The sequence below is a fragment of the Nocardia sp. KT25-26 genome (assembly GCF_056627695.1).
The window spans coordinates 5331793-5445621 of sequence record NZ_CM152813.1; the positions used below are offsets into that span (position 1 = coordinate 5331793).

A 113829-nucleotide genomic window follows, 5' to 3' on the forward strand; every position below is an offset into this window, starting at 1 on the left:
ATCGGCGGCCGGCTCCGGCCGGCCGCCGGCCGTCCACTCCCCCCGAACTCGAAGGATCTTCGTGCAGACCAGGCCGATTCGGCGGCTCGCCGGCGTGCTCCTGTCCCTCGCCCTGTGCACCGCCGGACCGGCAGCGATCGGACCGGCGGCCGCGGAACCCACCGGCGCCCATCTCGACCACATCGACCGGCCCGGACAACGGCAGCAGATGCTGCACGTGTACTCCGCGGCGATGGACCGGGTGATCCCGCTGCAGGTGCTGACCCCGCTCGACACCTCGGCACCGCACCCCACGCTGTACCTGCTCAACGGCGCCGGCGGCGGCGAGGACGTGGCGAACTGGTATCAGCAGACCGATATCGTGCAGTTCTTCGCCGACAAGAATGTCAATGTGGTGATCCCCGCGGCAGGCGCCTTCTCGTACTACACCGATTGGCAGCGCGACGACCCCACGCTCGGCCGCAACAAGTGGACCACCTTCCTGACCGACGAGCTGCCGCCGATCATCGATGCCACGCTCGGCACCTCCGGCGCGAACGCGGTGGCCGGGGTGTCGATGTCGGCCACCTCGGCCCTGAACCTGGCGATCGCGGCCCCGGGCCGGTATCGCGCAGTCGGCTCGTACAGCGGCTGCGCCTCGACCGCCGACCCGATCGGCCGGACCTATGTCGAGCTGGTACTCGGCCGGGCCGGGGCCGATCCGGCCAACATGTGGGGCCCACCCGGCGGGCCGGGCTGGGTGGCGCACGATCCGCTGCGCAATGCCGAGCAGTTGCGCGGCACCACCCTCTACATCTCCAGCTCCAGCGGGTTGCCCGGTGCCGCGGAATCCCTGGTGGCTCCGCAGTTCGCCGGGCGGGCCGCTGCGCTGGCCAATCAGATGCTGCTCGGCGGTCTGATCGAGGCGGCGACGAATGCGTGCACTCGGCAGCTGGCGGCCCGGCTCGCCGAACTGGACATCCCCGCGCACGTCGAACTCCGCCCCGCCGGGACGCACACCTGGCATTACTGGCAGCAGGACCTGCACGCCTCCTGGCCGATCTTCGAAGCCGCCCTGCGCGCCGACGGCTGACCACGGCGGCGATTCGTTCACCGAATACCTGCCGCCCGGGCCAGCCATCCGGTCAGGCGGAGCGGGTCGACCGGGGTCAGGGCCAGATCGCCACCGATGGTCAGCAGGTAGCGGCCGTCGTCGGTGAAGTCCAGCCAGGTGCGGTGCGCCGGTGGGGGTGCCGCCGGATCGGCCGGGTCGACGGTGACGGTGAGGAAGCCGCGTGCGTCGATGGGCCGGGCCAGCGCCCGGCGTAATCGACGCGCCCGGCGTTGCTCCGGGGCCGTGGGCCACGCCGGTGGTTCCGGGTCGAGGACCGCGCAGCGGGCCTCGCGCATGGCGGGCAATCGGCCCGCCGGCACCGGGCCGACGGCCGCCACCAGTTGCCCGGGCAGTGCCTGCGCCGAGCAGGCGATCACGGTGACCGCATCGGCGCCCGCGACCACCGCGGCACCCCAGCCGAGATAGCTCACCCCGAGCACCGCCAGCGGATCGGCCAGCCGTTCACCGTCCTTGTACCGGTCACCGACCAGGGTGATGGTGGTGGCGTCGGGCCGGGTGAGGAACCGCAGGGTGCTGGTCAGCTCGGGGTCGGCATTCGGCGGGAAGCGCTGTGGCAGGCGCAATGCCGCCCGGGCGCTCTCGGTGCCGACCGTTCCGGCAGGTGCGAGGTCGATCGGGTAGGGGCGGCGGTCCAAACCGGTCTCGCTGCCCCACACGTAGGTGAACTCGTCCGGGGTGAAGATCCATTTCATGGCCGGGGCTCATCCCTGCGATCCGGGTTCCCGATCCGGCAGCTGGGGTGGATCGAAGCGGGGCACCCGGTCACCCGCGGCGGGCAGGGTCGGGTTGTACACATAGTGCATCGCGTCCCGGGCGGCTGCGGTGTCGGCGGCCTCGCCGGCGAGGTAGTGCGAGCGCCGCCAGAAGCCTTCGACGGCCTCGGCCACCGGATCCGGGTCCTCGGCGTACGGCGGCCGCGGTTCCGGAATGGCGGCGCGGACCGCTTCGGCGGCGTCCGCGCAGCCCCGCAACAGTCGTTCCAGCTCGGCGCAGGTGTCGTGGGCGTGCAGCCCGGCCCGGACGAAGTCGTCGGTGGCCGCCTGCGCGGACCCGGCGAAGGCGCCGGACAGTTCGGGCAGCTCGCGCCTGGCCACCGCGGCGAACTCCTCGAACGAGGAGCGCAGCAATTCACCCATATCGAGCCAGCCCGCGGCGACCCGGGCGAGATCGGCCGGCGCGAGCCGTTCGTGCACCTGCTCCCAGATCTGCTGCAGGGTGTAACCGTCGAAGACCTCGCGGTCCGGAACGTAGGCGGGATCGGTTTCGTGCGTACCCATGGCAGGAACCTTCCGGTCGGTGACCGCTACCCGGCAGCGCCCGGATCACGACGAGACATCCAGCTCGGCGGTGACCCGTTCGAGTGCTGCCCGGTGGGCGGCGTCGGCCTCGGCGATCAAATCGGCGGAAGCGAGGTACGCGGCCTTGTAACGCAGGGCCGTCGCTTCCAATGCGCGCAGGGTGGCGAGGCCTTCGGCCCCCTTGGCGCTGAACCCACGCGTCAGTGCGTGCCCGGAAGGCAAGTCCGCGAATCCGTGCACCTGCACCACGGCCTCACTCGCCCGCATCGCCTCCCGTAACCCCGCCACCAGCCGGTCACACGCCGCCGCCAGCCGCCGCGCGCCCTCGACGGACATGCGCAGCTCACCGGCCGTCGCCGCTTCGTAGACCGTCTGCGCGTCCTTTCGACCCCGCTCCGGTGCCCCCATGGCCGCGCACCCCCTCCGGCGCCTTCCCGCGGGCCGAGCCGGCCCGTGCCTTCCTGTCGTGCAGGGTACCAACGGAATTCGTCATCCGGAATGGCTCGGTGTCGGTTATCGCATCCGTCCCGGCCGCCGGCCGCGGGATTTGTCACATGCCCCGACGGCTACCGGAAATATCCTGGTACCCGGCGGTCCGCCCCGTAGAGTCGGGACATGGCGGAGTCGCGGAAGGCCGAACTGATTCAGGAACTCGCCGACGACTACCTGCTGGCCGGTGAACGCCGGTTCACCCGGCAGCAGGTGGCCGAGCAGTCCGGCGTGCCTCCGGAGGTTTCGCAGCGGCTGTGGACCGCGCTGGGTTTTCCGGCCAACCCGGACGACGAGCGGGACTACACCCCCGCCGATATCGCGGCGGTCACCACCTTCCGCGGGATGAACGTGGTGGCCTCCGCCGATATCCGGCAGCAGGCGGCCGCGGCGCGCACCATCGGCCAGGGCATGGCCCGGCTCGCCGAATGGCAGGCCGACCTGGTGTTGGCCGAGATCCGGGCCCGGGCGGCCGAGGGCGACACCGCGCACACTCCCGAGGAACGGTTGCGGGCTGCCACCGAATCCACCCTGACCGAGGTCGAGGAGCTGCAGCGGTACGCCTGGCGGCGGCACCTGGCCGCCGCACTGGCCCGCGCGGTCGACGAACCGATCCCGAATGCCGAGTCCACCCGGGTGCTCGCGGTCGGCTTCGCGGATATGGTCGGCTTCACCAGGCTCACCCGGCATCTGCATCCGGACGAGCTGGCCACCCTGCTGGAGGCGTTCGAATCCACCACCACCGCCGCGATCACCGAACACGGCGGCTGGGTGGTCAAGAACGTCGGCGACGAGGTGATGTTCGCGGCCGAGACGGCCCAGGCGGCCGCCCGCATCTCGCTGTCGATTCAGGAATCGACGATGCTGGTGGGCGGCACCCCGGAGTTGCGGGTGGCGTTCGCCTACGGCGAGGTGCTCAAACGCTTCGGCGACCTGTACGGGTCGGTGGTGAACATCGCCGCCCGGCTCACCGGTGTGGCCCGGCCGGGCAACATCCTCATCGACGACAGTGCCGCCGCCGCACTGGCCGACGATCCGGAATTCGCGATCCGGCACCTGCGCAGTGTCCGGGTCCGCGGGTTCAACCGGCTGCGCCCGCATCGGCTCCGCAGCGCCTGATTGCTACCCGGTTGCGCTCGGTGGTCCACCATGACCGCGTCGGGTGCTCTATGGTGTTCGGCGTCGGATCGTTCGACGCTGGAAAACCGGATGGACAATCGAGGAGTGACTGTGGATTTCGCGAGCCTGGCCGGCAAGGCAAAGGACCTGGCCCAGAAGAATGCCGACAAGGTCGACGATGTGATCGAGAAGGCCGGTGACATGGTCGACGAGAAGACCGACGGCAAGTTCGCCGGGCATGTGGACACTGCGCAGGATGCCGCCAAGAAGGCGCTGCGCGAGCAGTAGCGAAGTGATTGCCGTGCGGGGCAGTGTCGTCCCCCGCACGGCAATCCGGTAGCGACGGTCAGCCGGCGGGCTGCTCCTGGCTCTTCGGAGCCCACTTGGTGGTGCCGGGCGGAGCGGTGAGCGTGCCGATCAGATCGATACCGGCGATGATCAGGGTCGGGCCGCCGACCACGAGGGTTCCGATGATGCCGCCGAGCGAGGCGCCGGTGAGAATCGTTGCAGGCAATGGGATCCCACCGCCAGCCAGGCCGACTACGATTCCGATTCCCGCACCGATCGCAGTACCGATGAAACCACCGACAGCCGTGGCGATTCCGAACTGCGAGGCGAAGTTGGACTGCGCCGCATAGTTCTCCTGCGGCGAGGCCACCGGTCGAACCGTGGGCCGCGCCTGTGAAACATCCTTCACCGCAGTCAGTTCCAGGACCCGTCCCTCGTCACGCACCAGGTGCGGCAGCGGGTACTCGGTTTCGCCCTCCCGGATGGCCAGCGGCAGGGTGACCACCGTGGCCCCGGAGATGTCGCGGATGTCGACGGTGTCGCCGTCGATCTCGAAGGTTCCGTTCGTCAGTGTGGTGACCACCGTGTCGCCGACGAGTTCGGCGCGGTACTCGATATCGGGAGTCACCGGTTCGGCGTGCACAACTCCCGCACCGACCAGAGCGGCGGCCAGGGCCGGCACCGCGGCGGCGGCGATCTTGCGAATGATCATGTGTGCTCTTGTCCCATCTTCATCAGGTGTACAACCGTGCAGGCTTCCAACTGGTACAGACACAGAGTTCGACGAACGCAGGGTCACTGCGCTCGTACCCCCTTTACCCCGACCGGACCGAACCTTACGCCCCTGATGTCGGGGGCACACCACAATTTCGTTCGTAAATTTCCGAGAAATTCACATATCTCGGCGTTTCGGACAAAACGCCGGTCAGACCAGCACACCGAGTACCACACACCCGGCACACACCAGGAACACCACGGTCAGCGCCACCGCATCCCGGCGCCCCGGACCACTCGGGTGGGCCGTGAGCTGGCCGGTCCCACCGCGTGCGGTGATCGCCTCGCCGAGTTCACCTGCCCGGCGGGTCGCCACCGCCATTGCCGCGGTGAGGATGTCGATCAGCGGGTTCTGATCGGTGGCCCGATGCACCAAATCCTCCTTGGGCCGCAGCTTGCGCGCCGCCCGTAGCACCCGGATCTCCTCCAGCAGCAACGGCAGGCCGCGCAGGGTCAGGGCCACCGCCACCGCCCATTCGTCCACCGGGACCCGCAGTCTGCGCAGTGGCGCACCCAGTTTCGCCAGTGCGGGCGCGATCTCGCCCATCGGGGTGGTCCAGGCGATCAGCATCGAGGCGCTCACCAGCACCATGCTGAACACGAACAGCTGGGCGTAACGCAACACTGCGGACGGGCCCACCGGAACGTTGACCAGGGCACCCAGCGCGACCAGGCCCCAGAACCACCACGGCAGCCGCGGCAGTGTACCGAGGGGCAGCCGCGCCAGCACCCCGACCACGAGCAGGAAGACGATCACGGCTCCCAGTACCGGCCAGGTCGGCAGGAACATCAGCGTCAGGCTCAGGGCCAGCACACAGACCATCTTGGTTCCGGCCCACAGCCGGTGCACCGGGCTGTCGACCGGAACCTGGCGCAGCAGGACCGTACTCATTGCGAGACTCCGTTTCCGGGTTCGGGGCGCTCCCCGGCGCCCAGCGGCCAGGATGCGCCGGGGCGGCGCTTCGGGAGCGGCCGGGGGCCGGGCCGGCGGGGATCGCCGGGCGGCCCCGGAGGTTCGGCGGCTCGGCCGAGCCCGGCCGACGCCGGACGGGCCGGGGCGGCTGCCGGGGCGGTGGCCGCCACCAGGTCCCCCTCCCGCAGGTGCACCGTCCGGTCGCAGACCGCCGCGATATCGGCGACATCGTGCGAGATGACCACGATGGTGAGGCCGGAATCGCGCAGCCGGCCGAGCAGTTCGACGATATCGGCACGCCCCTCCGGATCCAGCCCGGCCAGCGGCTCGTCCAGCACCACCACCTGCGGATGGCTGGCCACGATCGCGGCCAGCACCACCCGCTTGGCCTGGCCACCGCTGAGTTCCTCGATGGACCGGGCCGCCGAGCGGCGGTCCAGCCCGACGGCATCCAGCGCCTGTCCCACCGCACCGGAACCGGTGGCGCGGCCGCCCCAATCCGAGATCTCCTCGCCCACGCTCTGTTTCTGCAGCTGCAACCGCGAATGCTGGAAGGCCAGCGCCACCCGGCCGACCTGGTCGCGCACCGGATCTCCGTGCAGCTCGCACCGGCCGGAACTCGGTGCGATCAGGCCTGCGATGATCCAGGCCAGAGTGGACTTGCCGGAGCCGTTGCCGCCCACCACCAGCAGGGTTTCCCCCCGATGCACCGACAGGTCGATGCCGTGCAGTGCCGGCGCCTCCCACGGGGTGCCCCGGTTGTAGGTGTGCCGGATATCGCGCAACTGCAGGATCGCCGGTCCGATCGGCTGCTGCCGCACGGTCCGGGTGGGCTGCGGCCAGCCCGGCAGCCGGTCGGCCATCCGGCCCCGATCCAGGTGGATCACCCGGTCGGCGGCGGCCGCATCGGCCTCGTGATGGGTCACCAGCACCACCGCGGTGCCGTGCCGTCGGGGTAGATCGGCCAGCAGTGCCACCAGTTCCCGGCGGCCGTCCGGATCGATCATCGAGGTCGCCTCGTCGGCGATCAGCAGTGCCGGCCGCCGGGCCAGCGCTGCCGCGACGGCCAGGCGCTGCTGCTGGCCGCCGGAAAGCGCCGCGGTCTCCCGGGCGCCCATCCCGGCCAGGCCGACCTCGGCGAGCAGCCCGTCCACGTCCACGGTCGCCGCGCGGTCCGCCGGCAGGCCCCAGACGACGTCGTCGGCCACCGATACTCCCAGGGTCTGGCTCTCCGGCCGTTGCAGCACCAGCGCAGTGCCACCCTCCCGGCCCAGTCCGGCCGAACCCGGGCGGGTCAGTGTCCCCTCGGTCGGCGGGCGCCCGGCCAGCACCCGGGTCAGGGTGGACTTGCCCGAACCGTTGTGCCCGACCACGGCCACGAACTCGCCGGCGGCGACCCGCAGGTCGATGCCGGACAGCGCCGGCGTATCCGCCTCGGGATAGGTGTATCCGACACCGGACAGCGTCACCGGCAGCGGCGCCACCGGGCGATCGTCGTGCGGTGCGTCCAGCCGGTCGGTCCCCGGCAGCCAGGCCAGCCGGTCCAGCACCGAACCGAGCACATACCAGGACACCACGGCGCTGACCAGCACTCCGAGCGCCACGCTGCCGCCCAGCCACGCCCACCACCAGCGCAGCACCGAATCGGTCAGCTCGGCGACCGCGCGGCCCACCGGGGCCAGCGCCGATTGGCGGGCGGCCAGATCCTGCACACCCTGTGCGGTGTTGCGGATGGTCTCGAAGAACAGTTCCCGGGTACCGGCGAACACCAGCAGCATCCCCACCGAGAACGCGCCCCACCCGATCCCGGACAGCGTCGCGAGGCCGAGTACGGCAGGCAGTCCACCGCCACGGCGTTTCACGCCACCGATGATGCCGCCCAGCGTCGCCGTGCCGACCACGCCGATCGCCGGCAGCAACCCGGCGGCAACAAAGGTGACCAGGGTCGCCGACATCGTCGCGGTCACCAGCACCCGCAACCGGTACCGGTGCGCCAGCAATCCCAGCGGGACCGCGGCCACCAGCTGCAGCGCAGCCGCCATCGGGACCAGGGAGCCGACGGTGATCAGCCCGACGGTCATCCCGCCCAGGACCGCAGCGGTGGCCAATTCGATCGGGCGTAGTTCACTCACAGCACAAGTCTGCCAGGGCGGGACCGGACGGCTACCGCACCAGGGTCCGACACGTCGCACCCGCGCCGGACGACAACGCGCCGCGGCCTGGACGGGACCTGGACTCCGCCACCGGCGCGCAAGGCGCACCGAACACCGCAGGGTCTATTCAGCAGGGGCGGCGTTCTGTCGTCCGCCCATGGCGACGCTGCGGAAGTGGGTGGTCAGGGGCCCGGCATCGGGAATCACGTGCAGGGCGATCGCCGGGTCCGGGGCGTAGTCCATCACCTGGTCCGGCGGGTCCAGTTCCCATTCGCCGCCCAGCACCGACGCGGTACTCGGCCCGGTCAGCAGTGGACGCCCGGCGAAAGTGGTGACGGCAGCCGAGTGGGCGTGTCCGGTGAGCACCCCGAGGATCCGGTCGTCACCCGCCACTACGGCCGCGAGCCTGCCCGGATCCGCCAGCCCGATCTCGTCGACGATCGGGCTGTACAACCGGGCCGGAGGGTGATGCAGGGCCAGCAGGATCGGCCCGCCCGCCGGCGCCTCGGCGAGGGCGGCACGTAACCAGGTGAAGGTTTCCTCGGCGAGCCGGCCGCCTGGGTCGCCCGGCACCGTGGAGTCGAGCAGGATCAGGGTGAGCGGCCCCACCCGGTGCACCCGGTTGATCGGGGCACCGCCCGGCGGTTCGTCGAGCAGGACGGTCCGGAAGTTGGTTCGGTCGTCATGGTTTCCGGGCAGGCATACCATCGGAATATCCGTTCGCAGTGCGGTTTTCGCCTGCGCATACTGCTCCCGCTGCCCGGAATCGGTGATGTCGCCGGTCACCACGATCAGATCGGGACGGCGGCGCAGACCGGCCAGATAGGCCAGCGCCGCCCGGGCCCGTTCGGCATTTCGGGAACCGAGGTCGAAGTGGGTGTCGCTGAGCTGAGCCGCCAGGATCATCGGCAGTCGCTCCCCTTCCGGGATTCGCTACGTTGCGTCCGAGTGTGCCGGTCTCCCTCGTCGGCACCCATCAAGGCTAGCTGAGCTGGGCATATTCCTCGCCATGAGGCTGCACACGCCGGAAAACCTGATCGGTGGTCTGTGTGGCGGGCCACCGCCGTCAGGCGCGTGGTGCGGTATCGCCGAATGCGAGCGCGGCCGCGGCGGTGAGTTCATCGATCCGCTCGGCACCGGACGCCACCGGCGCCCAGAAGTCCGCATCCGGTGCGGCGATCAGATCCAGTTCCCCGGCAGGGTCTTCCGGGGCCGCCAGCTGCAGCCGCCACGAATGCAGCTGGGTACGCGGCAGCTCCCCGGACCTGTCGAACAGTGGGTCGCCGACGATCGGATGACCGATCCAGGCCAGGTGCACCCGCAGCTGATGCCGCCGCCCGGTGACCGGCCGCAGCGCCAGCAGCGCCCGGTCCCCGTGCCGGGCGAGCGTGCTGAACCGGGTGTGGGACGGGTAGTTCTTCACCGCCAGCAGATCGGCGTCGTCGACGAACCAGCGGTCACCGGACCGCCGGATCGCCTCCCGGGGTGCGGCGACCCGGACTCTGTTCTTACGGCCGACGCTCAGCGGCAGCTCGACCGTGCCGTGGTCGGGCAGATCTGCACCGGCGACCACGGCCAGATAGGTCTTGCGGGCGGTCTGCTTGTTGAACTGCCTGGTCAGCGGACCGTGTGCGGCGAGATCGGTGGCCAGTAACACCAGCCCGGAGGTCACCTTGTCGATCCGGTGCACCGGATACAGGGTGACCCCGGCAGCGGCCGCGAGCTGCACCAGATCGGTGTCGTGCCGTTCTCCGGTCACCGAGATCCCCGCCGGCTTGTTCAGCGCCAGCACGGCATCGTCGGTGTACACGGTGCAGCGCTGGAGTACCTGCGGCCAGTCCCAATCCACCGGGACACCCTAACGGGCTCCGTCCGGCCGGACCGGCGCCCCTCGAACGGTCGCCTCGCCTCGGCCGCCCACCCAGGCCGGGTGCCACAGCCGCCCCTGTTCGGTCCAGGATTGGAATCGGATGGTGCCGCTGATCTCCGGTTCCACCCAGACGGCGTCGGCTCGTTCGTCGTCGGCCAGTGCGTTGACGAACGGCGGATCGGCCCGGCGCAGACCCCGCATCCGCTCGGCGAGGGAGGCCATCGTGGCCTCGTCGAAGCCGGTACCCACCCGGCCGGCGTAGATCAGGTCCCCGTTGTGCGGCACACCCACCAGCAGCGATTTGAACGCCCGGGCCGTGCTGGTCCGCCAGCCCCCGATCACCACCTCGAGCGTGCGCCAGTGCCGCTGTTTGATCCAGGTGTGGCCGCGTTTGCCGGGCTGGTACACCGAATCGAGCCGCTTCGCGACGACACCTTCCTGGCTGCGTTCGGCACTGACCCGCAATGCCTCCGCGCCGGGGCCGGGTAGCCGGGGCGCCACGTTCAGGGCGGGCGCGAGCTCGCCGAGCGCCTCGAGCACTTGTCGCCGATCGGTGTAGCGCTTGCGGAGCAACGAGGTGCCGTCCAGGTACAGCACATCGAAGGCCACCAGCTGCGCACTCCGGGAATCGGCCTGCAGCAGGGCGATATTCGGAATCCCGTCGGCGTCGAACACGACTGCCTCCCCGTCGACCACCACGCGATGCGCGGCCAGCTGCTCGCCCAGTTCGGCCAGCCGCGGGTACCTGTCGGTGACGACGCCGCCGGCCCGGCTCCGCACCGTCACCACACCGGAGTCGATCTCCACCAGTACCCGGAAACCGTCCCATTTCGTTTCGAAGGCCCACTCCCGATCGGTGAGCCGGTCCACCGCGCCCGGAGTGGCCAGCATCGGGGCCAGGCCGCGCGGCAGGTCCCGGTCGCCGGTCGACGGCGGGCCCTCGGTAGCGGTGTCCGCCGGGCCCGGTTCTCCGGCACCGGGGCCGGGAGCCTGCTGATCGCGCATCCGGTGCATCAGCCACTGATCGCCCCGGGTGCGGATCAGGGCGTAGCGGCCCGAGAGCCGGTCCCCGTGGAAGTCCGCGATCACCTCGTCGGACCGCCATTTCTCGGTGTCGTAGGTGCCGGAATCCCAGATGGTCATCGTCCCGGCGCCGTATTCACCCTTGGGGATCGCACCGTGGAAATCCAGGTACTCCAGCGGGTGGTCCTCGGTGTGTACCGCGAGCCGGTTGTGCGCGGGATCGGTCGGCGGGCCTTTCGGGACCGCCCAGGACACCAGAACCCCGTCCCGCTCCAGCCGCACATCCCAGTGCAGGCGCCGCGCATGGTGTTCCTGCACCACGAACCGGTTTCCCGGGCCGTCGGCGGTGGGTGGCTCCGCCGGGACCGGTTCCGGGGTGCGCTCCGCGGCACGTTTGTCCCGATACTTCGCCAGCCTGTCGGCGGTGTCCGGGCCGGCGCCGCCCGCTCCGGCAGTCACCGCGGCGTCTTCGACCGGCGGATCCAGCTCGGCGAGCAGATCGGTCCCGGATTCCCAGCGGGCGAGCACTTCGTCGAAACGCAACTGCCGCAGCCGATCCGAATCCTCGATTTCCGCCCATGACCTGGGCGCGGCAACGTCCGGGTGTTCGCGGCCCCGCATCGAGTAGGGCGCGACGGTGGTCTTCGCCGCATTGTTCTGGCTCCAGTCGACGAAGATCTTCCCGGTCCGCGCCGATTTGGCCATGGTGGCGGTGACCAGGTCCGGATGCAGCTGCGCCAGGTTGGTGGCGACCTGGCGGGCCACCGTGCTCGCACCGGCGGAGCTCATCTCCCGATCCAGCGGCACATAGATGTGGATCCCCTTGCTGCCGCTGGTCACCGGGAACGCGGTCAGACCGATATCGGCCGCGATATCGCGCACCGCCAGCGCGATCCGGGCGCATTCGGCGAGCCCGGCGCCCGGCCCGGGGTCCAGATCGAACACCAGCCGGGTGGCCGGGCCGCGGGCACCGTCGAGAAAGCGCCACTGCGGCACATGGATCTCCAGCGCCGCCTGCTGCCCGATCCAGGCCAGCCCGGCCTCCGAATCGAGCAACGGGTAGGTCACCCGGCGATGCGAATGATCGATGCTGCGCCGCGGCAACCAGGCCGGGACGTGACCGGGCAGGTTCTTCTCGAAGAAGGCGGGCTGGTCGACGCCGTTCGGCCAGCGCTTACGGGTGACCGGACGGCCGGCTACATGCGGCAGCAGGGCGTCGGCGATGGCGGTGTAATACGCGATCACCGCACCCTTGGTGGTCCCGGTACGCGGATACAGCACCTTGTCCAGGTTGCCGATATCGACGTCGATCCCGGGCGCACCGGGCGGACCCCGGAACTCCCGTCGCATGGGATGTACCGGTGCGAGGGCCGGTCACCGGCCCTCGCACCGCTCAGGACCGCGGGCCCGAATCCGACGGACCGGAGGTCGGCCCCGGCTCGGCCGGCGGCTCGGGCGGCGTCGTCGGCGCCGCGCCACCGGTCGCGCCCGGTGCCGTGCTCCCACCGGAGGCCTCCGACGTGGTGCCGCTACCGCCTTCCTCCGGCGGAACCACCTTGCGAGCGGCTTCCTTGCCCTTCTCGATCTTGTCGCTGTACTTGCCGTGCGTCTTCTCGTCGATGAAGTTACCGGCCTTGTCGACCGCTTCGTTGATCTTGTCGGCGTTCTGCGCCGCGGCTTCCTTGCCCTTGCCGAGCATGCCCTTGAGGGTGTCCACGAGACTCATCGTTCGTCGTTCCTTTCCCTAGCCGTCGGAGGTTCCGGAGTACTACCCCACATCTTCCCACCACGAATCACGTGGTGGGAGGTCATTCGGAACCACCCGCTGGCCCGGCTTGGGCACCGCCACCCGGGTACCCGCCCCGTGCGCGGCGGCCACCATCCGGCGGACCGGCTCCGACCAGCCGTGGAACGCCAGATTGAACGTCGCCCAGTGGATCGGCACCAGCACGCCGTGGTCGGCGGCACCGACACACAGATCGGCGTGCGCGCGCACCGCCTCCTCCGGGTTCATGTGCACATCCGACCAGCGTTCGTCGTAGGCGCCGATCGGCAACAGGGTCAGATCGAACGGTCCCAGGGTGGCTCCGGCCTGCGCAAACGCCTTCGTATAGCCGGTGTCACCGCCGAAATAGACCCGGTGCTGGGGACCGGCGAGCGCCCACGAGGCCCACAGGGTGGTGTTGCGCTGCAGACCCCGGCCGGAGAAATGCCGGGCCTCCGCGCAGGTGATCGTGAGCGGACCGGCCGCACCGGCCACGGTGACCGAACCGCCCCAGTCCAGCTCCACGATCCGGTCCTCCGGCACGCCCCAGTGCCGCAGATGCGCACCGATCCCGAGCGGCACGATCAGGGGCATCCGGCGGGTCCGGACCAGCTCCTCGATCGTCGCCTTGTCGAGATGGTCGTAGTGGTCGTGCGAAATGATCACCGCATCCAGCTCGGGCAGCTCGGCCAGCGGCGCCGGGGCGGGATGCAGCCGGGCCGGGCCGATCAGCGGTGAGGGCGATACCCGTTCGCTCCACACCGGATCGGTCAGCACCCGGAAACCGTCCACCTCGATCAGCGCGGACGCATGCCCGAACCAGGTCACCGCGAGGTCGGCGGCCTGCGCCGGCGCCTCGACCGACGCCAGCGGCACCGCGGTGCGCGGACGACCGGCATCGCGCTGGGTCATCGCGGACCACAGCAGCGACAGCCCGGAACCGGTCGCGATCTGGCTGCTCTGCTCGGTGTTGTGGAACCGGCGGCCGCGATAACTGCCGGCGCCGACGGCCAGCGGTTCGATCGCGGTCGGCCCGGCGCCCAGCGCCGCCGGCAGCCCCTGGGCGGCGCGCAGCACCCAGGCCAGACCGAGAACTCCGGCCGCTCCGCAGGCGAGGCGTCGGATCCGCATCAGCGGCCCTCGAACTTCGCCGGGCGCTTCTGCCGGCGCGCCAGCCGCCCCTCCTGCGCGTCCGCGCTGGACCAGGCGGCCGTCAGCGCGGCCTGCTGTTCCGCACTGCCCGGATCCCGGGTGCCGTCGTCGTTGAAGACCAGTTTCAGGTGCCGCAGCGACAGCGGCGCCAGCTGCGCAATCGACTTCGCCCAGTCCTGGGCATCGGCCAGGGTGCCGAGCCGGTTGGCGAAACCGAACGAATAGGTGTCGGCCGCCGAGACCGGTTCGGCGCCGAGCAGTACGGTCCGGGCCGGGCCGCCGCCGATCAGCGAAACCAGCCGGCGCACCGTCCAGCGGTCCACCGAAATACCCAGTTTGGCCGCCGGGATCGCAATGTAGGCGTCCGGGTCGATCACCCGCAGGTCCGAGGCCAGCGCGAGCTGGACACCCGCACCCAGCGCACCGCCGTTGATCGCCGAGATCACCGGCACCGGCACCGATTCGATGGTGTGCAGCATGTCCAGCAGGCCGGTCAGGAACTCCTCCGAGTACACCCCCGACAGGTCGGCTCCCGCGCAGAAGATCGGGCCCCGCCCGGTGAGCACGATCGCCCGGGCGCCCCGTTCGACGGCATCGAGCACGGCGGCCCGCAACTGCGTCACCAACTCGTCGTTGAGTGCGTTGCGACGCTCCTCGCGCTGCATCTCGATGGTGATGACGTCACCGTCGCGGGTGACTCCGAGCATGTTTCCTCCCCGTACTTCGATGACGGTCCGGTTGCTTTCACTCTGCCACAGCCGACGGCGATCGCCCGGTAACGCGATACCATCGGCCGCCGTGGCGACCGATTTCGACATCCTGGTCATCGGTGCCGGTCAGGCGGGTTTGTCGGCCGGCTATCACCTGCGCCGGCTCGGGCTGCGGCCGGAACGGGACTTCCGGATCGTGGACCATGCGCCCGGTCCCGGCGGGGCCTGGCAGTTCCGCTGGCCGTCGCTGACCCTGACGACCGTCAACCGGGTGCACGACCTGCCGGGGATGTCGTTCGCGGAGACGCTGCCGCCCGGCTCGGCGTCCGCCCCGGCCGCGACCGCCGTACCCGAGTACTACGCCCGGTACGAACAGCGTTTCGACCTGCGGGTACAACGGCAGACCTCGGTGCGGGTGGTCTGCGATCGGACCGCCGACGACGCGCGCTGCGACGGCCGCGGCGAGATCCTGCGAGTGGAGACCGACCCTCCCGAAGTGCTGCGGGTGCGTGGCCTGATCAATGCGACCGGCACCTGGGAACGCCCGTTCGTACCGCATGTACCCGGCGCCCGATCGTTCGCCGGACGTCAGCTGCACACGCACGATTACCACACGGCCGACGAGTTCGCCGGTGCCGACGTGGTCGTCGTCGGCGGCGGGATCTCCGCCGTGCAGATCCTCGACGAAGTGTCGAAAGTCACCTCGACCACCTGGGTGACCAGGACCGCTCCGGTGTTCCGGGAAACTCCGTTCACGGCCGCGGACGGTCGTGCTGCCGTGGCCCGGGTCGAGGACCGGGTGCGGCGCGGGCTGCCGCCCGGTTCCGTGGTCTCGGTGACCGGGCTGCCCCTGGACGATCGGCTGCGCGCGGCCCGTGACCGCGGCGTCCTGCATCGGCTGCCGATGTTCGACCGCATCGAACCGGGCGGGGTCCGCTGGGCCGACGGCCGGTTCCGGGCCGCCGACGTCATCATCTGGGCCACCGGTTTCCGCAGCTCACTGGACCATCTGGCGCCGTTGCGACTGCGCGGCCCCGGCGGCGGTATCGAAATGACCGGGCGGTCGGCCACCCAGGTCGCCGCCGACCCCCGGATCCATCTGGTCGGCTACGGGCCGTCGGCCAGCACCATCGGCGCCAACCGGGCGGGCCGGGCGGCGGCGGTGGAACTGACCCGCTACCTGGGAATCAGTCGTCGAGCCCGGCAGTGAACGTCGCCGGGTCCGGGCCGATCCGGCGGCCCGCGTCCAGCCGGTTGATCGCCGCCATCGCGTCCCGGTCCAGTTCGAAGTCGAACACGTCGAAGTTCTCCGCGATCCGCGACGGCGTCACCGACTTGGGGATCACCACGTTGCCGAGCTGCAGATGCCAGCGGATGATCACCTGCGCCGGGGTCCGATCCAACTCCTTGGCGATGCTGACGATCGTCGCCTCGTCGAGCAGCGTGCCCTGGCCGAGTGGGCTCCACGCCTCGGTGGCGATCGCGTGCGCGGCATGGAATTCGCGCAGCTCACGCTGGGCCAGCTGCGGATGCAGTTCGATCTGGTTGACCGACGGGGTCTCCCCGGTCTCGGCGATGAGCTGTTCCAGATCGGCGACCCGGAAGTTGGATACGCCGATCGAGCGGATCCGGCCTTGCGCCTTCAACTCCTGGAACGCGCGGAAGGTACCCACGAAGCGACCGGCCGCCGGGCAGGGCCAATGGATCAGGTACAGGTCCAGGTAGTCCAGCCCCAGCCGCTGCATGCTGGTGTCGAACGCACGCAGGGTGTTGTCGTAACCCTGGTCGGCGTTCCACAGCTTCGTGGTCACGAAGATCTCTTCGCGCGGGATGCCCGATTCGCGAAGTGCTGCGCCTACACCTTCCTCGTTGCCGTATACCGCAGCGGTATCGATACTGCGGTACCCGGTGCGCAGCGCCTCGGCCACCACCGGTTTCGCGTCCTCGGCCGGCACCTGGAACACTCCGAAGCCCAGCTGGGGAATGACATTCCCGTCGTTGAGCACGATGTCGGGCACGCGGCTGCCTCGGTTGATGAAGGTCACCGTTCCGACGGTAGGAGCGCAACGCCGTACCGTCAACGACAGCACCGGCGTGTTCGCCGGTCAGGCGCCGGGATCCGCCCCGGTCAGGCCCAGTCTCCGGTACCGTGCGCGCCGCTGTTCGACCAGCTCCCCCGGACCGCGCCGGCGCAGTTGCGCCAGTTCCTCGGCGACCGTCAATACCATCCGGCGAGCGAACTCGACCGGCTCCTCGGCGGCATCCGGGAACTCCGGCACGATCCGGTCCACCACACCGTCGGCCAGCAACTGGCCGGCACCGATCCGCTGAGCCTCCGACAACTCGGCGGCATGTTCGGTATCGCGATACACGATCGCACTGGCCCCCTCCGGAGGTAAGGGCGCCAACCAGCCGTGCCCGGCGGCCAGCACCCGGTCCGCGGGCAGCAGAGCCAGCGCGCCGCCGCCGGCCCCCTGGCCGAGCAGGATCGACACGGTCGGCGTGGCCACGGTGACCAGGTCGGCCAGGCACCGCGCGATCTCCGGCGCCAGTCCCCGTTCCTCCGCCTCCCGGGACAGCGATGCCCCCGCGGTATCAATCACCAGGACCAGCGGCAGCCGCAGCTCCGCGGCCAGCGCGATGGCCCGCCGCGCCTCCCGGAGCGCGGCGGGTCCCATCGGGGCCGGGGAGTCGTCGTCGGCGGGTGCCGGATTCCGGCCTGCCCGGTCGTGCCCGAACAGGATGCAGGGCTGTCCCCGGAATCGGGCCAGGGCATGCACCACCGAGCGGTCGGCCTCCCCCTGACCGGTTCCACTGAGCGGAACCCGGTGGGTGACCTGCCGCAGCAACTCCCGGATCCCCGGCCGATCCGGCCGTCGCGAGCTCTGCACCGCAGCCCAGGCATCCGGTTCCGGCATCGGCACCTTCGGTCGTACCTGCTCGGCCCAACCGGGTTCGGGGACAACGGCATCGACGCCCGGCCGGCCACTGCACACATCCAGCACCCGGTGCGCGATCCGGCGGAACACCGGCACCTCGACGACGCCGTCGAGCACGCCGTTGCGGTAGAGGTTCTCGGCGGTCTGCACCCCGGGCGGAAAAGGCCGGCCGTACAACGCCTCGTACACCCGCGGCCCGAGGAAACCGATCAACGCGCCGGGCTGGGCGAAGGTGATATGCCCCAATGAGCCCCAGGAAGCGAACACACCGCCCATGGTGGGATTGCGCAGATACACCAGATAGAGGTTTCCGGCGCTCTTGTGCGCCGCCACCGCTCCCGCGATCTTCACCATCTGCAGGAAGGCGACGGTACCCTCCTGCATCCGGGTACCACCCGAGGTCGGCGAAGCGATCAGCGGAAGCCCCGACTCGGTGGCCCGCTCCACCGCGGTGACGATCCGCTCGGCAGCAGCGACCCCCACCGAGCCGGCGAGAAAGTCGAACTCACAGACGATGAGCGCCACCCGCCGACCACGCAGCCGTCCTTCACCGGTGCGCACCGACTCGTCCACACCCGACCGCTGCGCCGCATCAGCCAGTTCCGCCCGATACCGGCCCGATTCGGCCACCGGCACCAGCGCCTCGTCCCAGCTCACGAAGGAGCCCGGATCGATCAACCCGTCCAGCAGTTCCCGGCCCGAAATCCGCACCCGCTCACCCTACGTGAGCACCCGAAACCCCATCCCGAGCAGACGAGGGAGCTGTCGTGGCGGCATCCCCCGAGAAGCCACCACCACGACAGCTCCCTCATCGCCGAGTACTCGGCTCGGGAGCGCGTGCAGGCGAAACGTACGGTTGCGCGCGGACGCAACCCCGTACGGAGCGACCCCGAGGAGCGACCTTTCGCGGCCCGCCTCTCACCCGAGTACTCGAAAGCGCATGAGCCGAAGGCTCGAGTCTCGAGTGCTCGGGTGCGAGGCCCCACAGGGCCGCGAACAGCGACGCCGGAGGCGGCACCATCAGACACAGCCCCTAGGGCCGCGAACACGGAGCGGCGGAGCCGCGACCATCAAACACTGCTCACCTTGGTCAGTGCGTATTCGGTGAGTGTGACCAGGGCCTGCTTGGCCGGTTCGCGGCGTCGGGCGTCCATCGACAGGATCGGCACGTCGGCGGGGACCGCGAGCGCCTGCCGGATGTCCTCCAGCGGGTACTTCGGTGCGTCGTCGAACTCGTTGAGTGCCACCAGGAAGGGCAGGTTGCGTGCCTCGAAGTAGTCGACGGCCGCGAAACTGTCCTCCAGCCGGCGGGTGTCGACCAGGACGACGGCGCCGATGGCACCGCGGATCAGGTCGTCCCACATGAACCAGAAGCGGTACTGGCCCGGAGTTCCGAACAGGTACAGCACCAGGTCGTCGGCCAGACTGATCCGGCCGAAGTCCATCGCCACCGTGGTGGTCGACTTCATCGGAATGGCACTCAGGTTGTCGATTCCGGTACTGGCGTTGGTGACCAGGGCCTCGGTGCGCAGCGGAACGATCTCCGATACCGCCCCGACCAAGGTGGTCTTGCCGACGCCGAACCCGCCGGCCACGACGATCTTCGCCGAGGTCGGTTTGCTGGTGCGGGTGTCGACCTGCTGCGCCGTCGAATCAAATACGCCGGAGTCCACTGAGAACCCTTTCGATCAGCTCGCGACGTTCATCGTCGCTGGAATCGTCTTTCAATGTCGCCGATACCCGGACATGACCGGCCTCGATGAGATCGGCCACGAGTACTCGTGCCACGCCTATCGGGATACCCAATCGGGCCGCGAGTTCAGCAACGGAGGGCGATTCTCGGCACAACTCCACGATGGACGTTTCGATGTTGGTCAGTTCGAACTGCCGCTCGAAGGCGACCGGATGCGATGCAACGAGGGCCTCCAACGCCAACTCGACCGCCGGCCTGGTACGGCCGGCAGTCAACGAGTACGGGCGGACGAGGCTCGGCTCGGAGCTCCCCACGCGGTTGTTGTCTATGTCCATCCCACCATCAGGAACCCATCGTGACGCGTGGCGTGGCCTGCACCGTCTGGCCCACGCGCTCGACCAACAACGCCATCTCGTAGCCGACCTGACCGATGTCACACGAGGTGTTGGTCAGGACCGCCAGGTACGAGCCGTCCCCGACTGCCATGAGCAGCAGGTAGCCGTGCTCCATCTCGACGACCGACTGCAGCACGGTGCCGCCCTCGAAGAGGTTCGAGACACCGACGGAAAGGCTCGCCAGCCCGGCGGTGACGGCGGACAGCTGCTCGGCACGATCCACGGGAAGCTGAGCACTCGCAGCCATCAGCAGACCGTCGGCCGAGACCAGCACCGCATGCGCTACGCCAGGAACCTCGTTGGCGAAGTTCGAAACCAGCCAATCGAGCTGACGGTTCGTACCTCCTGGTTCGGGGTTCATCGGTCTCCTTTATCTCCGGTTAGGTTCATTGCCTTCATTGCGCGGCCATCCCGGACGCCCTGCTGGTGACGACTCAAGCTGGACCTGATCGTTTCGGGATCACGTTGCGGGCGGCGAGCGGACGTACCGTCCACCGCGCCGGGGACGAGCCTTCCGCCTGGCTTGCGTTGTGGCAAGCCTGCCGCCGTCCGGGTCTCCGACTGGGCCTCGGTGGCCCGGCGGGCGGCCTGCCAGCCCTCGTCGCCCGGAGATTCGAAGGACGCCGCGGCCTGGGACCGGTCGGCGTTCGGATCCGACAGCCATGCCGACATCATCTCGGCGAAGATCGGCGTACCGCCCATCACCGAATCGGACTCGGCAGCAGGCTGCAGCCGGGTCTGGAAGAACGATGCCGTCTTGGCAGGGTTCGACCGGTAGCTGTGTCGGCCGGGATCTCGCCCGGCGGGTGCGGCCTCGGGCTCGGCCGGGCGGTCCGGGCGCGGCAGGGCGACACCGGGGCCGGCGTTGTCCTGGGGCACGACGGTAGCACCGGGATCCCGTTGCGGGAGGCCATTGGGCCCGGCCGCCGGGGCACGCTGCGGCAGACCGTCGCCGCCGGGAGTCCGCTGTGGCAGACCACCACCGGCCGGATCACGCTGCGGCAGGCCATCGGCTCCGAGTCGGCGCTGCGGCAGACCATCGGCACCCGGCCCACGCTGCGGCAGACCATCCGGACCCGGCCCACGCTGGGGCAGACCACCACTGGCGGGATCACGCTGCGGCAGACCGCCGGCTCCGGGCGCGCGCTGCGGCAGAGCACCGCTCGTGGGCCCGGAGACACCGGGCTGCGACGCATCGCTGCCGCCCGGCTGCCGCTGCGGCAGACCGCTGGGGCCGGTCGGCGGCTGCGCCGAACCGGGGCCGGCGGCTCCGCGCTGCGGCAGGCCGTTCGCACCCGGCTCGCGTTGCGGCAAACCGCCCGGGGCCGAACCGTTGCCGCCCGGCTCACGCTGCGGGAGCCCACCGGGGGCCGGGCTGTTCGCACCCGGCTCACGCTGCGGCAGACCACCCGAGGCCAGTCCGTTCGCACCGGGCTCACGCTGCGGCAGGCCACCGGGGGCCGGGCTGTTCGCACCCGGCTCACGCTGCGGCAAACCGCCCGAGGCCAGTCCGTTCGCACCGGGCTCACGCTGCGGCAAACCGCCGGAAGCCAAACCATTCGCACCCGGCTCACGCTGCGGCAAACCGCCGACCCCGGGCTCGGGGGCGCGGCCGTCACCGTCACCGCGCTGCGGAAGACCGTTGCCGCCCGGCCGGCGCTGGGGCAACCCGTCGGGCTGCGGCAGGCCACCGGGGGCAGCTCGGCCGGGCAGCCGGTCCGGTGCCGGAGCGCCCGCTCCGGGCCCGGACGGGCCCGGTACACCGGATGTTCCGGGCTCCCGCTGCGGCAGGCCACCGGGGCCGCCGGCGTTCGGCTGCCGCTGTGGCAGTCCGCCGATACCGTCGGCGCCCGGGGCGCCGTTGGCACCCGGACGGCGCTGCGGCAAACCGCCGGGCGGCGGCCCACCGGCCGGATTCGGCGGCGCACCGGCCGGTCCCTGCGGTCCGCCGGCGACCGTCGGGTCGCCGGGCGCGGCCGGTGGCCGCTTGATCGGCCCGGACAGGGTGCGCTTGGGCATGCTGGCAGCGGCCAGTTTGCCCAGCTGCGGCACGCTCTGCGGCTGCTGGCCGGGCCCCGGACGCAGCGTCGGAGCGGATTGTTCGGTACCGCCGGACTGCGCCATCGCATTGCCCGGCTGCCGCTGCGGGAGTCCACCCGGACCGGCCGCGGCCGGTGGCCCACCGGCCTGCTCGAGTGGCCCGCTGACGCCCGGATCCACCGTCACCATCATGTTGCCGCCCGGGGTGCGGGTAACCGCCCGGGTCTGCATGGTGCTGTTGTTCGGCTGCGGTTGCGGCTGGGCCGGAGCACCGGCTGCGGGAATCGGCCCCGAGTTCGGGCCGGGCGGCACCACCGGGCCTGCGGACCCCGCGACCAACAGCCCCACCGGCACATGCACCGTGACGGTGACGCCGGGATCGCGAGCGGTGTCGAAGGTCGGGCGCAGCCGCACGGTGAGACCGTGCCGCTCGGCGAGCCGGCCGACCACGAACAGGCCCATGTGCCGGGCGGTGTCGGGCCCCGGTTCGGCGGCCTGTTCGAGCCGCCGGTTGATCTCGGCCAGTTCGGCCGGCGGCATACCGATACCGCGGTCGGCGACCTCGATCAGCAGGCCCTGATCGTGGGCCTGCGCGAAGGTGAACTTGACGTCCGTCTCCGGCGGTGAGGCGCGCAGGGCGTTGTCCAGGAGTTCGGCGAACAGATGGGCGAGGTCCGATGCGGCCGGTTCGACCAGGGCACCGCGCGGTGTCGCGCCGAGCTTGACCCGCTCGTAGTCCTCCACCTCGGAGATGGCGGCCCGGAGCACATCGGCGATCTCGACCGGCGCGGACTTGCTGCGCCGCTGTTTGGTACCGGCGAGAATCAGCAGGTTGTCGCCGTTTCGGCGCATACGGGCCGCGAGATGGTCCAGCCGGAAGAGATTCTCCAGCAGGCGCGGATCCTTCTCGTCGTACTCCATCGCCTCGATGAGGCTCAGCTGGTGATCGACCAGCGACTTGGAGCGCCGCGCGAGGGTCTCGAACATGTCGTTGACCTGCGAACGCATCTGCGCCTGGTCGCTGGCCAGCCGCAGCGCCTGCCCATGGATGTCGTCGACCGCGCGGGCGAGCTGACCGATCTCCTCCTCGCTGCGCACCGGCATCGGTTCCAGCGGCACGTCCTCCGGGGCGGCGCCGTCGCGCAGCTGCGCCACCTCGTAGGGCAGATCGCTCTCCGCGACCCGCAGCGCCGCGAGCCGCAGCCGGTGCAGCGGCACGATCATGGCCCGCGCCACGAAGACCGCGAGCAGCAGCGCAGCCAGGATGGTCGCGAGCACGACGGCGGTATAGGTCCAGGCACCGGTCGACGCCGAGCTGGTCAGATCCGACATCGCGGAATCGATATCGGAGGTGGCCTGATCGACGACGGCACCGTAGTCGGCCAGGCTGGACTCCATCGACGCCCGGAACTCACCGACCGGAAGCCGGCCGGCCTGGGTTGCGGGCGAGTTGACCAGGTTCTCCCGGGTCTCGGCCTGGGCCACCAGGTTGGCGATCTTCGGATCGCCCGGCGGGAAGCGATGGGCGAGCACACCGAGCAGGCGTTTCTCGGTATTGACCGCGACCAGCATGTCCGGCGCACCGGCCTGCGGGTCCGCCATCATCGCCGCGATCGCGGCCAGCTCGTCGACCATCACCGCACGGGTGTTCAGCGAATCCACCAGACGCAGCTTCGCCGCATCCATGGTGGGGTCGCTGACCTGGGCGACCGTGCTCTCCACGATCCCGACGCTGTTGACCCGGACCTCTTCGACACTGCGCACCGCGGCGTCGCCGTCCGGCTGCTGATTCTTGCCGCGCGCCAGCACCTCTTCGGTGCGGTCGATCATCTGCTGCAGCATGTCCTGCGCACCCGGCTGGGGCGCGAGGACCTCCTTGGCAGCCTTCGCGTCGGAGATGGCACCTTCGAGCTCGACCAGGTCCTCGTCGGTGACCAGCTTGATCGGCCCGATCGAGGCGACCTGACTACCCGATACCCGTGCCGAGATAGCACTCAGCGACGTCACCGCGGGGATGACATCGACCTGCTCGGAGATCTCCGAGAGACGATTGGCCTCGGAGAACTCGGCGGTGATCCTCGACACGCCGAGCCCGACCGCGACCGCGAGTGGCACGGCGAGAACAGCCGTAACCTTCCACCTCAGGTCCCAGTTGCCGAGCGCCCAGCGTTTACTGCTGGACCTAGCGGCCTCGCGCATCTTCCTCTCACTTTCCAAACTGGCCCCTACCAAGCACCATCAGCGAACCCACAATCGCATGCTGGCTCACTGGTGGAGCTGGCCGAGAACTGCGGCTGGCCGAGAAATTGCGTCTACGACGGCCCGAAATAAGTGACATCAGATTCTAACGGATCAATAACTTCTTGGCTGACACCCGGTGACGATACCGGCTACGACCTGCCTGTTCCAGGCAAACCGTGAGGTCGCGGCACCCACCCGGGCGTCGCGTGAAGTCTGCCACAATCATCACGATCTATCGAGCGGGCATCAAGGCAAGGCAGGGAGTCACGGGTTGAGCGTGCAACACGAGTACCGGCCGGTCTACCAGACCAGCCTCGTCGACCCGGCCGGGTTCTGGGCCGAGGCGGCCCGCGCCGTCGACTGGGTGCAACCGCCCGACCAGGTCCTCGAGGCCACTGGATCCAGGCATACCCGCTGGTTCCCGGGCGCAACCCTCAACACCTGTTTCAACGCCCTCGACCGGCACATCCGGGACGGCCGGGCCGACCAGCCCGCACTGCTGTACGAATCGGCGATGACCGGCACCTCCGCCGCGTACACCTACGCCGAACTGCTGGACGAGGTGGCCGGGTTCGCGGGCACCATGCGCGACCTCGGCGTGACCGCCGGCGACCGGGTGGTCATCTATCTGCCGATGATCCCCGAGGCCGTGATCGCGATGCTGGCCTGCGCCCGGATCGGTGCGGTGCATTCGGTGGTGTTCGGCGGTTTCGCTGCGCCGGAACTGGCCGCCCGGATCGACGACGCCGAACCGGTCCTGGTGATCACCGCCTCCGGCGGCCTGGAACCCAGCGGCCCGATCGAGTACCCGCCCATCGTGCTGCAAGCGCTCGAGCTGGCCGAGACCACCGCACCCCGGACCGTGATCGTCAAACAACGTCCCCGGTTCGACACGATCGAGTTCGGCGAACCGCAGCCGGCGACCGAGGTCCTGCCGGATTCCGGGGAGACGGTCCTGGCCCGCTGGGTGGACTGGGACGCCGTGAACACCGGCAGCGCGCCCGCGGACCCGGTACCGGTCGCCGCGACCGATCCGCTGTACATCCTCTACACCTCCGGCACCACCGGTAAGCCGAAGGGCGTGGTGCGCGACAACGGCGGACACGCGGTGGCGCTCACCTGGTCGATGCGCAACATCTACGACGTCGGCCCCGGCCAGGTCATGTGGGCGGCTTCGGATGTCGGATGGGTCGTCGGCCATTCCTACATCGTGTACGCACCGCTGCTGGCGGGCGCGACCACCGTGCTCTACGAGGGAAAACCGGTCGGCACCCCGGATGCCGGCAGCTACTGGCGGATCATCGAGAAGCATCGGGTCCGGGTCTTGTTCACCGCACCGACCGCGCTGCGGGCGTTGCGGCGGGCCGATCCGGCGGCGACCGCCGCGCACCGGTGCGATCTGTCCTCGCTGCGGGCGTTGTTCTGTGCAGGCGAACGCCTCGACCCGGCCACCTTCGAGTGGGCCGAGACGACGCTGCTCACCGACCGGCCGGACTGCCCGGTGGTGGATCACTGGTGGCAGACCGAAACCGGCTGGCCGATCAGCGCCGACCCACTGGGCCTGCAGGAGCTTCCGGTGAAATCGGGCTCGGCGGGCGTGCCGGTGCCCGGCTACCGGCTGCGGATCCTGGACGCCAACGGCAACCCGCTGCCGACCGGTTCCGAGGGCAATATCGTGATCGGCCTGCCGTTGCCACCGGGTGCGCTGACCGGCCTGTGGCAGGACGCGGAGCGGTTCGAGCGGTCGTATCTGTCCGCCTTCCCCGGCCACTATCTGACCGGAGACTCCGGCTACATCGACACCGACGGCTACCTGTTCGTGCTCGGCCGCAGCGACGATGTGATCAATATGGCCGGGCACCGGTTGTCCGCGGGCAGCATCGAGGCCGCGATCGCCGGGCACGAAGCGATCGCCGAATGCGCCGTGATCGGCGTGCCGGACGAGCTCAAAGGCCATCGGCCGCTGGCCTATGTGGTCCTCAAGCAGGGAGTCGAAGCCGACCCGGACCGCCTCCGCGACGAACTGACCGAACGCGTCCGCGACCAGATCGGCGCCATCGCCACCCTGCACGATGCGGTGATCGTGTCGGGGCTGCCGAAGACCCGTTCCGGCAAGATCCTGCGCAAGACCATCCGCCAGCTCACCGCCGGTGAGGATGTCGCGGTGCCGCCCACGATCGAGGATCCGGATGTGCTGACCGCCTTCGCCGACCGGCTGCTGGCGGCCCGGCCGATCGCGAGCGACGAGACCGGTTCCGGTGGCGACGACGACATCACCGGCGCACCGTGACCGGCTCGGCGCCGGTCCGACCGCAACCGGCAGAATGAGGTCGTGACCGAACCGACCGCAGCACCCACCGTCCTGGTCGTCGACGACGACGAGGACGTCCTCGCCTCGGTGGAACGCGGCCTGCGGCTGTCCGGCTTCCGGGTTCTGGTGGCCCGGGACGGCGCTGCCGCCCTGCGCAGCGTCGCTGAGGCGGCCCCGGATGCGATCGTGCTGGACATGAACATGCCGGTGCTCGACGGTGCGGGCGTGGTGACCGCGCTGCGCGCCATGGGCAACGAGGTGCCGATCTGCGTGCTCAGCGCCCGATCCTCGGTCGACGACCGGATCTCCGGCCTGGAATCCGGCGCCGACGACTACCTGGTGAAACCGTTCGTGCTGGCCGAACTGGTGGCCCGGATCCGGGCGCTGCTGCGCCGTCCCGCCACGGCACCGGCCCGGAGTGCCCCGGACTCCATTACCGTCGGCCCGCTCGAGGTGGATGTCGCCGGCTATCGCGCACTGCTGCACGGACGCGAAATCGAGCTCACCAAAAGGGAATTCGAATTGTTGTCGACGCTGGCCCGAAATGCCGGCGTGGTGCTGAGCCGGGAGCGGCTGCTGGAATTGGTATGGGGCTACGACTTTGTCGCCGATACCAATGTGGTGGATGTGTTCGTCGGATATCTGCGCCGGAAACTCGAGATCGACGACACGCCGAGACTGCTGCACACCATCCGCGGCGTCGGCTTCGTCCTCCGAGCGCCGCGATGAGGCGGCGCCGGTCGTTCTCGCTGCGGACCCGGGTGGCCGGGGCGGCCGCGGCCGGGGCGGTGCTGGTGGTGGCGCTGGCGTTGTTCCTGAGTTTCCGGGCGATCGAACGCAACAACCTGCAGCAGACCGATCAGCAACTGCAGATCGCATCCCGGATCGTGGTGATCGAGCCGGTGATCGCCACCGGTTTCGTCAACCTCACCGGGCTGCAGAGCACTATGGCGCTGACAGTGCGCGACGACGGCATGGTGATCGCCTCCAGCCCGGTGGAACTGCCCGATCTGCCGCCCGGTTCCCGGACGGTGACCGTCGCCGGGCAGCCGTACCGGGTGCTGACCACCACCGAGAACCAGCCGCCGGGACGGACTGTCGCACTGGCCATCCCCGCCGCCGAGGCCGCCGAGGCCACCGCGGAGCAGCAGCGCTGGGTGCTGGGCAGTGGTGCGGTCGCCGTGGCCGCGGCCGCGGCGCTCGGCTGGTTGTTCGCGGGCCGTGCGGTCCGGCCGATCGTGTCGCTGACCCGGCAGGTGTCCCGGGTCGGCAAGACCGATATACCGCAGCGGCCGGTGGCCGCCGCCGGGGTCTCCGAGGCCGAACAGCTGGCGGACGCGGTCAACACGATGCTGGCCCGCGTGGACGCAGCACAGGCCGAGACCGCCGCCGCCCTGGAAACGGCCCGCGACTTCGCCGCCGTCTCCGCACACGAACTGCGCACGCCCTTGACCGCCATGCGCACCGATCTCGAGGTGCTGCGCACACTCGACCTGGACGCCGCGCAGCGCGGCGAGATCCTGGACGACGTCCAGCGCAGCCAGACCCGGGTGGAGACCACGCTCACCGCGCTCGAACGGCTCGCCCGCGGCGATCTGACCCAGCAACGCGATCATGTCGCCACCGATGTCGCCGAGCTGTGCGACCAGGCGGCGCACGATGCCATGCGGCAGTATCCGAACCTGACCGTGCGTATCGAGACCGACCCGGAACTGGTCACCCGCGGCCTGCCGACCGGGCTGCGCCTGGCCGTCGACAACGCCCTGACCAATTCGGTGAAACACGGCGCCGCCACCGAGGCGCTGGTATCGGCGCATCGGGCCCCGGCGGGACAGATCGTGATCACTGTCGACGACAACGGTTCCGGTGTCCCGCCGGACGAGCGGGAGGCGGTGTTCCAGCGGTTCGTCCGCGGCAGCCGGACCGGAAGGAGCGGTTCGGGCCTGGGGCTGGCCTTGGTCGCCCAGCAGGCCCAGCTACACGGTGGCCGAGCCCATTTCGAAGACAGCCCGCTCGGGGGCGCCCGGCTGGTCCTCACGCTGCCGGAACGGCCGGTCGACGAATCCTGATCCGGGCGGGGCGATTCGGTTTCCTCACCGAACTCTCAGAGATCCGCACGAGTGCGCTCGAGTTCCTCGCCTACGGTCGGCACGGTGATCGGAAAACGTGCCCGTGCCGGCCTGCGCAGCCTCCGGCATCGTGTCGGCCCAGCTTCTCCGGCCCCGGCGACCGCCCGGGTCGCGCGGCGGACCGGTGTCGGAGCAGTCCTCGTCGCCGCCGTGCTGCTGGCCACCGGAATCGGTGCAGCCGCCTGCTCCCGTACCGAGGCCGCCCCGACCGGAATCGCCCTCGTCGACGCCGACACCGGCCCGACCGGGGCCCGGGTGGCGGCCGCCGTCCAGGAGTCGGGCGAGGACATCGAATGGACCGTCGCCGAGCCCGGTGCGGTGGACCCGGACGACTTCGCCGCCGTGATCACCCTGCCCGCCGATCTCACCGAGTCGATGGCGACCCTGGCCGGCCCGCAGCCGCAACGCGCCCGGGTCACGGTACAGACCCGGGACGGGGCCGACGGCAGGCTGGTCGACGATGCGGTCGACGAGGTGACCCACCGGATCGGCGCCGCCGGGGTCGATGCGGCGCTCGCGGCGGTTGCCCAGGCCCGCACCCAGATGACCTCCGTGCAGTTCACCGCGCAACTGCTCGACGCCGGTGTCGGCGCGGCCGCAGCGGGCGCCGAGCAGTTCAGCGGCGGCGCCGAACAGATGCTCGGGTTCCTGGACTTCGCGCAGCAGGGCGCCGGTGAGCTCACCGCCGCGATCGAGCTGCTGAACAACACCGTGGACGGCGCCGCGAAGCAGGCCGACGAGCTGGCCGGCGCCCTCGACGCCACCGGGCTGACCATCGCACAGGTGCAGGATTCCGCCGCCGCGATCGATACCGGCCTGGACCAGGTGCTGCCGTTGCTGCGCGGCCTGCCCTTCGCAGATGACCCCGCCCTGGCCGATGTGATCGGCAAGCTGGAGGCGCTGCAGGGCGTCGCGAACCAGGCCGGCGGCCAGCTGACCGGCCTCACCGAACTCACCGGGGCGGCGGTGGACCCGGATACCGATCTGGGCACCCTGCTACGCACCGTCGTCGCGCGGCTGAACAGCGCCCGCGACCAGCTGAACCAGGGCGCCGAACTGGCGGCCGGACTGCCCGCGCTCGCCGAAGAGGGCGGCAATCAGCTGGTCTCCGCCATGGAACAGCTGACCTCCGGCGTCGGCACGATGGAACGGATCGTCGGCAACCTGAACGACCAGACCGGACGGGCCCTGGAAGCCCTACCGGCAACCGGCACCCAGTCGGCGCTGGCCCTGGCACTCACCGATCCCGTGGAAGTCGTGCGGGAGTAGCAGCTACAACCAAACCGGCATACGGCTACCGAAAACGAAACGCCCGTAAGCCGAGCTCCCCGTCGGGAGCGAGTCTTACGAGCGACGTTCCGGCCCGCCCAGCGAATCGGTACTCGAAAGCGCATGAGCCGCAGGCTCGAGTCTCGAGTGCCGATTCGCTGGGCAGAAAAGGGCCGGAACACGCCGAGCGAAGCTCGGCAAATCAAACACAGCCAGAAGTTACTGCACGTTCAGCAGGTCGATGATGAAGACCAGGGTCTTGCCGGAGAGCCGGTGTCCGGCCCCCTCCGGGCCGTAGGCCAGCTCCGGCGGGATGGTGAGCTGCCGGCGGCCGCCGACCTTCATGCCCGGGATGCCTTCCTGCCAGCCCTGGATCAGGCCACGCAGCGGGAACGCGATGGACTCGCCGCGGTTCCAGGACGAGTCGAACTCTTCACCGGTGTCGAACTCGACACCGACGTAATGCACCTCGACGGTGTCGCCCGGCTGCGCCTCCGCACCCTCACCGACGATGATGTCCCTGATCACCAGTTCGGTGGGCGCGGGGCCCTCCTGGAAGTCGACCTCCGGCTTACCCATACAGCTATCCCCTTTGATAGGTCAGTTGTCCGACAGCGGTTCTCTATGTCAGCGGTTCTCGATGTCCCGGTAGTGCCGCTCGCCGTAACCGGTGTAGATCTGGCGCGGACGGCCGATCTTGAGCGGCTCGGAGTGCATCTCCCGCCAGTGCGCGATCCAGCCGGGCAGCCGGCCCATCGCGAACAGGACGGTGAACATGCGGGTCGGGAAGCCCATCGCCCGGTAGATCACGCCGGTGTAGAAATCGACGTTCGGGTACAGGCGGCGCTCGATGAAGTAGTCGTCGGTGAGTGCGGCCTCTTCCAGGGCCTTGGCAATGTCGAGCAGCTCGTCGTCGCCGCCGATCTTGGCCAGGATCTGGTCCGCGGTCTTCTTGACGATGGTGGCCCGCGGGTCGTAGTTGCGGTAGACGCGGTGTCCGAAGCCCATCAGCTTCACACCGTCTTCCTTGTTCTTGACCTTGCGGATGAATTCCTTGACGTCGCCGCCCTGCTCCTTGATGCCGTCCAGCATCTCCAGCACGGCCTGGTTCGCGCCGCCGTGCAGCGGGCCCCAGAGGGCGTTGATGCCACCGGACACCGAGGTGAACAGGTTGGCATCGGAGGAACCGACGAGCCGCACGGTCGAGGTGGAGCAGTTCTGCTCGTGGTCGGCGTGCAGGATCAGCAGCATGTCCAGCGCCGCGGCGACCTCGGGGTCGATCTCGTACGGCTCGGCCGGGAAGCCGAAGGTCATCCGCAGGAAGTTCTCCACCAGGCTCAGCGAGTTGTCCGGGTAGAGGAACGGCTGGCCGACCGACTTCTTGTAGGAGTACGCCGCGATGGTGGGCAGCTTGGCCAGCAGGCGGATGGTGGACAGCTCGACCTGCTCGGGGTCGCGGGGGTCCAGCGAGTCCTGGTAGTAGGCCGACAGCGCGTTGACCGCGGAGGAGAGCACCGGCATCGGGTGCGCATTGCGCGGGAAGCCGTCGAAGAACCGCTTGAGGTCCTCGTGCAGCAGGGTGTGCCGGCGGATCCGGTCGGTGAAGGCGTCGAGCTGGGCGGCGGTCGGCAGCTCGCCGTAGATCAGCAGGTAGCTGACCTCGATGAAGGTCGAGGAGGAGGCCAGCTGGTCGATCGGGTAGCCCCGGTACCGCAGGATGCCGGCTTCGCCGTCGATGTAGGTGATCGACGACTGGGTCGACGCGGTGTTGGTGAAGCCCGGGTCGTAGGTGACGTAACCGGTGCTGGCCAGCATCTTGCCCAGGGCGATGCCGTCGTTGCCCTCAGCGGCCTTGGTGACCGTCATCGGGAACTCGCCGCCCGGATACGTGAGTACCGGCTTGGCGTCGTTGGTGATGTTCTCAGCGGGCACGGAAGGATCCCTCTCAGGCTAGAACCGTCGGCATCGGCGCGGTCGGCGCACGACGCGCTTGCCTCAACGCTAACGGTTCATCGGGGCGGGGCAGCAATCAGGGTTGTCCTCGGCCGTTCTCACAATCGTATCCGCTATCGGTGAGGTTACCGCGAACGCGGTGGACCGTGACCATTCGCACACCCGGCCGACCGGCCGGGCTCGGGACACCACCCTTGGAGCACGACCGGAAAACCTCCGACTGCCAGGCGATTCGACGAGAACGAGTAGCCCGGTTCCGGCTCGCTCCGGCGAATCTGCCCGCGCCGTCCGGGACGCCGTGCTCACCCGCCCGGGACGGCCCGGCGGCCGGACGAACCCGGTGCCGATGCCGTACCCAGCAGAAATTCGGCGAAACCGTGCGCAACATCACCGCTACGGCTGCAGCCGCTGCACCACCGGTTCCGGCCCGTCCAGGGTCACCCGGATGCGGTTGTGCAGCCGGCCGCGCCGCCCCTGCCAGAACTCCACTTCGTCGGGACGGAGCAGATAGCCACCCCAGTGCGGCGGCACCGGGATCTCGCCGGTTGCGGCGAAGCGCGCCTCGGTCTCGGCCAGCGCCCGATCCAGCTCGGCCCGCGACCGGACCGGCCGGGACTGCTGCGATGCCCAGGCACCCAGCTGGGACTCCCGGGGCCGGGACCGCCAGTACTCGGCGGTGGTCGCCGCCGGCACCGGTTCGGTGCGGCCACGCACATGCACCTGCCGCCCCAGCGCGGGCCAGACGAAGGTCGCCGCGGCGTAGGGGTCGGCGGCCAGCTGGGCACCCTTGGCCGAGTCGTAGTTCGTATAGAAGGTGACCCCGTCCGGGGACAGCCCCTTGCACAGCACGGTGCGGGTCACCGGGCGTGGCAGCGGACCGGAGCCGGTGTCCACGGTCGCCAGCACCATGGCATTGGGTTCGGCCGCGCCGAGCACCGTCGCCTGTTCGATCCACTGCCGCAGCAACGGCTCCCAGCCGCCGGCCAACCAGGTCTCGTCCAGATCGGCATCGTCGCCCGCGGCCACCCCGCGGTACTCGGCCCGCATCGCGGCCAGCCCGGCGTCGCCGGGTGCACCGGGTATCGGAACGACCCCACCGGCGGGCGAATTCTCCAGGTCGCGCATGCCGGGAAGGTTACTCCGCGGTACCCCCGAGCGGCCCGGGCCGACGCGCGCCACGGCACGGACTATGGTCGGAGGTGATCGCCATGCCATGCAAGGAGAGTCACCGATGACCACCAGCCCCGCGGTTTCCGGCGGACATCCCGCCCTTCCCCCCGATTTCGTCAGCGGCCTCGAGGGCGTCGTGGCGTTCACCACGGATATCGCCGAACCGGACAAGGACGGCGGTGCCCTGCGCTACCGCGGCGTCGACATCGAGGACCTGGTCGGCAGCCGGGTGACCTTCGGCGATGCCTGGGCGCTGCTCGTCGACGGCGAATTCGGCCAGGGCCTGCCGCCCGCCGAACCGTTCCCGCTGCCCGTGCACACCGGTGACGTCCGGGTGGATGTGCAGGCCGGGCTGGCGATGCTGGCCCCGATCTGGGGTTACGAACCGCTGCTGGACATCGACGACGAGACCGCCCGGGAGAACCTGGCCCGCGCCTCCGTGATGGCCCTGTCCTATGTCGCGCAGTCGGCACGCGGTATCTACCAGCCCGCGGTGCCGCAGCGGCAGATCGACGAGTGCAGCACCATCACCGAACGGTTCATGACCCGCTGGCAGGGTGAGCCCGACCCGCGGCATATCGAGGCCATCGACGCCTACTGGGTATCCGCCGCCGAGCACGGTATGAACGCCTCCACCTTCACCGCTCGGGTGATCGCCTCCACCGGCGCCGATGTGGCGGCCTCGCTGTCCGGCGCGATCGGCGCGATGTCGGGCCCGCTGCACGGCGGCGCCCCCGCGCGGGTGCTGCCGATGATCGAAGAGGTCGAGCGGACCGGTGACGCCCGGGCCGTGGTGCGCGGCATCCTGGACCGCAAGGAGAAGCTGATGGGCTTCGGCCACCGGGTGTACCGGGCCGAGGATCCCCGGGCCCGGGTGCTGCGCGCCACCGCGCAACGGTTGCAGGCCCCGCGCTTCGAGGTGGCGGCCGCCCTGGAACAGGCCGCCCTGGCCGAGCTCCGCGAGCGCCGTCCGGACCGCGCGATCGAGACCAATGTCGAGTTCTGGGCCGCCGTCATCCTCGATTTCGCCGAGGTCCCCGCCCATATGATGCCCGCCATGTTCACCTGCGGCCGCACCGCCGGCTGGTGTGCGCACATCCTGGAGCAGAAGCGCCTCGGCAAGCTGGTCCGCCCCGCCGCGATCTACACCGGCCCCGCACCCCGCACCCCCGACACGGTCCCCGGCTGGTCCACGATCAGCCACGCATAACGCCCCCGGACCATCGAGCGGCCTGCGTCCCCGACGCAGGCCGCTCGCCTGTTCCTGGGAACCACAACCGCCTACCGAAAGCCTGCCCGCCAGAACACCCAGCACCTTCGACGGCGGACTCCTCGACACCCCGCTGCCCCGTGACGCCACCACCGCAGCGACCCAGCAACCGAGCCGGGACACCTCCACCCCCCGGGATACGTAGGTGAGGGAGCTGTAGTGGCGGTATCGGCCGAGTAGCCACCGCCACCACAGCTCCCTCACGGGCAAAGCGGGCAGCGAATACTCGACCCGGGCGCACGGGCCGCCGACACGTACGTGAACGCCCTCACGTAACCCCGTACGGAGCGACCTCGAGAAGCGACCGTTCGCGGCCCGCCTCGCACCCGAGCACTCGAAAGCGCATGAGCCGAAGGCTCGAGTCTCGAGTGCTCGGGTGCGAGGCCCGATAGGGCCGCGAACACGCGGCGGCGGAGCCGACGCAATCAAACACAGCGTCCGGCCAGGGAGTCGGCCAGGAGGTCGAGTTGGGCTCGGACTGCTTCGCTGTCGTTGTCGACGAGCCAGCGGAGCACGATGCCGTCGATGACGTTGAGGGTGAACCGGCTCAGGTCGGTGACCGGCAGGCTCCAGGTGGTTTCGGTGGCGGTGGTGGCGTGCCGGAGGATATCGGCGACCGTGCTGTCGTTGAACGAGTACTGTTCGCGGGCGATGGCCAGTTTGGCGGGGGTCTGTTCGCCTTCACGCAATGCGTAGGTGGTGGTCTCGTAGGTGAGCAGCTGCCGATCCGGGGTGGCTTCGATGTTGCGCCACATCAGTTCGAGTCCGTCCCGGACCAATTTCCGCAGGGCGGTGCATCCGGTTCCGGGCGCCTCCCATACGGACTCCTCCGCGTCCACGGAATCACGTAATTCCATGGACAGCGCCTTGACCAATTCGGTCATCAAGGCGTCCTTGTTTTCGAAACAGTAATGCACCACACCGAGTGAGACCCCTGCCGCTTGCGCGACATCACGGGTGGTCACACCAGCCACGCCCTTTTTTCTGGCGAGTCCGATCGCGGCCTCGATGAGGTGGGCACGGCGTTCTTCGACGCTCAATCGGGAGGACACAGTGTGCGAGTCAACCGTCCGTGACGCGAACAGTCAATTCGCGCGCAGCGCATGTTTTTCAGCTCAGCTGTTCCCAGTCGACGGCGACCGACTCACCGCGGTCGACGGTGAAGAACGCGACCGGCAGCCGGCTGCCCAGAGTGACATGGCCGATGGCGGCCAGCGGCACCGGTCCGACGATCCGGACCAGCCAGGGTGCGGTTTCGTCCCAGGCGTGCATTTCCAGGTCGAGGCGCAGTACCGGGTCGGCCCGCCCGGTGTAGTCGGCCGCTATCGGGGTGGCGGCGAGCACGGTGGCTTCGGCGCGACGGCCGCCGGTCAGGATCTTGGTGATGGCGGCGGCACCGCCGTCGGCGCCTCGTTCGGGCAGGTAGAGCACCAGCCGGCTGGGGTTGCCGGGGTCGACCCGGCAGGCGACGGTGTCGCCGGGCTGCATCCACTCCAGGTCGGCGCTGCGGACCCGCTGCCGGATGCGGGCGTCGTAGGGGACCTCTCCGTCGATCCGCACCCGGACGCCGAACTCGTGTCCGGGCCGCCCGCGCCGGGTCCGCACGGACAGTACGGTGGCGGTACCGGCCCGCCCGCGCATCAGCAGTTCCCGGCGCACCTGGTCGCCGATCACGCCGGTGCGGCGTCCCCGTACCCGGGCCGAAGCGAGGGTCATGGCATCAGGGTAGCCGCCGGTCCCGGCACCCGGAGCCGATTCGCCCCGGACCGGCTACTACCCTATTGGGCATGACCAGTGCGTTTCCCACCATTCCCGACGACCTCTTGCCCGCCGACGGACGGTTCGGCTGCGGCCCGTCCAAGGTGCGCCCGGAGCAGCTGCAGTCGCTGGTGACTGTGGGTTCCTCGGTATTCGGCACCTCGCATCGCCAGAAGCCGGTCAAGGACGTCGTCGCCCGGGTGCGCAACGGCCTGCGCGAACTGTTCTCGCTGCCCGAGGGCTACGAGGTGGTGCTGGGCAACGGCGGTACCACCGCGTTCTGGGACGCCGCGGCCTTCGGCCTGATCCGGGAACGTTCGCTGCACCTGACCTACGGTGAGTTCAGCTCCAAGTTCGCGAAGGTCGCCGGGGGCAACCCGTTCATCGGCGATCCCATCGTGGTGTCGGCGGACCCGGGTAGCGCGCCCGCGCCGGTCTCGGACCCGGCGGTCGATCTCATCGGGTGGGCGCACAACGAGACCTCCACCGGTGTCGCGGTGCCGGTGCAGCGTCCGGCCGGTTCGGAGAACGCACTGATCGCCATCGACGCCACCTCCGGTGCGGGCGGCCTGCCGGTGAACATCACCGATGCCGACGTGTACTACTTCGCCCCGCAGAAGTGCTTCGCCGCCGACGGCGGCCTGTGGATCGCCATCATGAGCCCGGCTGCACTGGCCCGGGTGGCGGAGATCAAGGATTCCGGCCGCTGGACGCCGGAGTTCCTGTCGCTGCCGGTGGCGGTGGACAACAGCCGTAAGGATCAGACCTACAACACCCCGGCGATCGCCACCCTGCTGCTGTTCGCCGATCAGATCGAGTGGCTCAACAGCAACGGCGGTCTGGACTGGGCGGTCAAGCGGACGCTGGATTCGTCGTCGCGCCTGTACTCGTGGGCCGAGGCGAGCGAGTTCGCCACTCCGTTCGTCGCCGATCCGGCGCACCGGTCGCAGGTGGTCGGCACCATCGATCTGGCCGATTCGATCGATGCGGCGCAGGTGGCGAAGACGCTGCGGGCCAACGGCATCGTGGACACCGAGCCCTACCGCAAGCTGGGCCGCAACCAGCTGCGGATCGGCATGTTCCCGGCGATCGATCCGGAGGACGTGTCCCAGCTGACCCGTTCGATCGACTGGGTGGTCGACAAGCTCTCCTGATCCCCCTCGGGTTTCGCAAGGTTCGCAATTTCGCGCCCGGGTACGGGCCGCCGGGAATGTTCCACCCGGCCGGCCGGATACCCGGGCGCGTCTTGTTTCTCCACCAAAACGCCTGTACAGGACATGGATTCAGGTGACCAGCCGATTACATTAGCGGTCCGCGTGGGCCGCGTCGGCGATTTCGCTCGTGCGTGTCTACTCCCGCGAACCAGTAATGTGCACTACTGTCTAGGAAAGTGGGCGGTGTCGCGAGTCGACGCGATAAGGAGGTAACGGTGCGGGAACTTCGAGTCATCGGGGTGACGCCCGACTCCGCACACATCGTGTGCGTCGACACCGAGTCCGGTCAGAAGTTCCGGCTGCCTGCCGACGACAAGCTGCGTGCCGCCGCCCGTGGTGACCTTGCCCGATTCGGCCAGATAGAGATCGAAATGGAAGCAACTATGCGTCCTCGAGATATTCAGGCCCGTATTCGCGCCGGCGCCTCCGTAGCGGAGGTCACCGCGGAATCCGGTATGCCGACGAGCAAGGTGGAGCGTTTCGCGTATCCGGTGCTGCTGGAACGTGCCCGCGCCGCCGAATTGGCACAGAAAGCGCATCCGGTGCGCCCGGACGGCCCGGCCGAGCAGACCCTGCTCGATGTGGTCACCGATGCCTTCCACGAACGCGGCCACACCCTCGAGCATGCCGAGTGGGATGCCTGGAAGGACGAAAAGGGCTTCTGGGTCGCACAATTGCAGTGGCGCAACGGGCATTCCGAAATCGCCGCACACTGGCGGTACCAGCCGGACGCCTACGGCGGCACCGTCACACCGCTGGACGATCCGGCCACCGATCTGATCGACCCGGACTTCGGCCGCGCCCTGCGCGGACTGGCCACCATCGCACCGGCCGGTGCCGAACCGGCCGCCCCGGAGGCACCGCCGGAACCGGCGGCCGAGCCCCGCACCGAACGGGACCCGGCCCAGCCGACATTGGACGAGGCCTATCCACAGCGCGCGGTGTCCGGGGGCACTCCGGCAGCCATCCCGGCGGCCCCGGCACCCCCGCCGTCGAACGAAGCACCCGCGGAACGGCCGGAACCGGCGGCGAACCAGCAGCCGGCCAAACCGAACCCGGCGAAGCCGAACCGCGCCAAGCGGGGTAAGGCGCCGATGCCGTCCTGGGAGGACGTGTTGCTGGGGGTGCGCAGCTCGGGTCACTGAACCCGGGTCCCGACTGCGGAGCCATCTCATCCAGGAGGTGCGCGGGATGTTGTCGAGGGCTTCAACGCTTTGGTACGTCGACGCCGCCGATCCGGTACCGGTGCTGCGATCCCGCCCGGATCCGGATCCGGTGGCCGCGGCGGCGCTGGCGGCCGAACTGTATCCGGAACACGATGCCCGGCCGATCATGGTCGGCACCCTCAACGGATGTGCCGCACCGGATCGCGACGAGCTGTACATCGGCTGTTTCCCCGGCGTGACCGTGCTGTGCACCGCCGAGGCCGCACTGGTCCGGCCCACCGGGCTACCGGAGATCCTGGTCCGGCCGCTGGCCTCGGAACACACCTACCTGGCTTCCTTCGACGCGGTGCATCACTGGGGCGCCTTCACCCATTGGGAACGCGGCGAGCTCCGGCGATCGTTCAGCTCGACCCGAATCGACATCCTGGAGGACATCGGGCTGCCGCTGCCCTGGGAACGGCCCTTCTGGGCCGGTGAGCATCCGGTGCGCCGGCCGCCGGGCGAACTTCCCGATCCGCAGACGCTGCCGTTCGATCCGCCCGATTTCACCGATGCCGCGAACGCCGAATGGCTCGGCTTCCGTTACCGCGCCCAGCCGGCGGCCGAGGCGCTCGCCCCGGCGGATATCGCGGTGTGCGGATTCACGCTGTATCCGAAGGGCCTGGCTCCGGTGCGGACCCGGCCGGCCACTCCGGCAGCCGGCGCCGAGACGGGACTGTTCGGCCGGCTCCGGAATCGGTGGCGGCGTACCGCGATGCACTGACCGGTCAGGCCGTGGCGAGCAGGCCGATCCAGCCGATCAGTATCCCGAGCGCGGCGCCGGCCAGCGGCCAGCGCACCACCGGGGCATTGCGCCAGCGCCAGGCGGTGGGGGCGATCCCACCCACCGCCACCACGTTGATCACCAGCGCGAGGATCGGGTGCACGTCGGCGAGGATCGCGCCGAATGCGTAGACGGCGGCGGCGACGAGTACCGCCAGCAACACCACCACGGTGATACCGGCCGCCCACGGCGTGTCCTCCGGGTAGCGATCCCGGTGGCAGCCCGGCCCGTTCACGACGCCCGGATCCGCTCGTAGAAGGCCATCGCAGCGGCGGTGGCGACATTGAGCGAATCGGTACCGCGCGACATCGGGATCCGGGCCCGGACATCGCTGGCCTGCATGGCCTCCGGGGTGAGGCCCGGCCCTTCCGCACCCAGCAACAGGGCCACCTTGTCCCCGGTCATCGCGGTGGCGAGGGTGGCGGCGGCGGGGTCCGGAGTCAGGGCCACCGTCTGGAACCCCGCGGCGCGCAGCTTCGCCAGATCGCCCGGCCAGTCCGGCAGCGTTGCGAACGGCACCCGCAGCACATGTCCCATCGAAACGCGAACCGAGCGGCGGTACAGCGGGTCCGAGCAGCGCGGCCCGAAGAGCACCCCGTCCACGCCCAGCCCGGCGGCATTGCGGAACATCGATCCGAGGTTCTCGTGGTCGTTCACGCCCTCCAGCACCGCCACCGTATGCGCCCCGTCCAGGACCTCGGCCGGGGTGAGTTCGGGCGGCCGTCGGGCCACCGCCAGCACCCCGCGATTGAGGTGGAAACCGACCACCTCGGCCATCACCTGCGGGTCGGCCCGGAAGTAGGGCACGTCGCTGCCGGCCAGGTCGTCGGCGAGTTGCTGATACCGCTTGGCCACGCCGAACAGCGCGGTCGGGGTGAACCGGGACTGCAGCATCCGCTGCACCACCACGACACCCTCCGCGATCACCAGTCCCTTACCGCCGGGCAGGTCCGGGCGGCGATCGGCGGCGGACAGGTCCCGGAAATCGTCGACCCGGGGGTCGGCGGGATCATCGATCTCGATCACTTCGGCCACCGACTCATCCTGCCGTCCGGTGGGATCGGCCGTGCACTGGCATCCTGGAAGGCATGAAAATCATCCAGCTGATCCTGAATGTGCTGTGGGTGGTGCTCTGCGGATTCTGGATGGCGCTGGGCTACCTGTTCGCGGCGCTGATCTGCTTCATTCTGATCATCACCATTCCGTTCGGGATCGCGTCGCTGCGGCTGGCCGGGTATGTGCTGTGGCCGTTCGGCCGGACCACGGTGGCCAAGGAGGGCGCGGGGGCGCCGTCGCTGATCGGCAATGTGCTGTGGTTCGTCTTCGCGGGCTGGTGGCTGGCCCTCGGGCATATCGCCACCAGTATCGCGCTGGCGGTCACCATCGTCGGCCTGCCGTTCGCCTGGGCGAATCTGAAATTGATCCCGCTCTCGCTGTTCCCGCTGGGTCAGGAAGTGGTGCCGAGCAGCCAGGCGGGTTGATTCCTCATTCGAAGGTCACCTCGTACATGAACGGCCAGTACTTGCCGGTGAGCAGGAACCGGTCGGTGCCGGGGATCCGGGCGATGCCGTTGAGGACATCGGCGCGGGCGGCGGCTTCGGGCGGAAGCAGGCCGTCCGCCTCGATGACGGCCAGTACCCGGCCGGAGTCCGGATCGATGTGCAGGATGCGGTCGGTCGGATAGTTGTTGGCGTAGACGGTGCCGTCCTCGGCACATTCCAGTTCGTTGGGCGCCGCACCGTCGTAGCCCTGCAGGTCGACGGAGCCGATCACGGCGAACGTGATCCGGTCCCGGAACGTGAGCGTGCTGCTGCCGTCGCTCATCACCAGGCGGTCGGGCTGGGCGCACAGCCCCCAGCCTTCGCCCTCGTATTCGACCCGGCGGCGCTCGGCCAGCGTGACCGGGTCCCGGTCGAAAGCCACCCCGGCCTGCCAGGTGAGCTGCCAGAGGGTATCGCCCGCCAGCGTCAATCCCTCACCGAACATCGGCTCGGGGAGCGGCACCCGCGACAGCTCGGTCCCGTCCCCCCACGCCTGGGCTCGGACCGACGACACGCCCCACATTCCGGTGCTCTCGTAGAGCACGTCGTCGCGGATCTCCAGCCCCTGGGTGAATGCGGCCGCATCGTGCGGATATGTCGCCTGCACGGCGACCTCCAGCCGGGGCAGATCGCGGCCCGGATCCGGCTCGCAACCGACCGTCAGGACGGTTGTGGCAAGTGCCGCGACGGCCAGCGCACGCCGATTGTGTTCCATACGGCAAAATGTAGGCCGTGAGCGCAGTTTCTGTTTCGGAGTCCGGCGTGCGTCCCGTTCTGGCCGATGCGGCCGACCTCGCGCGACGTGCGCTCGTCGACCTGGAGCCCGGCGCGGTCGGGGCCCACCTCGGCGTCGCCGCCGAGGGTGAGGTTGCCGCCACGCACCGCTTCGAGGCCACGCTGCCCGGTTACCGGGGCTGGCAGTGGGCCGTCGTGGTGGCCGCGCCGCCCGGCGCCGACGTCGCGACCGTGAGCGAGTCCGCCCTGCTGCCCGGCCCGGAGGCGTTGATCGCCCCCGATTTCGTCCCGTGGGCCGACCGGATCCGCCCCGGCGACCTCACCCCGGGCGACCTGCTGGCACCGCCCGCCGATGATCCGCGGCTGGTGCCCGGCTATATCGCCACCGGAGATCCCGAGGTCGACGAGGTCGCCACCGAGATCGGCCTGGGCCGCAAACAGGTGCTGAGCCTGGTCGGCCGCGAGGAAGCCGCCGACCGCTGGTTCACCGAACACGGGCCGGATACCGATATGGCGAAGGCCGCACCCGGACACTGCGGCACCTGCGGTTTCTACCTGCCGCTGGCCGGGTCGCTGCGGGCCGCCTTCGGCGTCTGCGGTAACGCGATGGGCGCCGACGGTCGCGTGGTGCATGTCTCCTACGGTTGCGGTGCGCACTCCGACACCACCCTGCCGACGGGCGGTGGTTCCCCCCGCTACGAGCCCTACGACGATGCCGCCGTCGAACTCGTCCCCGCCGCCGACCTGGTCCGGGCCGAACCCGCACCGGATGTCGCCGAGGCCGGTGACCGGCAGGAGTCCGCCGAGGCCGAAGCCGTGGCAGCGGCCGATGCGCAACGCACGGCGCTCGCCGAGGCGGAGACTGCGGCCGACACGCCGGAGCAGGACACCGCCGAAGACCACGAGACCAGCGGTGGCGAGGATGCCGGTGCGCAATCCGACGCGGGCGAGGCGTCCGGGCCCGGCGGCAGCTCGGCCGAGGACGAGAACATCGAGGCCGGCGGCGGTGCAGCCGGATCGCCGGGCGAGGATGCCGATGCGGGGCCCCGGTCCCAGGTGCCGCGCTGAGCACGGTGACTGATCCGTTCGGGACCGGCGCGCTACGCGCGGGAGTGCTCGCGGCCTGGCGTGACTCGCCGACTCGGTTACGCGAGGACACCCGCACCGAGGCCGATCTCGTCGCCGCCGGGTATCGGGATCGGCTGTTCACCGAGCTCGCCCAGAACGCGGCCGATGCCGCCGCGACCGCCGGCGTGCCGGGCGAGCTGCGGGTCCGGCTCGACGGGCGGCGGCTGCACATCGCCAACACCGGTGCCCCGCTGACAGTGACCGGTGTGCAGGCACTGACGGCGCTGCGCTCGTCCGCCAAACTCGGCGAAGATCGGCCGGCCCCGGTCGGCGACCGGCGGGCCGTGGGCCGATACGGGGTGGGGTTCACCGCGGTGCGCACGGTCAGCGACGAGATCGAGGTGCGCTCCACCAGCGGATCGGTCCGGTTCTCCCGCGCCGCGACCCGCAGCGCGCTGCACGACGCGGGAGTCACCGTCCCGGACGATCTTGCCGCGGTCGCCCCGCCGGTGCTGCGCCTGGTCTGGCCGGTCCCCACCACGCCGGTGGCGGACGCCGATACCGAGATCGTGCTGACCTTGCGCGACGATATCGATGCCGCGGCACTGCTGGCCGGCCTTCGCGCCGAGGCAGCCGATCTGCTGCTGGAACTTCCGGCACTGCACCGCATCCGCATCGGCGACGACGAATTCACCGGCACCCGGCGCGATCCCGGCGAACCGAGCACCGCACCGCCCGGACTGGCGGAACTCCGGGTGCAGCTGCCGTCGGGTACCGAACGCATCCATTGGGAGTACCGCACCGAGCGGGTTCGATGGCTGCTTCCGGTGACCGGTCAGCGCCCGCACCCGGCCGCACCCGACGTGCTGCGGGCACCGACCCGCTCCGACGAGGAACTCTCGCTACCGGCGCTGCTGATCGCGGACATCCCGATGCAACCCGATCGCCGCCGCCTGCTCCCCGGCGCCCGGCTCACGGAGCTGGCGGCCGGGTATGCCGATTTCGCGCGTGCCCTGCCACCGGCGGATCGCTTGGTGCTGGTCCCGGCACCCGGCTTCGCCCGCAGCGAGGCCGACGGTGTGCTGCGCGAGGCGCTGATCGAGGAACTGCGCAACCGTTCCTGGCTACCGGTCGTCCCGCCACGGAACGACCCCGCCGGGCCCGATGCCGGAAGTCACCGGCACTCGGACCACCCGGGGTTCGCTGTGATCGGGAACGGTGGCGGTCCCGCGGCAGCGGATCCTGCTGCGGCCCAAGGCCCCGAATCCGACGTACCGTGGCCGGACGCCAGGGAGCCGTTGCATCCGACGGGCACCGAGGCGGAGCCGGATACCCGGATCGGCGGGGTGACCGAGTCGGCGGAACCGAGAGCGGTGGCACACGGAGCTGATTCCCCGGCGGATGCGGTCGCTGTTCCGATCCGGGCCGGCGTTTTTCCCGAGCTGAACGCAGAGCTGGCCGAGCTGCTCGGCGATTTCGTCGGCCCGCTGGTGATCCCGGAGCTCTCCGGTCGTGACCGGCTGGCCGCACTGGCCGTGCTCGATGTCCACCAGCTCGGGGCAGCTCGCCTGGCCGAGCTGTCCGCCGCTCTGCCGCGCCCGCCGCAGTGGTGGCACCGGCTGTATGCCGCGTTGGCGCCGTACGTGGTGGACAACCTGGTGGCCGAGGAGCTGGGTGCGCTGGCGGTACCGCTGGCCGACGGCCGGCTGGTGACCGGACCGCGCACCACGGTGCTCGGTGACCAGCTGACCGAGGCGGTGCCGGTGCATTGGGCCAGGCTGGTGCACCCCGCGGCCGCTCATCCGCTGCTGGCGCGGCTGGGTGCGCGCACCGCCACCCCGGAAGACCTTCTGAGCGACCCGAGCCTGGAGGCCGACCTCACGGACAACCCGGGTGACCCGGAAACCCGGGCGGCCGTACTGGCGCTCGCGCCCCGGGCACCCGCCGAGCTACTGCCCTCCTGGCTCGGGCTGCTCGAACTCCCCGATACCGCAAGCGAATTGCGCCCGGCCGATGAACTGCTGCTGCCGGACGCGCCGCTGCGGCAGGTGCTGGCCCCGGACTCCCCCTTCGGTGATCTCGCCGCCGACCAGGTGCGCACCCACGGCGCCGAGGCGCTACGCGCCGTGGGCGTCGGCTGGGAGTTCGGCGTGCTGACCGACCCGGACCCAGTGGGCCCGGATCACGACCTGGACGACGAACCGGCCTGGTGGGATCAGCTCACCGACGACCCCGCCGAACTCGCCGCGGTCCGGGACCTCGACCTGGTGGACGAATCGGCCTGGCCGGCCGCACTGCGGTTGCTCCTGGCCGGGACCCGAACCCGTCCGCTGCTGGCCGACCCCGACGGTTACACCGCCTGGTGGCTGCGCCGGCACGCCGAGATCGACGGCATCCCACTCGGCCGGCACCGCCACCCCGACGCTCCCGAGTTCGCCGGGCTACTGCCGGCCCCGGACCTGGATGACCTGGACCCGGCCGACCGGCAGCTACTGCGATCGGTACTGGTGCAGCCGGACACGATCGATGCCGGCCTGGCCGAGGAGCTACTCGACGCGCTCGCCGATCCGGCGAAAAATCCGGATCCACAGACCGTGGCCGATACCCATTCCCGGCTCGCGGCCGCAGTGGACGCAGGTCACCTCGAAGTGCGGGATCTGGAACCGCCGCACGGTGTGCGAGCGCTGTCCGGTGCGGTGGCCGACCCCGGTGCCGCACTGGTACTGGACGATCCATGTCTCGGCCTGGTGCTACCCGCGGACCGGTTGGTCGCCGTGGCAGCCGACCGGGCCACAGCCCTGGCGGCCCTGCTCGACCTGCCCCTCGCGACCGAAGAAGTCCAGGTCGAGGTCCTCGGCACCGGCCGCCCGATCAGCTGGACCGGCGATCCACTGGGCGTGGTCCTGCAGGCTGCGTGGCCGGCCGAACCGGGCACCACCCCGGTTCTCCACGAGACGTTGCACATTCGTCTCACCGGAGCAGTAACCGGCACCTACCGGGTTCCGTGGTGGCGCACCGGAACCGAACTGCATGTGGCTGTGCCTGTTGCACAATCCCGGCCCGACTGAACCGACCCCGGCTACAGCCCGACCTGGGCGCCCTTGTCACCCCGGCGGGCACCACGACGCTGCACCAGGAAGATCACCAGGCCCAGACCACCTACTGCGAGGCCCATCAGGCATACCGGGCGCAGCGATTCCCAACGGTCGCCGCTGAGCCACACCACCACGGTGGCGGCCAGCCACAGCGCGGTGCCGATGGCCAGCACCGGCCGCGGATCGGTGAACCGCTCGGGGATCTGGGGAATGTTCGTATCCGGCACAACAGGAATCGTAGTTGTTCGTAGCCGCGGTGTGACCGGTGCCGACCGGCGCGGATTTATGCGGCGAACCGCCGCGCTTACCGTAAAGTTGCGCCCGTGGCAACTCCTTCTGAGGTCCGTTCGCTGGCCGGTGAGCTCTCGCTGGCCGTGGTCCGGCTGACCCGGCACCTGCGCGGCCGCCGAGTCGATTCCCCGGTCTCGCTGACCCAGCTATCGGCCCTGGCCACGCTCGGCCGGGAAGGTGCGATGACGCCGGGCGCGCTGGCGGCCAAGGAGCGGGTCCAGCCCCCCTCGATGACCAGGGTCATCGCCTCCCTCGGCGACCTGGATCTGGTCCGCCGCGAACCCCACCCGACCGACGGCCGCCAGATCATCGTCTCGCTCTCCGACTCCGGCCGCGCTCTACTAGCCGACGAAGCCGACGCCCGCGAAGCCTGGATGACCGAACAGCTGTCCGACCTGGACGAAACCGATCTGCAAACCCTGCACGATGCCGTCGCCATCCTCAACCGCATCGTCGCCGGGTCGGAGTAGGCAGCCCGATCGACCTGGGGGCAGCATGGGCCCGGAACGATTGACCGTTACGGAATTTCAGCTCTACCTACTAGCGACGATGAATCCGCTCGGCCCCATCCGAGCAACGGCCCTGCACGACCTGGGGTGCACCGAAGCCGAGATGCGCTCCGCCGCCGAGTCTGTGTCCAAATCGATAATGCCAGGCAAGGGCGGGTCGGCACAGACCCTTCGAACCATCCTGGGCGACCTCCTAGTGCAGAGCACCGTGACCACGGCCTGCGAGGGTTTCTCCTGCCGACTCCCCCTCTGGAACGAGTTCGTTTTCGAACTGGAGGTTTTCAACGATTCACCCTTCATGAGGAGGGCCGAGTTCACCAGGGACTCCGTCCACCGCACGACGACCACCGCGATGCCCTGGCACTTCCTGGAGGAGGAAATAGGTAGTCGATTCGTCGAGATAACCGCAGTCGACTCGTGGGGGACGTACAACAGCTACACCGCCTACGACGCCGAAGAGGGCAGGAAAAAGTTCCTGAGATTCTCCTGGGGTCTACTCCAAGAGATAGAAGCCATCTGATCGCGTCTGAGGTCAGTACAGATCCAGCCATCACCCGGCGTGGTGCCGCCCGTCGGTTCGCTCGGTTGCGGCCAACACCAGCCCCTGAACCGCCGATTCCGGTCAGGGCGCCACGTCCGGCACGGGACCGAGCACCACACCGAGATACCGACCGATCACCTGCGGTCAGTGTGCCGCGCCCGGAACATCCTTCGGCGGCGTATTGATCGACCACAGGGCATGGGTGCCGACGATCTGCTCGCCGGTGTCGCGGTCGACGCCGGTGACCGGGAGGGCGATTTCGATGCCTACCAGCAGCAGGTCGGCGGGGAGCAGGGTGTCGATGGTCACGGCGCGGGTGCCTTCGGCGAAATCGCGGTAGCCGAGCTGGAACTTCTCACCGGTGCCGTCCGGGTATTCGTAGATCAGGGCGGCCCGCCAGGGTGATTCGGCGATCTGGTCGGGCAGTGAGAGCTGTACCCGGTCGCCGGGGCGGACCGGCAGCTGGGCGGTGCTGCCGGTGCGGCATTCGCCCACGGTGGGGGTGCCGTTCTCGACCAGCAACGGGCAGTAGGTGTAGGGCGGCACGGTGACGGCGGTGCCACTCGCGTACGCGGTGATCTCCGGGTCCCGTTCCTCCGCGCGCGATACCGCCACGGCCACGACAACGGCGATCACCAGGACCGGCACCAGCACTACGGCCAGTACCGCAGCGATCGTTCGCTTCTGAGGCATGTTCACCCGAACGATTCTCCGGTATCGGACCGGCGCCGCCGGGGCCGGGTCCGCGGCTCCCGGGGCCGGTACACCGGCATCGTCGGGTCCGAACCGTACGGCCCGGCGGCATAGCGTTGCGTCGGCGCCCCGCTGTCGGCGCCGCCGGGCACTTCCTGGTCGGCGTGCTGGGGACGGTTGCCGCCGAGCCCGGGCAGTAGCGAATGGCCGCGGTAGCTGACGAAGGTCTGGACAAGACCGAGCGCCAGCACCACAGCGGCGACGGTGAAGCCCTTCCAGAAGTCGGTGGGCAGCAGCACCCCGGCCGCGCCGCCGACTACCCAGCTCAGCTGCAGTACGGTCTCGGACCGCCCGAAACCGGAGGCGATGGATTCTGGTGGCAGATCGTCCTGGATGGACGCATCCAGCGACACCTTGGCCAGTGCGCTCGCGGCCGCTGCGACGGCGGTGGCGATCGCGGCCCCGAACAGGTTGCCGGCGAGGGCGGCGAACACCGTCACCACCGCACAGCTGCCGACGCATCCCAGCACGATCAGCGACGGCCGGCCGAGCTTCAGCCGGGCGCCGGTGGCATTGCCGCCGAAGTTGCCCAGCGCCGCCGCGGCACCGGCCACCCCGAGCATCGCGGCCTGTTGCGCCGGACTACCGCCGGTCGCCTTCGCGACGAACGCCAGGTAGAAGGTCAGGAAACCGGTGAGCATCCGTATCGTGCCGTTCCCCCACAGTCCGGTGACCACCGCCCGACCCAACGGCTGGCGGCGAGTTCCGGCGGGCACGGCGGACGGTTCACCACGGTGCAGTACTTCGGTGTGCGCGTCGTCGCCGTGGTAGGTCAGCGTCGCCGGGACCTCCCCCTCGGTGACCTCCACCCAGGACGGGATGCGCAGGCTCAGATAGGCGCCCAGGCAGGCGAAACCGACGGCCAGCACCAGTGCTCCGGTGGAGTCGGCGATCAGCGCGGCGAGCGCCGCCAGGGCACCGGCCCCGATCGTGCCGCCCACCAGACCGAAGACGGTCAGGCGGGAGTTGGTGCGGACCAGGTCGATTCCCGGTGGCAGCACGCGGGGCGTCACCGCGCTCTTGAGCACCGAGAACGATTTCGAGCCGATCATCATGCACAGTGCCAGCGGATACAACGCCCAGCTGTCGAATTGCAGGATCAGCAGCACCCCGAGCACCGCCCGGGCCCCGAAGGTGGTGGCCAGTGCCAGCCGGCGCCCGCGTTGCAGCCGATCCAGCAGCGGCCCGATCAGCGGTGCGATCACCGCGAACGGCGCGATGGTGATCAGCAGGTACAGCGCGACTTTGGTCTTGGATTCGGCGGTGGCGCTGGCGAAGAACAGCGTATTGGCCAGTGCGACGGCAATCGCCGCGTCCAGGGCGAAGTTCGCCATGGTCGCGTAGGTGAGGGAGGTGAGCCCGGACTTGTCCGCACCGTCGGCTTTGGCCGCGCGCTGGAAGGTGGCGATCCCGCGTTCGGTGAGCTCCCGGCTGCGCATCGCCGCGACCCGGGTGACCGTCAGTTTGCGCGGCATCCGGGCCCGGTCCGAGGTCAGTTCCGGATCGACGGGCGCGACGGGGCCGCGTTCCTCGAAATCAGGTTCGCCGAGGTCCCGGGGCAGTGGCCGGGTCCGGGGCGGGCGCGACGGTTCGTGCGGCACCGAGCCGGGCGGCCGTCGCGGGGTGTCTCGGGGGTCCACACGCGGGAACGCCTTGCGCGGGGCACGGCCGGGCGGTACCGCGCCGTGCCCGGGCGGGTACCGATCACTGCCCGGATGCCGCGGCCCCGGACGGCCCGCCGGGGCGTCCCAGCGACCACGGTCGGGGCCGGCGGGGTCGCGGGGGGTATTCACACCCTCAATTCTGGCGCACGACCCGCCGGCCCGTGCAGCCGACGGCGGAACCGCAGTTGCCGGGGTGTGTCACCCCGGTCAGCGATCGAGCTCCCGGGCGACGGCGCGCACCACCTCGGAGATGCGCTGGGCCAGCTTGCGGTCCGGGTACCTGCCGCGCCGCAGATCCGGCTGCACCTTGGTCTCGAGCAGCGTGATCATGTCCTCGACCAGGCCGTGCAGCTCGTCCGGACTCTTCCGCGGTCCGGCGTCCTTGCGGTCCTTGCGGCCGGACTGCTGGTTGTTCCGGACGCTGGGCGGCGCCTCCAGCAGCTTGAGGCTCAACGCCTGCGGGCCGCGGCGGCCGGCGGCCATGCCGAACTCGACGCGCTGCCCCGGCTTGAGTCCTTCGACGCCGGCAGGCAGCGCGGACGAGCGGACGTAGACGTCCTCCCCCTCGTCCTGGGAAAGGAAGCCGAAGCCCTTGTCGACGTCGTACCACTTCACCCTGCCGGTCGGCACTGTGCTCACCCGTTTCTCGCCCGTACGTAAATAAAGCGCCCCACAGCAAGGCAGGACGCGATCGACGACAAGTCTACCCCGGGGTGAACACTTCGAGCACACCAGTTTTACGGTGCTGCGGTGACCAACTCCGTTCAGCCGACTCCGCCGGGGCAACCGCGCCGGTCGTCGAGCGATCGATTGCTGCATGTCGCCATGGCCCTGTTCGGAGTCGGGCTGCTGGCGATCGTGGCCATCTTCCTGACTCCGATCCTCACCGACGGGACGGCGGGGCTGTGGCTGTATCTGATCGCGATGCTCACCCCACTGGGTTTCCTGCTCGGCATCGTGTTCGCGCTGTGGTCCGGGCGGCGGTCCCGATGACCGCGGCAAATGATTACCCGGGGTAACCACCCCCGAACCATGGATGTGATCCTCATCACATAACGACCGGGTCACGAAGTGTGCGTACACCTGTTCTTGCCCACCGACCGCGGCCACTACCTGGGGTGACAACTCCGGGTAGCCCCTGAGACCACCCCGAGACCGCATCCACACGCCGGTTATCAAATGGTGATTTTTCGCGGCAGCCGTCGTACCGTCTATCACAGCCGGGACACACCCCGGCACCACCGGCCCGCCGCACCGAACCTCGCCCCGCGGGTACCGGACCCCGACTGGCTCAGGGGCGAGGGCGGGACGGACGACCTCTCAGTCCGAACCCGAGCGAGCCTCGCAGGTGCGTACGAGAGGAAGACACCCGATATGAGTGGACGCCATCGCAAGCCGACCTCCACCGGCCGCACCGTGGCCAAGGTCGCTGTCACCGGCGCGATCTTCGGTACCGCTGGTGCCGCCCTCGCCGGAAACGCCAGCGCGGCACCCGACTCCGACTGGGATCGCCTCGCACAGTGTGAAGCCGGCGGCAACTGGGGCATCAACACCGGCAACGGTTTCCACGGCGGCCTGCAGTTCTCGCCCTCCACCTGGAGCGGCCACGGCGGCGGCGAATTCGCCCCGACCGCCTACCAGGCCACCCGCGAACAGCAGATCGTGGTGGCCGAGCGAGTCCTCGCCTCCCAGGGCTGGGGTGCCTGGCCCTCCTGCTCGGCCCAGCTGGGTCTGAGCAGCGCGCCCACCCCGCGCACCGCCCCCGCCGAGACCCCGAGCTGGAACCCGGCGCCCGCCGCCCCGCAGCAGTCGGAGCAGGCACCCGCGCAACCGGCCGAGAACCAGGAACTGTTCCAGGCCGTCGACCGCGCCCTCGAACTCGTGCAGTCCCAGGGCGTCGCCGTGCCGCAGCAGGCACTGGACTTCGTCGAGGCCGCCAAGTCCGGCGATGTCCAGCTCGACCCCAACGTGGTCGACTTCTTCGAGGCGAACCAGGGCCTGCTGCCCTCCTGATCGCCCGAAGATCCCCGAACAGCAGAACAGGCCCGTCTCCACGGAGGAGACGGGCCTGTTCGCGCTGCGTCGGACAGCGCCGGGTTCACACCCGGTTCACGACCGTATGCGGATGGACGTAGGGCAGCGTGTCCGCCGCGACCGGGAACTCGGTGTCCTCGCCGAAAGGCGAGAGGTTACCAGCGCGAGCCGACGTGAATTCGCTGACGGCATGATCGCCGTCGGCAACCTCGGGCCAGCCGTTGTCGACATACGGTTTCTTCGATTTGTTCACCACACCGTCATTGTGGCATGACGCGCGCCCGGAGTGATCGATGCGGGCCGCGTACAGCCCAGGTGACCACGCCGAACCCCGGCCCGGCCCGCTACGCTGGACCGGATGACCGCGTCGCACTCCCTGGCCGACTGGCTCGGTGCTCGTACCGATGCCCAGCTGGTGACCCTGTTGCAGCTGCGGCCCGATCTGGCGGTGCCGCTGCCCGGTTCGATGGGAGTGCTGGCCGCCCGCGCGGAACAGCGGGCCTCGGTGCTGCGCGCCGCCGACGAACTCGACACCCTGGAGTTCGGGATCATCGCTGTCCTGGCCACCACCCCGGAGCCGCTGTCCCGCACCGAGCTGATCGCCCGCCTGCCGGGCCGGACCACCAAGACCGCCGCCAATACGGCGATCGACCGGCTGCTCACTCGCGCACTGATCTGGCAGTCCGATACGGCACTGCAGCTGGTACCGGCCGCGGCGGAGGCACTGCCGTGGCCGGCGGAGCTGGCGACCGGACTGCCGGATGCGCTGACCGAATCCGAGGTGCGCGAGGCGCTGACCGGCCGGGACCCGGTGCAGCTCGCCCTGCTGGAGAAGCTGGCCGAGACCGGGCCGCGCGGGCGCACCCGGGATGCCGCCCCGGACGCACCCCCGGACCGGCCGGTACAACGCCTGCTGGCGGCCCGCCTGCTGGACCGGATCGACGACGAGACGGTGGAACTGCCGCCGATCGTCGGCCAGGTCCTGCGGGACGAACCGGTGATCGATCCCCAGGTGCTCACCCCGCCCAAGGTCGACCGCGGTACGCATCCCGCGGCCGAGGTCAATGCGGTGGCCGCCGGCGAGGTGGGTGAACTGCTGCGGCATGCGGGCGATCTGCTCGATGCGCTGGCCCACGGCCCCGCTCCGGCGCTGCGCGCCGGTGGACTCGGGGTACGGGAGGTCCGCCGGCTGGCCAAGCAGACCGGGGTCGACGAGGCGCGGACCGGGCTGCTGCTGGAACTGTTGTACGCGGCCGGGCTGATCGACCACGGCTTCCCGGATCCGCCGCCACTGTCCGATACCGGCGACGATTTCTGGGCACCGACACCGGCTTCGGACACCTGGCGGGACGCGGCTCCGGCGAAGCGCTGGCTGACCCTGGCGCAGGCCTGGTCGGCCCTGGATCGGCTGCCCTGGATGATCGGTCTGCGCGACAGCAGCGACAAACCGCTGGCCGCGCTCACCGAGGAGCTGCGCAACCCGTACGCGGTCCGGGACCGGACCGCAATCCTGCAACTCCTGGCGGAACAGCCCAGCGGCGCGGCACTCGACGCATCCGCCGTGGCCCGGGTGTTGAGCTGGCGGATGCCGCGCTTGCGCCGGCGGTTCCGCCCCGAGGTGGTGCGCAACACCCTGACCGAGGCGGCCGCGCTGGGCATGGTGGGCCGCGGCGCCTTGTCCTCGGCCGCGCGGGCGCTGCTGCACGGCGCCGCGAGCAGCGCGGCCGATGCGGAGGCCGAGATGGCGGCGGCGCTGCCGGAGCCGGTCGACCACGTGCTGGTGCAGGCGGACCTGACTGTGATCGCGCCGGGCCCGCTGGTCCCGGAACTGGCCGACCGGATGGCGCTGGTCGCCGATGTCGAATCGGCGGGCGCGGCGACGGTCTACCGGGTCGGCGAGCAGTCGGTTCGCCGGGCCCTGGACGCCGGCCTCAGCGCCGCGGAGCTGCATGCGCTGTTCGGCACGCATTCGCGGACTCCGGTACCGCAGGCCTTGACCTACCTGATCGACGATGTGGCCCGGCGGCACGGCCGGTTGCGGGTCGGGATGGCCCAATCCTTCATCCGGAGTGAGGATCCGGCCCTGCTGGCCCAGGTGCTCGCCGACCCGGTCGCCGAAACCCTGGCGCTGCGCGCGATCGCACCGAGCGTGGCGATCGCGCAGGCGCCGCTCGGCGAACTGCTGGACGGCCTGCGCGGCGCCGGATTCGCCCCGGCCGGGGAGGACGCCTCGGGCGCCATCGTGGATCTGCGCCCGAAGGGCGCGCGCCTGCCGGCCCGGTCCGCGAGCAGACGGCCGTATCGCCCGAGCCCGCCGACCCCGGACCAGCTGACCGGCCTGGTGGCCGAACTCCGCGCCGGTGACCGGGCAGCGGGCGCGGCGGCCCGGCAGCAGGTCCGTACCGACGGCACCCGGACCGGAGCCGCCGCCACCCTCGCCCTGCTGCAGCTGGCCGCACGCGGCCGCCGGCAGGTGAACATCGACTACGTGAACGCCCAGGGGACCGCGATGCGCCGCATCGTCGAACCGGTTCGGGTGGGCAATGGGCAACTCGACGCCGTGGACTCGGTGACCGGCGCGGTCCGGCACTTCACGCTGCACCGGATCGCGTCGGTCGCCCTGGTCGACTGATCCCGGGATCAGGGGCGGCCGAGGCAGAAGGTCGTCGCGGGCTCCGACACGACGCGGAAGTGGAACGCTTCCGAACTGCAGGCCAGCTCGTTCGCCTCGCCGTCGATCCGTTCCAGCATGCGATAGCTGGCTGCTTCGGACGTGCAGTCCACCTGCAGGGCCGGAGCTGTGCCGCCGTCCGCGTAGCAGGCGCCTTCGGCGAAGTTCGGCGTCAGGCACAACTGGGCGGCGGTCCCGTCCACGGTGCCGTCGAACGCATTTGCCTCGGCATCGCAGTCGGTGCCGGTCGCCGCGATTCGGTAGCCGGCTTCCTCCTGCGAACATTCGGCCGCCACGGCGGTCATCGCGCCCTCGTCGTTGCCGGTCACCTCGACGCACGAGCCGGGCGCCGGAGCCGCCTCCGCATCGTCACCGCCGGAGCATGCCGTCGTAGCCGCCAGGATCGCGCCCGCCGCCAGCGCCGCGGGGACGAGCCGGACCGGCCACTGCTTACCTCGGAAACTCACTGTCAACCTCTCTCGCCGAACTGTTCACGAGAACATGAACGCCGGTGAGGATATGCGAGGATCCGGGCAATGGCACCGGGCGGATCCGGGCCGGCTCACATCCACTGGTTGCCGTACATCCCCAGCAAGGAGAGCATCAGCAAGCGGACCGGCAGATTCGACAGCAGGGACAGTCCGGAGTAATTCAACAGCAACACCTTTCGCCCGGCGCCCGAGCGGCGCCGACTCGCTGGTCTGTCGCAGCGCGCGCCCGGATCGTTACGCTCGGATGATGACCGTCGACGACGTCGCAGCCGAGCTCTACGCACTGGACCCGGCCGAGTTCGTCACCGCCCGTACTGCGCGGGCCGCCGCCGCCCGCGCCGCCGGTGACCGGGAACTGGCGGCGGCGATCACGGCGCTGCGCAAACCGACCCGGGCCGCCTGGACGGTGAACCTGCTGGCCCGGCATGCCGCCGACGACATCACCGCACTCCTGGAACTCGGCGAGGCGCTGCGCCGGGCCCAGCGCCAGCTCTCCGCGGACCGGTTGCGGACCCTGGACGGTCAACGGCGTCAGGTGATCTCGGCCCTGACCGAGCGGGCCGGCCGGATCGCCGCGGAGCAGGGACATCCCGTGGGTGAGCCGGTGCTGCGCGAAGTCGGCCGGACCCTCGGCGCCGCGCTCGCCGATCCCGAGGTCGGGGCCCGAGTCGGTGCGGGCACCCTCAGCACCGCCACCGGATACTCCGGATTCGGACCGGGCGGGCTGGTCGCCTTGGACGGTGGTGCGGGCCGCGCCCCGGCAGCGACCCGGCCCGGCAAGGCGGCGGCTCCGAAAACGTCGGCGGGCACCGAGCGCGAAGAGGCCCGGGCCGATCTGGCGGATGCCGAGGCGGAACTGGAGACCGCCCGGCAGGCCGAACGGACGGCCGCCGAACAGGCCCGGACCGCGGCCGCCGAACTCGCCGCCTGCGACGATCGGATCATCCGCCTGCGCGAGGATCTGGCCGCCGCCGAGGAACAGCGGCGCTTCGCGCTGGCCGCCGAGCACCGGGCACGCACCGAAGCCGGCGCCGCCCGCAGCAGTCTGGAGCGCATACAACGGTGGGTCCGTCGCGCCCGGGTCCGGGTCGAGGCCGCCGACGAATGAACCGGGTCAACCCCCGAGCCGGCCCGGGTAGAGGTGTTCGGGAGCGGGTATCTCCTCGCTGTCCAGCCAAGCCGCGAAGAACTCCGCCAGGTCGGCGCCGGTGCGCTGCCACAGGAACTCCCGGAGCAAACCCATCGACGCATTGCCGTGCCGGTAGGCAGCCAGGAAGTCGCGCAGCACCGGAAAGAACACCGCATCGCCGAGGACCGCGCGCAGGGCGTGCACGAACAGCGGGCCCCGGTAGTAGACCGAGCTGAATTCCCGGCCGGCGCCCGGATCGGCCAACGGCACCTTCCAGAAGTCCGGCTCGTCCCGGAAGGTGGCGATCGTCTCGCGGTACCGGGCATCGACGTCGACCCCGTCGATCCGTTCCGGCCACAAATAGTCGGCCGTATAGGCGGCGAAACATTCGTTCAAGCAGATATCGGACCAGGACTGCACCGAGACCAGGTCTCCCCACCACTGGTGCGCCCACTCGTGCACCACCGTGTTCAGGCCGACCCCGGTATCCGGGTAGACCGGCCGGGACTGGGTCTCCAGCGCGAAGCCCAGCCCGGCATCGACGTAGATGCCGCCCCCGGCGTCGAACGGATACGGCCCGAACAACTCCTCGGCGAAGTCCAGGATCCGCGGCACCTGGCGTTCCAGCTCCGCCGCATGTTCGGTTCCGGGACCGAACCCGCTCAGCAGTTCGGTGCCGTCGGCCCGGCGCTGCTCCAGGAAGGTGAAGCGGTCGATGGCCACCGTGACCAGGTATCCGGCCGTCGGCTGCCGCAGCCGCCAGTTCGTGACGCGCCGGCCGTCCCGGACGACGTCGCCGGTCCGTTCCCCCACCGACATCACCTGCCAATCCGCGGGCACGCTCACCCGCAGTTCGATCGTGGCCTTGTCGCGCGGTGTGTCGTTGAGCGGGAACCAAGTGGCCGCCGAATGCGGTTCACCGACGGCCAGCGCGCCGCCGTTCGGGAGATGAGTCCAGCCCTCCCCCTCGGTATCCGGCATGTCACCCGCGTATTCGACCACCACGGTGAACGGGAGCAGTGCCGTAATCGGGTGCGGCGCGGTCACGGTCAGTTCGTGGTCGCCGGTTCGGACGAACTCGGCCGGGCGGCCGTCGACGGTCACCCGCTGGACTTCGGGTCCTGAGTAGTCGAGGTTGAAGGTGCGCAGGCGGCGCAACGGCCAGGCCCGGATCTCGGTTCGACCGCGCAGCCGATGTGCCCCCGGTTGGTAGTCGATGTCCACTGCGTAGTGGCCGACGTCGTAGCCACCGTTGCCGTCGAGTGGATAGTACGGATCGCCCAGGCCCGGCGCGCCCGGTTCGGGTGCCAATGGTGGCGGCGGAGCCGGCTCCGAGGCCGGTGTGGTCGCCGCGCAGCCGGCCAGCAGCACGGCCAGCATCGGCGCGAGCACGCATCGCATCACAGGCCCCTTCCCGGGCACCGTCGTGGAACAGCTTCGCGGCAATCAGGACGTGCCGCGGGCGGGCGGCTCGCGCAGGTCCTCCGGCAGCTGGTCCGGGTCCAGCAGCAGGCGTTTGGTAGCCGAGCGGCCGACCTTGTCAGCCAGCTCGAGATTGTCGCCGAGCAGCCGCCATTCGGCCTCGCTGATGGCCGCGCCGGCCCGTTCGATCACCGCGCGGTCCGGTGTGCCCCAGGCGATCGGCATCGCACTGACCAGGGGACCGGGCTGGCCGACCGGACGAGGCGCCCGATCGGTTCGGATCGCGACCGCCGGCACCCGTTCGCCGGGCCGAGGATCGTGTCCGGGCAGCGTCCGGACCCGGCGGGTGATCAGCGCCCAGCGGCGGGTCCCCGACTCCGGCTCCGCGACATCGACCAGCGCCAGCAGCACCAGACCACCCGCGGCCGCCTCGGACACCACTGCCGGCACCAGCGGGCCTTCCAGATACAACTTCTCGACATCGGTGCGCCGCGGCGCCCATACCGCGACGGCGAGCGCCGTGATCGCGCCCAGCGCACAGGCGACCGCGAGCAGATACCCCCAGGCGTGACCGGTCCAGATCAGCGCCACCGTCACCAGCGCGGCGAAGACCGCCGCGGCGAAGGCCACCCACCGGAGGCGGCGCAGCGCCGTGGCGATCTCGTTGACCGCCCGGGCGTGTCCGCGGTCCACCACGAATTCGAACCGGCGCACGTTTCCTTCCTAGCACAGGTTGCGGAGAACTTGCCTCCGGTTATCCGGCGGGTCGGCTACTGACCCGTGGCCTCCCCGACAGCCGGACCCAGCAGATCGTCCGCATCGACGATCCGGTAGGCGTACCCCTGCTCGGCGAGGAACCGCTGCCGATGCGCCGCGTACTCGGCGTCCAGAGTGTCCCGGGCAACCACCGAGTAGAAGTGTGCCTGACCGCCGTCCTGTTTCGGCCGCAGCAACCGGCCCAGGCGTTGCGCCTCCTCCTGCCGGGACCCGAACGTGCCCGACACCTGAACCGCCACCGACGCCTCCGGCAGATCGATGGAGAAGTTTGCCACCTTGCTCACCACCAGCACCGGGATCTCACCGGCACGGAAGGCATCGAACAGAGCCTCGCGTTCCTTGTTCTTCGTCGACCCCTCGATCACCGGCGCGTCCAGCGCCTCCCCCAGCTCCGCGAGCTGATCCAGATACGCCCCGATCACCAGCGTCGGGGCGTCCCGGTGCCGGGCCAGGATCGACTCGACCACCGGGATCTTGGTGCGGGCCGTGGAACACAGCTTGTAGCGCTCCTCCGGTTCGGCCGTCGCATACGCCATCCGCTCGGCGTCGGTCAGCGTCACCCGGACCTCGATACAGTCCGCCGGCGCGATCCAGCCCTGTGCCTCGATGTCCTTCCAGGGGGCGTCGTAACGCTTCGGGCCGATCAGCGAGAAGACGTCGCCCTCCCGGCCGTCCTCGCGCACCAGCGTCGCCGTGAGCCCCAGCCGGCGCCGCGACTGCAGATCCGCGGTCATCCGGAACACCGGAGCGGGCAGCAGATGCACCTCGTCGTAGACCACCAGCCCCCAGTCCCGGCTGTCGAACAGCTCCAGATGCTTGTACTCACCCTTCGACTTGCGCGTGATCACCTGATACGTGGCGATCGTGACCGGCCGGATCTCCTTGCGCTCCCCGGAGTACTCACCGATCTCCTCCTCGGTCAGGCTGGTCCGGGCCAGCAGCTCCCGGCGCCACTGCCGACCGGCGACCGTATTCGTCACCAGGATCAGCGTGGTGGCCTTGGCCTTCGCCATCGCCGCCGCACCGACCATCGTCTTGCCCGCACCACACGGCAACACCACCACACCGGAACCACCGGCCCAGAACGAATCGGTGGCCAGCTGCTGATAATCGCGCAGCTGCCAATGACCGCCGGTGAAATCCAACTCGATCGGATGCGCCTCACCGTCTACGTAGCCGGCCAGATCCTCGGCGGGCCACCCCACCTTCAACAGCATCTGCTTGATCCGGCCGCGCTCGGAGGGGTGCACCACCACGGTGTCGTCGTCGATCCGCGCACCCAGCATCGGGGCGATCTTCTTGTGCCGGAGTATTTCCTCCAGCACCGCCCGATCCAAGCTCACCAAGGTCAGCCCGTGCGCCGGATGTTTCACCAGCTGCAACCGGCCGTACCGGGCCATGGTGTCGACGATGTCGACCAGCAGCGGCTGCGGCACCGCGTACCGGGAGAAATTCACCAGGGCATCGACCACCTGCTCGGCATCGTGCCCGGCCGCTCGCGCATTCCACAGCGCCAGCGGGGTGACCCGGTAGGTGTGCACATGCTCGGGAGCCCGCTCCAGCTCGGCGAACGGCGCGATGGCCTGCCGGGCCGCATCGGCCAGCTCGTGGTCGACCTCCAGCAGCAGCGTCTTATCGCTCTGCACAATCAACGGACCGTCGCTCACACCGCCTCCTGTGTTTGTTTGCCGAGCTTCGCTCGGCGTGTTCCGGCCCTCTTCTGCCCAGCGAATCGGCACTCGAGACTCGAGCCTTCGGCTCATGCGCTTTCGAGTACCGATTCGCTGGGCGGGCCGGAACGTCGCTCGTAAGACTCGCTCCGTGCGGGGTTGCGTAGTCTCGGATCGCTCTGGTTCTTGTCGAGTTGGGCCGTATGCCCTGGTCGCGTGGTTTTTGTTCATTGTACGGACCACTACCGACACACCTTCGTGCCCGGCGGTCCAGATCACATATCAGCAACCGATTCACCCAGGGCGACGACTTCCCGCCCCAGCAGTACCACCGACCCCCGCAGTCGTGGCCAGCATCAGGCAACTGGACCGCGACAACCCCGCCCGCACCGGACACACTCGGTTGATGATCCAGACAACAGCGGTCTTCGGGGTCGCGGTGGCGGCGCTCGGCATGGCACTCACCCCGGGACCCAACATGATGTACACCGTGTCGCGGACGGTGGCGCAGGGGCGGCGGGCCGGGCTGATCTCGGTGGGCGGGGTGGCTGCCGGCTTCGCGGTGTATCTGGTCGCCGCCACCGCCGGAATCACCGCCGTTTTCGCCATGGTGCCCAGCCTGTACCTGGCGTTGAAGTTCGCCGGCGCTGCCTACCTGCTCTGGCTGGCCTGGCAGGCGGTGCGGCCCGGGTCCCGTTCGGTGTTCGCGCCGCAGGAACTGCCGGCCGCCTCGGCGCGGCGGCTGTTCACCATGGGCATGGTCACCAACCTGCTCAATCCGAAGATCGCCCTGCTGTACATGGCCCTCATCCCGCAGTTCATCACCCCGGAGGCGGGTGCGGCCTGGTTGCAGAGCCTGTACCTGGGCAGTGTCCAGATCATGGTGGCGCTGTCCGTGCACGCCGTCATCGTCTTCGCAGCCGGAACCATCGCCGGATTCCTCGGTACCCGGCCGCTGTGGCTACGGCTGCAACGCTGGTTCACCGGCACGGTGCTGGCGGGCATCGCCGTCTCGCTGGCCACCGACCGCAGTCGGCCGGTGCCCGCCTGAACACCGACCTTCAGCGTTTTCCGGCCCGCAACCGCCGGACCCCTTCGTCGATGGTCTCGTCCCGCTTGCTGAAGGTGAACCGCACCAGGTGCCGCCAATCATCGGCGGTATCGGCGAACACGCTCAACGGCACCGCGGCGACCCCGAGCCGGGCCGGTAGCTCCCGGCAGAAGGTCAGACCGTCGACCGCCCCGAACGGGCGGATGTCGGCGCAGACGAAATAGCCGCCCGCGCTGTCGTACACCCGGAAACCGGTGTCCGAGAGCGCCTCGGACAACCGGATCCGCTTCTCGGACATGTTCTCCCGCAGCCGGGTCGGCCATTCGTGCTCGCTGCTGATCGCATGGGCCACTGCGGGCTGGAACGGGCCGCCGCCGACGAAGGTGAGGAACTGTTTCGCCGCCAGTAACCCGTCGACCAGCGGGGCGGGGCCGCACGCCCAGCCGATCTTCCATCCGGTGACATTGAAAGTCTTTGCGGCACTGGAGACCACCAGGGTGCGTTCGGCCATCCCGGGCAGCGTCGACGGCGAGAGGTGTTCGCCGCCGTCGTAGACGAGATGCTCGTACACCTCGTCACTGAGGACCAGTAGGTCGTGCTCGGCGGCCAGTTCGGCGATCACCTCGAAATCGGCCCGGCCGAGCACGGCACCGGTCGGGTTGTGCGGTGAATTCACCACCAGCATTCGAGTTCTCGAATTGATTGCGGCACGCAGGCTGTCGTGGTCCAGCACGAAACGATCACCGTCCGGCACCAGGCGGGCGGTCCGGTGCCGGGCGCCGGCCAGTGCCACGGCCGCGGCGTAGGAGTCGTAGTACGGCTCGATCAGCACCACTTCCCGGTCCGGCTCCACCAATCCGAGCACCGCCGCGGCGATCGCCTCGGTGGCGCCGACGGTGACCACGATTTCGGACGCGGGGTCGTATTCGGTCCCGTAGCGCTCGGCCCGATCCGCGGCGATCGCCCGGCGCAGCACCGACATTCCCCGGCTGGGCGGGTACTGGTTCAGGCCGTCGGCGATGGCAGCACGGGCCACATCGAGCATCCCGGCCGGGCCGTCGGTATCCGGGAACCCCTGCCCGAGGTTCACCGCGTCGTACCGGACGGCGAGTTCGGTCATCTCGGCGAAGATCGTCGCTCCGAACGGACGCAAACGGGCGACGGTGGGCGGCGGCAACGGCATCTCCGCAGCGTATCCCAGGCAACCACACCGTTGCCAAAGGATAGCGAACAGCTATGTTTCACAAACGTTTTTCCGTTTTGACCTGCAGTATTGTGCGCTCACTCGAGGTGAGCTAGCCTCGCCGTGTTCTACCTCACACATCACCGGGTGATTTCATATCGCGTGGTGTCATATCGAAAGGGAGGGCTCATGGCCTCACCTCTCATGGAGCTGATGCTGCAGCCGGTCGCAGCAGATGTCGCCGGTTCGGTCCTCGGATTCTTCCGGGAAACCCTCGATCAGGTCTTCAGCACCGGCGATGTCGCCGACAGCGTGACCGGCTCGTCCACCCCGGATTTCGAAGCCGGATCCTCGACCCCCGACATGGATCTCGGTTCGTCGACCGGCGATCACTTCACCGGTTCCACCTACCCCTGATCTGTTCGGTGCCGGTCCGGGCAGCGCGGGCCCGGACCGACACCGCTCACCCCAGCCGCACGCCCGACAGCTTCGTCGGATCCGCGAAATCGTAGGCGCCCCGGATCAATCCGTCGCTCACCGTGAACCCGATCACCCGGGCCGGCCGCCCCAGCGGCGAATTCGGATCGGTACACACCAGTCCCAGCCGGCCATTCACCGCCGCGAACCGAAATTCCAGTGCCTGGTCCCGCTGCTCCGCCCAGCGTTCCGCGCAGTATCGCGCGACCTCCGCCGGACCGGCGATAACCTCGGCAGCCGTTGCCCCATCGCAGATCACGGCGACCTCGGCATGGAACGCCGATCGTACCGCCGCGGCATCCCCCGCGGCCAACTGCCGCAACAGCCCGCGTACCGCATCGGCGTGCACCGACGGTGCCACCGGCTCGGGCACCCCGGTCAGCCGCGTCGCCGCCTCCGCCGCGGCGCCGACCGCTTCGTCCCGGGTGATGCCGAGCAATCCGGCGACTTCGTCGGACGATGCCCCGAAGCCACGGTGCAGCACGAACGGGATCCGCAACTGCACCGGAAGCCCGGCGAGCTCGATCAGGGCGGCCAGCCGATGCTCCGGCTCCCGGGCCACTGCGACCAGCGGATCCGGCGAATCGCCCGGCTCCAGGTCGGTCACGATCGGTTCCGGCAGTCCGTTCGCCGCCGGCTCGGCGCGCCCGGGGCCGGTCAGCCGGTCGATGCAGATCCGCGCCACCTCGGTCGTCAGCCATTCGCGCAGATCGTCGATCTCGGACTGGTGCACTCCGGCCAGCCGCAACCGGCTCTCCGCTACCGCGTCCTCGGCGTCGCCGACCCGCCCGGTCAGCCGGTAGGCAACCGAAATCAAGTGGGCGCGATGGGATTCGAACAGATCGGCGAGCAGCGGGGAAACCATCGGGTCCGATTCTACGGAGCAGCCCGGTAGCAATCGCGCGCGGCCACCCACTGCGGCCGGCCCGGGCCGCCGGAAACGGGATGATCCCTTCGCGCACTCCTGCGAACATCGGAACATGTACGAACGGATCCTGACCGACGGCACCATCTGGTTGAACCGGCCCACCGCCGCCGATATCGACCGGATCGTCGCATGCTGCCAGGACCCGGACATCCAGGGGTGGCTGCCGATCCCGGCACCCTACGAGCGCGGCCACGCCGAGGACTTCCTCGATCGCACGGTAGCGCCCGGGTGGGCGGGCGATGCACCGATATGGGCTGTCCGGACGGCGCCGGGCGGGGACCTGCTCGGGACTATCGGCCTGAGCGGCCGCAGCACCGGAGCCAGGGAGATCGGATTCTGGATCGATCCGGCGCATCGGCGACGGGGACTGATCCGGCGAGCAATCGCCTTGGTCTGCGAATTCGGTTTCGCCGCGGAAGGCCTTGCCCTGCAGCGGATCAGCTGGCGCGCCGTCGTCGGCAACCATGCCTCCGCCGCAGCGGCGCGAGGCGCCGGGTTCCACTACGAAGGCCTGGCCCGCCTCGGCAGCGAACACCGCGGCACCAGGTGCGACCATTGGTCCGCAGCCCGGCTGGCCACCGACCCGCCCGGCCCCGCCACCGACTGGCCCGCCGGGATCTGAGTCCGCCCGGGGCCGGGGCCGGACATCGGCCGGTTCCCTCGGCCGGGCATGCTTCGAACAGCGGACGCGCAGGTCCGCCCCCGGTCGAGTGCGAACTGCGCGACTATCCCCGCGCCCTGCGCGCGGTGCCACGGTGCGCCGGCACGGTGGCCGGATCCTCCGGCCAAGCGTGCTTCGGGTAGCGGCCGCGCAGGTCCGCCCGCACCTGGGGCCAGCCGTTGCGCCAGAACGAGGGCAGGTCGGCGGTGACCGCGACCGGCCGCTGCGCCGGGGACAGCAGGTGCAGTACCGGTGCGGCCCGGCCGTCGGCGAGGTGCGGCGTTTCGGTCCAGCCGAAGATCTCCTGCACCTGCACCGCCAGCACCGGCGGGTCTGCCGAATAGTCGACCCGGATCCGGCTGCCGGACGGCACCGCCAGGCGTTCCGGGGCCAGTTCGTCCAGGCGGGCCGCGGCCGGCCAGGGCAGCAGGCGCCGCAGTGCAGCGCCGGCGTCGATCCGAGCGAGGTCGGCGCGGGACCGGGCGGTGGCCAGTTCGGACCCGAGCCAGGCATCCGGGTCCGCCAGCAGGGATTCGTCGTCGACCGCCGGCCAGGGGGCACCGAGGGTGCGGTGCAGGAAGTCCAGCCGGTGCCGTAACGCGACCGCGTCATCGTCCCAGCGCAGCAGGGCCGGCCCCGCGGCGTGCAGCCCACGGCGAACCGCCGCGGCGAGCAGCTCCGGGTCCGGCTCATGCAACGGCCGTTCACCGAGCACGATGGCACCCAATCGCTCGACCCGGCGGGCGACGACACCCCCGTCGCGCCAGTCCACTTCCTCGGTGACCGCGATCAACCCCGGCGCGGCGCGGCGGGCCAGCTCCTCGTCGGCTACCGCCGCCAGCCGGATTCGCCCCTCCGACCGGCCCGGATCCCGGTCGGCTACCGCCACGGCCAGCCACTCGGCGTCGCCGAGCCCCGACCCGGGCGGCAAGGTCACCGCGGTACCACCGGCCAGCAGATAGCTCGACGAACCGGGCGCCCGGCGGCGCGCCAATCGCTCGGGCTGCGCCAGGGCGACCACCAGCGCGAAGTCCTCCCCCGCCATCGAACCCGCTCCGAGGGCCGCCTCACCCCCGGTTCCCCGGGGAGCATCCACCGGGCGGGAACGGCCCGACTCACCCGACCGTCGGGTCCCCGCCGACCCGCGACCTGCATTCACCCCTGCCGCTGCCCGGCCGACCCCGGAACCGGCGGCCGAAGACGTGGCCGCCGGTTCCGAACTACTCGTCCGCTGCCCGTCAGTGGAACGGGGATCCGCAGTGTTGCGCCCCCGCGGCCCCGACCGCCGCACACCGGCCGAACCGGAGTCCGCCGCTTCCGGCTGGTGCGGCCCCGGCGGCCGGGCATCGGCGACCAGGCGGTGCAGCCGGGTGGCTTCCCGGGACCAGCGGGCCGGTCGGTCCCGGCGCAGGGCGGCCAGGGCCGTGCCGATATCGGTGGCAGTGACCTGGGAGCTGTCGTCCAGCAGCGCGACGACGTCGGCGGCGGTGCGCGGTCCGATCGCGGCGGCACCGTCCAGGAGGGCACGGGCCAGGCGCGGATGCAGGCCGAGCGCGGTCATCCGGCGGCCGCGTTCGGTGATCCGGTCGGCATCGTCCAGCGCGCCGAGTGCGCGCAATACCTTGCAGGCCGCGGCGAGGGCACCGGCAGGTGGTGCGTCCCACCAGGCCAGGCCCGTGCCGTCGGGTGTGCCCCAGCAGGCCAGTTCGAGGGCGAGCCGGGTCAGATCGGCGGTGCGGATCTCCGGTTCCGGATAGGCCGGCAGGGTCTGATGCTCGTATTCGGGCCAGCACCGCCAGACCCGGCCGGGTGCCACACGCCCGGCGCGTCCGGCCCGTTGTTCGGCCACGGCGGCCGACACCCGGACCGTCGCCAGCCCGGACAGGCCGCGTCGATGGTCGATGCGGGGCACCCGCGCCAGCCCCGAATCGACGACGGCCCGCACACCCGGAACGGTCAGGCTGGATTCGGCGACGGAGGTCGCCAGCACCACCCGCCGGCGGGGCCCCGGACGCAACGCCCGGTCCTGAGCTGCGGCACCCAACCGGCCGTGCAACGGGACGACGTCGATATCGGCGAGATCGGCCAGCAGCCCGGCGGTGCGCCCGATCTCACCGGCGCCCGGCAGGAAGGCCAGCACATCGCCCTCGGTCTCGGCCAGGGCCGCGCGCACTGCCCGGGCCACCTGCGCTTCGGCACGCTCCCGGGCTTGTGCGGCCTGGTAGCCGATGGTCACCGGGTGGGTGACCCCCGGCACCTCCAGCACCGGGGCCGGGGCGTCGTCACCGAGCAGTTCCGCGAGCCGGTCGGCGGCCACGGTGGCCGAGGTCGCGAGCACCCGCAGGTCCGGGCGCAGCCCCGACCGGGCATCCAGCAGCAGGGCCAGCAGCAGATCGGCGTCGAGGTGGCGTTCGTGGCATTCGTCCAGGACTACGGTGCCGACCCCGGCAAGCTCCGGATCCTGCTGCAACCGCCGGACCAGCAGCCCGGAAGTGACCACTTCGACCCGGGTCCGGGCGCTCACCTTGCGGTCACCGCGCACCGCATATCCGACGGTGTCACCGACCCGTTCGCCGAGCAATTCGGCCATCCGCGCGGCGGCGGCCCGAGCGGCCAGCCGCCGCGGCTCGGCCACCACCACCCGCCCGCCGTCCTGCCGGGCGAGCGCGAGCGGAACCAGCGTCGTCTTCCCGGTCCCGGGCGGCGCAACCAGGACACCGGTGCCGGATTCGGTCAGCATCGACACGATCCGGTCCAGCGACCCGGTGACCGGCAACTCGGGATAATCCGGTTTTCTCATCGGCGAACAGTGTGCGTGTCCGGCCAGGCACGGCACAACGCAGCCCACCCGCCCCGACTCAGCCGTATCGAGCGACCAGCGCTTTCTTGTCGATCTTGCCCACGGCGGTGACCGGCAGGGCGTCGTCTCGGTGCAGGACGTCCGGCAGCTTGTACGGGGCCAGCCCGCGTGCGGTGAGGAACTCCTTGACCTCGGTCAGCGTGGGCAGTTCGCCGGTGACGACCAGGACGGCACACACCTTCTCGCCCAGCACCGGATCGGGCAGGCCGACCGCGGCCGCATGCCGGACGGCGGGATGGGTGAGCAGATGTTCTTCCAGCTCGTCGCAGGAGACGTTCTCGCCACCCCGGTTGATCACGTCCTTGATCCGCCCGCTCACCACCAGGTGCCCGGTCTCGAGGCGGCGCACCAGATCACCGCTGCGGTAGAACCCGTCCGGGGTGAATGCGCGGGCATTGTGCTCGGGTGCCCGGTAGTAGCCGTTGATCGTGTACGGCCCCTTGGTGAGCAGCTCACCTTCCTCGCCGGGTGCGACGTCGCTGCCGTCGGCGTCGACCACCCGGACCAGGTCGCCCGGGGACAGGGGGCGCCCCTGGGTGGTGCACACCAGTTCGTCGGAGTCGTCGAGCCGGGTGAAGTTGAGCAGCCCCTCGGCCATCCCGAACACCTGCTGCAGGCGGCAGTTCAGTGCGGGCTGCACGGCCCGGGCATTGACATCGGCCAGCCGGGCCCCGCCGACCTGCAGCAACCGCAGCGAGCTCAGGTCGGCTTCCTCCCATTCCACCGCGGCGCTCCACAGCTGGGCAAGCGGCGGCACCACGGCGGTCACGGTGACGCCGAACCGTTCGATGGCGGCGAAGGCGTTCTCCGGGCTGGGATCGGCGACCATGGCCAGTGCGCCACCGGTGGCGACGGTGCCCAGGATGCCGGGGCAGGCCAGCGGGAAGTTGTGCGCCACCGGCAGGGTCGCCAAGTAGACGTCGCCGGGCCCCAGTGCGCAGACCTCGGCGGAGGCGGTCGCGTTGTAGACGTAGTCGTCGTGGGTGCGGGCGATCAGCTTCGGCAGGCCGGTGGTGCCGCCGGAAACCAGCATGAGCGCGATATCGGCCGGATCGACCTCCGGCAGCGTTTCACCCGCCCGGGGCACCGTGGCGAGTGCGGTGAATTCACCGGGATCGCCGTGTACGAGCACATGACGCAGGCCGGGCACCGCCTGCTGCACCTGCCGGGCCAGCTCCCGGTAGTCGAAATCGCCTGCCCGGTCGGCGATCACATAGGCCACCGCCTCGGACAGTGCGGTCAGGTGTTCGATCTCGGCGCGCCGGTGGGCGGGCAGGGTGAGTACCGGGATGATGCCGGCCCGCAGCAGGCCGAACAGCACGACGGCGAACTCCGGCGTATTCGGCAACTGCACCACCACCCGGTCGCCGGGGCGGATCCCCAGCGCCAGCAGGCCGTGCGCCATCCGGTCGGCCTCGGCATCCAGCTCGGCGTAGCTGCGGTTGCCTGCCTCGGTCAGCAGCGCGGGCCGGTCCGGCTGGTGCCGGGCAGTGGTGCGCAAAAGGTCACCGAGGGTGCGGCCGGTCCAGTAGCCGGCGTCCCGGTAGGTCTGCGCATCGGATGCCGGGAACGGCACGAAGCCGTCCCGATGGCCGGAACCGGTGGATGTGGTGGTCACGATCTGCCTCACAGAACTCATGGCGGCTACCTATAGGTTAGGCAACCCTATCTCATCGCCGGGCGCCGGACGTGCGGGCTGTCTAGACTCGCGGCATGAGCAGGTGGGATCGCATCGATATACCCGACCAGACCGGCCGCATCTTCATTGTGACCGGCGCCAACAGCGGCCTGGGGGCCGCAACCGCGCGAGCCCTGGCCGACGCCGGGGCACAGGTGATCATGGCGTGCCGCAACCTGGCCAAGGCCGCGGCGGTGGCCGACGAAATCGGCGACCGTGCCGAGGTCCGGGAACTCGACCTGGCCAACCTCGAATCGGTCCGTGCGTTCGCGGCCACCGTCGATCGCGCCGACGTCCTGATCAACAACGCCGGGGTGATGGCACTGCCGCTGCGCCGCACCGCGGATGGCTTCGAAATGCAGTTCGGCACAAATCATCTCGGTCATTTCGCACTCACCCGGCTACTCCGCGACCGGATCGGCGACCGGGTGGTCACCGTCTCCAGCTACGCACACCGGATCGGCCGCATCGACCTCGACGACCCCAACTACGAACGACGCCGCTACGACCGCTGGGCCGCCTACGGACAGGCCAAGCTGGCCAATCTGATGTTCGCGTTCGAGCTGCAGCGCCGCTTCACCGCCGCCGGCTCGGCCACCATCTCGGTCGCAGCGCATCCCGGGTATGCGGCCACCGAGCTGCAGTCGCACACCGAATCGGTCCAGGATTCGGTGATGGCGCTGGGCAATCGGCTGCTGGCGCAGAGCGCCGAACAGGGTGCGCTGCCGACCCTGTACGCCGCCACCGCCGATGTCGAACCGGGCGCCTTCTACGGACCCGACCGATTATTCGGCATGCGCGGGCACCCCACCCGGAGCGGCTGTTCCGCGGCCGCCCGGGACACCACGGTGGCGCGGGACCTGTGGGAGTTGTCGGAACAGTTCTGCAAGCTCTGAGTCAGCCGTGACAAAGCCGGAATCACCTGTGACCACAGTCACATTCCCGGTTGTCACACTCGGCGCTGCCGCCTCGTCGTCTCAGTGAACCCGGAAGGGAACACCGCACGACGAAGGAGCATCCGATGGAACACCGTTTCGACCTCCAGAACAACAAGATCGCCGCCGCCTTCACCCGGCGACTCGTCGCCGCCGGCCAGGTGGTGTCCGAGTCCTCGCTGCCCACCTCGACCTACGAGCTGGTGAAGCTGCGCGCCTCACAGATCAACGGCTGCAGCTTCTGCGTCGACATGCACGCCAAGGATCTGGCGCACAGCGGCGAATCCGCGACCCGGATCAACCTGGTCGCAGCCTGGCGGGAGGCGAACGTCTACACCGAGGCCGAGCGGGCCGCGCTCGCCCTGACCGACGAAGCAACCCGGATCGCCGACGGCGGCGCGGTTTCCGACGACACCTGGGACCGGGTGCGCAAGCACTACGACGACGAGCAGATCGGGGCACTGATCGGGGCCATCGCCGTGATCAACGCCTTCAACCGGCTCAACGCCATCGCGCACACCCCGGCCGGGGATTACGTAGCCGGGCAGTGGGGCTGATTGCCGCCGACTGCCGCTGCCGGCCCCGCGTCCTTCGACCTGACTCGCCCGGGGCCGCAAAACCGTCCGCACCGGCACCGCGACCTCCGGGCGGCACTCCCCACAGAGCCGGGACGGTGGTCGCGGACCGGCCGGCCGTGCTCCGGCATCGCTGTGAGGGTGCTCACCCGCCGACGGCCCGGCCGCCACCCGCCCGCACCCGGCTGGTACTGTTCGGTCCATGCAGCGCGTGTATTTCTGGTTTAGCAAGCCGGCCCTGGGTGGGTCGGTCTGCGACACCGTGCGCTGACTTCTTCCACCCGGAGCCGGATGACCGGCTCGACGGATTCACGAATTCCGGTGGGTCGGCCTTCGCAGAAAAGGATCCCACCTGATGACCACCGCAGCCGATATCGATGCGCGCAACGCGGATCTCGACGACCAGCGCACCCTGAGCGTGAGCCCGTTGCGCTCGCCGGCCGAGGTGCGCACCGTGCACCCGATCACCGATGAACTCGCCGATACCGTGCGGGCGGGCCGGAAGGCCACCGTCGATGTGCTCGACGGCACCGACGATCGCCTCATGGTGATCGTCGGCCCCTGCTCCGTGCACGATCCGGCGGCCGCGCTCGACTACGCGCGCCGGCTCGCCGCCAAGGCCGCGGAGGTCTCCGATCGGCTGCACGTGGTGATGCGGGTGTACTTCGAGAAGCCGCGCACCACCCTGGGCTGGAAGGGCCTGATCAACGATCCGCATCTGGACGGCTCGTTCGACGTGAACACCGGCCTCGGCATCGGCCGCAAGGTTCTGGTGGACATCACCGCGCTCGGCCTGCCGGTGGCCTGTGAGTTCCTCGACCCGATCACCCCGCAGTACATCGCCGACCTGGTCTCCTACGGCGCCATCGGCGCGCGGACCGCGGCGAGCCAGGTGCACCGCCAGCTCTCCAGCGCGCTGTCCATGCCGGTCGGCATCAAGAACGGCACCGACGGCGATGTACAGGTGGCCGTCGACGGTGTGCGGGCCGCCGCCGCCAGCCACGTCTTCCCGGGCACCGACCTGGACGGCCGGTCCGCGCTGATCCGGACCTCCGGTAACCCGGACTGCCATGTCATCCTGCGCGGCGGCAGCAACGGCACCAACTACGACGCCGCCTCGGTGGCCGAGGCGAAGCTGCGGCTGGAGAAGTCGTCGCTGGCGCAGCGGGTGGTCGTGGACGCCAGCCACGGCAACAGCCGCAAGGACCACCGCCGTCAGGTGGATGTGGTCACCGATATCGCCGACCGGCTCGCCGCCGGTGAGGAAGGCGTCGTCGGCGTGATGCTGGAGAGCTTCATCGAAGCCGGCCGCCAGGACCTGACGCTCGGCAAGGCCACCGAGCTCACCTACGGGCAGTCCATCACCGATGCGTGCATCGACTGGGATACGACCGCCGCCCAGCTCGACCGCCTCGCCGACGCCGTTGCGGAGCGCCGCAAGCGCTGATTCACGGTCCGCCCGGATGTGTTGGAACGCATCCGGGCGGTGTGGTCGATTTCTCCCGCATGTCCGAGTCTTATTCGCCGACTTTGTCTTCAGTGATATCCGCCACGTAATGTGATCGATACCTCCCCTCGAGGGGCGATGGACCTGCGGTCCAGACATCGCGCCCAGGGAGGAGGTGGTGGGAGATGGCGAAACATCGCCGGAAGAAGAGCGAAACCCCGGTCGACTACGGCATCATCTTGGCCGTTGCTGCCATGATCGCCGGGACGCTCGTTGCGGTCCGCCGAGCGCGGGCCAGCTGACCCACCCGGTGGGGAGTCGTAGACAGCGGCGCTCCACCTCTCGGCATCACTTTCGTGACATCGCCCATGATAGGCGATATCGCTCGATCCGCATAGCGAACTACGCCTTCACCACGTACGGCGCAACACTGCCCAGCTTCTCGCAGGTCTCCTCGAATTCACGTTCCGGCCGTGACTGTCCGACGACGCCGGCACCGGCACGCAGCCAGGCACCGGCACCGTTCTGATAGACGGCACGCAGCACCAGGGTGGCCTCCATCGCACCGTCGGCCGAGAATGTCACTACGGCACCGGAATACAGGCCACGCGGATCGTGATCGTTGCGGAAGACCGAGTCGACGCCCTCCCGCTTCGGGATGCCGGAGGCGGTCACCGAGGGGAACAGCACCTCCAGTGCATCCCAGGCGGTGCGCCCCGGGGCCAGCTGCCCGCGCACGGTGGACGCCAGATGCTGCACGCTGCCGCGTTCCCGCACGTCCATGAAGTCCGACACCGCGGTGCTGCCGGGTTCGGCGACGGCGGCGATCTCGCCGAACGAGGTCTGCACCGAGATCGCGTGCTCGACGATCTCCTTCGGATCGGCGAGGAGTTCGGCCCGCGCGGCGCCGTCCACCGCGGCACCCCGGCCGAATGCCCGGGTACCGGCCAGCGGTTCGGTGGTCACCACCCGGTCGGTATCCACCGAGGCCACCAGTTCCGGGCTGAACCCGGCGGCTTCCAGGCCGCCCAGGCGCAGCAGGAACGAGCGGGCCGGGGTGTTGGCGGCGCGGCCGAGCCGGTAGGTGGCCGGTACGTCGACGGCGAAGGGTAGATCGACCTTCCGCGAGAGGATCACCTTCTGGTACTGCCCGGCACGGATCTCGGCGACGGCATCGGCCACCCGGTCCCGGTATCCGGTCGGGTCGATCCGGATATCCACCGGATGCGCATTCGGCAGCTCCGCGCCCTGCGATTCGGCGATCAGCTCGTGGATCTCGTCGACCTCGGCGGGCGTAGCCCCGGTGATCTGCACCCCGTCCGCCGCGAACCGCACCTCGAGGCGCGGGATCATCAGATGGGCCAGTGGAGTCCGGGTATCGACATGGTCGATGGCAGCCAGGGCCCAGGCACAGAACTCGAAGCCGATCCAGCCGTAGGCGGTGCCCTGCCCGGCCTGCAGTTCGGCGAGTGCGGCGTCCAGGGTCGCCGCCGGGCTGCCGCGCCAGGCCCGCACCGTGGTCTCCCCGTCCCGGACCAGCCGGAGTTCGTGGGCATCCAGCTCCACACTGCCGAGGGGGTCGGCTGCGAAGACCCATTCACCCGGCCGCTCGTACATCACGTACTCGCCGAACCGGTCGGCACCGGCCAGCCGGGACATCGCTGCCGCCGGATCCGTCACATGCTCCGCGCGTACGCGCTGCTCCGTGCTCGACAACGATCCTCCAAGGTAAAGCTGACCTAACTCTAGCCGGTAAGGTTAGCATTACCTGGGCAATGGCCCCGGAAGCGCGCGACATACTGCCCTGTTCCCCGATTGCCATCGGATTCACCGACCCGGGGGTTTGAATGGAACCATGATCGGTGAGCAACGCGGACCACGCACCAGCCACCCCCCGGAATCGATCGTCGCACTGGTCGACTCGACCTCCGGAGTGGAACGCGACCTCGTCGGCCGCTGGATCGCCACCGGCGGCCTCGCCGCCGAACTCGGCACCGACGCCCCGGTCACCCAGCTCGACCTGGACGCCGCCGCGGTGACCGAGCGACTGGTCGGCCGCACCGACGACCCGCTGGTGGTGCCGATCCGGGTGCTGTGGCTGCCGCCCGAGCGTGACGGAGTGCGCCGGGTCACCTTCGCCGACCTGGCGCTGCTCACCAACCCGCGCAAACCCAACCGGCTCGCCCAGCGCCGGCTGCTGCGCACCGCACCCGACCGGCACCGGGTCCTCACCGGCGCCCCCGCCCGGCTCAGCGACCTGCGCGCCAACAACCCCGCCGCCACCACGCTGCTGCACACCGGTTCGACCGAACCGTTCGCCCGCGCCGTCGTGCGGGCTGCCGTAGTCGCCCTGGAGCGCGCCGAACGGACCGTGATCGGTGACCGCTACAAGGTTCCGCAACTCGTCGCCGAGGAGATCCTGGACTCTCCCGAATTCCAGCGACGGCTGGAATTCATCGCCGACGAGTTCGACGAGAGCCCCGACGAGGTGTTCCATCGCGCCGAGAAGGCGCTGCGCGAGCTGGTCGCCTCGCAGAGCCGATTGGTCTCGGATCTGTTCACCCAGGCGATGCGGCCGATCCACGCATCGACCTGGAAGGTCGATACCGATCTCACCGGCCTGGACGGTCTGCGGGAACTCAATCGCCGCCACCCCCTGGTGTTCCTGCCCTCGCACCGGTCCTACGTCGACGCGTTCGTCCTGGGCGATGTGCTGGCGCGCAACGACTTCCCGCCCAATCATGTGATCGGCGGCGCCAACCTGAGTTTCTGGCCGATGGGGCCGATCGCGCGCCGCACCGGCACCGTCTTCATCCGGCGCAGCTTCGGCGACGACGAGGTCTACAAAGCCGTGGTCGAGGAGTACTTCGCCTATCTGCTGGCGAAACGCTTCAACATGGAGTGGTATTTCGAAGGCGGGCGCACCCGCACCGGCAAACTGCGCCCACCCCGGTACGGGCTGCTGAACTACCTGGCCGCCGCGGTCCGGGAGAATCGAGTCGACGACGCCATGCTGGTGCCCGTCTCGATCACCTACGAACGGCTCAACGAACTCGGCGCGATCGCCAGCGAGCAGGTCGGCGGCGGCAAGAAGGCCGAGGGCCTGACCTGGCTGGCCCGCTATGTCCGCAATCAGCAGCATTCGGCCGGCCATGTCTATGTCCGGTTCGGTGCGCCGTTGTCGGCACGGGAGCGGCTCGGCGCACACGGTGATCCGCTCCGACCCCGGCCGACGATCATCCCATTGCACGACAGCGGCACCGGCCGCGGCCGCGACACCCGCGACGCCGAATCGGATGCCGTCGCCGAGACGGAACGAAAAGCCGTGCAGCGGTTGGCCTTCGATGTGGCCGTCGGGATCAACGCGGTCACCCCGATCACCCTCAATGCGTTGGTGACCCTGGTGTTGCTGGGCGTCGAACGGGCTCTGACGCTGCGCGAGGTGCGCACCGTCCTGGACCCGGTGCTGGACTACATCGGCGCTCGCGGACTCCCGGCCGGCGAACTGTCGGCACTGCGCGAGGAACAGGGCCTGCTCGTGGTCCTGGAGCAACTAGCGGTGGCCAAGGTGGTGACCATCTACCGAGGCGGGCTGGAACCGGTGTACAACATCGAACAGGGCGCCCACCTCGAGGCCGCGTTCTACCGGAACAGCGCGGTGCACTGGTTCGTCAATCGCGCCATCGTGGAACTGGCGGTGATCGCGGCGGTGGAGCGCTCCGCCGAGGACCCGCTCGCGACAGGCAACGGCGAGGCGCTGGCACTGCGCGATCTGCTGAAATTCGAGTTCTTCTTCCCGGACCGGGCCGAGTTCACCGAACAACTGCGAGCCGAGATGAAACTCATCGACCCACGTTTCGATACCCGCGGCGAGGACGAACGGCTCGGCACGTCCGCCCTGGATGCCCTGACCGAGTCCGGTTTCATCATGTCGCACCGGGTGTTGCGCTCGTTCTTCGATGCCCAGCTGGTGGTGGCCGAACGCCTCGCCGATCAGCCACCCGACGCCGAACTCGACCGCGCCGAGTTCCTGGAATCCTGTGTCGCGGTCGGCCGGCAGATGCTGCTGCAACGCCGGTTGCACAGCCCGGAATCGGTGTCGACCGAACTGTTCTCCGCTGCTTGGAAACTCGCCGCCAACCAGCGTCTGATCGCACCGGCGCCACCAGGTGCGGAGGGCGAGCTGCGGGCCCGGCGACTGGCCTTCGCCGACCGGCTGCGCGAAATCGGCGCCCGGATCACCGGAGCCGCAACCCTCGACCCGTCGAATCAGGCACTCCGGTGACCGCGCTGGATCGGCTCATCACCGAAATCGGCGACGGACCACAGGGGCCCGGGATTGCCGCAGCATTCGATTTCACCGGTGCGGTCGCGACCCGGCCGCCGGGCGAGCGGGGACGCCGTAGCGATCCACTCCGCGGACCGCTACGCGCCGGCCTCGGCACCGACCGGGAGTTCGACCGGTTCCTGCGCGCAGCGGCCCGATCGTGGGCCGGACTCCCGGAAACCGAACTGGACGCCCTCGGCGAGCGGCACTTCCGGGCGGAGACCTACGAGTGGCTGCACCCGGAGGCCTGGCGGCTGATCCGCGCGCACCAATTGGCCGGGCATACCGTCCTGCTGGTCGGCTCGCTGCCCCGCTGGTACGTGGCTCCGGCCGCTGCGGCGCTCGGCGTCGACCGGGTGCTGTGCACCGAAATGGCCGCCACGGAGGGTGTGCTGACCGGAATGCCGGCGGACACCCCGCTGTGGCGGGCGGCGAAGGCCGCGGCGGTCCGGACCTGGGCGACGCAGGCCGGTGTCGACCTGCACCGTAGTTATGCCTACGCCGGTACGGCCGCCGACCTGCCGCTGCTCGAGGCGGTCGGCAATCCGATAGCTGTCGACCCCGACCGCACACTGAACAGCTGGGCCACCGGCAACGATCATCCGATCTGCCGGTTCCGGCCCCGGCGCCGCGCCCGAGCCATCGATTACCTGCGCACCGTCGCGGGATTCGCCGCGCTGCTGGCCGGCGCCTCGGTCGGCGTCGTCCGCACCGCACACACCCGCCGGCGGCGCCCGATGGCGGACGCGATGATGGCCGATGCGACCACCATGGCCCTGCGGGTGCTCGGCGTACGGCTGCGGGTATCCGGTGCCGAACACGCCCGCGCACCCCGACCCGCCGTCTTCGTGTTCAACCACCAGAGCCAGTTCGATGTGATCGTGCTCCCGAAACTGCTCGCCGGCGGGGTGACCGGCATCGGGAAGAAGGAACTGGTCCGCAATCCGGTGTTCGGTCCGCTCATGCGGTTCGCCGGGGTGACCTTCATCGATCGGGCCGATCCGGCCCGGGCCCGGGCGGCGCTCGCCCCGGTGGTGCACACCCTGCGGGACGGACTGTCGGTGGCGATCGCCCCTGAAGGCACCCGCTCCTACACCCCGGGGCTCGGACCGTTCAAGAAGGGCGCGTTCCACCTGGCCATTCAGGCCGGGGTGCCGGTGATCCCGGTGGTGATCCACGATGCCGGCGAAATCGTGCCGCGCAATGCGATGGTCGCCCGGCCCGGGACGGTGGACGTCACGGTGCTGCCGCCGATCGATGTATCCGGCTGGAACCCCGACCATCTACACGACCGGGTCGCCGAGGTTCGGCGGCGCATGGAAGACGTCCTGGTACACCCGCCTCGCGAAAGTGATCCACCACACACTACTTGACCTCAATATTTGTTCAGGTTTCAGGATGGAGTCGTCGCCGAATGAGGGAGAAGGACGATGACCACCACCGCAATCCGCCGCACCGACTCGACCCTGCCCACCTGGAACCGCACCACCGCCGTGCTCGGCTCAGTCGTGGTCGCCCTGCTGATCAACCTGATCATCTGGGCGATCGGCGCCGCCGCCGGCGGTTCCTTCGAGATGGTCGCCGAAGGCCAGGTGCAATCCGTCGCACCGGGCGGCGTCATCCTGATGACCACCGTGCCGCTGCTGCTGGGGACAACCGCCGCCGCCCTGCTCTCCTACCGTTGGGTGGGCGTGCTCCGGATCGCCGCCGGGCTCGGATCGATACTGGCGCTGGCCACCATCGCGGGCACCGTGACGAGCGGATTCGACACCGCATCGACCATCGCGCTGTCACTGATGCACGTGGTGCTGGTGCCGGTGCTGGTGATCGGACTGGAAGGACTGCGCCGCCGGATCACCGAGAGCTGAGCCCCTGGAAAACGGGTGTGGCCCGCCGGAAGTCCGGCGGGCCACACCCGTTTCGTCGGCGTCGGATCAGACCGAGCGGCCGAACAGCAGTTTCCAGGGCATCAATGCCGACTCCAACTGCACCTTCAGGCTCATCTTCGAGGCGCCGAGGGTGCGCTCCTCGAAACGGATGGGCACCTCGGCAATGGTGAAGCCCTGCTTGATCGCCCGGTAGTTCATCTCCACCTGGAACGAGTAGCCGTTGCTCCGGATCGAGGCCACGTCGATCGCCCGCAGCGCATCGGCCTGCCATGCCTTGAAACCGGCGGTCGCATCCTTCACGCCGAGCCGCAGGATCAGGTTCACGTAGAAGTTCGCCCAGGCCGACAGCGCCTTGCGGTACCACTTCCACTCCGAGGCGGTCGAACCGCCGGGCACGTACCGGGAGCCCAGCACCGCCCCGGCCGCAGAATCGCGCAGCTTCTCCAGCATCGCCGGGATGACCTCGGCCGGATGGGACAGATCGGCATCCATCTGGATCACCACATCCGCACCCTCGTCGAGCGCCCGGGTGATACCGGCAACATAGGCGCGGCCCAACCCGTCCTTCTCGGTCCGGTGCAGCACGCCCACCACGTCCGGCAGCTCCGCGGCCAGCTTGTCGGCGACCTCACCGGTCCCGTCCGGCGAGTTGTCGTCCACCACCAGCACATGCAGATCCGGGACCGGCAGCGCAGTCAACCGTTCCACCGCTACCGGCAGATTCTCCCGCTCGTTGTAGGTCGGCACAACAACGGTAACCCTCAAGGGTTGCCCTCCCTGCTCACCTGTTTCCGGCCCCGCGGCCCCGCGAACGGGGCGGAGCATGCCATCGATACCTGACGACGGTACTCGATCCCCCCGACGTCATCCCGCCCGGCCGCCCGGACTACAAAAAATCCCCCCGACCTGGTGTGGGTCAGGGGGATTGGAGTGGCCAGGGCCGGGATCGAACCGGCGACCTTCCGCTTTTCAGGCGGACGCTCGTACCAACTGAGCTACCTGGCCGCAGGCACCCGAAGTGAATGCCATACGCGAAACGCCGGATTTCTCCGGCGCTTGCTGGCGACCCTGACGGGACTCGAACCCGCGACCTCCGCCGTGACAGGGCGGCGCGCTAACCAACTGCGCCACAGGGCCTTGCTGTGCTACCAACGACCCGAAGGCCGTACCCCCTACGGGATTCGAACCCGCGCTACCGCCTTGAAAGGGCGGCGTCCTAGGCCGCTAGACGAAGGGGGCTCGTCCCGGATTCCTCCGGACCGGCTTTCAACGTTCTCGTTGGGAGCTCGCTTAGCTTATGACACGTTTGGTCGGATAACCAAATCGCCTGGTCAGACGGCCAAACCGAGTTCTTCCAACCGAGCCTGCGCGCGCCAGCCGTCGGCCCGGAAACCGGCCAGCCACATCGGGGTCGCCATGGACTCCACGACCACCTCCAGCGCCTCGCCGAACCGGCACCGCAGATCGACCACAGCACCGTTGCCGAGCGGATCGACGAACAGACGCTGCCCGGCGAGAGCCGCAGCCAGGGTGCGGGCGAAACGGTCGGGGTCGGCGTCGGCCCGAAGCTGACCGTGGTCGATCGCCCGGACCGCCAGCCCGCGCGCCGCCCGGCCGAGGATGCGGTTCCCGCCGGCCCGGCCGTCCCGATGGAAGTCGGGTTCGATCACCAGCCGACATTCGGCCCGCACGATGGTGTCGTGCTCGAACCGCAGCGCCAGCTCGTCCACGATCCCGTGCAGCACATCGAGGGGCCCCAGGTCGCCGCGGGCCAGCCAGCGCTCGGCGCAGCCGCGATACCGCTCGACCGCGGTGTCCAGCACCGCGCGCGCGAGGTCCTCCTTGGAGTCGAAGTGGAAGTACATGGCCCCCTTGGTGGCTCGCGATCCGGCGAGAATGCGGTTGAGGGACGCCGCGGCGTACCCGCTCTTGCCGAACTCGACGGCCGCGGAATTGATGATCGCCGCGCGTGTCCGGCGGGCCCGCTCTTGCTGCCGTGCCATGCTCGAAACGCCTCCGAAGCTGTGTCGCCGCCGAGGCTCCCACCCTGCACCGGAGCGTCAGCGCGAATATCTTAATTTTTCAATACTCAAAGTTTGTTTTCGACCCGATTGCGTACTTTCGGTATGAAATCGAGTCGAGAACGTAAAGCACACCTGCTGGTACAATTTGCTGGCCCGGGTGCGCCGCAGGGGGTGCGCATCCGGGCATTCACGTTCGAACCCCGCCTCCTCCTGCGGCTATACCCTGAACGACCGGGACCCACATTTGCCCCCGGGAGCGATTTCCCACCCTTCGCGAAATACCCCGGAGGCCCAACCATAGCCCGATACCGCGACCGGCATACCGGAATTTCACGACCCGACCGAACCGGACATCCACACCGCCGCACCGTGTCCGCACGAAAACGCCCACGGCGCAACCACTCTTTCGATTCGACACCTCCGCCCGGCGCCACACGTTCCACCGGGGTGGAAATCCGCGACCATGCACCTGTCTATCGAATTGGACTGGTGGATAACGACATTCGACCCTACCTCCGACGCGTGGATCGCGCGCGGCACCGAACGACGACACCGAGCCCCGGCTCGGCCGGAGTCCGGCACCGGCAACCGACGGGCCACGGCCCGCGCCACCACGAGGGTTCGGCGTCCTCCCGGCCCGTCCGCTAGACTGCGTGCCGCGCCCCTTTAGCTCAGTTGGTAGAGCTGGTGACTTTTAATCACTAGGTCGTAGGTTCGAGTCCTACAGGGGGCACCACAGCCATCCGGCGCCACCCCGCTCCCGGCACCGCGGGCAGCGCCCGGCCGACTGCCGTGAGGTCGTCATCGACACCCACCCACGCACCGCGATTCGGCGGTAGCCTGCACAGAGCGCCACCGGGCGGCGTTGCTAACACCGGCGGACCGACCGCGATAAACCAGACACTGTGAGCGGTCGCTCCCAGTCGATCGCACCCGGGACAGCAACAGTTCGGTGTATGACACAAGTCACCACGACGATCTCTGTCTCGTTTGCGTTTCGAATCACACCTACGGTGCCGTAAGGTATTGCTGCATCGGCGCACGCCTCCCGGAGCGCAGGCCCCAGAGGCCGCGCACGACCACACGCACGACAGTGAAGGGCTTTTACATGGCAAGGGATCTGACTCAACTCGAGCTGCTCACGGAGTTGGAGCCGGTTGCCGAGGAGAACGTCAACCGACACCTGTCGCTGGCCAAGGAGTGGCATCCGCACGACTACGTCCCGTGGGACGAGGGCCGCAACTTCGCCGCGCTCGGCGGCGTCGACTGGGATCCGGAGCAGTCCAAGCTCAGCGAGGTCGCCAAGGCGGCCATGATCACCAACCTGCTCACCGAGGACAACCTGCCCTCCTACCACCGCGAGATCGCCGAGAACTTCTCCCAGGACGGCGCCTGGGGCACCTGGGTCGGCCGGTGGACCGCCGAGGAGAACCGGCACGGCATCGTGATGCGCGACTACCTGGTCGTCACCCGCGGCGTCGACCCCGTCGCCCTGGAACAGGCCCGCATGGTGCACATGACCAACGGTTTCGCCTCCCCCGCCGAGGCGGACGCCGGCTTCCTGCACTCGGTCGCCTATGTGACGTTCCAGGAACTGGCCACCCGGGTCAGCCACCGCAACACCGGCAAGGTCTGCGACGACCCGATCGCCGACCGGATGCTGCAGCGCGTCGCCGCCGACGAGAACCTGCACATGATCTTCTACCGCAACATGTGCGGTGCGGCCCTGGACCTGGTGCCCGACCAGGCGCTCGAAGCGATCACCCTGATCGTGGAGAACTTCCAGATGCCCGGCGCGGGGATGCCCAACTTCCGCCGTAACGGCGTCCTGATGGCCAAGCACGGCATCTACGACCTGCGCCAGCACCTCGAAGAGGTGGTGAACCCGGTGCTCAAGAAGTGGAAGGTCTTCGAGCGCACCGATTTCTCCCCGCGCGGCGAGGCCACCCGGGAGCGGCTGGGCGAGTTCCTGGACAAGCTCGGCAAGGACGTGGTCAAGTTCGAGGAGCAGCGCGACCGCATGCTGGCGCGCGAAGCCAAGAAGCGTGAGGCTGCCATGGCCGGCTGACCGCCGGGCAGCGAACGTACGGCGCCCCGTCACCCACCATGGGTGACGGGGCGCCGTTCTGTGTCGGGCGGTCTACTTCAGTGGCAGCGTGCCGTCGGTCGAACCGATGTCGACGATCTGCCAGTCCGCGGACTTGTCCAGCGTGACGTTGTAGGTGACCGTATTGCGCAGTCCCTCCGGGTTCTGCGCATTGGTCGTGGTGACATCGACGAACGCAGCCACCTCGTAGCGGTCACCGTCGCGGGTGAGCACCTTCGCCGCGACCGGTTCGGCGGTGGACCGCCATTGCAGCGGCACCAGGATGTCTTCCAGTTTGCCGCCGGTGGCGTCGAACTTCTTCGCCAGTTCGGCGGAGGTGCCCGCTTTCAGGTTCTGCATCCAGTCGTCGACGTTCTGGAAGTCCAGGGTGGCGGAGCCGACGGCATAGTCGAGCGCTGCCTGTTCGGCGGCGGCATCGGCGGCAGCCTGGGCATCGCGGTCGGACAGCTCCGAACGCTGCGACACCAGCAGCACCCCGAGCACGATCGCCACCACGGTGACCACCGCGAGAGCCGCACCGGCGACCACGGTGGAAACGCGCACCGCGACGGTGCCCGAAGGCTCGGCAGGCGTCGAGTCGGCGTTGTTCTGCGGGTCGGACATACGAATTTCTCCGATGATTTCGAGACAGCGCACCGCCCGGGCGACGGTGCCGGCAACGACCAGGCTACTGAGCCCGGACCAGTTGATGATACTGGCAGTAACAGATTGTCTACTCGATCACAGTCCGGTGGTATCGAGACCGGACCGCCGTCCATACCACCCGGCTACCTGCACATTCTCGACAAATCAACGAATCGTCCGACACCTCAACATCATTGCGGCCCGCTATCGGAAGCCGGCCGCCGAAACCGGCTGCACCCCTCGGAACTGCAGTTATACACAGGTGAGCAACTGCGAGATCGATCACACGCCGACCCGGGTTCCGCGAGCGCGGAGCGTCGGGACCACCCCGGCGGAATGAGACACTGGTGGACGTGACGATGACTGCTGAACCCGATACGCGGTCCGGGACCGCGCTCCGGATCGGCCCGTACCCGGTCGACCCGCCGGTGGTGCTCGCCCCGATGGCCGGCATCACCAACCTGGCCTTCCGCAAACTGTGCCGGGAGTTCGGCAGCCCGACGTCGATCTATGTCTGCGAGATGATCACCGCCCGCGCGGTCGTCGAACGCAATGAGAAGACCCTGCACATGATGTCGTTCGACGCCGACGAGCATCCCCGGTCGATGCAGCTCTACGGCGTCGATCCCGACACCCTGGCCGAGGCGGTACGCATCGTTGCCGGTGAGGGCTGGGCCGATCACATCGACCTCAACCTCGGCTGTCCGGTACCCAAGGTGACCCGGCTGGGCGGCGGTGCCGCGCTGCCGTACAAGCGGTCGCTGTTCGCCCGGATCGTCCGCGCGATGGTGCAGGCCGCCGAACCCGCGGGCGTCCCGGTGACCGTCAAGTTCCGGATCGGCATCGACGACGAGCACCTCACCTACCTGGATGCCGGCCGGATCGCCGAGGCCGAGGGTGCGCAGGCCGTCGCGCTGCACGCCCGTACTGCGGCGCAACGCTATTCCGGTACGGCCGACTGGAGTGCGATCGCCCGGCTCAAGGAGACCGTGCAGACGATCCCGGTGCTCGGCAACGGCGATATCTTCTCCGCCGACGATGCGCTGCGGATGATGGCCGAAACGGGTTGCGACGGTGTCGTCGTCGGCCGCGGCTGCCTGGGCCGGCCGTGGTTGTTCGCCGAACTGCAGTCGGCGCTGCGCGGGGAACCCCTTCCGGAGGCCCCGAATCTGGGCCGCGTCGGCGAGGTGCTGTACCGGCACGCGGTCCTGCTGTCCGACCATGTCGGCGAAGAGAAGGCGATGCGGGACCTGCGCAAGCACATGGCCTGGTATCTGATGGGCTTCCCGGTCGGCGCGGATCTGCGTCGTTCGTTCGCCACCGTGGGCAGCCTGACGCAGCTGCAGGACCTGATCGGCCGGCTGGACCCGGCCGCGCCCTTCCCTCGTGACGCCGAAGGCCCGCGCGGCCGCCAGGGGTCGCCCGGCAAGGTGGCCCTGCCACACGGCTGGCTGGACGATCCGGACGACCCTGCGGTTCCGCATGCGGCCGATGTGATGCATTCGGGCGGCTGAGGCAGCCGATACACCGGTAGGGGAGGCAGTCGTGATTCGATTGTTCACTCGAGTGGCCCGTCGTGGCGAAATCGTTATCATGGCGGAACCGCGTGCAGCGCGGCGTGCAGCAGGACGAGAAGTGAGGTTCGTTGGTGGGTGACGATCGGAGCGGGCATCCGCCCGGGCCCAGCGGTCGCGCCCCCTGGGAGCGCTACCCGCAGGCCGAGCAACCGGACAATCCGGAACAACGCCGGTCCCGCCGGTCCCGGCACGCCGATCCGGAGGCCGACGACACCCAGCTGACCGTGCACGACCTGGTCGAACGGGTGGACAGCGAACGCACCGGCCGCCGGCGCCGCCGCCACGCCGAACCGGAGGCCGCGCCGCCACCTCGGGCCGAACAGGCACCGCCGCCGTCGCCGGTGGCCGACGACATCGCCGGTAACCACGGTCGCGGCGTCGAATCCCCGGCCGACACCACCTCGACCACTGCGCTACCGCTCGCCCCGCGCCGCAGCGGATCCGTCGACGATCCCGCCACCGATGTCCTGCCGGTGGTCAAGGACCCCCAGGCCGGCAACAACCCGCCGGACGGTAACCGCGGACCGCGCAGCGCTGCCCGAGGCCCGCAGGGTGGTGCCCGGCCTCCCGCCGACCGGCCCGGCCGCCGACCTTCCGCACCCGGCGGTACGCAGGCCCGGGCCAAAGCCGAGCCGCTTTCGGTGGCAGCCCGCCGGCCACCGGCGCGCACCCGGAGCCACAACCGGCTCCGGCTGGCCGGCCGCGGTGCCCTGGTCTTCGCCGCCGTCGTCGCCCTGCTGGTCACCGGCGGCGGCTGGAGCTATCTGCGCGCCACCACCAACGGATTCACCCAGGTCTCCGCGCTGGACGGCAACTCCGACGACGTCATCGATGCGGATCTGCAGATCGGCGCCCAGGACTTTCTGATCGTCGGCAGCGATACCCGGCTCGGTGAGAACTCCGAACTCGGTGCCGGCACCACCGAGGATGCCGAAGGTGCTCGTGCCGACACGATCATGCTGGTGCACATCCCGGAGGACGGCGCCCGGGCGGTCGCGGTCTCCTTCCCGCGTGACCTGGACGTCACCCGCCCGCAGTGCGACGCCTTCGACTTCGAGCAGAACGAATACACCGACGAGGTCTACTACGCGGCCGACGGCGCAAAGCTCAATTCCGTCTACGCCATCGGCGGACCGAAATGCCTGGTGAAGACGCTCACCAAGATGACCGGACTGCAGATCGACCACTTCATCGGGATCGATTTCGCCGGATTCGAAACCATGGTGGACAAGCTCGGCGGGGTCGAGATCTGCACCTCCCGGCCGATCATCGACGGGGTACTCGGCCCGGTGCTGCCCGACAGCGGCACCCAGCTCATCAACGGCGCCACCGCACTGAACTACGTCCGGGCCCGGCATGTGGTCGGCGATCTGCGCAGCGACTACGACCGGATCAATCGGCAACAGAAGTTCCTGGCCACGCTGCTCCGCAACACCATGTCCAGTCAGGTACTGCTCGATCCGGGCAAGCTCAACGGCTTCATCAATGCGTTCAAACAGGCTACCTTCGTCGACGATCAGCTGACCACCGAGGACCTGCTGAATCTGGCCCAGGCCATGCGGCGGATGGATGCCGGGACGATGACCTTCCTCACCGTCCCCACCGCGGGCACGACCGAATACGGCAACGAGATCCCGCGCACCGCCGATCTGGAGGCCCTGTTCCGGGCGATCATCCGCAACCAGCCACTGCCCGGTGAAGAGCCGGAGAAGCCGGCGCCTCCGGCCTCGACGACCGCACCCGCACCGAAGCCGGTGACTGTCGAGGCCGTCTATCCCGGCTCGATATCGATTCCGGTTCGGGTCCTCAACGGTTCCGGTGTCTCCGGGCAGGCCGCGTCCACCGGCCGGTCCCTGGGCAACGAGGGCTTCTATGTTTCGACCTGGGACAACTACGCAGACCCGGTAACCGGCGCCTATCTCGATGCCGAAACCGGCGAACCGCTCACCACCGACACCACCGTGGTGCGCTTTCCTCCCGGCTACGAAGCCGAGGCCGCGACCCTGGCCACCGCGCTGCCCGGCGCTACGCTCGAACACGCGGACACCGCCGCCGATACCGACACCATCGACGTCGTGCTCGGAACCGACTACACGGGCACCGTGTACTCCCCCGCGGAGGCCGGCACCGAGATCACCGGAGTCCAGGTCGGCGAACCGGCCCTCGCCGCCCCGGTCCAGTTGCCCCCGGACCTCGAACATATGAACGCTGCCGAGGACACCTGCTCCTAGATTTGCGCGCTGAACTGCGACGACCCGCCACCCGGGATTAACCCCGAGTTGGGTGACACCGCTGGACGGAGGAACTAGTCTCAGTTTTCATGCGTGTCATCTACAACGAGCAAATGGCCGAGCTCGCCGACCTCCTGGGCGAGATGGCCGGTCTCGCTGGTACGGCCATGGATCAGGCCACTCAATCGCTGCTGCAGGCCGATCTGGCCCTTGCCGAGCAGGTCATCTCCGAATACGACCGGATAGCCGGGATGATCGCCGACGCCGAGGAACGCGCATTCGCCCTGCTGGCGCTGCAGGCGCCGGTCGCCGGTGACCTCCGTCAGGTGGTCAGCGCCATCCAGATCGTCGCGGACGTCAACCGGATGGGTGTGCTGGCCCTGCATGTGGCCAAGGTCGCCCGCCGCCGGCATCCGAACCATGCCCTGCCCGAGGCCGTGAACGGCTACTTCGCCGAGATGGGCCGGATCGCGGTGAACATGGGTGCGGGCGCCAAGGAGGTCCTGGAGACCCGGGATCCGGAGCGCGCCGCGCAGCTGAACCAGGACGACGAGGCGATGGACGATCTCCACCGCCACCTGTTCACCCTGCTGATGGACCGCGAATGGAAGTACGGCGTCGCGGCCGCCGTCGATGTCACGCTGCTGGGCCGCTACTACGAGCGCTTCGCCGACCACGCCGTGGAAATCGGCCGCCGAGTGATCTTCCTGGTCACCGGCGTCCTACCCCCCGACGAGGACGCAGAAGCCTGAGCAGGAGCCGAAAAGGGCTGCCACCGAATACTCGGTGGCAGCCCTTTCGCTGTGCCGGAGCCTGCTCCTAGCCGAAGCGGCCGGAGATGTAGTCCTCGGTGGCCCGCTCGGTCGGGTTGGAGAAGATCTTCTCGGTGTCGTCGATCTCGATCAGCTTGCCCGGCTTGCCCTGGGCCTCCAGGTTGAAGAAGCCGGTCTGGTCACTCACCCGCGCCGCCTGCTGCATGTTGTGCGTGACGATGACGATCGTGTATTCCTTCTTCAGCTCGGTGATCAGGTCCTCGATCGCCAGGGTGGAGATCGGGTCCAGGGCCGAACAGGGCTCGTCCATCAGCAGCACGTCCGGCGAGACGGCAATCGCGCGGGCGATGCAGAGCCGCTGCTGCTGACCGCCGGAGAGGCCGCCACCGGGCTTGTCGAGCCGGTCCTTGACCTCGTTCCACAGGTTGGCACCGCGCAGCGAGCGCTCCGCGACCTCGTCGAGTTCGGCCTTGTTGCGCATCCCCTGCAGCTTGAGGCCGGCCACCACGTTGTCCCGGATGGACATGGTGGGGAACGGGTTGGGCCGCTGGAAGACCATGCCGATGGTGCGCCGCACGCCGACCGGGTCGACGGTCGAACCGTAGATGTCTTCACCGTCGAGCAGTACGGCGCCCTCGACGCGGGCATCCGGGGTGACCTCGTGCATGCGGTTGAGCGAGCGCAGCACGGTGGACTTACCGCAACCGGACGGGCCGATGAAGGCGGTGACGCTGCGCGGCAGCACGGTCAGCGACACGTCCGCCACGGCATGGAACTTGCCGTAGTAGATGTTGAGATCTTTGACGTCGATCCGCTTGGCCATCAGAGAGGTATCCGTTCGGTTCTATCGGTTCCGGGTGAGCAGCTTGTTGACCACGGCGGCGGCCGCGTACAGCAGGGCGATGAGGAAGATCAGCGTGAACGCCGCGCCCCACACCCGCTCGCGCCCGGCGGCCTCGGGGTTGGCCAGCTCCTGGTACATCAGCAGCGGCAGCGAGGCCATATTGCCGTCGAACGGGTCGAAGTTGATCGACTTGGCATAGCCGACCAGCACCAGCACCGGGGCGGTTTCGCCCATGACGCGGGCCAGCGAGAGCAGAATGCCGCTGATCATGCCGGGCAGTGCGGTCGGCACGACGATGCGCAGGATGGTCTTCCATTTGGGCACACCGAGCGCATACGACGCTTCGCGCAGTTCGTCGGGCACCAGCTTGAGCATCTCTTCGGTGCTGCGCACCACCACCGGCAGCATCAGCAGCACCAGGGCCAGCGATACGGCGAACGAGCTCTGCGGGAACCCGAAGGTGGCGATCCACAGCGCGAAGATGAACAGCGCCGCGACGATCGACGGGACACCGGCGAGGATGTCCACCATGAAGGTGGTGACCTTGGCCAGTCGGCCGCGGCCGTACTCGACCAGGTAGATGGCGGCCATCACACCCAGCGGCACCGCGATCACCGCGGCGACCGCGGTCTGGATGATGGTGCCGTAGATGGCGTGGTAGACACCGCCACCGGTCTCGTCCGGCAGGATGCCCTTCTGCGAGTAGAACCACCAGTCCGGCGAGATCACCGCACCGATGCCCTTCACCACCACCAGGCCCAGTACCCAGACCAGGGGGACCAGGGCGAGCAGGAAGGCCGCCCATACCAGGATCAGGGCGAGGTTGTTCTTGAGCCGCCGCGATCCGCTCACATGGCGGAAGGTGGGCGCCTTGACCGGCTTGTCCAGCGTGGTCGTCGTGGTCATCAGCTGTTCACCTTTCCACCGGCGGCCAGGCGGGCCAGCGCGTTGACCACGAAGGTCAGGGCGAAGAGCACGAAGCCCGCCGCGATGTAGGCACCGGTCGGCAGCGGGGCGCTGAATTCGGCCGCCGCCGAAGCGATCTTGGATGCGAAGGTGTAGCCGCCGTCGAACAGCGACCAGTTGCCGGCGTCTGCGGCGGTGCGCAGCACCACCAGCACGGCGATGGTCTCACCGAGGGCGCGGCCGAGGCCGAGCATGGAACCGGCGATCACACCACTGCGGCCGTACGGCAGTACGGTCATCCGCACGACTTCCCACTTCGTGGCGCCGAGCGCCTGCGCCGCCTCGATGTGCGCGCGGGGAGTGAGCGCGAAGACCTCGCGGGACACCGAGGTGATGATCGGCAGGATCATCACCGCGAGCACGATCCCGGCGGTGAAGATGGTGCCGCCGCCGTTGATCGAGACGTTGCCGTCGGCGAACAGGAAGAACCAGCTCAGGTTGTCGTTCAGGAAGCTCTGCACCGGTTCGATGTTCGGTGCGAGCACCAGGAAGCCCCAGAGGCCGAAGACGATCGACGGGACCGCGGCGAGCAGGTCCACCAGCATGGTGAACGGCCGGGCCAGGAACTTCGGCGCGTACTGGGTGAGGAACAAGGCGATGCCGACCCCGACCGGCACCGCGATCACCAGCGCGAACACCGAGCTGAGCACCGTCACCATGAACAGGTCGCGGATACCGAACCGGAGGTTGTCCGGGTCGTTGGTGCTGAACTCGGTACTGGTGAAGAAGTTGGCTTCGTTGGCCATGACCGAAGGCACTGCGCGAATCAGCAGGAACAGCGCGATCAGCGCGATCGCGGCCACGATCGTGGCGCCGGCGGCGACGGCGAGGGACCGGAAGACGGTCTCCGCCGTGTTGCTGTGACCGCGACGACCTTTCGGGGCCGGCTCGGTTTTCGGTTCGGTCGGCATCTGCGCAGTATCTCCAGCCGCCCGCGGGCTCGTCGAATCGGACGAGCCCGCGGCGGTCACCTCAGGGTGAGTGGTCATGGCTGTCCGGCAATCAGGAGATCGCGTCGATCGCCGTGGTCAGGCGGGTCTTGAACTGCTCCGGGATCGGGATGTACCCGTTGTCCTCCAGCCCGTCCTGGCCGTTGTTGATGGCGGAGGTCAGGAACGCCTTCACCGCGGTGGCGGTGTCGTCGTCGGCGTAGTCCGAGCAGACGATCTCGTAGGTCGCCATCATGATCGGGTACGAACCGGCCTCGGTCGGCTCGTAGAAGGAGCTGACGTCGAGCACCATGTCGTTGCCGTCACCGGCGACGGTCACCCCGTCGATGGCCTTGCCCGCGGTCTCGGTGGTCAGCTCCACCGGCTCCGGGCCGGCCGAGGTGACGATCCGGGCGACCGACAGGCCCTGCGCCTTGGCGAAGGACCACTCGTTGTAGGTGATGGCGTTGGCGGTGTTCGCCACCGCGGCCGAGGTGCCCTCGTTACCCTTGGCGCCTTCACCGACACCGCCGTTGAAGGTCTTGCCGGCTCCCTTGCCCCAGGCGCCCTCGGAGGCGGCCTCCAGGTAGTTCTGGAAGTTGTCGGTGGTGCCGGACTCGTCGGACCGGAAGACCACCGCGATCTCCGCGGACGGCAGTTCGGCGTCGGGGTTCAGCGCCTGGATCTCCTCGGCGTCCCACTGGGTGATCTCGCCACCGAAGATCTTGGCGGCGGTCGGGCCGTCCAGGACCAGGTCGTCGACGCCCTCGATGTTGTAGGTCAGCGCGATCGGGCCGAACACGGTCGGCAGGTTCCAGGCCGGGCTGCCGCAGTTCTCCTCGGCCTTGGCGGGCTCGTCCTTGCTCTCCTTGAGCGGGGAGTCGGAGCCGGCGAAGTCGGTCTGGCCGCCGATGAACTCCTTGACGCCGGCGCCGGAGCCCGAGGAGGTGTAGTTCAGGGTGGCGCCGTCGCAGTTGGCCTCGTAGGCCGCGATGAAGCGCTCCATCGCGTTCTTCTGCGCCGACGAACCGCTGGCCTTCAGCGACTCCTTGCCACCACAGGTGATGTCCACGTCCGATCCGAGCGCAGCAGTCTCGGTCTCGTTGTTGTCACTGCCACAGGCGGCCATGGTCATCGTGCCCGCGGCGAGAACACCGACCAGGGCGCTGGTGCGCTTGAAGTTCACTTGACATCCTCCGACATCGCGTTTTCGTACTCGCCCGGTCCCTCACCGGCCGGGCGTGATGTTGGTGCGGTCCGTCAGGAGCGTGCGCACCAGGCGACGACTACGCCGCCCACGAGTAACGTAGATTCGCCTGGTTGACAGTTGGACTGAGCCAAGTGAACGCAAAGTGAACAGGCCGGCGCGATCCGGGCGGAGGATGTGATGTTCGCCATCACGTAACCCGGGGATCGCCGGTCAGTAGCCGGTTGTTGGGCCGATGCGGCGGGGACGAGGATCACATGTGACGACCTCGCCCCGATGCGGCCGGTCCCGCTCGGTCATTGCGCCCAGGCCTTATCGATGTGGGCGGGAGCGAAACCGAGCCGGGTGTAGGTGTGCACGGCAGCCCGGTTGTCGGCCTCGGTGTACAGCAGGGCCTCGGCCCGGCCGGTGTCGTGCAGGTACCGCAGCCCGACCAGAGTCAGCAGCCGACCGAGGCCCCGGCCCTGGGCGGCGGGGTCGATCCCGACCACGTAGACCTCGCCTTCGTCCTCGCCGGGCACGGCCTTGGTCCAGTGGAACCCCAGCAGCCGGTCCGGATCGGCCACGTCGAAGGCCAGGAAGAGTCCGGCCGGATCGAACCAGTCGGACTTGCGACGCACCTCGATATCGCGCCCGGTCCAGCCACCCTGTTCGGGATGCCAGGCGAATGCCGCATTGTTGACCCGCAGCAGTTCGGCGTCATCACCGGCCCCGGCGTAGGTACGGACCTGCACTCCGGCAGGCGACTCCGGTTCCGGTAGCGCCGGGTTCGCCAGACTGCGCCGCATCTGCCACAGCTCCCGGGCGCCGTGCAGGCCGAGCCGTTCGGCGACCCGGCGGGCGGCGGGCAGATCGCCGTGCGCCCAGACGCGGGTGCCGGAACCGCCTTCGGTCAGTACGGTCCGGACCAGCTCGGTCCCGATACCGGCACCCCGTGCGGCCGGATCGACCGCCACCTCGGCCATTGCCGGATGATCACCGTGTGCGGGGGCCAGGTTGGCGTAGCCCAGTACCGCACCGTCGGTGCCCGGAATCAGCAGGTGCCGGGCGGCGGATGATTCGGTGAGCGAGATGACCGCCTGTTCGGAGACCGGCGCCACCCGGTCGGCGGTTTCGGCGCGGCCGAGCAGCGCCCGGACCTCGGCGGCCCGCTCGCCGGTCAGGATGTCGGCCCGCTCCAGCCGGTTCCCGCTCATCGGCCGGTGCCGTTGATCGTCGTCGGTTCCGCGTCCCGGCCCTCGACCTCGGTGGGGTTCTCCTCGGCGGGTGCCCCCTTGTTGGCCGAACGGGCGGGCCGCACCGCCTTGTAGCCGACATTGCGGACGGTCCCGATCAGCGACTCGTATTCGCTGCCCAGCTTGGCGCGCAGCCGCCGGACGTGCACATCGACGGTGCGGGTGCCACCGAAGAAGTCGTAGCCCCACACCTCCTGCAGCAGCTGCGCCCGGGTGAACACCCGGCCGGCGTGCTGGCACAGGTACTTGAGCAGCTCGAACTCCTTGTAGGTGAGGTCGAGCGGCCGGCCGCGCAGCCGCGCGGTGTAGGTCCCTTCGTCGATCACCAGTTCACCGAGGGTGATCTTGCCGGAGTTCTCGGGACTGGCCACCCCGCCGGTGCGGCCGACCAGCAGGCGCAGCCGGGCATCGAGTTCGGCCGGGCCGGTTCCGGGCAGCAGGATGTCGTCGAGACCCCAGTCCGCATTCACGGCCACCAGACCGCCTTCGGTCAGGACCGCGACGACCGGCACCGACGATCCGGTGCTGCCCAGCAGCCGGCACAGTCCCCGGGCCGCCGCCAGGTCCGTCCGCGCATCGACCAGTGCCACATCCGCAGATCCGGCCTCCAGCAGGGAAGCCACCTCGGTCGCCGCGGGACGCACCGTATGCGGCAGCAGGGACAGCGAGGGCAGCACCGAATCCGGATCGGGGTCGGAGGTCAGCAGGAGCAATTCCATCGGGCTCCCCTCCTATCGCAGTCGCAGATGGTCGGATGCAACATTAGCGTGTGTGGCCCAGGTTGCCGGGTTCGCCGTCCGGCCGCGCGGCCCGGCCGGTCCGGCGAGTGCCGCTGGTATGCGGCCCGATGCCCCGGCACCCGGCGGCTAGGGTGGCGAGCATGCGCAAGCTGATCGTGGGGCTGCTGTGCCTGGCCGGGCTGGCCGTGGTCGTCGACTTCGGAGCCGCCGCCTACACCGAGTACAACCTGTCCCGAGCCCTCCGGGCGAGCGCCGATCTCAGCGCGGATCCCGAGGTCACCGTGCACGGGTTCCCGTTCCTGGCCCAGGCGACCGCCGAGGAGTTCGGCGATATCGCCATCGAAGCGCGGGGGGTCCGGCCCGATATCCCGGGTGAGATCTCGATGGAGGCGACCCTCAACGGTGTGCATGCCTCGGTGACCGAACTGTCCGACGAGTCGTTGCGCGGCCTCCCGGTGGACCGGGTGGAGGCCCGGATGCGGATCGCCCCGACCGAGCTGGGCCGGCTGTTCGGCATCCCCGACCTCGAGGTCCGGTCCCGGCCTGCCGAGAAGTCCGACGACTCCGGAGTCGACACCGAGGGCTCCGGCGATATCGAAGAAAAGACCACGAGCCAGGCACTGCTGCTCACCGGCACCGTCGCCGACGGCCCGGGCCCGGCCCCGGTGGACGGGCGCAGCGGCACCCGGGTGTCGGTGGATGCGGAACTGCTGCTGGACGGCGACACCGTGCGGATCCAGGCGCTCGGCTTCCACTCCGATACCACTTCCGCCACCGGGTTCACCGGCACCGGCGCGGGCACCGAGGACGCGAACGAGCCGCAGATCCCGAAGGAACAGCAGGCTGCGGTGCTGGCGAAATTCAGCCGTACGATCGATACCAAGGAACTGCCGTTCGGCATCCGGCCCACCCGGGTTACCGCACTCGGCGGGCACATCGTCGTGGAAGGTATCGCCCACGACGTCACCATCGACCTGAATCGTCTGCAGAGGCCATGATCGAGCTCGTCGTCCTCGCCGCCGTCGTCGCGGCCGCCCTGATCGTCGGACTGGTGCTGCGCTATCGGCGCGGCAGAATCCAATGGCGCCATCGGGAGGGCCTCCGTGGCCACGCTCCGCTACCGCCTCCGGCCCGCCGTCTCTGGCGCAGAATCCGCACCGCCGCCCCCGGTGCGGCCACCCACGACCGGCTCCGGCTGCTCACCGCGGCGGGGGTCACCGGCAGCGCGCCCGCGGTGCTGCATTTCTCCGCCGAGTGGTGCGGCCCGTGTGATGCGGTCCGTCGGGTCGTCGCCGGTGTGGCCGCGGATCTGGCCGATGCCCCGAACGCGCCGCTCGATATCGAGGTCGATATCGATGCCGAACCCGCGCTCGCCCGGGAACTGAACGTGCTCTCGCTGCCCACCACCTTCGTCTTCGACGCCGCAGGCCGGGAACGCTTCCGGATCTCGGGTGTCCCGAAGGCGAGTGACCTGCGCACCGCCCTGGAGCCGCTGACGGCCGACGCGTGAGTCGGAACACTCCTCGCGACCACGGCCCCGCAGTTCTGATAAACTGCCTGGCGTGCAATCCGACCACGAGCTGATGCTCACCCGACGCCGCACAGTGGACCTGTGCCGCCTCGGTGGTTGTTGCTGCCTGTGCCGTTGATCGGTCGGCGCTGAGGAGACCTCTGTCGCCGACACCGACCGCCGCGTGCGAGATCGTCCCGATCCCCCGGCGGACCGGCCGATTCCGCCGCCAGATCAGTCCAGCGCAGGAGTTAAGCACCGTGATTCGCGATACCGCACAGATCACCGAAACCGCCCCCGGCGGCCACGCACACCCCGACCGGGTGGATGTGCGCGGTCCGCGGTTCGCCGCCTGGGTCACCACCGCCGTACTGGCCGCCGTGCTACTCACCGCGGGTTCGGCGCCCGGGCTCGCGGCTGCACTGCTCGGTCTGCAGGCCGTCGTATTCGCCGTCGGCGCCGGGTACGGCCCGCGCCGGCACCCGTACGGCCGGATCTATGCCACACTCGTCGCGCCGCGCCTGGCGCCGGTGAGCGCGACCGAACCGGCAGCTCCGCTGCAGTTCGCGCAGCTACTCGGCCTGGTGTTCGCGGCCTTCGGCCTGCTGGGCTTCGCGCTCGGCTCCACAATCGTCGGCGCGGTGTTCGCCGGCCTCGCCCTGTTCGCAGCGTTGCTGAACGCAGCGTTCGGGGTCTGCCTGGGTTGTCAGCTCTACCCGCTGGTCGCCCGTCTCCGCCCTGACCCTGCAAGTCATCGCTGAAAGGAACAACATGGCTCGCTCCGATGTCCTGGTCTCCGTCGACTGGGCCGAAGAGAACCTCAACGCTCCCGGCGTGGTGTTCGTCGAGGTCGACGAGGACACCTCCGCCTACGACAACGGCCACATCGAGGGCGCCGTCCGCCTCGACTGGAAGAAGGACCTGCAGGACCAGGTTCGTCGCGACTTCGTGAACCAGGAGCAGTTCTCCGATCTGCTTTCGGCTCGCGGTATCGCCAACGACGACACCGTCGTCCTGTACGGCGGCAACAACAACTGGTTCGCCGCCTACGCCTACTGGTACTTCAAGCTGTACGGCCACAACGACGTCAAGCTGCTCGACGGTGGCCGGAAGAAGTGGGAGCTCGACGGCCGTCCGCTGACCGCCGACGTGGTGAACCGTCCCGCGACCCAGTACAAGGCCGCCGCCCCGGACAACTCGATCCGCGCCTTCCGCGACGAGGTCATCGCCGCGATCGGCGCCAAGAACCTGGTCGACGTGCGTTCGCCCGACGAGTTCTCCGGCAAGATCCTGGCCCCGGCGCACCTGCCGCAGGAGCAGAGCCAGCGGGCCGGCCACATCCCCGGTGCGATCAACGTGCCGTGGAGCAAGGCGGCCAAGGAGGACGGCACCTTCAAGAGCGACGACGAACTCGCCGAGCTCTATAAGGAAGCCGGCCTGGACGGCGAGAAGGAGACCATCGCCTACTGCCGCATCGGTGAGCGTTCCTCGCACACCTGGTTCGTGCTGCAGGAGCTGCTGGGCCACCAGAATGTCAAGAACTACGACGGCAGCTGGACCGAATACGGTTCGCTCGTCGGTGCACCGATCGAGTTGGGAGCGTAAATCAACATGTGTGCAGCACCTACCCAGGGTCAGGCCATTCCCGCCGGCGTCGACGTGGAGAAGGAGACGGTCATCACCGGCCGCGTCCTGAACGCCGACGGCCAGCCCGTCGGCGGCGCGTTCGTGCGGCTGCTCGACGGCAACGGTGACTTCACCGCCGAGGTCGTCGCCTCCGGCACCGGTGACTTCCGGTTCTTCGCCGCCCCCGGCGCGTGGACCGTGCGGGCACTCTCCTCGGCCGGCAACGGCTCGGCGGAGATCCGCCCCGAGGGCGCCGGCATCCACTCCGTGGAGGTCTCGGTCGCCAAGTAAGGCGAAGCAACCTCACGGTGTCGATCGCGGGTTCGCGAGGGCCTGCGTGGTTACGCAGGCTGCCTCCTCCGGCCCGCCGTCTCACCCGCGCGGCCCTGGTACTTCCTGTGCGGAGGTACCAGGGCCGTTTTCGTATCCGGGTGCCCGAGCGACTAGACTCGACACCCGTGGTCCTCTTTTTCGAGATTCTGCTGATCGCCGTCTCGGCGTTGATCGCCTGGTTCGGCCTGTACGTCCTCTACCGGCTGTTCGTCGAATCATGAGTGGTCTCGCGAGCGACGGGACCGATCCGGACCGAGAAGCTGGCGAGGTAGACACCGACAACGCTGCGGCACGCCGCAGCGGCGATGAAGCGATCGCCGTGGCTGCCGAGCGCGCCAAGGAGACCGCCGCCCGCAATGTCGCGGTCCTGCCCGGGCTGCCGTTGCCGGTCGACACCGCCAACCTGCGCGAAGGACCGGACCTGCATCCGGCACTGCTGGCCCTGCTGCCGCTGGTCGGCGTGTGGCGCGGCGAGGGCGAGGGCCATCACCCCGAGGACGGCGACTACCGGTTCGGGCAGCAGATCGTCGTATCCCACAACGGCGGCGATTTCCTGGTCTGGGAATCACAGACCTGGAAGCTGGACAGCGAAGGCAACTACCTGTCCCCGGACCTGCGGGAGAGCGGGTACTGGCGAGTCGGCTTCGACGGCACCGAGGCCAAGGCCGACGACGAGGTCCTCGAACTGCTGCTCACCCACAGCTCCGGCATCGTCGAGCTGTACTACGGCGAGGCCCGCACCCAGTCCTCCTGGGAACTGGCCACCGATGTGGTGATCCGCAGCCAGTCCGGCGTGGTCGTCGGCGGCGCCAAACGCCTCTACGGCATCGTCGAGGGCGGCGACCTGGCCTACGTCGAAGAGCGGGTCGATGCCGACGGCGCCCTGACCCCGCGTTTGTCCGCCCGTCTGCAGCGCTATATCGGCTGAGAAATCGGCAGTGCGACGCTCCGCGGGCCGAACCCGCGGAGCGTCGTTCTACATCTCCCGCCTCGGCACTATCAGCTTCGAAGACGAGCGACCCTGGTGAGATCGATGTCGAGTGGGAACGGCACCGAAGCCTTCAACCGGTCGTGATAGATGCCGGTCACTGCATACGACCGGGAAACCGGGTCCAGTTCGTACGCGTAAACGACCGCATCACCGTCCCGACGTTCCACACGCCAGTAGTGCCGGATCCCCGCTTTGGCATATTTTACGGGCTTGGTTTCGCGATCTCGCTCCTCCGAGTCCGGTGAGACAGCTTCCACTGCCAGGATGACATCGTCGGCGAAGTAATAGGTCGAGGGATCAGCCCGTTCGAAGGCCTCAGCAGACACGACCAAGACGTCGGGCTCCGGCATCTGCCGAGGCCCCAGCCGCACCGCCATCTCCCGATCTACCCCGAAGTGTCGTGGCGCCTGACTCTCCAGAGCCCGAAGCAGCAGGTTGATGACCCGCACGTGCCACTTCTCCTGCGGACTCACGAAAACCAAACCCCCATCGATCAGTTCCGTATGCTTCGGGAGGCCGCGAAGGGACAAGAACTCCTCGACGGTGAACCCACCATCCGGCGGAATCACCCAGTCAGGCAGCGGCTCGACAGTCACGGCTCAAGGATAGCGCCTGCTGCGGGGACTCTTCCGCCGTAAATCGTCTGCCACGCAGAACGGCCCCCGAGCCGTATCGCCTGGTGACGATCCCGGTCGGACTGGCCGGGGGCTCGGGGGCCGGGTGACTGCCTGGGATTCGCTCAGCGCACCGCTGGGGAGTCCCGCAGTGGTGGTTGCTAGCGGGCAGCCACCTCACGTGTCCTGGAAATCATCTTCGGACCACCTCCTTCCTTGTGTACCGCCGACGCTAATGAACGAGCGGCATCCCCGGCAACGCATTTTTCTTCCGGTGAAATCCGGCTCGGCCCGATGAGTTCGGCGGTCACCCATCGGTCACCGGCTGAGGTTGCGGTCGGGCCGGGTGGGTGACGGTCGCGGCGCCGCCGGTGACCGTGACGACCGTGTCCGCCCGGCTGTCCGGGGGCAGGTGGTGGGTGACCGCCACGACGGTGCGGTCCGGGGCGACCAGGCCGGATTCCGAGTCGAGCAGGTCGCGCAGCAGGTGCTGGGCGGCGGTGGCGTCGAGGTGTTCGGTGGGTTCGTCCAGCAGCAGCACCCGGGCCGGGGAGATCAGGGCACGGGCCAGCAGGATGCGGCGGCGTTGGCCGCCCGAGACGGCGGCGGCGCCACCGGTTAGTTCGGTGTCCACCCCGTCCGGCAGGCCGTCGAGCCATTCGCCCAGCCCGACGGTGCGCAGGGCGGCCTCGGCGGCCTCCGCGGTGAGGTCGCCGCGGGCCACTCGCAGGTTCTCCAGCACCGAGGTGCCGAACAGGTGCGCATCCTCGGCGAAGAAGATGGTGTCCGGACGTGGTGTGCCGAACAGCCCGGCCCAGTCCATCAGCAGGGTTGTCTTACCCGCGCCGCTCGGGCCGACGACCGCGATCCGACGGCCGTCGGGTAGATCCACCCGTGGCACCGGAACTCCCGAGGCGGGCGCGCCATTCGCAATGGGTTCGACGCCGACACCGTCCTGCGGCGGCGGATCGGCACCGGCGCCGCCGCCCCACTCACCGCCGTCCCGCAACGGTCGGACAGGCGCACCGGTGCCTGCATCGCCGGCCCCGGTGTCCCCTCGGGCCGGATGTGCTGCAGACGGCACCGGCCCGTCCAATCGTTCGGCCACTCCGGGGTAGACATCGACACCGTCCTCGCGCGGATGGCCGACTTCGGACGGCAGCGGCTCGCGGGCCGCAGGATACGGGCGGGTCCGGTCGGCTGCCTCGCCGGGCGCCGGCGAATCCGGCGCGACGGCGGTGAGCCTATGCAGGGCGGCACGGGCGGTGGTGAGGGTGGTGGCGGCAGCGGGCAGCATTCCGACGGCTTCGAATGCGGACAGGGGCAGCAGTACCAGGATGGTCAGTGCCATCGGGGTCATTCCGCCGGGAGTGCCGCCGGACGGGCCGTAAGCGGCGATACCGACGAGCAACGCACCCAGGGTGCTGATCCCGATGGCGAACGGGGTGGTGGCCGCGGCCCAGGCGCTGCGGGCGGCAGCCGAATCCTCGGCGGCGACCGCCCGGTCCGACGCCTCCCGGGCGGTGTGCACCGCATCGTCCAGGCGACCGGCCACCCGCAGTTCGGCGGCGTGATCGAGCACGGTGACCGCACGGGCGGTGAACTCGGCACGGTCGGCGCGGACCGCCCGCTCGGCATCGCTCGCGGCCCGGGCGGTCAGCCAGGGCACGAGCACACCCGCAACCAGCAGCGCGACCGCAAGCACGGCGGCACCGCTCGGCGAAATGGTGGCCAGCAGGCCGACCGCCGCCACCGACAGCACGACCGCGACCGCCACCGGCACGAAGACCCGCACCACCACGGCACCCAGATCATCGATATCGGAACCGATCCGCACCAGCAGATCGCCGCGGCGCACTCCCCGACCGGCGGGAGAGTGCCCGGCCGGATCGGTCCCCGCCGGGGCACCGGATGGTCCCGTCCGGTCGTCGCGGTCCCGCCACCACCAGATGTCGGAGTGCGCGAGCGCGCGGTACACGGTGGTCCGCGCCTCGGTCATCGCCCGCAGCGCCACATCGTGGGTCGCCAGCCGTTCCAGGTAGCGGCACAGCCCCCGGGAAATCCCCAGCGCCCGCACCGCGACCACCGCCACCGTCAGGTCGAGCACCGGCGGCATCTGCCAGGCCCGGGCGATCAACCAGGCCGCCAGCGCTGCCAGGGCAAGCCCCGACCCGAGCGCCAGCACCCCCCACGACACAGCCACCAGCACCCGCCCGGCGGGCACCTGCAGCAGCCGCCACATCCGCCGCACATCGGCCACCAGTGCCGTCGTCACCTCGATCATGAGAGCCCACCTACGTCGAACACCTCGGCCGGCAGACCGCCTGTCTCCGCCGGGCTTTTCCGCCGGGCGGCGACATGCACGATTTCGTCGGCAGCGGCCAGGATCGGGGCCCGGTGGCCGACCAGGACGACCGTGGCGCCTTCGGCGGCGAGTGCGCGGACGGCTGCCAGAACGCGGGCTTCGGCGGCCGCATCGAGGTGGGCGGTCGGCTCGTCGAGCAGCAGCACCGGGCGGCGGGCGGCCAGCACCCGGGTGAGGGCGAGGCGCTGCCGCTGCCCCAGCGAGAGGCCGGCGCCGCCCGGGCCGACCGGGGTGTCCCAGCGGTGCGGTAGCTCGTCGAGCACCGCGTCGAATCCGGTTGCCGCGCTCATCGCCTCGAGTCCGGCGATCCGGGTCGCCGGACCGGACGTCCGGGCGCCGAGCAGTTCCAGGTTCTCCCGCAGGGTGCCGGGCACCAGGACGGGCCGCTGCGGCAGCCACGCCACCCGCGACCACCAGTTCGACAGTTCCGACTCCTCGAGTTCGGTGCCGTCCACGAGAACCTGGCCCCGGTCCGGGGTGATCAGCCCGAGTACGGCTTGCAGCGCAGTCGACTTGCCGTTGCCGTTCGGCCCGGTCAGCACCGTCACTCGGCCGGGTGCTATCACTGCGTCGAGACCGTCCGGCGCCCACCCGTCCCGCGCGGCGACGGAGACCCCCGCCAACCGGATCGGGCCGACGGGTGCCGTCGAACCGCCGACCGGCCGCGCGGCATCGTCGGGCCGCGGTACGCCATCTCGGTCGCTGCCGATATCGGTTCCTCGGGCCGGATCACCCGTCGATCTCCGGCCGCCGACATCGTCCCCAGGCACCCGACCAGGCTCCCAGCCACCGTCAGCCACCCGGCCGGGTGCCCGCGCGCCGAGGTGCCGCGCGCCGTCCGCCTCCGGACCGGGCCGGTCCGCGCTCCCCGTAACCTCGGATCCGTCCAGCACCGCGAAGGCCCGGTCCGCAGCGGCCATCCCGTCCTGGGCGGCGTGGAACTTCTCCCCCACCTGCCGCAGCGGCCAGTAAACCTCCGGGGCGAGGATCAGCGCGACCAGGCCCGCGTACAGGGTCATCTCGCCGTACACCAGGCGCAGGCCGATCGAGACGGCGATCAGCGCAACGCTGAGGGTGGCCAGCATCTCCAGCACCATCGAGGAGAGGAACGCCATCTTCAGTGCCCGCATGGTGCGCACCCGCAGCCCGTCGCCGAGGGCGCGGACCCGCCCGGCCAGGGACGGCCCGTCGGGCGTCTCCCGGCCCAGCGCCCGCAGCGTCGGCATCCCGGCGAACAGGTCCAGCAACTGATCGGAGAGCCGGGTGGCGGCGGTCAGGGTGGCCGCGGCCCGGCCCTGGGTGAGCAGGCCGATCAGGATCATGAACACCGGAATGAGCGGTAGCGTGATGAGTGCGATCACCGCGGAGGTCGGGTCGTGCACCGCCATCACCACCAGCAGCACCGGCGGCACCAGGCAGGCCAGCAGCAGTGCGGGCAGGTATCCGGTGAACCAGCCGCGCAGCCCGGCCAGCCCGTTGCCGACGATCACGGCCAGTTCGGTGCGCCGGGTGTCGAGTTCGCGCGGTGTCATCCGCGCGCCCACCGCCAGCACTGCGGTTTCCAGCTCGGTGACGACCACGGCGCCGGCCCGGTGCGCCAGCCGCGCCTGCCACCAGGCCGCCGCGGTGCGGACCGCGATTGCTGCCCCCAGCACGCCCAGCTCGGGCAGCCAGCCGGCCATCTCCCGCCGGGCGGGATCGGTGATCACCCCGGCCAGCACCCGGGCCAGTACCACGGCAAAGGTGGCGATCGCCGCGGTGATCACCAGCGCCAGCGCGCCTTCGAGCACCAGGTAGCGGCGCATCGATCGGGCGTACCGCCACAGCCGGGGATCCAGCGGCGGGCGCGCCATCCGTTCAGTCCTTCTCGCGCAGCGGCAGCCCGATCGGCTCCGGAATCTGTTCGACGGTGATGCGCTTGCGGAACACCCAGTAGCTCCAGCCCTGGTAGATCAGCACCACCGGGGTGACCACGATGGCGGCCCAGCTCATCACCTTCAGCGTGTACGGCGTGGAGGAGGCGTTGTCGATGGTCAGATCGAACAGCGAGCTGATGGTGGAGGGCAGCACATTCGGGTACAGGGAGCCGAAGAGCAGCACCGAGGCGGCGGCGACGGTGAGCGTGGACCCGGCGAAGGCCCACCCGTCCCGGCCGATCGAGTTGGCCGCCCCGGCGACCAGCAGCCCGAAGACGGCGGCGCCGACCATGAACCAGGTCCAGCCGGTCCCGTAGGCGAGCTGGGTCCACGCCCCGAAGCCACCGACCACGACCGCGGTCGGCACCAGCAGCAGCCGGACCATCCGCATCGCATCGGCCCGCACCGCACCACCGGTCTTGAGCGACAGGAAGATCCCGCCGTGCAGGGCGAACAGCGTCGCGGTGGCCAGGCCACCGAGAATTGCGTAGGGGCTGAACAGATCGGCGACCGAGCCGACCAACTGCTTGTCTTCGTTCAGCGGCACCCCGCGCACCACATTGGCGAACACCCAGCCCCAGGCCAGTGCCGGCACCCAGGAACCGATCGCGATGCCGATGTCACACCACCTGCGCCAGCCGGGATCGTTGATCTTGCCGCGATACTCGATGGCGCAGATCCGCAGGATCAGTGCCACCAGCAGGAGCAGCAGCGCCAGGTAGAACCCGGAGAACAGGCTCGCGTACCACTCCGGGAAGGCGGCGAACAGGGCACCACCGGCGGTGATCAACCACACCTCGTTGCCGTCCCACACCGGGCCGATGGTGTTGAGCACCGCCCGGCGCCGGGCGTCGTGGCCCTTGCCGAGCGGATGCATCAGCATGCCGACGCCGAAGTCGAAGCCCTCCAGCACGAAGTAGCCGGTGAACAGGACCGCGATCAGAACGAACCAGAACTCGGGAAGACTCATCACGGGCTCCTAGTACGCGAAGGACAGTTGTTCGACGGCCGGTTCTTCGGGTGCCCGATGGGCACCACCGCCGCCCGGCTCGTCGGGCCCGCCGGGTTCGGTCGGACGGGTGGGCGCGGGTTCCTCCGGGCCGGCGACGGTGTAGCGGCGGATCAGGTAGAACCACACCACTGCCAGGGCGCCGTAGAGCAGTGTGAACACGATCAGCGAGAACAGCACGGTGGCCGGGGCATGATCGGAGACGCCGTCCTGCACCATCAGCCGTAGATTCTGATCCCCCGTCGGATTGGGCACCACCACCCACGGCTGGCGGCCCATCTCGGTGAACACCCAGCCGGCGCTGTTCGCCAGGAACGGCGTCGGGATGGCCAGCAGGCACAACCAGGAGAACCAGCGCTGATCCGGCACCCGGCCCCGGCGGGTGACCCACCACCCGACCAGCAGCAGCAGGACCGATCCGGCGGCCAGCCCGATCATGGCCCGGAAGGACCAGTAGGTGACGAACAGGTTGGGCCGGTAGTTACCCGGTCCGTACATGTCGACATAGGACTGCTGCAGATCCTGCACCCCCTGCAGGGTGACGCCCTCGAACTTGCCTTCGGCCAGGAATCCCAGCACGTACGGCACCTCGATCACGTGGGTGACGCTGTCGCAGTTGTTGTGCGTGCCGACGGTGAGGATGGAGAACTGCGGATCGGTCTCGGTGTGGCACAACGACTCCGCCGACGCCATCTTCATCGGCTGCTGTTCGAACATCAGCTTGCCCTGCACATCACCGGTCCAGATGATCGCCGCGCCGGAAACCGCGACGACCACCAGCGCGGCCCGGGACACCGGCCGCCACATGGTGCGCGCCTCGGCCAGTTTCGCGGCGTCACCGCTGCGCGCATTGCGCACCATCCACCATCCGGCGATACCGGCCACGAAGGTTCCGGCGGTGAGGAACGAGCCCGCCACGACGTGCGGGAAGGCGGCGAGGGTGGTGTTGTTGGTGAGCAGTGCCCAGATGCTGTCCATCTCGGCCCGCCCGGTCTCCGGGTTGTACCGGGCGCCGACCGGGTGCTGCATGAACGAGTTGGCGGCGACGATGAAGTAGGCGGACGCGTTGACACCGATGGCGACCATCCAGATGGTCGCCAGGTGCACCAGTTTCGGCAGCCGGGTCCAGCCGAAGATCCACAGGCCGATGAAGGTGGACTCCATGAAGAACGCGACCAGCCCCTCCAGGGCCAGCGGCGCACCGAAGACGTCCCCGATGAAGCGGGAGTATTCGCTCCAGTTCATCCCGAACTGGAATTCCTGCACGATGCCGGTGGCGACGCCGAGCGCGAAGTTGATCAGGAACAGCTTGCCGAAGAACTTGGTGAGCCGGTACCAGTGCTCCTTACCGGTGATCACCCAGGCGGTCTGCATACCGGCGACCAATGGCGCGAGACCGATGGTGAGCGGGACGAAGATGAAGTGGTAGACGGTGGTGATGCCGAACTGCCACCGGGATATGTCCAGCACGTCCATCGGACCCTCCAACGATAACTACGACAGGTTGTAGTAATCGTACGCCGGGACCCTCCCGGGGCAACGTGTTCGTCGCCACGACACGCCGCACCAATCGGTATCGATCAGCCTGCCGGGCAGGCGATCACCAGTCGCCGACCGCCCCCGACCGCTCGATACCCCGGTTCACCAGATCGGTGATCTCCTCGACGTTGTCCGGCGCCGAGAGCCGGATCCCGTCCAGCTGATTCACCCGGGCGGCCAGCGTGATGCTGGAGAGCAGCCAGATGCTGTCGCAGTCGTACAGATCCGCGGTGAACAGCGATTCGTACCGGCAATCCCAACCGGCCTTCTCCGCCACCGTGAACAGCGACCGCTGCGTGACACCGGGCAGCACACCACTCTTCGGCGGCGGCGTGATGAGCTGCTTGTCCCGCGCGATCACCACGGTCGATCGCGGCCCCTCCAGGACCCGATGTTCGGTGCTGTGGAAGATCACGTCGTCGGCGCCCATCCGCCGGGCGAACCGCAGTGCCGCCATATTGGTCGCGTAGGACAGGGTCTTGGCGCCGAGCAGCAGCCAGGGCGCCTCCTGGGCGAGATCGGTCGAGATGCCCTTGGCGAGAGTCATCACCGACACCCCTTCGGTGCGGGCCTGCTGCACCCGTTCGGGCACCGGCAGCACCAGGACGTAGCCCGTGGGCGCCGGTGGATCGTTGTCCAGCTCGCTGTCCCGGCCCCGGGTGTAGACCAGGCGCATGATGCCCTCGCGTTCGTCACCCCATTCCAGGGCGGCATCCTCGGCGGCCGAACGCCACCGCGCCAGTTCCGGTTCCGGTAACTCCAGCGCCTGCGCGGAGCGACGCAGCCGGGCCAGGTGGAATTCGAGCGCGGCCGGTAGCCCGTCCCGCACCAGCACCGTCTCGAACACGCCGTCACCGCGTAGTACGCCGATATCGTCGGCGAACAGGAACGGCGCGTCCGCATCCGCGAGCGCGCCGTCGAGTGTGACCAGAACACGATCTCCCATACCGAAAGAGCCTAGGCGTTATCGGTCCGTGATGTCTCGCCGATCACCCACACCCGTCCCGCCTACGGCAGAACCGGGCCCGCGCGCCTACAGTGGGTGGGGTGTCGGTGCTCCAACCTCTCAGCCCATTGCTCCGAACACCGGGCGCCGTGGCGGCCACACCGGATTCTCCGGACGCCGCCGTCGCCTGGCATCTGGGTGATCCGTTCGGCGAACAGAAGGCAGCGGCCGAGCGCGTCGCGGTGATCGATCGATCGCATCGCAGCCTGCTGCGGATCACCGGCGCCGAACGGCTGACCTGGCTGCATACGATCAGCAGCCAGCACATCGCCGAACTGGGCGACGGCCGCAGCGCCGAGAACCTCGACCTGGACCTCAACGGCCGGGTGCTGCACCATTTCGTACTCACCGACCTGGACGGCACCCTGTGGATCGATACCGAGGGTGACCGCGGCGCGGACCTGCTGACCTTCCTGCAGCGGATGGTCTTCTGGGCAGACGCCGCCCCGGTCGCCGCCGACGACCACGCCGTGCTCAGCCTGCTCGGCCCGCAGGCGGACCGGCTGACCGAGACTCTCGGCATCGACGAACTGCCGGCCACCTACGCGGCCCGCCCACTGCCCGACGGCGGCTTCCTGCGCCGGATGCCCTGGCCGACCGCCGATTCCTTCGACCTGATCGTGCCCCGCGACCAGCTGACCGACTGGTGGCAGCGACTGACCGCGGCCGGTGCCGAACCGGCCGGGCTGTGGGCCTACGAGGCGCTGCGGGTCGCCGCGCAGCGGCCCCGGATCGGCGTGGACACCGACGAACGCACCATCCCGCACGAGGCCCGCTGGATCGGCGGCGTCGCCGAACACGGCGCGGTGCACCTGGACAAGGGGTGCTATCGCGGCCAGGAGACCGTCGCGCGGGTGCACAACCTCGGCAAGCCGCCGCGGATGCTGGTGCTGCTGCACCTGGACGGGTCCACCGACGAACGCCCGGCACCGGGCACCCCGATCACCGCGGGCGGGCGCACCGTGGGCCGCCTCGGCACCGTGATCGACCATTACGAACTCGGACCGATCGCGCTCGGCCTGGTGAAACGCAACGTTCCGGCCGATACCGAACTGACCGCCGGGCCGATGGCGGCGGCGATCGACCCCGATTCGGTTCCGGCCGACGACGCCGTGCAGGCCGGCCGGGCCGCCGTCGACAGATTGCGCGGCCGGTGACCGACTCCTGGGCACCGGACCCGATACGGCGTGCCGCCGAACCGCCCGGCGACGAAACCGGCGTGGTCACCGCGGTCTGCGTGGTGCATGCCGAGCTCGCGGCGCCGGGCCGGGTCGGCCGCACCGCCATCGACAAGCGTCCGGTCACCGGCCGGGTCGCAGTGGGTCCACTCGGCCTGTCCGGCGATCACGTCTGTGACACCCGCAACCACGGCGGGGTCCATCAGGCCGTCTACGCCTATGCGCAGGCCGATGCCGATCGTTGGGGCCGGGAACTGGACCGGGAGCTGCCGCCCGGCTGGTTCGGCGAGAACCTGCGCATCGACGGCCTGGCCGTCAGCGACGCCGTCGTCGGCGCGCACTGGGCGATCGGCGACACCCTGCTCGAGGTGAGTGCGCCGCGCGTCCCGTGTGCCGTCTTCGGCCACTGGTCCGGTGAGCAGCAGTGGGTGAAACGCTTCACGCTGCGCAGCGACACCGGCGCCTACCTCCGGGTACTGACCGAGGGCACCGTGGGCTCGGGTGACGAGGTCCGCGTGGTGCGGGTGCCCGAGCACGGGATCACCGTCCGGGATGTGTTCACCGGCGCCGACCCGGACCGGCTGGCCCGGCTGATGGACAGCGAACCGACACTTTCCGCGGATGTCCGCCGCCAGATCGATCGGCATCTGCGCCGACACGCCCGGGCCGGTTCGGCAGCGGCCGCGATCGCCGGCGGCGAACAGGGAGGGCGGCAGTGAGCGTCGAACTGGTCGAAGTGGTCCGCTCCGGCACCCGCGAATGCGTGCACCGCGGTTCGGTGGTGCTCCTGGATGCCGCCGGGGAGCCGGAGCTCGTCCTCGGCGAGGTGCACTTGCCGATCTTCCCTCGTTCGGCCAACAAGCCGATGCAGTCCCTGGCCCTGCTGCAGAACGGTTTCGACCCGGTCGACGATGCCGAACTCGCCATCGCGACCGCATCGCATTTCGGCGAACCCGACCAGGTCGCCCTGGTCCGCCGCCTCCTCGACCGATACGGCTTTACCGAGACGGATCTGGCGTGTCCGGCGGATGTTCCGTTCGACGAACACGCCCGGGCCGTCGCACTGACCACGACCGGACCGAGCCCGGTCTACATGAACTGCTCGGGCAAACATGCGGCGATGCTGGCCACCTGCCTGGTGAACGGCTGGCCGGTGACCGGGTATCGGGAAGCCGAGCATCCACTGCAGAAGGCGGTCGCCGCGACCATCGCGGAGGCCACCGGCGAACCGGAAACCGATCTGGGCATCGACGGCTGCGGGCTGCCGATCGTCCCGGTTGCGCCGGTCAATCTGGCCCGCACCTTCGCCGCCTTCACCACCGCCGAACCCGGCACCCCGCAGCGCCGGATCGCCGATGCCGTCCGCGCCCATCCGCACGTGATCTCCGGCACGAACGCACCTGACCAGCTGATCATGTCGGCCACCCCGGGACTGCTGTGCAAGATCGGCGCCGACGGCATCCATGTCGGCGCGCTGCCGGACGGCCGGGCGTTCGCCTACAAGATCGACGACGGCCACGACCGGGCCCGGATGCCGTTGACGCTGGCGATTCTGCGCCGGCTCGGCATCGACTGGACCGAGACGCACGCCGCACTGGCCGCCCCGCCGGTGCTCGGCGGCGGCGCTCGGGTGGGGGTGATCCGGGCGGTTCCCGGTGTGATTTGAGACTCGGCAAACCCGGCGACAACGGGGCAAACGGTACCGGTTCGGAACCTGATCGCACACTCCTGGAAGCGCGACCGCGCGACACACGCTAAAGTGTCTGTCAGGAAGAGTATTAATTCGAACGGGGCCGCCATCAAACCCCAGGCCGCCCCGCTGTGACGCGAGGGGGTCAGCCATGGGCCGTGGCCGGGCTAAGGCAAAGCAGACCAAGGTCGCACGCGAGCTCAAGTACAGCTCGCCGTCGACCGACTTCGCCAGCCTGCAGCGTGAGCTGTCCGGCAGCCCCAACTCCCAGCGGAGTGGTGGCCTGCTGTCCGATGAACACGATGCAGATGAGTCGATGTCTCGTTGGAACGACGACGATGACTACGACGACTGGCGTCGCTGACCTTGCGGACACATGTACGGGGGAGGCCACAGCGCCTCCCCTTCGTGCGTCCGCCGGGTGCGGCACTGACTGATCGGTCCCCGATCACCCTGCAACGCCTGCGTACAACTGAAAGATGAGAGCCGAGAGCGTCCCGTCACTGTGACAGGGCGCTTTCGGTGTTGATACGACCAGGCTCCCTGCGCCAGGTCCGCTGCCCGGCGGCAAGGTGTGCCAGCGGCTTTCGGCACCCGTCACAAACGTTTGACTGGCTCGTTTCGGGTCCGATAGTTTCGGCTGCACACCTACGTCGGATTGGGGGGAACCATGCGTGCCCTGGGTGCGGTCCTCGGAACCTGTGCGCTGCTCGGCCTCGTCGGCTGTGGGCCGGATGAGACCGGGACGCCGGTCGCCGAACAGACCACTACCGACACGACGCTGACCAAGGCGGACCTTTGGGATCCGTGCACGTTGCCGGATGAGGCTGTCGAGGCGGTGGGGGCTCGGCCGGAGACGGTGAATGATCAGCCGTGGGGGCGGGAGCAGCGAGAGTGGATCGGTTGCGATTGGCAGGCCGACGGATACTACATCGGCGTCCACGCCACGACAGAGGTACGCACGCTTGAGATGTTCCAGGCCGACGACCTATTCCATGATGTCGAGCCTGTCGAGGTGGAGGGGCGAGAAGCCTTCTCCTCGGTCACTGGGCGCGATTTGACCTCGGTCGACAACTGCGGGATCAGCTTCGCTACCTCCAAAGGAACGATCGAGCTTTTCCTGACCGAGCGAGCAGTCGGAGTCGAGAGCAAGCCCGACCTTTGCCCGATCGCACTGGACGCAGCGCGAACGTTGAACTCATACATTCCGCTTTGAGACCTCGTCACCGACTAGAACTGCACGAACAGGGGGACCGTGATGGCTGAGCAGATCCCAATGGCTGACAAGTTCCGGTCACTGGCCACACAGGCAGAGTCCGGCGAACTGATGATCCGCAACGACGTCGCCGAACGGCTTGCCCTCAGGATGGACCAACATATCGACAAGCTCTACGAGTTCCGACGACGAACGTCCGGGCTTGTACGTAAGGACGCGTTCGGCAATGCCCAGTCCGCTCAAGCGCTGGGCGGCAAGTTCGAGGACTTGGCTATCGGCGGTCCCGGCTCCGGGTCACTCCACGACGCCCTTACCCAACGCATCGAAGCCGCCCAGCAGGCCGCGGACATGTTCCGCAAGGCCGGTGCGGCCTACCAAGCACTGGACGACGAACAACGCCGCCGACTTGAACAAGCCAGCGAACAACTATGACCAGCAGCACGGGGGAAGGTGAGCGCCGATGAGCCTGGAATTCTTCCGGGGCGGTCTCCAGGCGATGGCCGGCCGGGCGGTCGAGGGCACGGTGAACCTGTTCAATCCGAACAGCGAGCGCACCGACGAGCAGCGGAACGCCCAAGCCACCGGCAATCAGGACCGCCAGGATCTGTACGCGGAGAACGACACTCTCTCCGCCGGGTTCGACGGCGAATTCGCCCCGCAGGTCGTTCCGCCGGTGATCGAGAACTTCTACGGGTGGACCCATGAGGAGATCATCGAGTTCCTGAACACGATCGACCAGACCGGCGTCTTCGACAGCTCTCAGGACTGGAAGACCCTCGCCGTCGACGTCGGCGATGAAGCCGGTCTACTGCAGCGCGATGTCGATGCGCTGATCGACGAGGACTGGCACGGAGCGGCGGGAACCGCCGCGAAGAACAACATCCGCGAGTTCGTGGCCGGTGCGCACAAGGCGGAGAACGCCGCGCAGTTGGTCGGCAACAAGATCGAAGAGGCCTATACCGGGCTGAACCAGTCCGTCGGGCAGACGCCGCCGGTGCCTGAGGGCAAGTCGAACTCGCTCGGCGCCGCCATCGTGGAAGGGGTGGCTACCGCACTGCTGCCCGGTGCGGGTAGCGCGGTCGATCTGGGGATCAATATGGCCGATGAAGGCCGCGCTTCCGACGCCGAGCAGCGGGCGCAGGAAGTGATGGAGACCGTCTACAAGCAGGTCGCCAAACAGTCCGACGAGAATGTCCCCCTCGTTCCCGGGGTGACCTCGACGGCCGGAACCGGTGACGACGACCGCCCCACGAGCGACACTCCGTGGCAGCCCGGCGGCGGCCCCACCACCGGTTACCCGACCGGCGGCGGCCCCGGTACCGGAGACCCGAATACGGAGACGCCCGGCACCGAAGACCCGGCCGATGACGGAACCGAGGACGACGAGACTCCGGGCTGGGAGAACGAGGACACCACCACACCGACCGGAACCGACAACCCCGCCACCGGTGAACAGCCGGAGACCCCCGGCACCACCCCGGCCGGTACCAACCCGGCCGGGCTCGGCGGCCCGGGCACGCCCGGCAGTGGGCTCCCGAACAGCGGGCTCCCCAGCAGCGGCAGTCCCGGGGGCGGTGCGCCCGGCGGTCCGAGCGCACCGGGTCCGGGGTCCAGCCTGCCGGGTACCGGCAATCCGAATCAGCCCCTGGCGGCCGCCGCCGCGCCGGGCGCCGGCCGCCCGGGTGCCGGGATGCGCGGCGGCATGGGCATGATGCCGCCGGGCGGTGCCCGCGGTAAAGGCGAGGACGACAGCGAGAAGCAGGCGCCCGACTACCTGCGCGGTGTGCAACCGGACCTGCTGCCCGAGGATGTTCCCCAGGTTCCCCCGGTGATCGGAGCCGACTATGACCAGCGGTGACCGCCGCAGTTCCTGGACCTTCGGCCCGACCGCCTTCCACACCGCTTGGCGGGCCATCGGCCGCGACCGGGCCCCGTTCCCGCTGATCGTGCGGCCCGAGGGCGAAACCGAACTCGACCTGGCGCGCATCCGAGCCGAGAAGGCCCGTGCGCTGGACGCGGCCGTCGCCGCCGACGAAACCCTCTACTATGCCCTCGACACCCTGGCCCACCCGCAGGTCCGGGTCGAGCTGCTCAGCTACCCCGACCAGGGCCGTCGGCCGATCCGGATGGCAAGCGGTATCACCGACCGCTACGCCTGCCGCGCCACCCAGAACCCGGACGCCGAGCACCCCGACGACATCCGGCTGTCCCTGTACGCCCGGACCCGGGCGGGCGAAGCCATCGCCGCAACCCTCGGCCGCCTGCAGCCCGGTGCCGAACGCGGCTTCGCCGCCCACCCCGACGACCTGGCCCGTTCCGCCGGCGCCGGCTGGCAGTCCCACACCCGCAGCCCCCGCGAACAGGCCCAGCGCTTCCTCGACCGCCCCTGGCGCCGCTACACCGAACTCCGCGTCGACACCGGCCCCGCCCTCGACGGCTACCGCGAAGGCGGCCGCCACCTGCTGGTCATCGACTACCGAGACGACGGCTCCTACCTCATCACCGCCTCCCCCACCCGCATCGAAGCCGCCCCCTGCACCCCCGCCCACCTGGCCCGCACCCTCGACCGCGAAATCACCCACGCCTTCGAAACCGCCTCCGCGACCCGGCCCGACGGTTACCCAACGAGGTAGCCAACGCCTCTACCTGCCGATATCATAGATATCAGGAGGTGCCAATGACCGACATCCTGATTCGCGGCCTCGACGATTCGACGATCGAAGAGATCGACCGGCGAGCACGTAGCAACGGCGTTTCGCGTACCGAATTCCTCCGACGACGGCTGAACCACGACTTCCAACCGGTCGGCACCGTCACCATCGCGGACCTCGATCGCGTCCGGAACTTGGCGCAGGACCTGACGGACCCAGGGGTCATGCGCGAGGCCTGGTCGTGACCGACCGCCCGTGGCTGATCGATAAGTCAGCCGTGGTCCGGCTTTCCCGTTCCACCGATCCGACAGCCTGGGCGGGACGCATCGAACGCGGGCTCATCCGAATCTGCACGGTCACCGTGCTGGAGATCGGCTATTCTGCGCGGTCCGCGTCGGATCTCGAAGATCTCCTGGATCTTCCCCCCATCGCCCAGATGCCGGTCGAGTACCTCACTCCCACCGCCGAAAGCCGAGCGGTGGACATACTGCGCCTCCTCGCCGACCGCGGTTACCACCGAGCACCGTCGGTACCCGACCTACTGATAGCCGCGATTGCCGAACGCTCCGGCCTTACTGTTCTCCATGCCGACAAGGACTTCGAGCTCATCGCAGACATCACCGGCCAACCAGTCGAACGCCTCGACGCCCGGTGAACCTGCCCCTTCCGGTCACGCTCCGGGTGCGGCCCAGTTCATTCCAGCGGCGGCCACGGCCTCACCGCCGCAAGCGCGGTGAAACGTCGCCATGCCAGCGTACGATCTTGTTCGTAAAGGTTGTCGAGGATTTGGGATGAGAATGAAGGCAGTACTGTCGGTCGTCGTACCGTTGGTGATAGCGGCCCTGGTGGCCGGGTGCGGTGCACCGCAGACCGCAGAACCGGGCACAGGTGGGTCGGCGACTTCCGCATCGCCGATGACGTCGTCGGAGACACTGCCGGGATCGGATGAGCAGCCGGAACCGGACGCCGAGCTCGATACGCCCCCGCCCGGCACCGATCTGGACAACTCGGCACCTCCCGTCGAAACGGTCACAGTGGATCCGCAAAGTTACGCGGTATCGGAGGGCGGCGAGATGCTCCACGCGTTCATCTCCCCGAGCGGGAACATCCACTGCACGATCCGGACGTCCGGTCTACCCCGCGCCACGGGATGCCAGGTCTTCGATTTCAGGATTGCACCACCGGCCGGAGTACGTTCCGATTGCGGGTCTCGTCCGAACCTGGTCATGGCAGCGACGGTTTCAAGCGGCGACGCCCACTTCTTCTGCACCACCCAGGGGATCTACGTCACCCGCGAAGAGCAGCGGAAGGTGCTGCCTTACGGGCATACCCTGGTGACCCGCGGCGTGACCTGCACCTCGCTACGCGAAGGAGTGAAGTGCACCGCCGACGGGCATGGATTCTTGATCGCTGCGGACCGCACCGAACTGATCTGACCGGTCGGGGCGCCGGGCGGTGAACTCAGCATCGCCACCGGGTTTCGAACG

106 protein-coding genes and 4 tRNA genes are annotated in these 113829 nt (G+C 69.5%); 52 read left to right on the forward strand and 58 right to left on the reverse strand.

Annotation, left to right across the window (positions count from 1 at the left end; all coding sequences use genetic code 11):
- Positions 1-61: 61 nt before the first annotated feature.
- Positions 62-1072 (forward strand): alpha/beta hydrolase, encoded by a 1011-nt coding sequence (locus AC1HFH_RS24075; RefSeq protein WP_480245060.1) that lies wholly within the window; start codon positions 62-64, stop codon positions 1070-1072.
- Positions 1073-1089: 17 nt separating this feature from the next.
- Here the strand turns inward: AC1HFH_RS24075 and AC1HFH_RS24080 are convergent, their stop codons facing one another.
- From AC1HFH_RS24080 to AC1HFH_RS24090, 3 genes are read right to left on the reverse strand one after another with little or no spacing between them, the layout of a single operon-like run.
- A complete protein-coding gene (locus AC1HFH_RS24080) occupies positions 1090-1806 on the reverse strand; it encodes an ESX secretion-associated protein EspG (protein ID WP_480245061.1) in 717 nt (238 codons plus the stop codon).
- Positions 1807-1815: 9 nt separating this feature from the next.
- Positions 1816-2391, reverse strand: coding sequence for a hypothetical protein (locus tag AC1HFH_RS24085; RefSeq protein ID WP_480245062.1), 576 nt, complete (start codon positions 2389-2391; stop codon positions 1816-1818).
- Between the two features lie 45 nt (positions 2392-2436).
- Positions 2437-2820, reverse strand: a complete 384-nt coding sequence (locus AC1HFH_RS24090) for a hypothetical protein (RefSeq protein WP_480245063.1) — start codon at positions 2818-2820, stop codon at positions 2437-2439.
- A gap of 207 nt (positions 2821-3027) precedes the next feature.
- Here AC1HFH_RS24090 and AC1HFH_RS24095 point away from each other — a divergent pair, with 207 nt between their 5' ends.
- The gene (locus tag AC1HFH_RS24095) at positions 3028-4020 is read left to right on the forward strand and encodes an adenylate/guanylate cyclase domain-containing protein (RefSeq protein ID WP_480245064.1); all 993 of its coding nucleotides are present in this window, start codon (positions 3028-3030) and stop codon (positions 4018-4020) included.
- A gap of 111 nt (positions 4021-4131) precedes the next feature.
- Positions 4132-4308 carry an antitoxin gene (locus tag AC1HFH_RS24100; RefSeq protein ID WP_480247960.1) on the forward strand — a complete coding sequence of 59 codons (177 nt, stop codon included), beginning with the start codon at positions 4132-4134 and terminating at the stop codon, positions 4306-4308.
- Between the two features lie 58 nt (positions 4309-4366).
- Here the strand turns inward: AC1HFH_RS24100 and AC1HFH_RS24105 are convergent, their stop codons facing one another.
- From AC1HFH_RS24105 to AC1HFH_RS24145, 9 genes are all read right to left on the reverse strand, one after another.
- Entirely contained in the window at positions 4367-5020 is a 654-nt protein-coding gene (locus AC1HFH_RS24105) for a DUF8020 domain-containing protein (protein WP_480245065.1), read from the reverse strand.
- A gap of 213 nt (positions 5021-5233) precedes the next feature.
- Complete coding sequence (locus AC1HFH_RS24110; RefSeq protein ID WP_480245066.1) at positions 5234-5974, reverse strand: energy-coupling factor transporter transmembrane component T family protein; 741 nt, start codon at positions 5972-5974, stop codon at positions 5234-5236.
- Positions 5971-8076 (reverse strand): ABC transporter ATP-binding protein, encoded by a 2106-nt coding sequence (locus tag AC1HFH_RS24115; protein ID WP_480247961.1) that lies wholly within the window; start codon positions 8074-8076, stop codon positions 5971-5973. Before AC1HFH_RS24115 ends, AC1HFH_RS24110 begins: the two co-directional genes overlap by 4 nt.
- 195 nt (positions 8077-8271) lie before the next feature.
- Positions 8272-9054, reverse strand: coding sequence for a metallophosphoesterase (locus AC1HFH_RS24120; protein WP_480245067.1), 783 nt, complete (start codon positions 9052-9054; stop codon positions 8272-8274).
- A 160-nt stretch (positions 9055-9214) separates the two neighbouring features.
- Complete coding sequence (locus AC1HFH_RS24125) at positions 9215-9997, reverse strand: RluA family pseudouridine synthase (RefSeq protein ID WP_480245068.1); 783 nt, start codon at positions 9995-9997, stop codon at positions 9215-9217.
- A 9-nt stretch (positions 9998-10006) separates the two neighbouring features.
- Positions 10007-12391, reverse strand: coding sequence for an ATP-dependent DNA ligase (locus tag AC1HFH_RS24130; RefSeq protein WP_480245069.1), 2385 nt, complete (start codon positions 12389-12391; stop codon positions 10007-10009).
- A 43-nt stretch (positions 12392-12434) separates the two neighbouring features.
- The gene (locus AC1HFH_RS24135) at positions 12435-12767 is read right to left on the reverse strand and encodes an antitoxin (RefSeq protein WP_480245070.1); all 333 of its coding nucleotides are present in this window, start codon (positions 12765-12767) and stop codon (positions 12435-12437) included.
- 42 nt (positions 12768-12809) lie between these two features.
- A complete protein-coding gene (locus AC1HFH_RS24140) occupies positions 12810-13937 on the reverse strand; it encodes an MBL fold metallo-hydrolase (protein ID WP_480245071.1) in 1128 nt (375 codons plus the stop codon).
- On the reverse strand, positions 13937-14665 hold the full coding sequence (locus AC1HFH_RS24145; RefSeq protein WP_480245072.1) for an enoyl-CoA hydratase: 729 nt from the start codon (positions 14663-14665) through the stop codon (positions 13937-13939). Before AC1HFH_RS24145 ends, AC1HFH_RS24140 begins: the two co-directional genes overlap by 1 nt.
- Positions 14666-14756: 91 nt before the next feature.
- Between AC1HFH_RS24145 and AC1HFH_RS24150 the strand changes: the two genes are divergently transcribed.
- Positions 14757-15878 carry an NAD(P)-binding domain-containing protein gene (locus AC1HFH_RS24150; RefSeq protein WP_480245073.1) on the forward strand — a complete coding sequence of 374 codons (1122 nt, stop codon included), beginning with the start codon at positions 14757-14759 and terminating at the stop codon, positions 15876-15878.
- Here the strand turns inward: AC1HFH_RS24150 and AC1HFH_RS24155 are convergent.
- The 6 genes from AC1HFH_RS24155 to AC1HFH_RS24180 all read right to left on the reverse strand — a co-directional run bounded on the left by AC1HFH_RS24155 (position 15856) and on the right by AC1HFH_RS24180 (position 23934).
- Positions 15856-16713 (reverse strand): aldo/keto reductase, encoded by an 858-nt coding sequence (locus AC1HFH_RS24155; protein ID WP_480245074.1) that lies wholly within the window; start codon positions 16711-16713, stop codon positions 15856-15858. The two genes, AC1HFH_RS24150 and AC1HFH_RS24155, sit on opposite strands and share 23 nt — an antisense overlap.
- A gap of 60 nt (positions 16714-16773) precedes the next feature.
- Positions 16774-18318 (reverse strand): carboxyl transferase domain-containing protein, encoded by a 1545-nt coding sequence (locus AC1HFH_RS24160; protein WP_480245075.1) that lies wholly within the window; start codon positions 18316-18318, stop codon positions 16774-16776.
- Between the two features lie 359 nt (positions 18319-18677).
- Positions 18678-19280, reverse strand: a complete 603-nt coding sequence (locus AC1HFH_RS24165; protein WP_480245076.1) for a GTP-binding protein — start codon at positions 19278-19280, stop codon at positions 18678-18680.
- The gene (locus tag AC1HFH_RS24170; RefSeq protein ID WP_480245077.1) at positions 19261-19635 is read right to left on the reverse strand and encodes a DUF742 domain-containing protein; all 375 of its coding nucleotides are present in this window, start codon (positions 19633-19635) and stop codon (positions 19261-19263) included. Before AC1HFH_RS24170 ends, AC1HFH_RS24165 begins: the two co-directional genes overlap by 20 nt.
- Before the next feature lie 7 nt (positions 19636-19642).
- Positions 19643-20056 carry a roadblock/LC7 domain-containing protein gene (locus tag AC1HFH_RS24175; protein WP_480245078.1) on the reverse strand — a complete coding sequence of 138 codons (414 nt, stop codon included), beginning with the start codon at positions 20054-20056 and terminating at the stop codon, positions 19643-19645.
- Entirely contained in the window at positions 20053-23934 is a 3882-nt protein-coding gene (locus AC1HFH_RS24180) for an ATP-binding protein (protein WP_480245079.1), read from the reverse strand. Before AC1HFH_RS24180 ends, AC1HFH_RS24175 begins: the two co-directional genes overlap by 4 nt.
- A 313-nt stretch (positions 23935-24247) precedes the next feature.
- On the opposite strand from AC1HFH_RS24180, the gene AC1HFH_RS24185 reads away from it, so the two are divergent.
- From AC1HFH_RS24185 to AC1HFH_RS24200, 4 genes are all read left to right on the forward strand, one after another.
- A complete protein-coding gene (locus AC1HFH_RS24185; protein WP_480245080.1) occupies positions 24248-26266 on the forward strand; it encodes an AMP-binding protein in 2019 nt (672 codons plus the stop codon).
- Positions 26267-26308: 42 nt separating this feature from the next.
- Complete coding sequence (locus tag AC1HFH_RS24190; RefSeq protein WP_480245081.1) at positions 26309-27016, forward strand: response regulator transcription factor; 708 nt, start codon at positions 26309-26311, stop codon at positions 27014-27016.
- Positions 27013-28356, forward strand: coding sequence for a HAMP domain-containing sensor histidine kinase (locus AC1HFH_RS24195; RefSeq protein ID WP_480245082.1), 1344 nt, complete (start codon positions 27013-27015; stop codon positions 28354-28356). The genes AC1HFH_RS24190 and AC1HFH_RS24195 overlap by 4 nt, the downstream gene beginning before the upstream one ends.
- An 84-nt stretch (positions 28357-28440) precedes the next feature.
- Complete coding sequence (locus AC1HFH_RS24200; protein WP_480245083.1) at positions 28441-29685, forward strand: YhgE/Pip domain-containing protein; 1245 nt, start codon at positions 28441-28443, stop codon at positions 29683-29685.
- A 219-nt stretch (positions 29686-29904) separates the two neighbouring features.
- Here the strand turns inward: AC1HFH_RS24200 and AC1HFH_RS24205 are convergent, their stop codons facing one another.
- The 3 genes from AC1HFH_RS24205 to pdxH form a co-directional block, all read right to left on the reverse strand.
- Positions 29905-30264: an FKBP-type peptidyl-prolyl cis-trans isomerase gene (locus AC1HFH_RS24205; protein ID WP_480245084.1), complete on the reverse strand. Its 360-nt coding sequence runs from the start codon at positions 30262-30264 to the stop codon at positions 29905-29907.
- Between the two features lie 48 nt (positions 30265-30312).
- Complete coding sequence (locus AC1HFH_RS24210) at positions 30313-31617, reverse strand: citrate synthase (RefSeq protein WP_480245085.1); 1305 nt, start codon at positions 31615-31617, stop codon at positions 30313-30315.
- Positions 31618-32031: 414 nt separating this feature from the next.
- Positions 32032-32763 carry a pyridoxamine 5'-phosphate oxidase gene (gene pdxH, locus AC1HFH_RS24215; protein ID WP_480245086.1) on the reverse strand — a complete coding sequence of 244 codons (732 nt, stop codon included), beginning with the start codon at positions 32761-32763 and terminating at the stop codon, positions 32032-32034.
- A 106-nt stretch (positions 32764-32869) separates the two neighbouring features.
- On the opposite strand from pdxH, the gene AC1HFH_RS24220 reads away from it, so the two are divergent.
- Positions 32870-34018 carry a citrate synthase 2 gene (locus tag AC1HFH_RS24220; RefSeq protein WP_480245087.1) on the forward strand — a complete coding sequence of 383 codons (1149 nt, stop codon included), beginning with the start codon at positions 32870-32872 and terminating at the stop codon, positions 34016-34018.
- Positions 34019-34503: 485 nt separating this feature from the next.
- On the opposite strand, the gene AC1HFH_RS24225 is transcribed toward AC1HFH_RS24220, so the two are convergent.
- Positions 34504-35052 carry a TetR/AcrR family transcriptional regulator gene (locus tag AC1HFH_RS24225; protein ID WP_480245088.1) on the reverse strand — a complete coding sequence of 183 codons (549 nt, stop codon included), beginning with the start codon at positions 35050-35052 and terminating at the stop codon, positions 34504-34506.
- A 136-nt stretch (positions 35053-35188) separates the two neighbouring features.
- Positions 35189-35794: a hypothetical protein gene (locus AC1HFH_RS24230; RefSeq protein ID WP_480245089.1), complete on the reverse strand. Its 606-nt coding sequence runs from the start codon at positions 35792-35794 to the stop codon at positions 35189-35191.
- A gap of 71 nt (positions 35795-35865) precedes the next feature.
- Between AC1HFH_RS24230 and serC the strand changes: the two genes are divergently transcribed.
- The 3 genes from serC to AC1HFH_RS24245 all read left to right on the forward strand — a co-directional run bounded on the left by serC (position 35866) and on the right by AC1HFH_RS24245 (position 38979).
- Positions 35866-36990 (forward strand): phosphoserine transaminase, encoded by a 1125-nt coding sequence (serC, locus tag AC1HFH_RS24235; RefSeq protein ID WP_480245090.1) that lies wholly within the window; start codon positions 35866-35868, stop codon positions 36988-36990.
- A gap of 275 nt (positions 36991-37265) precedes the next feature.
- Complete coding sequence (gene sepH / locus AC1HFH_RS24240; RefSeq protein WP_480245091.1) at positions 37266-38195, forward strand: septation protein SepH; 930 nt, start codon at positions 37266-37268, stop codon at positions 38193-38195.
- A 46-nt stretch (positions 38196-38241) separates the two neighbouring features.
- The gene (locus AC1HFH_RS24245) at positions 38242-38979 is read left to right on the forward strand and encodes a DUF6928 family protein (protein WP_480245092.1); all 738 of its coding nucleotides are present in this window, start codon (positions 38242-38244) and stop codon (positions 38977-38979) included.
- 4 nt (positions 38980-38983) lie between these two features.
- Here AC1HFH_RS24245 and AC1HFH_RS24250 read toward each other — a convergent pair whose 3' ends face one another.
- Together AC1HFH_RS24250 and AC1HFH_RS24255 are read right to left on the reverse strand one after the other, a co-directional pair.
- Positions 38984-39274 (reverse strand): DUF2537 domain-containing protein, encoded by a 291-nt coding sequence (locus tag AC1HFH_RS24250; RefSeq protein WP_480245093.1) that lies wholly within the window; start codon positions 39272-39274, stop codon positions 38984-38986.
- A complete protein-coding gene (locus AC1HFH_RS24255; protein ID WP_480245094.1) occupies positions 39271-40074 on the reverse strand; it encodes a TrmH family RNA methyltransferase in 804 nt (267 codons plus the stop codon). The genes AC1HFH_RS24250 and AC1HFH_RS24255 overlap by 4 nt, the downstream gene beginning before the upstream one ends.
- Before the next feature lie 53 nt (positions 40075-40127).
- Here AC1HFH_RS24255 and AC1HFH_RS24260 point away from each other — a divergent pair, with 53 nt between their 5' ends.
- Positions 40128-40520: a YccF domain-containing protein gene (locus AC1HFH_RS24260; protein WP_480245095.1), complete on the forward strand. Its 393-nt coding sequence runs from the start codon at positions 40128-40130 to the stop codon at positions 40518-40520.
- Between the two features lie 4 nt (positions 40521-40524).
- On the opposite strand, the gene AC1HFH_RS24265 is transcribed toward AC1HFH_RS24260, so the two are convergent.
- Entirely contained in the window at positions 40525-41295 is a 771-nt protein-coding gene (locus AC1HFH_RS24265) for a glutaminyl-peptide cyclotransferase (protein WP_480245096.1), read from the reverse strand.
- 17 nt (positions 41296-41312) lie between these two features.
- Between AC1HFH_RS24265 and AC1HFH_RS24270 the strand changes: the two genes are divergently transcribed.
- Both AC1HFH_RS24270 and AC1HFH_RS24275 read left to right on the forward strand, forming a co-directional pair.
- Positions 41313-42383 carry a DUF3027 domain-containing protein gene (locus tag AC1HFH_RS24270; RefSeq protein WP_480245097.1) on the forward strand — a complete coding sequence of 357 codons (1071 nt, stop codon included), beginning with the start codon at positions 41313-41315 and terminating at the stop codon, positions 42381-42383.
- A gap of 5 nt (positions 42384-42388) precedes the next feature.
- Positions 42389-45451, forward strand: coding sequence for a sacsin N-terminal ATP-binding-like domain-containing protein (locus tag AC1HFH_RS24275; protein ID WP_480245098.1), 3063 nt, complete (start codon positions 42389-42391; stop codon positions 45449-45451).
- Between the two features lie 11 nt (positions 45452-45462).
- On the opposite strand, the gene AC1HFH_RS24280 is transcribed toward AC1HFH_RS24275, so the two are convergent.
- Positions 45463-45705, reverse strand: a complete 243-nt coding sequence (locus AC1HFH_RS24280) for a DUF2530 domain-containing protein (RefSeq protein ID WP_480245099.1) — start codon at positions 45703-45705, stop codon at positions 45463-45465.
- Between the two features lie 96 nt (positions 45706-45801).
- On the opposite strand from AC1HFH_RS24280, the gene AC1HFH_RS24285 reads away from it, so the two are divergent.
- Positions 45802-46239 (forward strand): MarR family winged helix-turn-helix transcriptional regulator, encoded by a 438-nt coding sequence (locus tag AC1HFH_RS24285; protein ID WP_480245100.1) that lies wholly within the window; start codon positions 45802-45804, stop codon positions 46237-46239.
- Between the two features lie 25 nt (positions 46240-46264).
- Complete coding sequence (locus AC1HFH_RS24290; RefSeq protein ID WP_480245101.1) at positions 46265-46798, forward strand: hypothetical protein; 534 nt, start codon at positions 46265-46267, stop codon at positions 46796-46798.
- 165 nt (positions 46799-46963) lie between these two features.
- Here AC1HFH_RS24290 and AC1HFH_RS24295 read toward each other — a convergent pair whose 3' ends face one another.
- The 3 genes from AC1HFH_RS24295 to AC1HFH_RS24305 form a co-directional block, all read right to left on the reverse strand.
- Positions 46964-47512: a DUF2771 domain-containing protein gene (locus tag AC1HFH_RS24295; protein ID WP_480247962.1), complete on the reverse strand. Its 549-nt coding sequence runs from the start codon at positions 47510-47512 to the stop codon at positions 46964-46966.
- A gap of 2 nt (positions 47513-47514) precedes the next feature.
- Positions 47515-49365, reverse strand: coding sequence for an MFS transporter (locus AC1HFH_RS24300; protein ID WP_480245102.1), 1851 nt, complete (start codon positions 49363-49365; stop codon positions 47515-47517).
- Between the two features lie 78 nt (positions 49366-49443).
- On the reverse strand, positions 49444-49866 hold the full coding sequence (locus AC1HFH_RS24305) for a cold-shock protein (protein WP_480247963.1): 423 nt from the start codon (positions 49864-49866) through the stop codon (positions 49444-49446).
- Between the two features lie 120 nt (positions 49867-49986).
- Here AC1HFH_RS24305 and AC1HFH_RS24310 point away from each other — a divergent pair, with 120 nt between their 5' ends.
- Complete coding sequence (locus AC1HFH_RS24310; protein WP_480248025.1) at positions 49987-50229, forward strand: hypothetical protein; 243 nt, start codon at positions 49987-49989, stop codon at positions 50227-50229.
- Positions 50230-50610: 381 nt separating this feature from the next.
- Positions 50611-51249, forward strand: coding sequence for a resuscitation-promoting factor Rpf1 domain-containing protein (locus AC1HFH_RS24315; RefSeq protein WP_480245103.1), 639 nt, complete (start codon positions 50611-50613; stop codon positions 51247-51249).
- A gap of 85 nt (positions 51250-51334) precedes the next feature.
- On the opposite strand, the gene AC1HFH_RS24320 is transcribed toward AC1HFH_RS24315, so the two are convergent.
- Positions 51335-51526 carry a hypothetical protein gene (locus tag AC1HFH_RS24320; RefSeq protein ID WP_480245104.1) on the reverse strand — a complete coding sequence of 64 codons (192 nt, stop codon included), beginning with the start codon at positions 51524-51526 and terminating at the stop codon, positions 51335-51337.
- Positions 51527-51628: 102 nt separating this feature from the next.
- Between AC1HFH_RS24320 and AC1HFH_RS24325 the strand changes: the two genes are divergently transcribed.
- Positions 51629-53902 (forward strand): helicase-associated domain-containing protein, encoded by a 2274-nt coding sequence (locus AC1HFH_RS24325; protein WP_480245105.1) that lies wholly within the window; start codon positions 51629-51631, stop codon positions 53900-53902.
- A gap of 8 nt (positions 53903-53910) precedes the next feature.
- Here AC1HFH_RS24325 and AC1HFH_RS24330 read toward each other — a convergent pair whose 3' ends face one another.
- A complete protein-coding gene (locus tag AC1HFH_RS24330) occupies positions 53911-54408 on the reverse strand; it encodes an LppU/SCO3897 family protein (protein WP_480245106.1) in 498 nt (165 codons plus the stop codon).
- 271 nt (positions 54409-54679) lie between these two features.
- Here AC1HFH_RS24330 and AC1HFH_RS24335 point away from each other — a divergent pair, with 271 nt between their 5' ends.
- Positions 54680-55540 carry a hypothetical protein gene (locus tag AC1HFH_RS24335; RefSeq protein ID WP_480245107.1) on the forward strand — a complete coding sequence of 287 codons (861 nt, stop codon included), beginning with the start codon at positions 54680-54682 and terminating at the stop codon, positions 55538-55540.
- A gap of 6 nt (positions 55541-55546) precedes the next feature.
- On the opposite strand, the gene AC1HFH_RS24340 is transcribed toward AC1HFH_RS24335, so the two are convergent.
- Genes AC1HFH_RS24340 through AC1HFH_RS24350 form a run of 3 tightly spaced genes read right to left on the reverse strand, consistent with a single transcriptional unit; the run spans position 55547 to position 59427 of the window.
- A complete protein-coding gene (locus AC1HFH_RS24340; protein ID WP_480245108.1) occupies positions 55547-56962 on the reverse strand; it encodes a M1 family metallopeptidase in 1416 nt (471 codons plus the stop codon).
- Between the two features lie 45 nt (positions 56963-57007).
- Positions 57008-57697 carry a DUF3239 domain-containing protein gene (locus AC1HFH_RS24345; RefSeq protein ID WP_480245109.1) on the reverse strand — a complete coding sequence of 230 codons (690 nt, stop codon included), beginning with the start codon at positions 57695-57697 and terminating at the stop codon, positions 57008-57010.
- A gap of 56 nt (positions 57698-57753) precedes the next feature.
- Entirely contained in the window at positions 57754-59427 is a 1674-nt protein-coding gene (locus tag AC1HFH_RS24350) for a DNA repair helicase XPB (protein WP_480245110.1), read from the reverse strand.
- 409 nt (positions 59428-59836) lie between these two features.
- On the opposite strand from AC1HFH_RS24350, the gene AC1HFH_RS24355 reads away from it, so the two are divergent.
- Positions 59837-60481 carry a LysE family translocator gene (locus AC1HFH_RS24355; protein ID WP_480245111.1) on the forward strand — a complete coding sequence of 215 codons (645 nt, stop codon included), beginning with the start codon at positions 59837-59839 and terminating at the stop codon, positions 60479-60481.
- Positions 60482-60491: 10 nt separating this feature from the next.
- Here AC1HFH_RS24355 and AC1HFH_RS24360 read toward each other — a convergent pair whose 3' ends face one another.
- On the reverse strand, positions 60492-61664 hold the full coding sequence (locus tag AC1HFH_RS24360; RefSeq protein WP_480245112.1) for a pyridoxal phosphate-dependent aminotransferase: 1173 nt from the start codon (positions 61662-61664) through the stop codon (positions 60492-60494).
- A 189-nt stretch (positions 61665-61853) separates the two neighbouring features.
- On the opposite strand from AC1HFH_RS24360, the gene AC1HFH_RS24365 reads away from it, so the two are divergent.
- The gene (locus tag AC1HFH_RS24365) at positions 61854-62081 is read left to right on the forward strand and encodes a hypothetical protein (RefSeq protein ID WP_480245113.1); all 228 of its coding nucleotides are present in this window, start codon (positions 61854-61856) and stop codon (positions 62079-62081) included.
- A 46-nt stretch (positions 62082-62127) separates the two neighbouring features.
- Here AC1HFH_RS24365 and AC1HFH_RS24370 read toward each other — a convergent pair whose 3' ends face one another.
- Complete coding sequence (locus AC1HFH_RS24370; RefSeq protein WP_480245114.1) at positions 62128-63006, reverse strand: sigma factor; 879 nt, start codon at positions 63004-63006, stop codon at positions 62128-62130.
- Positions 63007-63121: 115 nt separating this feature from the next.
- Between AC1HFH_RS24370 and AC1HFH_RS24375 the strand changes: the two genes are divergently transcribed.
- The gene (locus tag AC1HFH_RS24375; RefSeq protein WP_480245115.1) at positions 63122-63691 is read left to right on the forward strand and encodes a GNAT family N-acetyltransferase; all 570 of its coding nucleotides are present in this window, start codon (positions 63122-63124) and stop codon (positions 63689-63691) included.
- 103 nt (positions 63692-63794) lie between these two features.
- Here the strand turns inward: AC1HFH_RS24375 and AC1HFH_RS24380 are convergent, their stop codons facing one another.
- On the reverse strand, positions 63795-66530 hold the full coding sequence (locus tag AC1HFH_RS24380) for an ATP-dependent RNA helicase (RefSeq protein WP_480245116.1): 2736 nt from the start codon (positions 66528-66530) through the stop codon (positions 63795-63797).
- A 58-nt stretch (positions 66531-66588) separates the two neighbouring features.
- Positions 66589-68229: a (2,3-dihydroxybenzoyl)adenylate synthase gene (locus AC1HFH_RS24385; RefSeq protein ID WP_480245117.1), complete on the reverse strand. Its 1641-nt coding sequence runs from the start codon at positions 68227-68229 to the stop codon at positions 66589-66591.
- A gap of 74 nt (positions 68230-68303) precedes the next feature.
- On the opposite strand from AC1HFH_RS24385, the gene AC1HFH_RS24390 reads away from it, so the two are divergent.
- From AC1HFH_RS24390 to AC1HFH_RS24400, 3 genes are all read left to right on the forward strand, one after another.
- Complete coding sequence (locus tag AC1HFH_RS24390; protein ID WP_480245118.1) at positions 68304-69164, forward strand: oxidoreductase; 861 nt, start codon at positions 68304-68306, stop codon at positions 69162-69164.
- A gap of 125 nt (positions 69165-69289) precedes the next feature.
- A complete protein-coding gene (locus tag AC1HFH_RS24395; RefSeq protein WP_480245119.1) occupies positions 69290-69760 on the forward strand; it encodes a carboxymuconolactone decarboxylase family protein in 471 nt (156 codons plus the stop codon).
- 373 nt (positions 69761-70133) lie between these two features.
- Positions 70134-71225 carry a 3-deoxy-7-phosphoheptulonate synthase gene (locus tag AC1HFH_RS24400; protein ID WP_480245120.1) on the forward strand — a complete coding sequence of 364 codons (1092 nt, stop codon included), beginning with the start codon at positions 70134-70136 and terminating at the stop codon, positions 71223-71225.
- Positions 71226-71627: 402 nt separating this feature from the next.
- On the opposite strand, the gene AC1HFH_RS24405 is transcribed toward AC1HFH_RS24400, so the two are convergent.
- Positions 71628-72941: a salicylate synthase gene (locus tag AC1HFH_RS24405; RefSeq protein ID WP_480245121.1), complete on the reverse strand. Its 1314-nt coding sequence runs from the start codon at positions 72939-72941 to the stop codon at positions 71628-71630.
- Between the two features lie 139 nt (positions 72942-73080).
- On the opposite strand from AC1HFH_RS24405, the gene AC1HFH_RS24410 reads away from it, so the two are divergent.
- From AC1HFH_RS24410 to AC1HFH_RS24420, 3 genes are read left to right on the forward strand one after another with little or no spacing between them, the layout of a single operon-like run.
- Positions 73081-75510 carry a glycerol-3-phosphate 1-O-acyltransferase gene (locus tag AC1HFH_RS24410; RefSeq protein ID WP_480245122.1) on the forward strand — a complete coding sequence of 810 codons (2430 nt, stop codon included), beginning with the start codon at positions 73081-73083 and terminating at the stop codon, positions 75508-75510.
- Positions 75507-76925 (forward strand): 1-acylglycerol-3-phosphate O-acyltransferase, encoded by a 1419-nt coding sequence (locus AC1HFH_RS24415; protein WP_480245123.1) that lies wholly within the window; start codon positions 75507-75509, stop codon positions 76923-76925. The genes AC1HFH_RS24410 and AC1HFH_RS24415 overlap by 4 nt, the downstream gene beginning before the upstream one ends.
- Positions 76926-76982: 57 nt before the next feature.
- Positions 76983-77420: a DUF6069 family protein gene (locus AC1HFH_RS24420; RefSeq protein ID WP_480245124.1), complete on the forward strand. Its 438-nt coding sequence runs from the start codon at positions 76983-76985 to the stop codon at positions 77418-77420.
- A gap of 66 nt (positions 77421-77486) precedes the next feature.
- Here the strand turns inward: AC1HFH_RS24420 and AC1HFH_RS24425 are convergent, their stop codons facing one another.
- The 5 genes from AC1HFH_RS24425 to AC1HFH_RS24445 form a co-directional block, all read right to left on the reverse strand.
- The gene (locus AC1HFH_RS24425; protein ID WP_480247964.1) at positions 77487-78188 is read right to left on the reverse strand and encodes a polyprenol monophosphomannose synthase; all 702 of its coding nucleotides are present in this window, start codon (positions 78186-78188) and stop codon (positions 77487-77489) included.
- A gap of 184 nt (positions 78189-78372) precedes the next feature.
- Positions 78373-78446 (reverse strand) — tRNA-Phe (locus AC1HFH_RS24430).
- Between the two features lie 55 nt (positions 78447-78501).
- Positions 78502-78578, reverse strand: a tRNA-Asp gene (locus tag AC1HFH_RS24435).
- Positions 78579-78607: 29 nt separating this feature from the next.
- Positions 78608-78680, reverse strand: a tRNA-Glu gene (locus tag AC1HFH_RS24440).
- Positions 78681-78772: 92 nt separating this feature from the next.
- Positions 78773-79444: a TetR family transcriptional regulator gene (locus AC1HFH_RS24445; RefSeq protein WP_480245125.1), complete on the reverse strand. Its 672-nt coding sequence runs from the start codon at positions 79442-79444 to the stop codon at positions 78773-78775.
- A 681-nt stretch (positions 79445-80125) separates the two neighbouring features.
- On the opposite strand from AC1HFH_RS24445, the gene AC1HFH_RS24450 reads away from it, so the two are divergent.
- A tRNA-Lys gene (locus tag AC1HFH_RS24450) sits at positions 80126-80201 on the forward strand.
- 372 nt (positions 80202-80573) lie between these two features.
- Positions 80574-81533 (forward strand): acyl-ACP desaturase, encoded by a 960-nt coding sequence (locus AC1HFH_RS24455; protein WP_480245126.1) that lies wholly within the window; start codon positions 80574-80576, stop codon positions 81531-81533.
- A gap of 72 nt (positions 81534-81605) precedes the next feature.
- Here the strand turns inward: AC1HFH_RS24455 and AC1HFH_RS24460 are convergent, their stop codons facing one another.
- On the reverse strand, positions 81606-82175 hold the full coding sequence (locus tag AC1HFH_RS24460; RefSeq protein WP_480245127.1) for a hypothetical protein: 570 nt from the start codon (positions 82173-82175) through the stop codon (positions 81606-81608).
- Between the two features lie 380 nt (positions 82176-82555).
- On the opposite strand from AC1HFH_RS24460, the gene dusB reads away from it, so the two are divergent.
- The 3 genes from dusB to phoU all read left to right on the forward strand — a co-directional run bounded on the left by dusB (position 82556) and on the right by phoU (position 86756).
- Entirely contained in the window at positions 82556-83710 is a 1155-nt protein-coding gene (gene dusB, locus AC1HFH_RS24465; RefSeq protein ID WP_480247965.1) for a tRNA dihydrouridine synthase DusB, read from the forward strand.
- Positions 83711-83844: 134 nt separating this feature from the next.
- Positions 83845-86004 carry an LCP family protein gene (locus AC1HFH_RS24470; RefSeq protein ID WP_480245128.1) on the forward strand — a complete coding sequence of 720 codons (2160 nt, stop codon included), beginning with the start codon at positions 83845-83847 and terminating at the stop codon, positions 86002-86004.
- An 89-nt stretch (positions 86005-86093) separates the two neighbouring features.
- On the forward strand, positions 86094-86756 hold the full coding sequence (gene phoU, locus AC1HFH_RS24475; RefSeq protein ID WP_480245129.1) for a phosphate signaling complex protein PhoU: 663 nt from the start codon (positions 86094-86096) through the stop codon (positions 86754-86756).
- 67 nt (positions 86757-86823) lie between these two features.
- On the opposite strand, the gene pstB is transcribed toward phoU, so the two are convergent.
- From pstB to AC1HFH_RS24505, 6 genes are all read right to left on the reverse strand, one after another.
- The gene (pstB, locus tag AC1HFH_RS24480) at positions 86824-87600 is read right to left on the reverse strand and encodes a phosphate ABC transporter ATP-binding protein PstB (protein ID WP_480245130.1); all 777 of its coding nucleotides are present in this window, start codon (positions 87598-87600) and stop codon (positions 86824-86826) included.
- A gap of 21 nt (positions 87601-87621) precedes the next feature.
- Positions 87622-88527 (reverse strand): phosphate ABC transporter permease PstA, encoded by a 906-nt coding sequence (gene pstA / locus AC1HFH_RS24485; protein WP_480245131.1) that lies wholly within the window; start codon positions 88525-88527, stop codon positions 87622-87624.
- Entirely contained in the window at positions 88527-89498 is a 972-nt protein-coding gene (gene pstC / locus AC1HFH_RS24490; protein WP_480245132.1) for a phosphate ABC transporter permease subunit PstC, read from the reverse strand. The genes pstA and pstC overlap by 1 nt, the downstream gene beginning before the upstream one ends.
- Before the next feature lie 91 nt (positions 89499-89589).
- Positions 89590-90702, reverse strand: a complete 1113-nt coding sequence (pstS, locus tag AC1HFH_RS24495) for a phosphate ABC transporter substrate-binding protein PstS (protein ID WP_480245133.1) — start codon at positions 90700-90702, stop codon at positions 89590-89592.
- 317 nt (positions 90703-91019) lie between these two features.
- A complete protein-coding gene (gene mshD, locus AC1HFH_RS24500) occupies positions 91020-91919 on the reverse strand; it encodes a mycothiol synthase (RefSeq protein ID WP_480245134.1) in 900 nt (299 codons plus the stop codon).
- Positions 91916-92677 (reverse strand): winged helix-turn-helix transcriptional regulator, encoded by a 762-nt coding sequence (locus AC1HFH_RS24505; RefSeq protein ID WP_480245135.1) that lies wholly within the window; start codon positions 92675-92677, stop codon positions 91916-91918. Before AC1HFH_RS24505 ends, mshD begins: the two co-directional genes overlap by 4 nt.
- 161 nt (positions 92678-92838) lie before the next feature.
- On the opposite strand from AC1HFH_RS24505, the gene AC1HFH_RS24510 reads away from it, so the two are divergent.
- The 6 genes from AC1HFH_RS24510 to AC1HFH_RS24535 all read left to right on the forward strand — a co-directional run bounded on the left by AC1HFH_RS24510 (position 92839) and on the right by AC1HFH_RS24535 (position 97095).
- Positions 92839-93696, forward strand: coding sequence for an LmeA family phospholipid-binding protein (locus AC1HFH_RS24510; RefSeq protein ID WP_480245136.1), 858 nt, complete (start codon positions 92839-92841; stop codon positions 93694-93696).
- Complete coding sequence (locus AC1HFH_RS24515) at positions 93693-94208, forward strand: thioredoxin family protein (RefSeq protein WP_480245137.1); 516 nt, start codon at positions 93693-93695, stop codon at positions 94206-94208. The genes AC1HFH_RS24510 and AC1HFH_RS24515 overlap by 4 nt, the downstream gene beginning before the upstream one ends.
- 263 nt (positions 94209-94471) lie before the next feature.
- Complete coding sequence (locus AC1HFH_RS24520) at positions 94472-94969, forward strand: DUF4395 domain-containing protein (RefSeq protein ID WP_480247966.1); 498 nt, start codon at positions 94472-94474, stop codon at positions 94967-94969.
- Between the two features lie 10 nt (positions 94970-94979).
- Positions 94980-95813 (forward strand): sulfurtransferase, encoded by an 834-nt coding sequence (locus AC1HFH_RS24525; RefSeq protein ID WP_480245138.1) that lies wholly within the window; start codon positions 94980-94982, stop codon positions 95811-95813.
- Positions 95814-95819: 6 nt separating this feature from the next.
- Positions 95820-96125 carry a DUF1416 domain-containing protein gene (locus tag AC1HFH_RS24530; protein WP_480245139.1) on the forward strand — a complete coding sequence of 102 codons (306 nt, stop codon included), beginning with the start codon at positions 95820-95822 and terminating at the stop codon, positions 96123-96125.
- Between the two features lie 259 nt (positions 96126-96384).
- Positions 96385-97095 carry a heme-binding beta-barrel domain-containing protein gene (locus AC1HFH_RS24535; RefSeq protein ID WP_480245140.1) on the forward strand — a complete coding sequence of 237 codons (711 nt, stop codon included), beginning with the start codon at positions 96385-96387 and terminating at the stop codon, positions 97093-97095.
- A 71-nt stretch (positions 97096-97166) separates the two neighbouring features.
- Here the strand turns inward: AC1HFH_RS24535 and AC1HFH_RS24540 are convergent, their stop codons facing one another.
- The 6 genes from AC1HFH_RS24540 to AC1HFH_RS24565 form a co-directional block, all read right to left on the reverse strand.
- Positions 97167-97754, reverse strand: a complete 588-nt coding sequence (locus AC1HFH_RS24540) for a Uma2 family endonuclease (RefSeq protein WP_480245141.1) — start codon at positions 97752-97754, stop codon at positions 97167-97169.
- Between the two features lie 325 nt (positions 97755-98079).
- Positions 98080-100056 (reverse strand): ATP-binding cassette domain-containing protein, encoded by a 1977-nt coding sequence (locus AC1HFH_RS24545; protein WP_480245142.1) that lies wholly within the window; start codon positions 100054-100056, stop codon positions 98080-98082.
- On the reverse strand, positions 100053-101990 hold the full coding sequence (gene cydD / locus AC1HFH_RS24550) for a thiol reductant ABC exporter subunit CydD (protein ID WP_480245143.1): 1938 nt from the start codon (positions 101988-101990) through the stop codon (positions 100053-100055). Before cydD ends, AC1HFH_RS24545 begins: the two co-directional genes overlap by 4 nt.
- Positions 101991-101994: 4 nt before the next feature.
- On the reverse strand, positions 101995-103023 hold the full coding sequence (gene cydB / locus AC1HFH_RS24555; protein ID WP_480245144.1) for a cytochrome d ubiquinol oxidase subunit II: 1029 nt from the start codon (positions 103021-103023) through the stop codon (positions 101995-101997).
- A gap of 9 nt (positions 103024-103032) precedes the next feature.
- The gene (locus AC1HFH_RS24560; RefSeq protein ID WP_480245145.1) at positions 103033-104538 is read right to left on the reverse strand and encodes a cytochrome ubiquinol oxidase subunit I; all 1506 of its coding nucleotides are present in this window, start codon (positions 104536-104538) and stop codon (positions 103033-103035) included.
- Between the two features lie 124 nt (positions 104539-104662).
- On the reverse strand, positions 104663-105547 hold the full coding sequence (locus tag AC1HFH_RS24565) for an aminodeoxychorismate lyase (RefSeq protein WP_480245146.1): 885 nt from the start codon (positions 105545-105547) through the stop codon (positions 104663-104665).
- A 101-nt stretch (positions 105548-105648) separates the two neighbouring features.
- Between AC1HFH_RS24565 and ygfZ the strand changes: the two genes are divergently transcribed.
- The 11 genes from ygfZ to AC1HFH_RS24620 all read left to right on the forward strand — a co-directional run bounded on the left by ygfZ (position 105649) and on the right by AC1HFH_RS24620 (position 113778).
- A complete protein-coding gene (ygfZ, locus tag AC1HFH_RS24570) occupies positions 105649-106764 on the forward strand; it encodes a CAF17-like 4Fe-4S cluster assembly/insertion protein YgfZ (protein ID WP_480245147.1) in 1116 nt (371 codons plus the stop codon).
- A gap of 62 nt (positions 106765-106826) precedes the next feature.
- A complete protein-coding gene (locus AC1HFH_RS24575; RefSeq protein WP_480247967.1) occupies positions 106827-107504 on the forward strand; it encodes an MOSC domain-containing protein in 678 nt (225 codons plus the stop codon).
- Positions 107501-108451 (forward strand): asparaginase, encoded by a 951-nt coding sequence (locus tag AC1HFH_RS24580; RefSeq protein WP_480245148.1) that lies wholly within the window; start codon positions 107501-107503, stop codon positions 108449-108451. The genes AC1HFH_RS24575 and AC1HFH_RS24580 overlap by 4 nt, the downstream gene beginning before the upstream one ends.
- A gap of 175 nt (positions 108452-108626) precedes the next feature.
- Positions 108627-108839: a DUF3073 domain-containing protein gene (locus AC1HFH_RS24585; RefSeq protein WP_480245149.1), complete on the forward strand. Its 213-nt coding sequence runs from the start codon at positions 108627-108629 to the stop codon at positions 108837-108839.
- A gap of 306 nt (positions 108840-109145) precedes the next feature.
- Positions 109146-109691: a DUF3558 domain-containing protein gene (locus AC1HFH_RS24590; RefSeq protein ID WP_480245150.1), complete on the forward strand. Its 546-nt coding sequence runs from the start codon at positions 109146-109148 to the stop codon at positions 109689-109691.
- Positions 109692-109733: 42 nt separating this feature from the next.
- Positions 109734-110123 (forward strand): hypothetical protein, encoded by a 390-nt coding sequence (locus AC1HFH_RS24595; protein WP_480245151.1) that lies wholly within the window; start codon positions 109734-109736, stop codon positions 110121-110123.
- A gap of 28 nt (positions 110124-110151) precedes the next feature.
- The gene (locus AC1HFH_RS24600; protein WP_480245152.1) at positions 110152-111549 is read left to right on the forward strand and encodes a hypothetical protein; all 1398 of its coding nucleotides are present in this window, start codon (positions 110152-110154) and stop codon (positions 111547-111549) included.
- A complete protein-coding gene (locus AC1HFH_RS24605; protein ID WP_480245153.1) occupies positions 111536-112324 on the forward strand; it encodes an ESX secretion-associated protein EspG in 789 nt (262 codons plus the stop codon). The genes AC1HFH_RS24600 and AC1HFH_RS24605 overlap by 14 nt, the downstream gene beginning before the upstream one ends.
- A 44-nt stretch (positions 112325-112368) precedes the next feature.
- On the forward strand, positions 112369-112587 hold the full coding sequence (gene vapB, locus AC1HFH_RS24610; RefSeq protein ID WP_480245154.1) for a type II toxin-antitoxin system VapB family antitoxin: 219 nt from the start codon (positions 112369-112371) through the stop codon (positions 112585-112587).
- On the forward strand, positions 112584-112997 hold the full coding sequence (locus AC1HFH_RS24615; protein WP_480245155.1) for a PIN domain-containing protein: 414 nt from the start codon (positions 112584-112586) through the stop codon (positions 112995-112997). Before vapB ends, AC1HFH_RS24615 begins: the two co-directional genes overlap by 4 nt.
- Before the next feature lie 136 nt (positions 112998-113133).
- Positions 113134-113778, forward strand: coding sequence for a hypothetical protein (locus tag AC1HFH_RS24620; protein ID WP_480245156.1), 645 nt, complete (start codon positions 113134-113136; stop codon positions 113776-113778).
- The last annotated feature ends 51 nt before the right edge of the window (positions 113779-113829 follow it).

What these genes read in the sequence shown, in the direction of transcription:
- AC1HFH_RS24080 (WP_480245061.1), bottom strand. Translation starts at nt 1,806, where the DNA reads ATGAAATGGATCTTCACCCCGGACGAGTTCACCTACGTGTGGGGCAGC.
- AC1HFH_RS24085 (WP_480245062.1), bottom strand. Translation starts at nt 2,391, where the DNA reads ATGGGTACGCACGAAACCGATCCCGCCTACGTTCCGGACCGCGAGGTC.
- AC1HFH_RS24090 (WP_480245063.1), bottom strand. Translation starts at nt 2,820, where the DNA reads ATGGGGGCACCGGAGCGGGGTCGAAAGGACGCGCAGACGGTCTACGAA.
- AC1HFH_RS24095 (WP_480245064.1), top strand. Translation starts at nt 3,028, where the DNA reads ATGGCGGAGTCGCGGAAGGCCGAACTGATTCAGGAACTCGCCGACGAC.
- AC1HFH_RS24105 (WP_480245065.1), bottom strand. Translation starts at nt 5,020, where the DNA reads ATGATCATTCGCAAGATCGCCGCCGCCGCGGTGCCGGCCCTGGCCGCC.
- AC1HFH_RS24110 (WP_480245066.1), bottom strand. Translation starts at nt 5,974, where the DNA reads ATGAGTACGGTCCTGCTGCGCCAGGTTCCGGTCGACAGCCCGGTGCAC.
- AC1HFH_RS24115 (WP_480247961.1), bottom strand. Translation starts at nt 8,076, where the DNA reads ATGACCGTCGGGCTGATCACCGTCGGCTCCCTGGTCCCGATGGCGGCT.
- AC1HFH_RS24120 (WP_480245067.1), bottom strand. Translation starts at nt 9,054, where the DNA reads ATGATCCTGGCGGCTCAGCTCAGCGACACCCACTTCGACCTCGGTTCC.
- AC1HFH_RS24130 (WP_480245069.1), bottom strand. Translation starts at nt 12,391, where the DNA reads ATGCGACGGGAGTTCCGGGGTCCGCCCGGTGCGCCCGGGATCGACGTC.
- AC1HFH_RS24135 (WP_480245070.1), bottom strand. Translation starts at nt 12,767, where the DNA reads ATGAGTCTCGTGGACACCCTCAAGGGCATGCTCGGCAAGGGCAAGGAA.
- AC1HFH_RS24140 (WP_480245071.1), bottom strand. Translation starts at nt 13,937, where the DNA reads ATGCGGATCCGACGCCTCGCCTGCGGAGCGGCCGGAGTTCTCGGTCTG.
- AC1HFH_RS24145 (WP_480245072.1), bottom strand. Translation starts at nt 14,665, where the DNA reads ATGCTCGGAGTCACCCGCGACGGTGACGTCATCACCATCGAGATGCAG.
- AC1HFH_RS24170 (WP_480245077.1), bottom strand. Translation starts at nt 19,635, where the DNA reads ATGGACATAGACAACAACCGCGTGGGGAGCTCCGAGCCGAGCCTCGTC.
- AC1HFH_RS24175 (WP_480245078.1), bottom strand. Translation starts at nt 20,056, where the DNA reads ATGAACCCCGAACCAGGAGGTACGAACCGTCAGCTCGATTGGCTGGTT.
- AC1HFH_RS24180 (WP_480245079.1), bottom strand. Translation starts at nt 23,934, where the DNA reads ATGCGCGAGGCCGCTAGGTCCAGCAGTAAACGCTGGGCGCTCGGCAAC.
- AC1HFH_RS24195 (WP_480245082.1), top strand. Translation starts at nt 27,013, where the DNA reads ATGAGGCGGCGCCGGTCGTTCTCGCTGCGGACCCGGGTGGCCGGGGCG.
- AC1HFH_RS24205 (WP_480245084.1), bottom strand. Translation starts at nt 30,264, where the DNA reads ATGGGTAAGCCGGAGGTCGACTTCCAGGAGGGCCCCGCGCCCACCGAA.
- pdxH (WP_480245086.1), bottom strand. Translation starts at nt 32,763, where the DNA reads ATGCGCGACCTGGAGAATTCGCCCGCCGGTGGGGTCGTTCCGATACCC.
- AC1HFH_RS24220 (WP_480245087.1), top strand. Translation starts at nt 32,870, where the DNA reads ATGACCACCAGCCCCGCGGTTTCCGGCGGACATCCCGCCCTTCCCCCC.
- AC1HFH_RS24230 (WP_480245089.1), bottom strand. Translation starts at nt 35,794, where the DNA reads ATGACCCTCGCTTCGGCCCGGGTACGGGGACGCCGCACCGGCGTGATC.
- serC (WP_480245090.1), top strand. Translation starts at nt 35,866, where the DNA reads ATGACCAGTGCGTTTCCCACCATTCCCGACGACCTCTTGCCCGCCGAC.
- AC1HFH_RS24245 (WP_480245092.1), top strand. Translation starts at nt 38,242, where the DNA reads ATGTTGTCGAGGGCTTCAACGCTTTGGTACGTCGACGCCGCCGATCCG.
- AC1HFH_RS24260 (WP_480245095.1), top strand. Translation starts at nt 40,128, where the DNA reads ATGAAAATCATCCAGCTGATCCTGAATGTGCTGTGGGTGGTGCTCTGC.
- AC1HFH_RS24265 (WP_480245096.1), bottom strand. Translation starts at nt 41,295, where the DNA reads ATGGAACACAATCGGCGTGCGCTGGCCGTCGCGGCACTTGCCACAACC.
- AC1HFH_RS24290 (WP_480245101.1), top strand. Translation starts at nt 46,265, where the DNA reads ATGGGCCCGGAACGATTGACCGTTACGGAATTTCAGCTCTACCTACTA.
- AC1HFH_RS24295 (WP_480247962.1), bottom strand. Translation starts at nt 47,512, where the DNA reads ATGCCTCAGAAGCGAACGATCGCTGCGGTACTGGCCGTAGTGCTGGTG.
- AC1HFH_RS24315 (WP_480245103.1), top strand. Translation starts at nt 50,611, where the DNA reads ATGAGTGGACGCCATCGCAAGCCGACCTCCACCGGCCGCACCGTGGCC.
- AC1HFH_RS24325 (WP_480245105.1), top strand. Translation starts at nt 51,629, where the DNA reads ATGACCGCGTCGCACTCCCTGGCCGACTGGCTCGGTGCTCGTACCGAT.
- AC1HFH_RS24335 (WP_480245107.1), top strand. Translation starts at nt 54,680, where the DNA reads ATGACCGTCGACGACGTCGCAGCCGAGCTCTACGCACTGGACCCGGCC.
- AC1HFH_RS24340 (WP_480245108.1), bottom strand. Translation starts at nt 56,962, where the DNA reads ATGCGATGCGTGCTCGCGCCGATGCTGGCCGTGCTGCTGGCCGGCTGC.
- AC1HFH_RS24355 (WP_480245111.1), top strand. Translation starts at nt 59,837, where the DNA reads ATGATCCAGACAACAGCGGTCTTCGGGGTCGCGGTGGCGGCGCTCGGC.
- AC1HFH_RS24360 (WP_480245112.1), bottom strand. Translation starts at nt 61,664, where the DNA reads ATGCCGTTGCCGCCGCCCACCGTCGCCCGTTTGCGTCCGTTCGGAGCG.
- AC1HFH_RS24365 (WP_480245113.1), top strand. Translation starts at nt 61,854, where the DNA reads ATGGCCTCACCTCTCATGGAGCTGATGCTGCAGCCGGTCGCAGCAGAT.
- AC1HFH_RS24370 (WP_480245114.1), bottom strand. Translation starts at nt 63,006, where the DNA reads ATGGTTTCCCCGCTGCTCGCCGATCTGTTCGAATCCCATCGCGCCCAC.
- AC1HFH_RS24375 (WP_480245115.1), top strand. Translation starts at nt 63,122, where the DNA reads ATGTACGAACGGATCCTGACCGACGGCACCATCTGGTTGAACCGGCCC.
- AC1HFH_RS24380 (WP_480245116.1), bottom strand. Translation starts at nt 66,530, where the DNA reads ATGAGAAAACCGGATTATCCCGAGTTGCCGGTCACCGGGTCGCTGGAC.
- AC1HFH_RS24385 (WP_480245117.1), bottom strand. Translation starts at nt 68,229, where the DNA reads ATGAGTTCTGTGAGGCAGATCGTGACCACCACATCCACCGGTTCCGGC.
- AC1HFH_RS24390 (WP_480245118.1), top strand. Translation starts at nt 68,304, where the DNA reads ATGAGCAGGTGGGATCGCATCGATATACCCGACCAGACCGGCCGCATC.
- AC1HFH_RS24395 (WP_480245119.1), top strand. Translation starts at nt 69,290, where the DNA reads ATGGAACACCGTTTCGACCTCCAGAACAACAAGATCGCCGCCGCCTTC.
- AC1HFH_RS24400 (WP_480245120.1), top strand. Translation starts at nt 70,134, where the DNA reads ATGACCACCGCAGCCGATATCGATGCGCGCAACGCGGATCTCGACGAC.
- AC1HFH_RS24410 (WP_480245122.1), top strand. Translation starts at nt 73,081, where the DNA reads ATGATCGGTGAGCAACGCGGACCACGCACCAGCCACCCCCCGGAATCG.
- AC1HFH_RS24420 (WP_480245124.1), top strand. Translation starts at nt 76,983, where the DNA reads ATGACCACCACCGCAATCCGCCGCACCGACTCGACCCTGCCCACCTGG.
- AC1HFH_RS24445 (WP_480245125.1), bottom strand. Translation starts at nt 79,444, where the DNA reads ATGGCACGGCAGCAAGAGCGGGCCCGCCGGACACGCGCGGCGATCATC.
- AC1HFH_RS24455 (WP_480245126.1), top strand. Translation starts at nt 80,574, where the DNA reads ATGGCAAGGGATCTGACTCAACTCGAGCTGCTCACGGAGTTGGAGCCG.
- AC1HFH_RS24460 (WP_480245127.1), bottom strand. Translation starts at nt 82,175, where the DNA reads ATGTCCGACCCGCAGAACAACGCCGACTCGACGCCTGCCGAGCCTTCG.
- dusB (WP_480247965.1), top strand. Translation starts at nt 82,556, where the DNA reads ATGACTGCTGAACCCGATACGCGGTCCGGGACCGCGCTCCGGATCGGC.
- phoU (WP_480245129.1), top strand. Translation starts at nt 86,094, where the DNA reads ATGCGTGTCATCTACAACGAGCAAATGGCCGAGCTCGCCGACCTCCTG.
- pstB (WP_480245130.1), bottom strand. Translation starts at nt 87,600, where the DNA reads ATGGCCAAGCGGATCGACGTCAAAGATCTCAACATCTACTACGGCAAG.
- pstA (WP_480245131.1), bottom strand. Translation starts at nt 88,527, where the DNA reads ATGACCACGACGACCACGCTGGACAAGCCGGTCAAGGCGCCCACCTTC.
- pstC (WP_480245132.1), bottom strand. Translation starts at nt 89,498, where the DNA reads ATGCCGACCGAACCGAAAACCGAGCCGGCCCCGAAAGGTCGTCGCGGT.
- mshD (WP_480245134.1), bottom strand. Translation starts at nt 91,919, where the DNA reads ATGAGCGGGAACCGGCTGGAGCGGGCCGACATCCTGACCGGCGAGCGG.
- AC1HFH_RS24505 (WP_480245135.1), bottom strand. Translation starts at nt 92,677, where the DNA reads ATGGAATTGCTCCTGCTGACCTCCGACCCCGATCCGGATTCGGTGCTG.
- AC1HFH_RS24510 (WP_480245136.1), top strand. Translation starts at nt 92,839, where the DNA reads ATGCGCAAGCTGATCGTGGGGCTGCTGTGCCTGGCCGGGCTGGCCGTG.
- AC1HFH_RS24515 (WP_480245137.1), top strand. Translation starts at nt 93,693, where the DNA reads ATGATCGAGCTCGTCGTCCTCGCCGCCGTCGTCGCGGCCGCCCTGATC.
- AC1HFH_RS24525 (WP_480245138.1), top strand. Translation starts at nt 94,980, where the DNA reads ATGGCTCGCTCCGATGTCCTGGTCTCCGTCGACTGGGCCGAAGAGAAC.
- AC1HFH_RS24530 (WP_480245139.1), top strand. Translation starts at nt 95,820, where the DNA reads ATGTGTGCAGCACCTACCCAGGGTCAGGCCATTCCCGCCGGCGTCGAC.
- AC1HFH_RS24535 (WP_480245140.1), top strand. Translation starts at nt 96,385, where the DNA reads ATGAGTGGTCTCGCGAGCGACGGGACCGATCCGGACCGAGAAGCTGGC.
- AC1HFH_RS24545 (WP_480245142.1), bottom strand. Translation starts at nt 100,056, where the DNA reads ATGATCGAGGTGACGACGGCACTGGTGGCCGATGTGCGGCGGATGTGG.
- cydD (WP_480245143.1), bottom strand. Translation starts at nt 101,990, where the DNA reads ATGGCGCGCCCGCCGCTGGATCCCCGGCTGTGGCGGTACGCCCGATCG.
- cydB (WP_480245144.1), bottom strand. Translation starts at nt 103,023, where the DNA reads ATGAGTCTTCCCGAGTTCTGGTTCGTTCTGATCGCGGTCCTGTTCACC.
- AC1HFH_RS24560 (WP_480245145.1), bottom strand. Translation starts at nt 104,538, where the DNA reads ATGGACGTGCTGGACATATCCCGGTGGCAGTTCGGCATCACCACCGTC.
- AC1HFH_RS24565 (WP_480245146.1), bottom strand. Translation starts at nt 105,547, where the DNA reads ATGGGAGATCGTGTTCTGGTCACACTCGACGGCGCGCTCGCGGATGCG.
- AC1HFH_RS24585 (WP_480245149.1), top strand. Translation starts at nt 108,627, where the DNA reads ATGGGCCGTGGCCGGGCTAAGGCAAAGCAGACCAAGGTCGCACGCGAG.
- AC1HFH_RS24590 (WP_480245150.1), top strand. Translation starts at nt 109,146, where the DNA reads ATGCGTGCCCTGGGTGCGGTCCTCGGAACCTGTGCGCTGCTCGGCCTC.
- AC1HFH_RS24595 (WP_480245151.1), top strand. Translation starts at nt 109,734, where the DNA reads ATGGCTGAGCAGATCCCAATGGCTGACAAGTTCCGGTCACTGGCCACA.
- AC1HFH_RS24600 (WP_480245152.1), top strand. Translation starts at nt 110,152, where the DNA reads ATGAGCCTGGAATTCTTCCGGGGCGGTCTCCAGGCGATGGCCGGCCGG.
- AC1HFH_RS24605 (WP_480245153.1), top strand. Translation starts at nt 111,536, where the DNA reads ATGACCAGCGGTGACCGCCGCAGTTCCTGGACCTTCGGCCCGACCGCC.
- vapB (WP_480245154.1), top strand. Translation starts at nt 112,369, where the DNA reads ATGACCGACATCCTGATTCGCGGCCTCGACGATTCGACGATCGAAGAG.
- AC1HFH_RS24620 (WP_480245156.1), top strand. Translation starts at nt 113,134, where the DNA reads ATGAGAATGAAGGCAGTACTGTCGGTCGTCGTACCGTTGGTGATAGCG.